The sequence below is a fragment of the Fuchsiella alkaliacetigena genome (assembly GCF_023227765.1).
GTDB classification, from domain to species: domain Bacteria; phylum Bacillota; class Halanaerobiia; order Halobacteroidales; family Acetohalobiaceae; genus Fuchsiella; species Fuchsiella alkaliacetigena.
The window spans coordinates 1-115,343 of sequence record NZ_JALKBZ010000001.1 but is presented as its reverse complement, the minus strand read 5'-3'; the positions used below and the strand labels follow the sequence as shown (position 1 = coordinate 115,343).

The window sequence follows — 115,343 nt, the reverse complement described above, 5'->3', positions numbered from 1 at the left end:
ATTCCGAAGGTGGACAGATGTTAGGCCAACGTTTAATTAGTGGTGACCATGCTCTTTTTGAAGAGTTAGCTCAGCAGGGTAAGCAAGAGTCTGCTCAAGGAGTTTTATTTAGTCTGGCTGAACTACAGGCCTTACTTAAAGAAGCCCAAGAGGAGTCTTTATTTTCTCAAGAGCTACTAGCTGACTCAAGCGAGGAGTCCTTGAGTTTAAAAGAGCTATTGGCTATTTCAGCAGAAGACTCGCAAGCTATAAAAGAGCTATTGGCTAAACAAGGCGAAGATGCTCAAGCTTTAAAAGAATTATTAGCCCAACAAGGCGAAGACTCCCTTGATTTGCTAGAGTTATTAGCAGCTAAGGAAGAAGGGGGAGAGTCCTTAAGAGAAGCTTTAGCGGCCTTAGGAGAGCTAGAGGAGCTACAGCAGCAGTTACAAGAGCTTCTAAAGGAGTATGGCCTTAGTGAAGAGCAACTGGAAGTGAACAGAGGTGAAGCAGAGGACTCCTTTAGGCTCCATCAGCAGTTTTTTGAAGAGGGCAATAACTATCGTCCTTTAAATGATGAAGCTCCACTTAGCCAATTAGAGCTAGAAAGCTCTTTAGCTGAACAAAACTTTACTTTCCAGGACTTTGAAAGCTTAGCCAGTTTAGAAGACTTAATGGAGGCTATTAATAGTGAACAGAGCAGTTCTTCCTTTAAAGAGATATTAACGGTCGATAATTCAAATAAACATTTAGTGAATAATGAAGAGCTATTGATGGCTAAAGAAAGCTTAATTAATAACAATCAAGCTTTAACTAGCAATCAGCTTTTAGCAGCTAATACCTCTAATCTGAGCTTAGTGAATCAAACGGCGATTATTGAACAGATTCAGGCTCAGTTGGCTCAATTAAACAGCTTAGGTGCAAATGAGCTAGTTTTGAATTTAGAACCAGAGTTTTTGGGTAAGTTAAGCATGAGCGTATCTTTAGATGAGGGAGTATTAACGGCTCGCTTTTTAGCTGAAAGTAAGCAGGTACGAGATCTATTACAGAAGAATATGCCTCAGTTGAGAAGCATGTTAGCTGAAAAGCAGATTCAAGTTGATGAGGTGATAGTCGATGTAGACCCTCAGTTGGGTCAAGAAGGGGATACAGGTAGTTCTGGGAACATGGCCTTTCAAGACTTCAACTCTGATTCGCAGCAGAGCTTCTTAGGTACTAGAAGCTTCAAAGAAGCGGAAGAAGCTGAAGAAGAGGCTACTGTGACTGAAACAGAAACTGTAAGTTCTACTGAAGATATCTTGGATTCAGTAGACTATGTTATTTAGAGTGAGGAGGTGTTAAGATGCAGGTAGGAAGCACAGCTGAAACAGGAGATACTGTAAACCCACCACCTCCAGGTCAGTCAGGAGGTATTGTGGAAGCGCCAGGTGATACTTATACTGGAGAGCCGACGGAGGTTGAGAGTGAGAGCTCTGAGCTAGGCAAGGATGACTTTTTGAAGCTGTTAGTTACTCAGATGCAGTATCAGGACCCCCTAGAGCCCATGGATAATAAGGAGTTTATAGCTCAGACAGCGCAGTTTACTTCTTTAGAGCAGATGACTAACATGAATGAAAGTATGAATAAGTTTTTGGAGATGCAAGAACTATCTCAACTAGGAGGTTTAATTGATAGAAAAGCAACGGTCTTAAGTAGTGATGGCGAAGAGATAACAGGAGTTGTTGAAAGAATTAAGATGGACGATGGTGAAGCTAAGTTAGTTATTGAAGGGCAGGAGTTCGATATAGGTAGTTTGAAAGAGGTAATTGGGACTGCCGGAGAGATTGAAGATGAGCAGTGGATTGATGAAGAGTATATTGAAAAGGTTAATCAGTTAATAGAGGATGGAGTTCTTAGCCAGGAAGAGGTTGAAGAAGTTGAAGAGATGATTATGGAGGAAGATGCTGAGGGCATAAAAGAGATAGTCGGTGATTACTATGAGTAAGCGAATTTATGGTAATCAGCCCTTAGAGCAGCTACAAAATCCTCAGCAACAGAAAAGGACTCAGCCGGGAAGCGGAGCTAAAGGTTCTTTTAATGAAGTTCTGCAAGAGAAGTTAAAGCAAAAGAGCGGAATCAAGTTTTCCGGTCACGCTAAGCAGAGACTTAATTCACGCAATATTGACTTAACTCCGCAGGATCTTAATAAGCTGGAGCAGGCAGTGGATAAGGCCGAGGATAAGGGAGCTAAGGAGTCTTTGATCTTGGTAAATGAGGTGGCTTATGTGGTCAGCGTGGAGAATAAAACGGTGATTACGGCTATGGACGATCAAAATATGAAGGAGAATGTTTTTACTAATATCGATAGTGCAGTAGTAATGGACTAAAATGGCTGGACCTCTATGAGGGAGCCATTGCACCGCCAACCGATGGCGGCGGTGCTTGTAAGTAATAAAATATCTCAGGAGGTTGATGAAACTATGATGCGTTCGATGTTCGCTGGTGTTTCCGGGCTTAAGGCCCACCAGGATAAGATGGATGTAGTGGGTAATAACATTTCCAATGTTAATACCGTAGGCTATAAGGGTAGTAGAGCTAACTTTAGTGAACTGCTCAGTCAGACTTTGCAGGGAGCTTCGGCTCCGCAGGACGGCCGCGGGGGAACTAATCCGCAGCAGATAGGCTTAGGAACTCAGTTAGCTAGTATAGATACTAATATGACTCAAGGAAGTACTCAGTCCACCGGTCAGATGACCGATGTAGCTGTAGAGGGTGAGGGCTTTTTAATTGTTAACGATGGCCAACAGAACTTTTATACCAGAGCCGGAGCTTTGGACTTTGATGAAGAGGGTTATTTAGTTAACTCCTCTAATGGTTATCGAGTCCAAGGTTGGTTAGCTGATGATGATGGGGAGATTCAAAATACTAGTGCTGATAATTTAGAAGAGATTACTTTAGAGGAGAGTATGGATGCTGAAGCAACGCGTAATGTATCTTATGATGGTAACCTGGACTCTTCAGAGGAGAATGATTTGGATTTGAGTGCTAATCAAATTGAAGGTGATAATAATACATATGATATAGAGGTAGAACGTGGTGATGATTTTAATGAATGGGATCTTACTTTTACTAATGTGGATGACCCAAGTGAAGACGAGACAGTTACTGTTACAGTAGATATTGATGAAAATGGAGTAGAAGAATTTGATGTTCCGGATGGAGAAATAATTGATGGTATTGAGTTTGACGATGAAGATGGTGATTATTGGCTTGATGGATATGAAAATGTTGACATTAGCTATGAGAGCAATGCTCGGCGTAGTATTGATTCTAATGTTTTTGATTCGCAGGGCAACGAGCACTCACTTGGTTATGACTTAGTTAAAACCGATTACAATGAATGGACAGTTGCTAACTTATCTTTGGATGGTGATACTTTGGAAGATGAGGAATGGGATTCGGAGTTTGCACTTAACTTCAATTCAGACGGTAAGTTAGAGGGAAATCAGGTGATGGATATAGAGATAGACATGAGTGGTACGGTATCTGACTTAGAGATTGGGATGGACTTTTCACGGCTTACTCAGTTTGCTTCCGACATGTCGGCCGATACTAGAAATGTTGATGGCTATACCGATGGTAGTTTAGAAGACTTCACTATAGACGGTTCTGGTACTATTACTGGTTCTTATGATAACGGTTATAACCGCCGTTTAGCCAGTATTGGTACGGCTACCTTTAGTAATCCGGGCGGTTTAAGTCGGGAAGGAGATACACTGTTTTCAGTTTCTAATAACTCCGGTGATCCGCGAATAGGAATGCCGGGTACTGGTGGCCGAGGAATGATCAGTCCGGGGGCTTTGGAGATGTCCAATGCTGACTTATCGGAGGAATTTACAGAGATGATTACTACTCAGCGTGGTTTTCAGTCTAACTCGCAGACTATAACTACTACCGATGAGATGCTACAGACCTTAGTTAACTTGAAGAGATAAAATAGATAGGGGCCTGGGAGTTAACTCTTAGGCCCTCCTTAAGACTTAGGAAGGATGAGTGCTTTGATTGAAGTTACTAAACTAAACGGTACCCCTTTGGTGATTAATGCTGAACTGATAGAGTTGGTAGAAACTACTCCCGACACTGTAGTCTCTTTAACTTCTGGCCGCAAGATAGTAGTGCAAGAAGATGCAGCCAGTATAGTGGAGCGAGTGGTGGACTATAAACAGGAGATAAATAAAACCCTGGAGGTTATTAAGTCGTAGAAATGAGGTGAAATCATGGACTTAGATTTAGCAACTATAATTGGATTTTTAGTAGGAGCTATTTTGGTTGCCGGGGCCATAGTGCTCGGAGGAGAAATAATTATCTTTCTTAGTGCCAATGGCTTTTTAATAGTCTTTGGCGGAACTTTAGGTGCCACTTTGCTTAGTTCTTCCTTTGAGCAGGTTCGGGATTTGGCTAAATCCTTACGAGTGGCGCTCTATAAAAAAGAGATGGATCCCCGAGAGGTGATTTCAGTTTTAGTTAGCTTTGCGGAAAAGGCTCGTCGAGAGGGTCTTTTAGCTTTGGAGGATGAGGCTCAGCAGTTGGATGATAGCTTTTTACAAAAAGGAATTCAGTTAGTAGTTGATGGAACTGATTCAGAGTTAGTGAGAAGTATCTTGGAAACAGAGTTGATCTTTTTAAATGATCGTCATGCTGAAACCCGAGGTATACTGGAAACTATGGGGGATTTATCTCCGGCCTTTGGAATGATTGGAACGCTAGTTGGTTTAATTCAGATGTTAACTGAATTAGAAGACCCAGAAGGAGTAGGTGGAGGTCTAGCTACCGCTTTGATTACTACTCTTTATGGTACACTTATGGCTAACTTAGTCTTTATTCCTTTAGCTAGAAAGCTGAAGTCTAAGAGTGAAGATGAAATTTTAGTAAAAGAAGTCATGATTGAAGGAATTCTTTCGATTCAGGCAGGAGAAAACCCTAGAATTGTGGAAGAAAAGTTAAAAGCCTTCTTAGCTAGTTCTTTACGTGAGGAAGTAGAGGAAGAAACAGAGGATGGACTAGAGGGAATGGCGGTGGATGCCGATGCCGAGCCGTAATAAAGGTTCTAAAGATAAAGGCGGTGGTGGCGATGGAAGTAATTGGCTAGTCACTTATGCAGATATGATGACCCTTTTATTAGCCTTTTTTGTACTTTTGTTTTCCTTTTCCACTATCGATGAACATCAGTTTGAGGCAGTAATGGATGCCTTGAGAGGTAGACTAGGTATTTTAGAAGGCGGGAAAACAATTTCTGATGCAGAGTTGATTACTGCCGGAGTAATGGATCAAGAAGTAGGAATGCATGATCTTTATAATATAGAGCAGAGCATTTCTCAGTATGTAGCCGAGGAAGGTTTAGAGGATCAAGTTGATGTAGAAATGACTGACCGTGGTTTAATGATTAGATTTACCGGTAAGGTGCTTTTTGACTTAGGTAGGGCTGAGATTAGGGAGGAAGCCTTTCCAGTTTTAGGTGAGTTAGCCGAGTTGGTGGCTGAGATTCCAAATCAGATAATGGTAGAAGGCCATACCGATAACTTGCCAATTAGTACTGAACGTTTTCCTTCTAACTGGGAGCTATCCACTGCCCGGGCTACTAATGTAGTCAGGTACTTTATTGAGGAGCAGGGTTTAGAGGCTACTAAGCTCTCGGCAGCAGGTTATTCGGAGTATAGACCTATTGCTCCTAATGATACTGCTGAGAATAGGGCTCAAAACAGGAGAGTTGACGTGATTGTTTTACGCGAACAGGTAGAAGAGGGTATGATAGATGAAGAGATATTAGGAGAAGATGAACTGGATGAGTACCAATTAGATGAGGATGAATTGGAACAATTAGAAGCAGATCTATTAGAAGAAGGTCAACTGGAGGAAGATGCACTAGAGTAAGAAAGGAGCGACGATTGTAATGAGTGAAGAAACTGGTAATTTTAAGTTAATGTTAGTTATAATGGTAATATTGTCGTTATTGATTGCTGCTGGTACTTCCTACTTTATGTTAAGACAGGTAGGAGGGATGCTTAGCAATGGTGAACCGCAGACTAGATCAGTTACTGAGTTGGGCCCTACCTATGAAGTAGGAGACTTTATTGTCAATCTTGCTGATAATAGACAGTTTGTGCGCTTGATTTTAGCAGTAGAAGTTAATGATGAAGCTGTTATTGAGGAGTTAGAAAAGCGTAATCCGCAGGTAAGAGATAAAGTGATTTCTATATTGCGTGATAAAAGTAAAAGCGATATTAATACTTCGGCTGGAGCTAGAGACCTAAGAGAAGAAATCAAAGAAGAATTAAACCAATACATACCAGAAGGAGAGATCAGTCGAGTCTTCTTTACTGAGTTTGTGATCCAAGGTTAATCGGGAGGTGTAGAAGGTGTCCGGAGATCAAGTTTTATCTCAGAGTGAGATAGATGCTTTAGTTAACAATCTCAATACTGGGCAGGTTGAAGCAGAGGATATCAAAAGAGAAAGTGAAGAGAAATCGGTGGTTAACTATGACTTTAAGCATCCTGATAAGCTATCTAAGGATCAGCTTAGGACTCTGCGGATGATTTATGAAAACTTTGCTCGTTTGTTAACTACTAATCTTTCTACTCAGTTGCGTAGTATTGTCCAAGTGGAGTTAAACTCTATAGAGCAATTATCCTATGATGAATTTATTCGTTCTTTACCACAGCCGACAATTATGAGCATCTGTGACTTTAATCCCTTAGCGGGTGAATTTATTTTGGAGATAAATCCCAAAGTAGGTTATGCTATTGTGGAGAGGCTATTTGGTGGGCAAGGAACTCCCTTGGAAACCACTCGTGACTTTACCGATATTGAAGAGATGGTGATTAAAAAGGTTTTAACCAGGAGTTTGGATAGCTTTATAGAAGCATGGGAAAATGTGATTGATTTAAGACCTAGAATTAAAGAGTTAGCTTCTAATCCTCAATTTACTCAAATTGTACCTAGTAATGATATGGTGATTTTAGCTACTTTTGAGTCTCAAATAGCTAAGGCAGAAGGTTTAATTAATATCTGTATTCCTTATATTGTTCTAGAGCCAGTAGTTTCTAAGTTAAATGCTCAGTACTGGTTTTCTACTACTAGTGGAGGTCAAGATGAACAGAGTTTTGAAAAGGTAAAGGAGCGTTTGAGCAAGGCTAAACTGCCTGTATTTGCTGATTTAGCTAGCACTGAAATTACAGTAGCTGATCTTTTACATTTACAGGTTGGTGATGTGATTAGAATGGATGAAAGTGCTTCGACAGAGGCTAAGATTAAGATTGGTAAACGCAGTAAGTTTAAAGGAAGGCCTGGAGTCAGAGGAAGCAAGCTAGCAGTGGAAATTACTTCTGTGATTGATGAAGGGGAGGAAGAAAATGAGTGATGACGTTTTATCTCAAGATGAAATTAATGCTTTATTAGATGATGATAATGGAGAAGAAAATGAAGAACAGCAAAATGGAGAAGCTACTCCGAATGCAGATGAGCCTGCTGAAGAAGAGCTATTGAATGAAATGGAGAAGGATGCTATTGGCGAAGTAGGTAATATATCTATGGGCTCTGCTGCTACAGCTTTATATAGCTTATTAGATACGCAAGTGGAGATTACAGCTCCGGAAGTTAAGATTACTACCTTTAATAAGCTGATTAATGAGTATGAACGCCCCTGTGTTTTGGTTGATGTGGACTACGTTGAAGGTTTGGAAGGGGTTAATCTGCTGATAATTCAGACTGAAGATGCGGCTATTATCGCTGATTTAATGATGGGTGGCGATGGTAGTGAGCCTGACGAGGAGTTAACGGATCTTCATTTAAGTGCAGTTGGAGAGGCGATGAATCAGATGATGGGTTCAGCTTCTACTTCTATGTCGGACTTTATGCACGGACAAAAGGTGAATATTTCTCCACCTAATGCTGAATTATTGACTTTAAACACCGATGAAGTCGAACAAAGAAGCTTAGACCCTGAAGGTGATATAGCTAAGATTTCCTTTAATCTCAGTATTGGTGATTTAATCGATAGTGAAATCATTCAAATTATGGAGATTGATTTTGCTAAAGAGTTAGTTGCTTATCTAATGGATCCAGGATCTGAGGAAGAAGAAGCTCAAGAAGAAGTGGCGGTTAGTGATAATGGAGCAGCAGCTCAACAACAGTCTCAAGAAGCTGCGCCTCAACAACAGCAACAACAGGTGGCGGCTCAGCAGACCCAACAACAGCCTCAGCAGCCTGTTCAGGGCCCGGCAGCTCAACAACCCGGACAACAGTCTATTGCTGCTAGCAAGAGTGGAGCAGTGAGTAGCCAAGGAGATGTGGAAGTGCAGTCGGTACAGTTTTCAGAGCTAGGAGCAGGAGGGCAAGCAGAAATTCCTAGCAATATTGCTTTGATTCAGGATGTGCCTTTAGAGGTTACTGTTAGACTAGGTAAGACTAAGATGTTAATTAAAGAAGTACTGGAATTAGGAAATGGCTCTGTAATTGAGCTAGATAAGTTAGCTGGAGAGTCGGTGGATTTATTAGTTAATGGTAAGCTAATTGCTAAAGGTGAGGTTGTGGTAATCGATGAAAACTTTGGCTTTAGAGTTACCGACATAGTTAGCCCTCAAGAAAGGTTGAATAGTCTGTAGGAGGTCTGTTATGGGCAAAAAGATTTTAATTGTTGACGATGGGGCTTTTATGCGGATGATGATTAAAGATATATTAATAGAGAATAAGTTTAGAGTGGTAGGTGAAGCTGCTGATGGTGAAGAAGCGGTGCTATTATATAAGAAATTAAACCCAGACTTAGTTACTATGGATATAACTATGCCCAAGAAGGATGGAATTACAGCTACTAAGGAAATTATTGCTGAAGACCCTCAGGCCAATATCTTGATTTGTAGTGCAATGGGGGAAGATTCAATGGTAGTGCAGGCTATTCGAGCTGGTGCTAAAGGTTTTATAGTTAAGCCTTTTCAAAAGGAAAGAGTTATTCAGGCTATTGATAAAGTTTTAAGTAAATAAGAGGTGTTAAGATGAACTTTTCCTGGCAACTAATAAGGATGTTATTTTATTTAACAGTAATTATTGCCTTAATTATACTCCTAGCTAAATTTATCAAGAAGCAAAGCCTGTTATCTGGAACTGGACAGCAGCTACAGATTTTGGAGAAGTTATACTTTAGCTCAGAGCAGGCACTTTATTTAGTTAAGGTATTGGATGAGTACTGGGTTTTGGGTATCAGTTCTGAAAGGATAGAACTTTTAGCTAAGTTAAGTGATTCTCAAGCTTTGGCCGAATTAAGCAAGGAGCAGGATAAATTTAAAGATGAATACTGGTTAGAAAGACTAAAGAAGGTTTTTAGTAAGGATGACTAGAATAATGATTATTAATAGAAATAAATCAATCTTAATTATTTTAGCGGTAGTACTGTTGATAGTTATAGCCAGCCAAGGTATAGCTCAAGCTCAGCCTACCTTTAATATTCCTGATATTAATCTAGAAATAGATAATGCCGATGGTAATCAGGACTTAGTGCTGCCTTTGCAGATTATTTTACTGTTGACTGTTCTTTCTTTAGCCCCAGCAATATTGATAATGCTGACCTCCTTTGTGCGGGTAGTAGTAGTTTTATCTTTGATTAGAAGAGCTTTAGCAACGCAGACTATGCCTCCCAATCAGGTGATTATTGGTTTAGCTATTTTCTTAAGTGTTTTCATTATGGCTCCTGTTTGGGGTCAGGTTTACGATAATGCAGTGCAGCCTTATTTAGCTGAAGAAATAGATCAAACTGAAGCCTATGAAGAAGCAATAGAACCTATAAGGGAGTTTATGTTTAATCAGACTAGAGAGCAGGATGTAGCCTTATTTATTGACTTAGCTGATTTGGAGAGACCGGCTAATGAAAACGAAGTGCCAACTTATGTTTTAATTCCCGCTTATGTAATTAGTGAACTGCAGATGGCTTTTCAAATTGGATTTATAGTTTATTTACCTTTTATAGTGATTGATATGATAGTAGCTAGTGTTTTAATGTCTATGGGAATGATGATGTTACCACCAGTTATGATTTCTTTGCCTTTTAAGGTATTGCTATTTGTATTGGTGGACGGTTGGTACTTAGTAATTAGATCTCTAGTAATGACCTTTAATTAGCTTGAGGAGAGGTGTTTATAGTGACACAGCAGATGGTGGTAGATATCGGTCGAGAAGCTTTGATTCATGTGCTTTTAATTACTGCTCCTATGTTAGGTTTAGGCTTAATTACGGGATTAGCCGTTAGTATTTTTCAGGCTACTACCCAGGTGCAGGAACAGACATTATCCTTTATTTTTAAAATCCTAGCTGTATTAGGAGCTTTAATGCTTTTTGCTCCTTGGATGTTAAATACTTTATTGGATTATGTAAGTAGATTATTTATTAATATTCCTAATTATGTCGGAGTATAGGAGTTAAGCCTATGGAATTAGAACTAATAGAGATAATTTATGAAGCAATGCTAATAATGAGCAGAGTAATAGGCCTATTTTTAATTGCTCCTTTTTATGGTAGTCAAGCTATACCTCAACGTGTTAAGGCAGCTTTTGCTTTTATGGTAACTTTGGTCTTAAGGAATGTAGTTACCGTTGATTATTTAGAACTACCTGCTAATATTTTCTTTTTAGCTATAGACCTATTAGGAGAATTAACTATAGGTTTGATTATTGGTTTTATAGTATTCTTATTATTTGTTGCTATTCAGTTAGCAGGTCAGTTTTTAGACATGAGAATGGGTTTAGCTATGGCCAATATAATGGATCCCGAACATGCTAGTCCTACAGCTTTAACTGGACAGTTTAAAAATATATTAGCTATTTTATTGTTTTTAGTGCTTAATGGTCATCATTTTTTATTAAGAGCAATAGCTCAAAGCTTTACAGTAGTACCTTTAACAGAGTTGCTTTTGACTGATAATTTATTTGTAGAACTGTTGAAGATTGTAGGAGAGCTTTATCCAATTGCCTTTAAGATTGCTTTGCCGTTAATTGCTGTTTTATTTTTGACAGACTTAGTTTTTGGTTTAGCTGTTAGAGCTGTACCACAGATGAATATCTTTGTAGTTGGTTTACCTACTAAGATGTTAGTAGGCTTTTTAGTACTTTCGATGTTGATTCCGATCTATGTATCTACTTATCGAAGCTTATTTAGAGAGATGTTTGGTAATATTAATCAAATAATTACAATTTTGGGTGACTTAGGGGGATAGTAAGATGTCTACAGAAGAAAAGACCGAAGAACCGACCCCGAAACGTCGCGAAGAAGCTCGAGAAGAGGGGCAGGTAGCTAGAAGTCAAGATCTATCTATGGCCTTTACTCTTCTATTTAGTTTTTTATTGATGTTCTTTTTAATGGAAGGGATATTAAGAGATAATATATATTTGATGCGTAAGTTTTTTACTGATTACATGACTTGGGAGTTGACTCCGCAAAACTTTAACTCTATTCTAATGGAAGTAGTAGTTTTTGGAATCAGATTGATTTTTCCGATTATGTTAATTATAATGGTAATTGGAGTTGCTTTAGGAATAGTGCAGGTGGGCTTTTTATTTACTCCGAAGGTTATTCAGCCGGAATTAAGTAAACTAAATCCGATTTCTGGCTTGAAAAGAATATTTTCTTTACGGACTTTAGTAGAATTAGTTAAGTCTTTGTTGAAGGTGTCCATTGTAGGGGTGGTAGCTTATTTGACTATTAGAGCAGAAATGGAGAGTATACTTCTTTTAGGAACTATGGGCTTAGGTGGAGCCTTGCAGTTTTTAGGAAGATTGATTTTTAATGTAGCTGTTAGAGTTTCTTTAGTGCTGATTATTTTAGGAATTGCAGATTTTGCTTATCAGAAATGGCAGCACGAACAGGATCTGAAGATGACTAAACAAGAGGTTAAGGAAGAAAGAAAGCAGCGGGAAGGACATCCAGAAGTTAAGAAAAGGATTAAGAGAGAGCAGCAGAAGATGGCTCAAATGCGGATGATGGAGGATGTTCCTGAGGCTGATGTAGTAATTACTAACCCAGTTCATATTGCGGTGGCTGTTAAGTTTGATATTGAGACTATGGAGGCGCCGATAGTGGTGGCTAAGGGTAAAAATGAAGTGGCAGAACGAATTAAGGCTAAGGCCGAAGAATTTGAGATTGAGATTGTGGAAGAGAAGGCTCTAGCTAGGGCCCTATATGGAAGTGTGGAAATTGGAGAAGAAATACCAACGGAGCTATATCAAGCTGTTGCTGAAATATTAGCTTATGTATACCAGTTAAACGATGAAGGGGGGTACTAATGATGTCTACACCGAGCGAAAACTTACCGCGAGCTAATCTAACTGATTATGTAGATGTTGCTTTTGCTTTAGCGGTAGTAATGATTGTAGTCATGTTTATTGTCCCTCTACCTACTTTCATGTTAGATATTCTTTTGGCCTGTAATATTGCCTTTGCACTAACAGTACTCTTAGTGTCTATGTATACCTTAGAACCTTTGGACTTTTCAGTCTTTCCCAGTCTTTTATTAGTAGCTACTTTGTTTAGATTAGCTTTGAATGTATCTACTACTAGATTGATCTTAGGAGAAGCCTATGCTGGAGAAATGATCTTAAGCTTTGGAGAGTTTGTAGTTGGAGGTAACTATATAGTTGGTTTTGTAATTTTCGTTATTTTAGTTGTAATTCAGTATGTAGTAATTACTAAAGGTGCCGAAAGAGTAGCCGAAGTGGCTGCTCGTTTTACTCTAGATGCTATGCCGGGTAAGCAGATGAGTATCGATGCTGATTTAAACTCTGGTTTGATTACTGAGGCTGAAGCTAGAGAGCAGCGGCAGGCAATTAGAGATGAGGCTGACTTTTACGGAGCGATGGACGGTGCTAGTAAGTTCGTTAAGGGAGATGCTATTGCCGGAATTGTAATTACTTTAATAAATGTAATTGGTGGTTTGATTATTGGAGTTTTACAGCAAGGGATGCCGGTGGGTGAGTCTTTGCAAACCTATACTTTGTTGACTGTAGGAGATGGTTTAGTTAGTCAGATACCAGCACTTTTGATTTCTACAGCTACCGGTATTGTGGTTACTAGAGCTGCTTCGGAGTCCAATTTAGGAGTCGATTTATCTAGTCAGTTACTATCACAACCCAAAAGTATTTTAATTGTAGCAGCAGTATTAGGCGGTTTTGCTTTTGTAAGCGGCTTACCTACAATACCATTTTTGCTGTTAGCTATTCTTTTAGGTGGCTTAGGCTATATCTTATATCAGACTCAGCAGGAGTTAGAGCCAGAAGAGGACTTAGTAAGCGAAGAAGAGGAAGAGGTTGCTAAGTATCAGCAGCAAGAAAATGTGGAGGAACTATTAAGGGTTGATCCGATGGAGGTAGAAGTTGGTTATAACTTAATTCCGCTGGTGGTTCCTGAACAGGGTGGAGATCTATTAGATAGAGTTTCGATGATCAGAAGACAGTGTGCTTTAGAGTTAGGGATTATTATTCCGCCGATTAGGATTAGAGATAATATGCAGTTAGAGCCTAATTATTATCGAGTCAATTTACGGGGGATTGAAATTGCTAGCTATGAAATTATGGCTAGTCATTACTTAGCTATGGATTCTGGGATGGTAACTGAGGAGGTAGAAGGAATTGAAACTACCGAGCCAGCCTTCGGACTGCCGGCTTTATGGATTAGTGAGGAGCAACGAGAAGAAGCTGAGTTAGCTGGCTATACTATTGTAGATCCTCCTTCGGTGATAGCAACTCATTTAACAGAGCTGATTAAAGGTCATGCACATGAATTGCTAGGTAGACAGGAGGTTAAGGAGTTAATTGATAATCTGCGTGAGGACTACTCAGCAGTTATTGAAGAGTTAATTCCTGATTTAATGTCTTATGGTGAGATTCAGAAGGTGTTACAAAACTTATTGAAAGAAGGAGTTCCGGTTAGAGATTTAGTAGCTATTTTAGAAACCTTAGCTGATCGGGCCCGAAATACTAGAGATACCGATATCTTAACGGAGTATGTGCGTCAAGGTTTATCTAGGCAGATTTCTAAGCTGTATAAAGATGAAGAGGATAGTATTTATGTGTTGACCTTAGCTCCAGAATTGGAGGAGCAGATATCTAACTCTATTGAACATACTGAACAAGGGTCATATTTGAGTATGGACCCCAATAGGGTACAGCAGTTATTAGAGAACCTTTCGCAGCAGATACAGCAGATGATGAACCAGGGTTACGACCCTATTGTCTTGACTTCGCCAGTAATTAGGCACCACTTTAAGAAGTTAACCCAACAGATTTCTTCAGACTTAACTGTATTATCATTTAATGAACTGGAAGCAAACTTAAATGTGCAAACAGTAGGGATGGTGAGCATATAAGATGGAAGTTAAGCGTTATCGTGGAGAGAGTATGCAGGAAGCTATGTTTAAAGTAAAGGCGGATTTGGGCCCAGAGGCTATTATTTTGCATAGACGCAAGTTGAAAAAAGGTGGCTTCATGGGTTTTTTTGGTAAGAAAATGGTAGAGATAGTGGCTACTGTAGAAGATGAAAAAAAGGAAAATAATAGTGAAGAGTATCTTAAATTACAAGATGAATTAGCACAAATGAAGGATATGATGAGTAATGTGTTACAGGAGTTAGAGACTAAAAGCTTGAGCGGTTCATATCAGAATTTGCCTCCCTCTTTACAGGAGGTAGCTGATAAGTTATTAGCTAAAGGAGTAAAAAATAAATTAGCTACTGATATTTTAACTTCATTAACTAAAAAAGCTGATCCTTATCAACTTGAAGAGTCAGAAGAAGTGAAGTCTTTACTAGTAAAAGAGATAGAGCAGAGACTAAGTCCAGTTGCTCCTTTGCAGCTTAATAATACCTCAAAGGTAGTAGCTTTGATAGGGCCAACTGGAGTAGGTAAGACAACGACTATTGCTAAACTAGCAGCTAAGTTTAATTTAATGGAGCAGAAAGAAGTGGCTTTAGTTACAGCCGATACCTATCGGATAGCTGCTGTAGAGCAGTTAAAAACTTATAGTGAAATTATTGGAGTGCCTTTGGAAGTGGTATTTACTCCTAGTGATTTGGTTAAAGCTATTGAGCGCTTTGCTGATAAGGACTTAGTTTTAATAGATACTGCTGGTCGAAGTCAGCAAAATAAAATGCAGATGTCGGAGTTAACTGCTTTAATGGAGAACGCTGAAATCGATGAAACATACTTGGTTTTAAGTGCTACTACTAAATTAGCTGATCTTAGAGATGTAGTATTAAAGTTTAAAAGTGTAGATATAGATAAATTTATTTTTACTAAGCTAGATGAGACTAATGCTTTGGGAACTATCTTGAATATAACTGAGGAGTTTGAAATTCCACTTTCTTATATTAGTAACGGGCAAAATGTACCTGAAGATATAAAGGTGGTTGACCCGAAGCAGATAGCTGATAACTTTTTAAAGGAGTAATATTATGAAGGATCAAGCACATAAATTGAGAGAGTTAGTTAAAGGAAAAAATAACTCCCAACCAAAGCAAAAGCAAAAAAAACAAAGTGATATTGCTCGGACTTATACTGTTACTAGCGGCAAAGGTGGAGTGGGTAAAACAAACTTTACTGTTAATTTGGCTTTAGCTTTACAGTCTGAGGATAAAAATATAGCTATTATTGATGCTGATTTAGGGATGGCTAATATAGATGTAATTCTAGGCTTAACTCCTCAGTATAATTTGGGCCATGTGATTAGCGGGAAAAGAGAAATAATGGAAATAGTTGCTGAGGGCCCGGGAGGATTGAATATTATTCCCGGAGTATCAGGAATAGAGAGCTTAGCTAATCTTTCTGAATATCAGTTACAAAACTTGATTGCCGGTTGGGAAGTTTTGGAGAACGAATTTGATATTATTTTAATTGATACTGGAGCTGGAATTTCTAAAAAGGTAGTTAACTTTATCTTGGCTGCTGATGAGGCTATTGTGCTTTGTACTCCAGAACCTACGGCCATAACCGATGCTTATGGGGTAATTAAGGTGATTTCTAATAACCAAAAAGATGCTAAGATAAACTTGGTAATTAATCAGATTGAAAGCAGTAAAGAAGGTAATAGGGTTTCAAAAAGAATTATAGAGGTAGCCAAAGAGTTTTTGGATATTGAATTAGATATTTTGGGTTCTATTCCTAAAGATAAAAGTGTAACTCAGGCTGTTAAAAAGCAGAATCCTTTTTTACTAGAGTTTCCTGACTGTGAGGCTTCTATTGCAATTAAAGATATTCGAAATAAAATTTTGGATATTCAGATTGAAGAAAAAGAGAAAACTAAAGGGATTAAGGGTTTTTTTAAAAGCTTAGTTAACTTATCAAGGTAAGGATGGAGGAGGTTAATAATGGCTGATCTGAAGATGAAACCGAATCAATCGGTAGAAATGATAGTGGAGTTCGGAAAGCACGCAGGTGAGTATTTGAGTAAAGTTACAGAAATCAAAGGAGAACAAATAAAAGTAACTTTACCTATCAAGAAAGAAAATGTAGTTCCTTTGCCGGTGGGAACTAAGCTGAAAGTGATTTATACTGATGAAAAGGCTAAATATGAGTTTGAAACAAAGATAGTTTCTAGACAGTTAGAAGGTAATATTGCTACCTGTTCTTTAACTCAACCTAAAGAGGTATATAAGATTCAGCGTCGCGACTTTGTACGAGTGCCTATTAGGTTAGGTGTTGAATATAGAAAGCTTAATTTAGAAGAAGAAGAGCGAGAAAAGTTACTTGCAGGTGAAGAAATAATTTACGATGAAGATAAGCAAGAGGACTTTAAAAAGGGCTTAACCGATGATATCAGCGGGGGAGGACTATTATTAGTAGTTAAAGAGTTTATTCCCCTAGATTCAATAATGGAATTAAGGTTGGATGTTGATAAGTTGGACTTTGAAACTGTATTAGGAAGAGTGCTTAGATTGGATGATTTTCCAGATCGTAAAAATAAACTAGGTTTAGGAATTAGATTTATTAATATATCTCGTTCGCAACAGGATGATATAGTTGCCTGGGTACTGCAAAGACAATTAGATTTACATAGAAAAGGTCTTTTGTAATTAATCTTGAAGTAATTATATATAGCCATACTGATAAATATATCTTTACTGGAAGTAAGAAACTTAGTTTTCAATAGACCAATCCGAAAATGAAAAGGAGGAGGTAAGCAATATGAAAAAAGATGAACATACTGATGTGACTGAACTTTCTGATTTACAGTTAGATGCTCTTAAGGAAGTAGCCAATATAGGTGCTGGTAATGCTGCTACAGCTTTTTCACAGATCTTGGATCAAAAGATAGATATGAGTGTACCCGAAGTGAATATTTTACACCTAAATGAAGTGCCTGATCTTTTAGGGGGAGCTGAATCCTTAATAGCAGGGATTTTAGTTGAAGTAGCTGGTGATGCTCCGGGAAAAATTCTCTTTGCATTGGAAAAAGAGGATGCTGAAAGGTTAAGTAGTATATTGTTAAATGAAAGTTTAGATTTAGAGTCTGAAGATAGTAATATAGAGATTCAAAATTCAAGCTTGAAAGAAATAGGGAATATTTTAACTAATTCTTATTTAAATACTTTAAGTCAGATGACAGGTCTTTCCTTACTTCCTTCAGTTCCTGGTTTAGCCTTGGATATGGCAGGGGCTATTTTAGAGGTAGCCTTTTTACAGCAGGGACATATTGGAGACTATGCATTAATAGTGGAGACGAACTTTTTAGATACTGGTGATGAAGGTATTAAAGGGCACTTTTTTTTCATTCCTACTCCTGAGTCTCTGACTAAGATTTTAGCCCAGCTTGGAGTGGGGAGGATATGAACAAGATTAGAGTGAAAATGGCTGACTTGAATGTTGGTCAAAATGATGATGTTTTAATTACTTCCGGTTTAGGTTCTTGTGTGGGAGTTGCTATTTATGATTCTAAAGCTCAGATAGGTGGTTTAGCTCACGTTATGCTACCAGAAGTACCTAGTAATCGCGAAAATAATAATCCCGCTAAATATGCCGATACTGCTATGGAACTACTATTAAAAAAGATTAAAAATAAAGGAGCTAGTTCTAGAAAACTAGTAGCTAAAATAGCCGGGGGGGCGCAAATGTTTAGTTTTGATAATTCCAGTTCTAAAATGAAGATTGGAGCTAGGAATATTGAAGCAGTTAAAAGAATCTTAAAAGAAAAGCAGATTAGATTATTAGCTGAGGATGTAGGTAAGGACTATGGTAGAACGATGGAGTTCTATGTAGAGGATGGAAGAGTGCTAATAAAAACAGTTAAGGGAAAGGATCAGGTTTTATAAAAAGGAGTTGGCGCTTTTGAAAGCTTTAATTACAGGAGGAGCTATTTCTTTTGCTGTAGTTGCTTTGTTATTAGTTTTGGTAGTTACAGTAGCTACAGGATTATCTCTAAGAGTTGTTATAAGCAGAAGTCTTTTAGCAGCTATGTTTTTTGGAATTTTAGGTGGAGCATTGATGTATCTACTAAATAGATTTGTTTTTCAAAGTATAGATGGAATTAGTTCCGAGAATAAAGCAGAAGCTGAAAGAAAGGCTGTTTCCCAACAAACAGCTGCTCAGCAGTATGATCAGCAGAATAATCAAGAAACTGAAGAGGAAGCTTTAAATGAGTCAAGTCAGGAAAAGGAAGAAGGGTTTCAACCTTTAGATTTAGAAGAAATAGAGTACGAAGAACGGGAGGAGATAGATCAATTAGCAGAGGAAGATCCTGAAAAGTTAGCTCAGTTAGTAAGAAATATGAAGGAAAATTAGTCTGATATGGAGGGATAAAGATAGAGAAGAGGAAAAGCAAAGCCGAAAAGGAGCTATGGATTGAGCTTAAAGAAAATGGAAGTCAAATTGCTAAAGAAGAGTTGATATTACGCTTTGTACCTCTAGTTAAGTATGTAGTCAATAGATTGATGATTAGCCTTCCGGATAAGTTTGAGTTTGAGGATCTACAAAATTACGGCATAATAGGGTTAATTGATGCTATAGAGAGATTTGATCATCGTCGTCAGGTGAAGTTTTCTACTTATGCTATTTCTAGAATTAGAGGTAGTATTATAGATGAATTGAGGAAGTTAGACTGGGTTCCGACTTCTGTACGTAAAAAAGCTAAACAAGTAGCGAAAGCTAATTCAGATTTAGCTCAAAGATTAGGTCGCCTTCCGACCGATGAAGAAATAAAAGCAGAATTAGAACTAGATACTGAAGAATATGCTCATCTTTTAGCGGAAATAAATATTCCTCAACAGACTTCGTTAGATAGCTTTATTAGCAGTGGTCAGGTGGAAGGAACTACTTTAATAGAAGTAATAGCTGATGAAGATGCTACTGATCCAGTGCACACCTTTCATTACGAGGAAATGAAAGAAATTCTAGCTAAAGCAATTGAAAAGTTGAAACCTAAAGAAAAACTGGTGGTTACTCTTTACTACTATGAAGGATTAAACCTAACTGAAATTAGTGAAGTATTAGAGTTAACAACGGCTAGAGTTTCTCAGTTGCATACTAAGGCTATTTATAGATTAAGAGGTTATCTCAGTCGAAAAAAGAGTCTACTGCTGGACTAGCTAGTTTTAAGGAGGGGTGATATGGAACTTACAATAAAAGCTAAAGATAAAGCTAAAGCTAAACAAAAGGCTTTAGCTGAGTTAGAGGCTAAAACAGGGCAGGAGTTAGAAGTAGAGGATTTTGAATTAGAATTAATTGATGAGGAAAGCTTATTTTTGGGCTTTGGTAAAAAAGGAATCTATAAGGTAACCTTGTTAACTGAAGAAGATTCTAACTTGGAAGCAAGCGAAGATAGTTCTGAAGAAGGCGATTCTGAAGAACAGGAGCAAGAAACAACAGAAAATAAAGATGGAGAAGTAGAGCTAATCATTAATGAAGATGGAATTTTTATTTACTTAACTGCTGCTGAAGGTTTAGGGGAAGAGGTTGGCTTAAATAAAGTAGACTCTTTATTAGATGCTAAAGAAATTCAGAATGTGGATTATGACCAAGTTAGTGAAGCTTTAGTTGAAGATATGTATGAACAGCCAATAAAAGTTGCTGATAGAGATCCTGATTTGGATAGAGATGCAGAAATTAAGGTAAAGATAAGTAATGATAAGATGAAAGCTTATCTGACGGTAAAGTCTGCTTTAGGCGGTAAAGAAGCTAGTCTAGCAGATATTAAAGAAAAGTTAGAGGTTGAGGGAGTTAGACATGGGGTTAAGGAGAATAAACTTAAGAGTTTAGTTAATCGAGATGGTATTTTAGAAGGAGAAATAGAAGATGTTTTAGTGGCTGAAGGTACGGAACCTATTCCAGGTAAAGATGCCCAAATTAATCTTAAGTTTGACCCTGAGGAAAAGGAGAAAAAGGTAAAGAAGTTAGAGGATGGTAGCGTAGATTATCGTAATTTAGGAAAAATTATTAATGTTAACGAAGGTGATGTTTTAGCTACTAAAAGTCCTCCTGAACCTGGTACTCCCGGTACTACAGTGACTGGAGAAGAAGTGGATCCCGAACCACCAGAGGATAAAAGAATGCCGACTGGTAAGAATACTAGCTTAGGTGAAGATAAACTGTCGCTTTATGCTGATATTGAAGGACAGGTGGTTTTAGAAGACGATAAAATAAATGTACTGCCGATTCATACTGTTAAAGGAGATGTAGACTTATCTACAGGTAATATTAAGTTTTTGGGAACTGTGGAGGTTAGAGGCGATGTTAAAGACGGAATGGTGGTAGAAGCTAAGCAGGATATTCAAGTTAAAGGCAGTGTGCAAGGGGGAAGGTTAGAAGCCGGAGGTAGTATTTTAGTTCAAAAAGGTTTTGTAGGTAGAAGCAAGGGAGTCTTGATGGCTAAGGAAGATATCAAGGTTAAGTTTATTGAAAACGGGAGAGTAGTTACCGATAGGGATTTAATAGTTAGAGATGCAATTATGCACAGTGATATAGATGCAGCGAGGATTATCCGGGTAGAAAGTAAGGGTCTAATTGTTGGGGGAATAGTGAGAGCTGGTAAGGAGATAGATGCTAAAATCATCGGTTCAAATTTAGCAACTAAAACTCAGATTTTTGTAGGTGTTACTCCCGAATTAAGAGATGAATATAATCAGTTAATGGAAGAGTTAGAAGAACAACAGAAGGAATTGGATGAAGCTTTAAAGACTATTAATTATCTTAAGAAACGACAAGAGGAAAAAGGTGATTTATCTCAAAAGGATCGGAATTTATTAAGTCAAAAAACTAGGATGAGATTTCAATTAGCTAAGCATCTTGAGGAATTAAAGGAAGAAAAGCAGAGTTTGGAGAAACGTTTAGATGAGGGTAAAGAAGGAAAAATAAAGATAAAGTCTAAGTTGCATCCTGGAGTTCAACTTACTATTGGTACTGAAGTAAAGAAAATTAGTAAGGCGTTATCTAATGTTACTTATTATGTTGAAGAAGGCGAGGTTAAAAAAGGGTCTTACGTTTAAAGTTTTAGCTAAATATTAGAGGGGGTGATTGCAGATGGTTGAGTCTATTAATCCCCATACTCAGGTACCTCGTTCGGTAAAAATGAGTGAAGTGCAGCAGCATCAAGAGCAAGTTTTGGAAAACAATCAGCAACACTTAAGCAATCAGTTTCAAAAAATTAATGAGGAAAAGCAACGACAGGTCAATGAATCTGAAGAAGCTTTAAACAAACAGGTAGATGCTGATGAAGAAAATGAAGAGGAAAACTCTGAATCTGAAGAGAAGGCTAAAGAGTCTTCTACGGAGCAGGAGTCAGAAAAACAGGAGTCTAAACGAGGAAACTACATTGATATTAAGGTATGAATTTGGAGGAGAGAACTTTGGAAATAATACTCTTTATTTTAGGCGCACTATTTATTTTGGCTTCTCTTTTCTTAACTTATAAACAGGATAGAGATACTGATATTAATACTAATAGTGACTTTGAAGATTCTACTGCTGACTATCTTTATCTGAATAAAGAATTAAAAAAGAGAGAGCAGAGACTATCAGAACTATTAGCTAACTTAAATAATGGCCTAGATAATGCTTTGAATGGTTTAGAGATTAAGCAAGAAAAACTAGATAATTCTTCAACTAAAGAAACTTATTCAAACTTTTCTAATGCTTTAAATTCAAGATTGAATGTGGTAGAGGATAGTGATTTAAGTGTTGAAAAGCTTAATTCAGCTCAAGCTCAAAAGTCAGATTCAACTTTAGCAACCGAGAGTTCTCAACAGACTGAAAATTCATCGATAACCGAAGAAGTGGAGTCGGAATCAAAAGAAGATAAGTATCATCAGATAGCTGAACTTTCAGCTCAGGGATTGGACTATACTCAAATTGCTAAAAGATTAAATTTAGGTCAGCGGGAAGTAGAGTTAATTTTAAAATTTGATGACAGAGGTGATAAGTAATTGCTTAGAAAAATTTTATTAGGACTAGGAACTTTAATGATGGTAGTTGCTCTAGTTTTATTGGTAATTAATAATTTCGGTATGGACTCTAATGTTGTCGGCGACTTTGAAAGAGAAGCTGCTGTAGAGGAAGAGATGGTAGAAGAACAGGAACTTACTGAGGTAGAGATTATCAATCAAGCGCGGGAGTTAGGAATGGAGTTTCCTGAGGAGTTAGAAGAAGAAACATTGATAGCAGAAGCTAAGGAGTTAGGAATGAAGTTTCCGGAGAATATTGAAGAGGAGCTATTAATTGAAAAGGCTCAAGATTTAGGTATGGAATTTTATGAGCAAGTGGATCTTAAGGAGATAAGTGATGATAGAGTTGTAAATAGAGCTGAAGAGTTGGGAATGAAGTTCCCACAAGAAATGAATGAAGAAAAAATTATCAATTTAGCTGAAGATTTAGGAATGAAATTTGAAGAAGATATAGAAGCTGAAGAAATCACTTTGGAACTAGTTAAGTTAGAAGCTAATTCTTTTGTTCAAGGTGGGGTTGATAATATTGATTTGAGTTCGGTCTTTGATTTAGATATAGGATTGGAGTTGGAGGATTCAGCTATTGAAGTTGAAATTGAAGAGGGTTGGACTGCTAATGAGACTGTAAATACATTATATCAAGCAGGAGTAATTGAAAATCCGGATGTTTTATTGAATTTGATTAGACGCCTAGGAATTAGTACTAGAATTATGGCTGGTGTGTATGAATTTAAACCTAATATTACAGCTGGGGAAATATTATTGAAGATGGTTAGTAGTTAAGCACTTGCTTTAAAAGTGATTAACTGCTAACCATTTTTTATATTCAGCTTTTTTCTGATAATATTTTTGTGTTTTTGCTAAAAAATATTGATAATATAGAGTATTTGTGTTATACTACGTAATGGTGTATATCTAGGATACACTAAATACGCACACTTGCTGATTCTAATTAGGGTGCCTGTTATTTAGCAGGTTTAATTAGGAGTTGAGGTGAGTGGAGGATTAAAACCGGAGGGAGGTGCTAGTATGTCTGTAGTAACAATGAAGCAGATGTTAGAGTCAGGTGTTCATTTTGGTCATCAAACTAAACGCTGGAATCCTAAAATGAAGTCTTATATCTTTACTGAAAGAAATGGGATTTATATTATTGATTTGCAGCAGACCGTGGTACTAGTGGAGGATGCTTATAACTATGTACGTGATTTAGCTGCTGCAGGTAAAGAAATTTTATTTGTAGGTACTAAAAAGCAGGCTAAGGATACTATTAAGCGGGAAGCTGAAAGATGTGGGATGCCTTATGTAAATGAGCGATGGTTAGGAGGACTATTAACTAACTATCAAACAATTCGGAAGCGCATTGACCGCTTAAATGAGTTGGAACAGATGGAAGAAGATGGTCTCTTTGAGGTCTTGCCTAAAAAAGAGGTTTCAGAATTAGAGAAAGAGCGTAGTAAGCTACTTAGATTTTTAGGTGGAATTAGAGATATGGATGGGCTGCCAGATGCTGTTTTTGTAGCTGATCCTCGTCGAGAAGAGATAGCTGTTGCTGAAGCTAATAAATTAGGAATTCCTGTAGTAGCTATTGTGGATACTAACTGTGATCCTGATTTAATTGACCATATAATCCCTGGTAATGATGATGCGATTAGAGCTGTTAAGCTGTTGACTGGAGTTATGGCTGATGCAGTCTTAGAAGGCAAACAGGGAGTACAGGAGCAAGAGATGGCAGAATCTTTCGATGAAGAAGCAGAGGAAAGATCAACAGAAGAAACTGCTACTGAAGAAGAGGAAGAGGTTGAAGTTGAAACAGAAGAAGAGACAGAATAATTTAATTTTATTAATAAGGGTGTTATATAAGGGGCTGGCCCTTATAACGCCCTTTTCTTGAGTCTACTTAATTAAAGGAGGGTATAAAGTGGGAATTTCGGCAGCTGATGTTAAAGAGCTACGTAGGAAGACTAGTGCTGGAATTTTAGACTGTAAGCAAGCTTTAAAAGAGACTGATGGTGATATGGAAGAAGCTGTTAATTATTTAAGAGAGAAGGGAATTGCTGAAGCTGAGAAAAAGGCTGATCGAACAGCAGCTGAAGGCTTAGTTGAAGCTTATATACATATGGGTGGTAAGATAGGAGTATTAGTAGAGGTTAACTGTGAAACGGACTTTGTAGCTAAAAACGATGCTTTTAAAAAGTTAGTTGATAATATTTCTATGCATATTGCTGCTGCTAATCCTAAGTATTTATCTAAGGATGATGTTCCAGAAGAGGTAGTTGCTAAGGAAAAAGAGGTACTTAAAACTCAAGCTCTTAATGACGGTAAACCGGAGCATGTAGTTGAGCAGATAGTTGAAGGACGTTTAAATAAGTTCTTTAGTGAAAACTGCCTTTTAGAGCAGCCTTATATTCGTGATGATGATAAAACAGTAGCTGAATTAATTACAGAAAAAGTAGCTGAACTAGGTGAAAATATCAATATTAGAAGATTTACTCGTTATGAATTAGGTGAGGGTATTGAAGTTGAAGAGGAAGACTTTGCAGCTGAAGTTAAAAATGAAGTTGAGAATTAGAGGTTGAATTTAATAGAGAGAACACAGTTAACTGTGTTCTCTTTTTTAAAATATAATCTGATTTATATTGTTAATCAGCGATGGAGGTTATTCTTAATGACTAAGGCTAAATTTTCTAGAGTTATTGTTAAGTTAAGCGGAGAAGCATTAAGTGGGAATCGAGAGTATGGGATTGATCCTCAGTTTATAAATTCGATTGCTGAAGAGTTAAAAGAAGTAAATGATACAGTTGAAGTAGCTATTGTAGTTGGTGGAGGTAATATATTTAGGGGGGTAGCTGGTAGTGCTCAAGGTATGGATCGAGGTACTGCTGATTATATGGGAATGTTGGCTACAGTAATTAATGCCTTAGCTCTCCAGGATGCCTTAGAAAAATTAGAAATAGAAACCCGAGTTCAGACCGCTATCGCTATGCGTGAAGTTGCAGAACCGTATATTAGACGTCGGGCTATGCGTCACTTGGAAAAGGGGAGAATCGTTATTTTTGCTGCTGGCACAGGAAACCCTTTCTTTTCTACCGATACAACAGCAGCTTTAAGAGCAGCAGAGATTGGAGCAGATGCTATTTTAATGGCTAAGAATGTGGATGGAGTTTATGATTCTGATCCGGCTGAAAACCCTGATGCTGTTAAATTTAATGAACTCGATTATATTGAAGTGATTAATAACTGTTTAGGGGTTATGGATTCTACTGCTGTTTCGCTTTGTATGGATAATAAAATACCGATAGTTGTTTTTGGTTTGCAAGAGATTGAGAACATCAAGCGGGTTGTGCTGGGTGAAGAGATTGGAACTTTTGTTCGCTAGCTTGAAAAATTTTTACCAGTAGGGAGGAAAAGTTATGATTAATCAAGTGATTAGTAAAACAGAGCGTGAAATGGAAAAGGTTCTCCAAGAGACTAAGCAGGACTTTGCTACTATTAGGACTGGACGAGCAAAGCCTTCTTTAGTAGAGGGTATAACAGCTAACTATTATGGAACGGCGACTCCAATTAATCAGATGGCTAAAATTTCTGCTCCGGAACCAAGACAGCTATTAATTCAACCTTGGGATAACAATGTTTTAGAGGATATAGAAAAGGCTATCTTAACCTCGGACTTAGATTTAAATCCGAATAATGATGGAGAAGTAATCAGAATAAATATTCCCCAGTTGACTGAAGAAAGAAGAAAAGAACTGGTTCAATTAGCAGGTCAAAAGGCTGAAGATAATCGAATATTGATTAGGAATCTTCGCCGCGATGCTAATAGTGAACTGGAAGAGCTGGAAGCTGCTGGTGATATTTCTGAAGATAACTACCATCGGGCTTTGGATGAGGTGCAGGAATTAACTGATCAGTATATTCAAAAAATTGATGATTTATTGGCTAAAAAAGAGAATGATATTTTAGAAATTTAGTATTCTATGCTAAGGAATATTTTGCGAAGATAAATAATTTTAGCTTATTACCCCCTCTCATGCTTTAGAGGGGGTTATGTTGTAATTGAATAGGGGGAAGGAGCTAATGTGGTCAAATCTTTCTAAATTGAATAAGGATGAGTTAAACTTAGCAGAATTACGAACAAATGTTTTAGCTAAACAGCTACCGGAGCATATTGCCTTAATTATGGATGGGAATGGTCGGTGGGCCCAGAAAAGAGATTTACCTAGAACGGCTGGCCATGAAAAAGGGGTTGAAAGATTAAAAGAAACTGTTAAAATAGTAAGTGAGCTAGGGATTAATCACTTAACAGTATTTGCTTTTTCTACAGAAAACTGGAAACGACCTGAAGAAGAGGTTAACTTTTTAATGAGCCTTTTTAATCGTACTTTTGAAAGCGATGCTCGAGAACTGCATCGTGAAGAAGTTAAAATAAGGGTTTTAGGTCGTCGTGAGGGGCTGCCAACTGATATAAGGAAAAAAATTAGAGAAATTTGGGAAATGACCAAGGATAATCAAGGCTTAAACTTGAATATTGCTTTAAACTATGGAGGAAGAGCTGAGATTATTGATGCTGTTAAGGAGTTAGCTGTTAAGGTGAAGTCTGGAGTAATAGAGCCGCAAGAGATTACTGAGGCAAACTTTGCTCAAGAACTGTATACTCAACAGTTACCAGATCCTGAACTGTTGATTAGGCCTAGTGGAGAATTAAGGATTAGTAATTTTTTATTGTGGCAGTTGGCTTATGCTGAGTTTTATTTTACTTCTACTTTGTGGCCTGATTTTTGTGAAAAAGATCTTCTGTTAGCTATAGCTGATTATCAGGCTAGAGAAAGAAGATTTGGCGGTTTAAAGGATTAAGAAAATAAAGTAGGTGATAAAGTTGTTAAATAAAAGATTTTTAAGTGCTGTAATTGGGACGTTTTGTGTTTTTCTTATTTTAAGGGCTGGCGGAATACTGTTATTAATAACTGTGGGCTTTTTAATCAGATTTGGTTTAGATGAATTTTTTCAATTTGCTGAAGCAAAGGGAGCTAAACCTAATAAAACTTGGGGTTTAATTGGTAGTCTAGTACTGTTATTAGTAGTTTATTTAAAGAGCAATAACTTTGTTTTACCCATTAGTACTTCTTCAGTTGTAATTGTTTTTCTGTATCTTTTATTACTTAAAAACTTATTTATTAGTAGCAAGGAAGGCACTTCAGCTATTTTTGATTCTGCTACTACTATTTTAGGTGTGCTTTATATTGGTGGATTTTTTTCATATTTTATTTTAATTTATAACTTTACTTTTTCGGGAGAACAATTAGGGGAAATTTTAATTTGGATACCGATTATTTCTTCTTGGATGACCGATACCTTTGCTTATTTAGTGGGAATGAAGTTTGGTAAACACAGCTTAGCTCCTCAAGTAAGTCCTAATAAGACTATTGAAGGCGCTGTAGGAGGGGTAGTTGGTAGTGTGATTGGCGTACTTGTTTATGGAAGTCTGCTTCCCTTAACCATTAAAGAGAGAGTTATTTTGGGTGTTATTTTATCAGTAGCTTCGCAGTTAGGTGATTTAGTGGAGTCTTCTCTTAAGCGTGATGCTGAGATTAAGGATTCAGGAGATTTAATTCCGGGACACGGTGGTCTTTTGGATAGATTTGATAGCTTATTATTTGCTCTGCCTACTTTTTATTATCTGCTTATCTTTTTAGGCTAAACCATTTAGGAGTGAAAGCTATTGAAAACACATTATAAAATAGCCTTAGGGGTTTTAGTCTCTCTTCTGTTGAGCATACTTTTCTTTAAGTATGTAGCGATTTATCTGTTGCCGTTTATATTGGCTTTGATACTTGCTTCTTTGATTGAGCCGGGAATTAATTTTTTTGAAGAACGTTTGAACATAGGTAGAGGTTGGGCCGTAGCTATTTGCTTGTTGATTATATTAATTTTAGCTATTTTAACTATTATTATTTTTATGTCTAGATTATTTGTAGAACTTGATAAGTTGGCTCATAGTATTCCTGATTTTCGAACTTTAAACGAAAATATCAACTGGTTAATTGAACAAAATGAGAAATTAGGTAATTTTTTGGCTGATTTGGAGTTGCCGGAGGCTGTAAGTGAAATTATTAATGAAAATCTGCAAGCTCTTTATCGTCAAGCTAGAGGTATGGTGCAAGCAGCTATTAGTTATTTTTTTAATACTGTTAAGAGTCTGCCTAAATTGGTAATTACTTTGGTAATTAGCTTGATAGCTACTTTCTTCATCAGTCGGGACCGGAAAATGATCAATGAATATATCTTGAGTGCAGTTCCTGTGGCTTGGCGAGATAAGGTTAGAACCTTAGAACAGGAGATTATGACGGCAGCAGTGGGTTTTTTACGGGCCCAGTTAACACTGATTTCAATTACTACTACTATTTCTGTAATTGGCTTATTGATTATTGGTAGTAATTATACTATTGTTTTAGCGATAGTAATTGGACTATTGGATTTAATTCCGGTAATCGGTCCTAGCTTAATATATCTACCTTGGGCTATCTATTCTTTTATCATCGGCGAGGTTGCTTTTGGGATCTCTTTGTTGATACTTTATATTATTATTGCTTTAACTAGGCAGTTGACAGAGGCTAAGATTATTGGAAAAAATATAGGAATTCATCCCTTAGCTACTCTAATGTCGATGTATTTAGGAGTGCAGTTTTTAGGGGTTACTGGTTTTTTTATCGGGCCCGCAATTTTGATTATCCTGAAGTCTATAATTCAGGTAGGCTTTATTTCTATCTTAATTGAATAAGTAATTGGAGGTATAATGCTAATGAAAGGGCTTAGTATCTTAGGATCTACAGGCTCTATTGGGAGCCAGACTTTAGAAGTGATTTCGGATTTAGATTTAGATTATGATATAATAGCTTTAACAGCTAATCGAAGCTGGGAAAAGTTAGCGGAGCAGGTCCAGCAGTTTGAGCCTGAGTTAGCTGTGCTAATGAATGAAGAGGCTGCTCAAGAGTTAAAATATAAAGTGTCAGGCTTGCAGACAGAGGTTTTGACAGGAAAAGAAGCTTTAATTAGGGCTGCTACTGCTGAGGAGGCAGACTTAGTTATTAATTCTTTGGTAGGGGCCGTAGGTTTAGTGCCTACTTTGGAAGCTATTCAGGCCCAAAAGGATATCGGTTTGGCTAATAAAGAGAGCTTGGTAATTGGTGGAGAATTGGTAATGTCTCAAGTTGAAGAGTATGGCTGTCAGCTTTTGCCTATTGATAGCGAACATAATGCTATCTTTCAGGCTTTAGCAGGAGAAAAACTTGAAGATGTAGAAAAATTAATTTTAACGGCTTCGGGAGGTCCTTTTCGAGGTAGTTCCAGTGAGGATTTGGCAGAAGTGACTGTAGAAGCTGCTTTAAACCATCCTAATTGGGATATGGGGGGTAAGATTACTATTGATTCAGCTACCTTAATGAATAAGGGACTCGAGGTTATCGAGGCTCACTGGTTATTTGGAATTGACTTTGCTGATATAGAGGTGGTAGTACATCCCCAAAGTATAGTTCATTCTTTGGTTCAGTTTAAGGATGCTGCTGTTTTAGCTGAATTAGGCTTACCTGATATGAAGGTGCCAATCCAACATGTGCTGACCTATCCTCAGCGTGAGGAGAACGCTTTAAGCAGATTGAACTTAGCTGAAATAGGGCGCTTGGACTTTGAGGAACCTGATTTGCAGACCTTTCCCTGTTTAAAGTATGCTTATCAAGCTGGACAGCAAGGTGGAACTATGCCGGCAGTTTTAAATGCAGCTAATGAAGTGGCTGTAGCTAAATTTTTAGCTGGAGAGTTAAATTTTATAGAAATCCCAGAATTGATAGCTTCGGTAATGGTTAAGCATAAAGTAGTGAAAAGTCCCAGTTTAGAAGATGTGTTAGCAGCTGATAACTGGGCTAGAGCTGAAAGTAAAAAGGAAGGTGAAAATTTTTGTTAAATACAGTTTTATCTTTATTATCTACGCTGATTCCCTTTGTAGTGGTAATTGGTATTCTGATTTTTGTCCATGAGTTTGGACATTTCATTATTGCTAAAAAGACGGGTGTTTTGGTAGAGGAATTTGCTGTGGGAATGGGCCCTAAGATTATCGGTAAACAACGGGGAGAAACTTTCTATTCCTTGCGTTGGTTTCCTATTGGTGGTTATTGTAAGATGACTGGTGAGTTTCCAGTGGATGAAGAAGATGATGAGGTAGAGGATGTACAGCGTTTTCGTCAAGCTTATGATAATGAAAGATGTTTATTTCAGAAGTCAGTGGGAGAAAGGGCGGCTGTTATTTCAGCGGGCCCAGTGATGAACTTTCTATTGGCTATTTTGATCTTTGCTTTAACATTTATGTTTTTTGGGGTTCCAGTAGAGCAGTCACAGTCTACAGTAATTGGCGATGTGATGCCTGATCAACCGGCTGCTGAGGCAGGAATTAGCGCTTTAGATAAGGTAGTGGAAATTGAAGGGCAAGCAGTAGATAACTGGACGGAGATGGCTGGAATTATTAATAATAATCCTGGTGAAGAGCTGGAGATTGTAGTAGAACGCCAGGGTAGTCGCCGCACTTTTCAGGTAGTACCTGAATATGATGAAGAACGGGGAGTAGGTCTAATTGGAGTTTTACCCGATGTAATTAGAGAACCAGTAGGGTTGTTGGAGTCTATTAAGGTTGGGGCTCAACAGACTTTGGGCATGACTGCAGCAATTATTACCGGAGTTTGGCAGATGATTACTGGGCAAATGGCTCCGCAGGTAGCTGGGCCAGTGCGAATTGCTCAGGAGGTAGGTAGTGCTGCTCAATTGAGTTTGTTGAGGGTAATGAACTTAACTGCTATTTTAAGTGTTAACCTAGGTATTTTAAATCTATTACCTTTTCCTGCCTTAGACGGAGGAAGACTGGTCTTTTTAGGAGTGGAAGCTCTACGAGGTAAAGCTATTGACCCTGAAAAAGAAGGTCTAGTTCATTTTGTAGGTTTAATGCTACTTTTGGTATTGATGATAGTCATTGTCTATCGAGATATTATTAATATATTCTAGAGGTGATTGTTTTGGTTGCTGAGCAGAAACGAAAAGGAAGTAAGTGGTTAGACCCTAATAAGGAAGGTCAAGGAAAGGGTCGGCGGGCTGAGAGATACTGTCGTCGCTGCGGGCAGACAGTGCAGGAAGTGAGAATTTTGAAACATTCTAATCTTTGCGAAGACTGTGTTAGAGAGCTAGAGCAAAAAAAGGATGGAGTTTATTCTTGCCAAGGCTGTGGTAAGGTAACCCCTCAGCAGGTGGAGGAGAATGACGGTTACTGTAAAGACTGCTGCTGTCGAGCCTGCGGTAAGCCTGATCCTGACTTCGTACAGCAGCATAATTTTTGCAAAGAATGTTTATTAATGATGGAGACTAACTGTTTAAAATGTGGTAAGGAGGCTGAAGCACAGGTAAGAAGAAACGATGGCTACTGTGATCAGTGTGCTGAGTAGAGATTAAGGATTTAGAGAGGGGGAGAGTCTTTGCTTGAAGAACACGTTACTTTAGAAACTTTAATTACCGATAGCATAGCTAGAAAGCATTTGCATAAAGCTAGCTTGCGTCATTCAGTAGAGACAGCAGAAAATGCTTACGAATTAGCTAATGAAAGAGGGCTGTGCATTGATGTAGGAACTAAGGCCGGACTTTTGCATGATATAGGCCATACTAGCTGGGAGCATCAGGGGGAGTGGGACTATGAGTCCTATAATTACTTTGATATTCATACTATCAAAGGAGCTGAAAGGGCCCATGAACTTTTAATTTTAAAAGGTGAAGATTGGGCTAAAGCTAGAGAGATTGCCTTAGCTATTCTTTTTCATAGTAGTTCCAGTCCAATCAGTGAAAGTGTAGAGTTAACTCCTATGCAACAGCTAGTTTCTGATGCTGATGACTTAGATAAAGAAAACTATAAAGAACTAAAAGAAGGCGCTCACCATGAGTTTGATATAGACTATGCAGAAGCTTTGGAAAGGGTACGACGCTTGGACTTATTAGTTTATAGAAAGTTAGATAACTGTCATCAACGATGTGAAGAGTGCGGGGGTAGAGTAGGTGAGTTAAGTGGAAAGAAGGAGTAGCAAGCAAGTAAGCATTGGGGGAGTTAAAATTGGAGGTCAAGCTCCGATTTCAGTTCAGTCTATGACTAATACCGATACTAGAGATATAGAAGCTACTGTAAAGCAGATTCATTCTTTAGAGGAAGTAGGTTGTGAGCTAGTTAGAGTAGCTATTCCGGACTTGGAAGCAGCTAATCAGGTAGCTGAGATAAAGAGTCGGATTGGAATTCCTTTAATTGCTGATATTCATTTTAATTATAAATTAGCTTTGCGAGTTTTAGAGTTAGGAATCGATGCTTTGCGGATTAATCCTGGTAATATTGGTTCTGAAGAAAGAGTAAAGCAGATTGCTGAAGCTGCTAAAGAACAGCAGGCCCCAATTAGAATAGGAGTTAATGCTGGCTCTTTGGAGAAGGAGTTGTTAGCTAAGTATGGTTCACCTACGGCTGAAGCAATGGTGGAAAGTGCTTTAAAACAGCTGCGAGTTTTGGAAAAGTATGGTTTTGAGGAAATTATTATTTCTTTGAAAGCGTCGGAAGTGCTGATGACTAAGCAAGCTTATAGTTTAATTGCTCAAAAGGTAGACTATCCTTTGCATTTGGGGATTACTGAAGCGGGCCCTAAGTGGGCCGGAACTATTAAGTCAGCAGTAGGCTTAGGGAGTATTTTGGCTGAAGGTCTAGGGGATACTATTAGAGTCTCCTTGACTGGAGATCCGGTAGAAGAGGTTAGGGTAGGATATGAAATACTAAAGGTTCTGGATTTGCGGCAGCGAGGGCCCGAAATAATTTCTTGTCCTACCTGTGGTCGCTGTGAAATCGATTTAATTGAGACTGCTCAGCAAGTAGAGAAGGCTATCAGAGATTTGGAGATTAATTTGAAGGTAGCTATTATGGGCTGTGTAGTTAATGGTCCTGGTGAAGCAAGAGAGGCTGATATCGGTATTGCTGGAGGTAAGAATGTGGGTTTATTATTTAAGGATGGCGAAGTGCTTAGGAAGGTACCTGGCGATCAGCTAGTGCCTGCTTTATTAGCAGAGATAGAGAAGATGGATTGACAAATAATTATAGTTTTGATAGGCTTTAAATTAAATATTTGCTTTACAATTTAAAACGATATCTTAGGATAGATTTTAAGCAATTAAGGAGGCTGATACAACTATGAAGATGTCAAAAGCATATATACCAACTTTAAAAGAAACGCCAGCTGAAGCTGAAGTAGTCAGCCATCAGTTAATGTTAAGAGCAGGTATGATTCGTAAGTTAAGCTCTGGGATTTATACATATTTACCTTTAGGTCAAAAGGTTATTCAAAAAGTAGAGGCTATAGTGAGAGAGGAAATGAATAAGAAAGGTGCTCTAGAGGTGCTGTTACCCGCTCTACAGCCTGCTGAGTTATGGCAGGAGTCTGAGCGTTGGGATTATTACGGCCCGGAGCTAATGCGGCTTCAGGATAGGCATGAACGCGATCTTTGTTTAGGTCCTACTCATGAAGAAGTAATTACGGATTTAATTAAGGATGAGCTGCGTTCTTATAAGGAGCTTCCCTTGAATTTATACCAAATTCAAACTAAGTTTAGAGATGAGATTCGACCTCGCTTTGGAGTTTTGAGGTCTAGAGAGTTTATTATGAAGGATGGATATAGTTTTAATGTGAATCAAGAGTCCTTAGATAAGACTTATCAACAAATGTACGCTGCTTATGAAGAGGTCTTTACTAGGTGCGGTTTGGACTTTAAAGCGGTGGTAGCCGATACCGGTGCTATTGGCGGTACCGATTCTCATGAATTTATGGTTTTAGCCGATTCAGGTGAGGATACTGTAGTTTTCTGTGAGGAGTGTGATTATGCTGCTAATCTGGAGTTAGCTAAGTCCGAGGTTGATTTTCAGCCGGAGGTGCAAAAAGAGGCAGAGTTGAAGAAGGTGGAGACTCCTGGAGTAGATACTATTGAAAAGTTGGCTGACTTTTTGGATAGACCGGCTAAACAGTTGATCAAAAGTTTGGTTTTTGAAACGGATTCTGGTTATTTATTAGCCTTAGTGCGGGGGGATTATCAGTTAAATGAAGTTAAGTTGAAGAACTTCTTAGGAGTTGTACAGTTAGAGATGGCTGACGAAGAAGAATTAATAACTGAGACAGGGATTATTCCTGGCTTTGCGGGCCCAATTGATATTCCAGCGGAGGTGCAGGTAATAGCTGATCCTTCAGTAATGGAGATGCTTAGTGGTGTTACTGGAGCTAATGAAGCTGATTATCACTATTTAAATGTGAAGCCGGGTCGGGACTTTGAAGTAGATCAAGTAGTAGATATTAGAGAGGTTAAGGCTGGAGAAGAATGTATTCAGTGTTCGGCGGAGTTATCTTTGACTAAGGGGATTGAAGTAGGACAGATCTTTAAGCTAGGTACTAAGTACAGCCAGGCTTTAGGAGCTACTTATTTAGATGAAAACGGGAAAGAACAGGTAATGGAAATGGGCTGTTACGGAATTGGAATTACCAGAACTGTAGCTGCTGCTATTGAACAAAACTATGATGATTACGGGATTAAGTGGCCAGTAGCTATTGCGCCTTATCAAGTTTCTATCTTAGCTTTAGGTGATGGTGAGGTATTAACAGCTGCTATTGAGCTTTATAATCAATTACAAGCAGCAGGTTTGGATGTACTTTTAGATGATCGTCAAGAGAGAGCTGGCGTGAAGTTTAACGATGCTGATTTGATTGGTTCTCCAGTGCGAGTGACTATCGGTTCTCGTTCTTTAGCAGCTGGACAGGCTGAGTTAAAGGTGAGAAGTACAGGCCAGGAGCTGGAAGCAGATTTAGATAAAGCAAAAGATAGAATTATCAAGCTTTTAGCCGATTTAAAGTAGACTGCAATAAGTGCTTAAGGACTTTCTAGTTTTTCAGAAGTAATTAAGAGTACAGGTGTTGTTGCTGATAGGCAACAACATTTAATTTTAAGGAAGTGATTAAAATTATCAGCGAGATGGAAATATTCTCCAGGTTATTGTTAGCAACAGCATTAGGGGGCTTGGTTGGTTGGGAAAGAGAAAGTAGCTCTCGTCCGGCAGGTTTTAGGACTAATATTTTGGTCTGCGTAGGCTCAACTTTAATAATGATTGTTTCCTTAGAAGTAGCTGTAATCTCCAAAACTGCTGATCCGGCTCGAATTGCAGCTCAGGTAGTAAGTGGAATCGGTTTTTTAGGAGCAGGAACTATTATTCGGGAAGGCTTTGCGGTGAAAGGTTTAACTACTGCGGCTAGTCTGTGGACGGTAGCTGGGGTAGGTTTAGCAGTGGGAGCTGGTTTTTATTTTAGTGCTATTGCTGCTACTTTACTGGTGATTATTACCTTGACTATCTTTAATATGCTGACTAATTTTATTACTAAAGAGGCTAACTTACAGAGTTTACGGGTCAAGGTCTTTGATCAGCCAGGAGAAGTGGGGAAGATTGGTTCTGTTTTAGGTAACTATGATGTGCATATTGTTGATGTAAGTATTGATCATATTAGAAATGAGCCTAATATTTATATTAATTTACAGGTTAGAGTTCCTCCTGACTTAGAGCAGAATGAACTAACTCAACATTTAGCACAGACTACAGGAGTAATCCAGGTAGACTGGAAGGATTAATTAAGGGAGTGTCGATATGACTGAGGTATATATTAGGCCTGCTCAACAGAGCCTTATAAAGAAAAAGATAGTTCGTGAATTATTGACAGCTGAGCTAGAGGTGCTGGAATTGATCAAGTTTAAGCAGCTCTTATTGGATTTAGATGCTAAGCGCTTAGAGCTATATGGAAGGCTACCTCAGCAGATGCGTAGTAAGGGCTTAGAAGCAGAGATAGCTGATTTAATTAAAGAAAGCGTTACTTCTTTAGAGAGTGTAGAGTGTCGTTTTAATTACTTTCAGGCTAAGGGGACTTTAAAGGAGAGAGTGCTAAACTACTGGCCAGAAATTGTGGAACAGGTTAAAAAAGAGGTTGCCTTAGCTAATGGCTGGCTGGCTAACGCTCGCTGTCAATTAGTAGCTGATAATCGTTTGGTTATTGAGCTTAAGAATGAATTAGGAATTAAAAAGTTAAGAGATAGAAACTGTGAACAGATGATTGCTGAACTGATTACTGAGGAGTTTGAAGTTGAGCTAGAAGTGGAGTTTAAGTTAGGCGATTTTAGTCAAGAGTCTCAAAAGCTGCTGGAGGAGAAGCAACAGGAAAAAGAGGACTATGTTAATAACTTAATGGCGCAAGTAGATCAGCAACTGGATAAAGGGTCAGAAGTTAAGCAGCAGGGCCCGCTCTTAGGAAAGAAGATCAAATCAGAGCCAGTAGCTATGGAAGAGATTCAGAGCGAGGAACGAAGCATTACTATTCAAGGTCAGTTGATAGATTTAGAGGTAATAGAACTTAAGAGCGGTAAAAACTTGTTAGTTTTTGTGCTCACTGATCATAGCGATTCCTTAACAGTTAAGGTTTTTGAAAATGATAAAGGGGCTGTGGTGAATAATTTAGATGTTGGGGATTGGTTGCGGGCCCGCGGTAAGATACAGATTGATCAGTATGATCAAGAATTAACTATGTTAGCTCGTGACTTAAATAGAGTAGAGGTGGAGCAAAAGTCCGATGATGCTTCTCGAAAGCGAATAGAACTGCATTTACATACTAAGATGAGTGCCATGGATTCGGTGGTAGATCTAGAAAAAGCTATCGAGAGAGCCGCTGACTGGGGGCATTCAGCTTTAGCTATTACTGATCACGGGGTGATTCAGTCTTTCCCGGAAGCACATAGCATAGCTCAAAGCTATGATGTAGATCTAATTTATGGATTAGAAGCTTATTTAGTTGATGATGGAGAGCCTATTGTAATTAATCCTATTGAGTCGGAGTTAGGAGCAGCCGAATACGTAGTCTTTGATTTAGAGACTACCGGCTTAAATCCTCAACAGCATCAGATAATAGAGTTAGGTGCGGTGAAGATAGAGGCAGGAGAAATTGTCGATAGCTTTAACAGCTTAGTCAATCCAGATAGTGAAATTCCAGCTAAAATAGTGGAGTTGACAGGAATTGATTCTTCTATGGTTGCTGAAGCTCCTCGCTTGGAGGAAGTTTTGCCTGAATTTTTGGAATTCATTGAGGGAACTGTATTAGTAGCTCACAATCTTTCTTTTGATCTTAATTTTATCAATAATAAACTGGATAGACTACGTTTGGAGAATCCGGCCTTAGATACTTTGAACTTAGCTCGGGCCCTATTGGACTTAAAAAGCTTTAAGTTAAATCGAGTAGCCCAGGAATTACAGATAGAACTGGAAAACCATCATCGGGCTAGCGAAGATGCTAGAGTAACTGCCCAGATTCTTTTGGAATTATTTGAATTAGCCCAGGCTAAAGGAATGAGTAACTTAAAGCAGATTAATAGTTTAAGCAGTGAGATTAACTACCAACAGCTCAGACCTTACCACGCTACTATTTTAGTGAAAAATCAGACGGGGCTTAAAAATCTATATAAATTAGTATCTAAATCTCATATTGAAACTTTTTATAGAAAACCGCGAATTTTAAAAAGCCAACTACTGGCTAATAGAGAAGGTTTAATTTTAGGCTCAGCCTGTGAAGCTGGACAGCTTTATCAAGCTCTGTTGAATGGTAAAGATGAAAGTGCTTTGCGTGAAATCGGTAAGTTCTATGATTATTTTGAGGTTCAGCCGCTGGAAAACACTCAATTTTTAATAGAACAAGAGCGAGTGGAATCTCAGGAAGAATTAAAAAAGATCAACCGACAAATCTATGAGCTAGGAACTGCTTTAGGCAAACCAGTAATAGCTACTGGCGATGTTCACTTTTTAGATCCTAAAGATGAGATTTTTAGAGAAATCTTAATGACCGGCCAAGGCTTTGAGGATGCTGACAGTCAGGCTCCTCTTTATTATCGGACTACTGAAGAGATGCTAGCTGAATTTGATTACTTTAGTCAAGAGGTAGCTGAAGAGTTGGTAATTGAAAATCCAAATCGGATTGTAGATGAAATTGAAGAAATTAAACCAATTCCCGAGGGGCTCTTTACTCCGGAGATTGAAGGAGCAGTAGAGGAAGTCCAGAATATGACTTACCAAAATGCTCAAGCTCTCTATGGTGAGCAACTACCGGAGATTGTAGAAAAAAGATTAGCTAAGGAGTTAGATGCTATTATCGGTAATGGTTTTGCGGTTATCTACCTTATTTCACATAAGCTAGTTAAGAAGTCTTTAGATGATGGTTACTTAGTTGGTTCACGAGGTTCAGTGGGCTCTTCTTTAGTAGCTACTATGTGTCAAATTACTGAAGTGAATCCTTTACCTCCTCATTATATCTGTCCTAAATGTCAGTATTCTGAGTTCTTTACTGATGGTGACTATGGAATTGGTTTTGATCTACCTGACCGAGCCTGTCCGGATTGTGAGGCGGATTTAATTAAGGAAGGAGCCGATATTCCTTTTGAAGTTTTCATGGGTTTTGAAGGAAAAAAGGTTCCGGATATAGATCTTAACTTTTCTGGCAAATATCAGCCGGAGGTTCATAGTTATACTGAGGAGCTTTTTGGAGAAGACTATGTATTTAGAGCAGGGACTATTTCTACTATTGCCGATAGAACGGCTTATGGTTTTGTTAAGGGTTATATAGAAGAAAATAGCCTATCTTTGCGTAAGGCAGAGGTAAATAGACTAGCTAAGGGCTGTACTGGGGTTAGAAGGACTACTGGTCAGCACCCAGGTGGTTTGATGGTAGTGCCTCAAGATAAGGAAATCTTTGATTTTACTCCTATTCAAAAGCCGGCTAATGATCAAGATACGGAGGTATTGACTACTCATTTCGATTATCATTCAATCAGTGGTAGGATTTTGAAACTGGATATTCTAGGCCATGATGACCCTACTACTATTCGCATGTTAGAGGATATGACCGGAGTAGATGCAGCTTCGATTCCTTTAGATGATCCTGAAACTATGGCTATCTTTTCCGGTTTAGAGACCTTAGGTATTGAGGCTGAAGAGCTAGGAACTTCCATAGGTAGTTTAGGAATTCCTGAGTTTGGAACCGATTTTGTACAGCAGATGTTGGAGGATACTCAGCCTACTACCTTCGCTGAACTAGTTAGAATTAGTGGTCTTTCTCATGGTGAAAATGTGTGGTTGAATAATGCTCAGGACTTAATTAAAGCAGGAAAGGCTGAGTTAGCAGAAGTAATTTCAGTTAGAGATGATATTATGAACTATTTAATCCAACAAGGAGTAGAACCTAGCCAAGCCTTTTGGATTATGGAACATGTGCGTAAGGGTAAAGGTTTAACTGAAGAAGAAGAGGCTAGTTTAGTAGAGGCTAGCATTCCTAACTGGTATATTAAATCCTGTAAAAAGATTGAATATATGTTTCCTAAGGCTCACGCTGTAGCTTACGTGATGATGGCTTTTCGAATTGCCTTTTTTAAGGTTCATTATCCGCAGGCTTTTTATACTGCTTACTTTACTATTAAAGCTACTGATTTTGATGCGCAGCTAGTGGCTCAGGGCCAGGACTTTGTGGAGCAGACTATTACTAAGCTGAGAAGCAAGGGGAATGATGCTACTCAAAAGGAAAAAAACACCTTAAAAGTATTAGAGATAGTGATTGAAGCTATGTTGAGGGGAGTAGAGTTTACTACTGTAGATCTTTATCAGTCTTCAGCTCATGAATTTCAAATTAATGAAGAAGGTCTATTACTTCCTCCTTTAATTACTTTGCAAGGTTTGGGTGAGAGTGCAGCGCAGAGTATAATTGAGGCTAGAAATCAAGGTGAGTTTACTTCTATTGAAAATTTGAGTAATCGAGCTGGACTAAGTAAAACAGTAATTGAGGTACTAAAGGAACATGGTTGTTTAGAGGGATTACCGGCTACTAATCAACTCTCTATGTTTACGTAGTAAATACATTCACTTGCAATGCTGTAAAGAATGTGCTAAAATGTAAGGTGGACATAATATTAAATCTTTTAGTATTAAGAGTGGGGCTAGGTATGGAACCCACTCTTTACTTGTATATATAATATTGCTTAAGCTAATTTTGGGATAGAGCAGTAGTTACTATATTAACTCGTCACTGATACTCAACGATAGAATAAGCAGTTAAACTTAGGGAAGAATAGAAGTTAAGGAGGGAATTGACAGTGGGAAAACGGATCAAAGATTATGTATTTGATTTAGCTAAGCCAATTGTGGAAAGTTATGGTCTGGAGTTAGTTGAAGTGGAGTATCAGCAAGAAGGAGCTAACTGGTTTTTGAGGGTGTTTATTGATAAAGAGGATGGAGTTGATCTTGATGACTGCCAAAATATTAGCCAGGAAATAAGTGCTCAGTTGGATATAGAAGATCCGATAGAGGATTCATATATACTGGAAGTATCTTCTCCCGGTTTAGATAGACCGCTTAAAACTGAGGAGGACTTTCAAAGATTTACTGGTCAAACTGTTGATATTTCTACTTATGCCCCTGTAGAGGGGAAACGAGATTTACAAGGCGAGTTATTAGGCTTAGTTGAAAATAAAATAAAGATTAAAAATAAAGAAGGAATAATTGAGGTTCCTAAAGATAAGGTGGCTAAAGTTAGTCTAGCTTTGGAATTTTAGGACTTACTTAAGGGAGGAATTATGATGAATTTGGAATTAATTCAGGCCTTGGAGGATTTAGAAGAGGATAAAGGAATTCCCAAGGAGATGTTATTGGATGCTTTAAAGGCAGCTTTGAAATCAGCTTATAAAAAGAATTTTGGCTCCAGCCAAAATGTAAATATAGAGATTGATGAAGAGCTGGGTAGGGTTGAAGTTTATGCTGATAAAGAGGTAGTAGAGGAGGTAAGTAATCCTAATTTAGAAATATCTTTAGCCGAAGCTAAAGATAAGGAGCCTGATTGTGAGTTAGGAGATACAGTTTCTGTGCGGGCTACCCCGGAAAACTTCGGTCGAATAGCGGCACAAACGGCTAAGCAGGTGGTTATTCAGCGAATTCGCGAGGCAGAGCGAGATATAGTCTATGAGGAGTTTATAAATCGAGAAGGAGATATTTTAACGGGGATAGTTCAAAGACACCATAAAGATAATGTGGTTATTGATTTAGGTAAGACCGAAGCTATCTTGATACCTCCGGAACAGATTCCTAATGAAGCTTATGAAGCTAATGAACGAATTAAGATCTATATTGTAGAGGTGCAAAAGACTACTAAGGGTCCTAATATTTTAGTATCAAGAACTCATCCCGGCTTGCTAAAACGATTATTTGAGTTGGAAGTGCCGGAAATTCACGATGGAATAGTTGAAATCAAAGGAGTAGCTAGAGAGGCAGGCTTTAGATCTAAACTAGCTGTTGCTTCTAGAGAGCCGGATATAGATGCTATTGGTGCTTGTGTAGGCCCTAACGGAATGCGAGTGCAAGCAGTAGTTAGTGAGCTAAATGGAGAAAAAGTAGATATTATTGAATGGAGTGAGAATCCGGCCCGGTTGATAGCTAATTCTCTCAGTCCAGCGGAAGTGATAGGCGTTGATATAGATGAAGAGGAGCAAGTAGCCCAGGTAGTTGTTCCAGACCATCAATTATCTTTAGCAATTGGTAAAGAAGGTCAAAATGCTAGATTAGCAGCTAAGTTAACCGGTTGGAAAATAGATATCAAGAGTGAATCCCAGCTTGATGAGGATACAGGTATAGAGTTACAAGAAGAAGTAGATGCAGAAGTGGATTCTGACTTTGACTTTACTGAAATAGATTTAAGCGAATAACTATCTTAGGTTATCCGCTTTTAAATAGATTAATTATTTAGGGTAGAACTTGTTATAAATTAAGTTGGAGGTGGAGTATTGTATGAGTAAAATTAGAGTATATAAATTAGCACAAGAATTAGAGTTATCCAGTTCGGAGGTTTTAGATCTATTAGCAGAACTAGATGTAGATGCTAGTAGTCATATGAGCACGGTAGAGGCTGAAACAGCTAAATTAGTTAGAGAAATGGTTTTAGAAGAAGATGAGACAGCAGTAACTGATGTTGAGGAAGTTGAAGAGGAAAAAGGTAATGAAGTGGAAAAAGAGGATAATGAAGAAAGCGATGATGATAATTTAATAAGATTGGAAGGTACTTTGAATGTTAAAGAATTAGCTGAAGAGTTAAATAAAAATCCAAACTCTTTGATTCAAGACTTAATTGGCTTAGGAATTATGGCCACTATTAATCAAGAGTTAGATGAGGAAACTATTGAAGTTATTATGGATAATTACGGTTATCAAGTTGAGTTTACCTCTCAGACTGAAGTAGAAGAGCTGTCTTTGAATGAACTGGTACAGGATATCGAGGATCAGCCTGAAGATTTAGAAGAAAGACCTCCAGTAGTTACGGTGATGGGCCATGTGGATCATGGAAAAACAACCTTGTTGGATACTATTAGAGAAACCGATGTAATTGATAGTGAAGCTGGAGGAATTACTCAGCATATTGGAGCCTATCAGGTAGAGGTAGATGGAAAGAAGATTACTTTTTTAGATACCCCTGGTCACGAAGCCTTTACTTCTATGCGAGCTCGGGGAGCTCAGGTGACCGATGTTGCCATTTTAGTAGTAGGAGCCGATGATGGAGTAATGCCGCAGACCGTAGAAGCTATTAACCATGCTCAAGCAGCTGAAGTACCGATTATTGTAGCTATTAATAAAATTGATAAACCTGGTGCAAAGCCGGAAAGAATTAAGCAGGAGCTAACAGAATATGGATTAGTAGCTGAAGAGTGGGGAGGAGATACTATTTGTGTGCCTATCTCTGCTCTGCATAAAGAAAATATTGATGAACTGCTAGAAATGATTGTCTTAGTAGCGGAAATGGAAGAATTAAAGGCCAATCCTGAACGTGAACTAGCTAACGGAGTAATTGTAGAGGCAGAGCTAGATAAAGGTCGAGGGCCAGTAGCTACAGTTTTAATTCGTAACGGAACTTTAGAGATTGGAGATCCTATGGTAGCCGGTTTAGCTCACGGTAAGGTTAGAGCTATGATTAATGATCAAGGTAAGCGGATTGAAAAGGCGGGCCCTTCTAAGCCAGTAGAGGTGTTAGGATTTAATTCGGTACCCCAAGCCGGTGATTTATTACAGGTTTTAGAAGATGAAAAAGCAGTTAGGAGCTTAGCTGAAGATCGCCAAGATCTAAAAAGAGAACAAGAGCTAGGACAAAGCAAGGCTGTTACCTTAGATGATCTTTTTGAGCAAATTCAAGAAGGTGAAATTAAGGACTTAAATATAGTAATCAAGGGAGATGTACAGGGTTCAGTAGAGGCTTTAAAAGAAGCTTTATTAGAGCAGAGCACCGATGAGGTACAGATTAAAGTTGTACATAGCGGAGTAGGAGCTATTCGAGAGGCTGATGTTATGCTAGCCAGTGCCTCTAATGCTATTATAATTGGTTTTAATGTACGGCCTGATAACAATGCTCGTCAAGTAGCAGATAAAGAAGAAGTTGATATTAGAACCTATCGCGTAATTTATAAAGCTATAGAAGATGTTAGAGCAGCTATGGAGGGCCTTTTAGATCCTGATTATAAGGAAATAATTGTGGGTCGAGCTGAAGTGCGAGATGTCTTTAGTGTACCTAAAGTAGGTAATGTAGCTGGAGTTTATGTAACTTCAGGTAATATTAATCGAAATGCTCAAGCTAGACTACTTAGAGATGGAGTTGTTATCTTTGAAGGAGATATTAGCTCATTAAAACGCTTTAAGGACGATGTTAAGGAAGTAGCTGAGGGTTATGAATGTGGGATTGGTCTGGAAAATTTCGATGATATTAAAGTTGGAGATGAAATCGAAATTTATGATTATGAAGAAATCCAAAGAACTCTGTAGTAAATATGACTTAATAGGAGTTGATTTATAATGGCTAAGCATAGACCGAGAAGAGTAGGAGAATTAATCAAACAGGAAGTTAGTCAAATGTTACTGCAGGATGAGATTAAAGATCCCCGAATTGGTTTTGTAACTATTACTGATGTTGAGGTTTCCGGTGATCTGCGACATGCTAAAATATTTGTCAGTGTGCTCGATGATGAGCAGGCTAAAGAGGAAACAATGGAAGGCTTAAAAAATGCTGTAGGTTATATACGGAGAGAGTTAGGACAACGAATTCGTTTGCGTCATACACCGGAGATTATCTTTAGATACGATAACTCTATTGAACGAGGCACGAAGATATTTAAGATACTAGAAGAGTTAGATGAGTAAAATGTTAAATAAAGGCTGGGGTTTAAGTGAAGAAATATCAACATTTGTTAAATATAATAGAAAAGGAAGATAAGTTTTTATTAACCTCTCATGTTAATCCGGATGGAGATAGCATAGGTTCATTATTAGCTCTAAAGTTTATTTTGGAGTCTTGTAGTCAGCAAGTAGAGATTGTATTAGCTGATTCAGTACCTGGTTATTTGGAGTTTTTACCCGGTAGTCAGGATATACATAGCTATCAGGAGCTACCTGTTGACTTAAAAGAGGAGTCTTACGGAGTCTATTTTGTTGTAGACTGTGGTGAGCTATCAAGGATAGGCGAAGTGGAAGCTCTGCTGACTGAAGAAGATAAAATAATTAATATAGACCATCATGAAGATAACGAAGAGTTTGGAAGTAAAAACTATGTGGATTCTACAGTAGCAGCTACCGGAGAGTTGATCTACGATTTAGCTGTGGAGTTAGGGGTTAATTTTAAGAGCGATTTTGGAACTGCTATTGCTACAGCTTTGATTACTGATACTGGTAACTTTACCTATGCTAATACTTCAGCTAAAACTCACCGGATTATTGCTGATATGTTGGAGTTAGGGGTAGATACGCAGGCTATAATTACCGAAGTTTATGGAAAACGTAGCTTCAGTAATTTAAAGCTCTTAAGTAAGGTTTTAAGTGAATTACAGGTAACTGCCCAACAACAGATTGCCTGGTTAAGTGTAGACCAGTCTACTTTGAACTCTGTACAGGCTACTTGGGAGGATACTGAAGGTTTGGTTAATTATCCTCGCAGCTTGGAAGGAGTTGAGGTAGGAATTTTATTTAAAGAAGTAGCTGCTGAAGAGACGCGAGTTAGTTTGAGGTCTAATGCCTTTTTTTCTGTCAATGAGTTTGCTAGTTATTTTGGTGGGGGCGGTCACGCTCGGGCAGCCGGTTGTACTGTTGAAGCTCCCTTGGCTAAAGCTGAAAAGATGGTAATTTCTAAACTAAAAGAAGAATTAGGTGTTGGCAATGCAGGGGATAATTAACCTAGTTAAACCATTAAATCTGACTTCTTTTCAGGCGGTAAAAAGAGTTAGAAAGATACTGCAGATTAGAAAAGTAGGCCATACGGGAACCTTAGATCCTTTAGCAACCGGAGTTTTACCTATTTGTGTGGGTAGGGCTACTAAGGTGAGCCGATTTTTAGTTGATACTTCTAAGGAGTATATAGCTGAATTGAGATTAGGAATTAAAACCGATACCTTAGATGCTGCTGGAGAGATAGTAGCTGAGGAGGAAGTTTCTGAATTAAATACAGAGCTTATTAAAGAGGCTTGTGCAGAATTTGTAGGGGAAATTGAACAGGTGCCACCTATGTATTCTGCTGTTAAGCAGGATGGTAAACGCTTGTACAGATTAGCCCAACAAGGTAAGACGGTGGAGCGAGAGCCGCGTCAGGTTAAGATTTATAATCTGAAAGTTTTAGCAGTGGATTTACCTGTGATTAGGTTTGCTGTTGAGTGTTCTAAAGGAACCTATATTCGAGTTTTAGCAGCTGATATTGCTAAAAAGTTGGGCAGTTGTGGGCATTTATCCTTTTTGATTAGGGATAGAGTGGGCCCTTTTAAAATAAACGAAGCGATAATTCTAGCAGAGTTAGAGAAAGCAGCAAGCACCGATTCTTTAGCAGAGACTTTATTACCTATAGATTCTGCTTTAGTTCATTATCCCAAAATAAAGATCAAGTCTGAACCTCAACTTTATAAATTAGTCAGTAATGGAGCTAGTTTTGATTTTGAAGGAGTAGCTAATCAGGAAAATAAGTTGGATTTAGGGCAAAAAATCAGGGTTTATAGTGCTGAAGATGAGTTTTTAGGGATTTATGAGTTTGTGTTAGAGCAAAAAAGTAAGAAGAGAATTTTTAAACCGGTGAGACTCTTTTGTTAAAGGGGAGAGCAGAATGGAAGTTGTTAGAGGCGAGGCAATTAAAGAAGAAGAAGATTCAGTAGTGGTTACTCTAGGCTGCTTTGATGGTATTCATTACGGGCATCAGCAGATCATTGAAGAAACGATTACTAATGCTAAGCAGTTAGCTTGTAAAAGTGCTTTATTTAGCTTTACTCCCCATCCGATGAGTGTTATTGCTCCCCAAAAAAAGCCACGCTTACTAAGTAATTGGCAGCAAAAATTGAAAATTATTGCAGAAATCGGGATTGATAAGGTGTATCTGCAGGAGTTTACTAATGATTTTGCTAAGTTAGACTTTGAGAGCTTTGTTAAAGATTATTTAGTGGCTGGAATTAATGCTCAAAAAGTAGTGGTAGGGTCAGATTTTCAATTTGGTCATCGAGGTTTAGGTAATGTAGACAAGTTAAAAAAGTCAGGTAAGGAGTTAGGGTTTACAGTTCAGGCCTTAGAGGCGGTAACTATTGAGGGAGTAATAGTAAGTAGCACTTATATTAGAGAGTTAATAGAATCTGGACAAGTTAGTGAAGTTAAAAAGTACTTAAGTCGTAACTATTCTATACTCGGAGAGGTTGTAGGTGGAGATAAGCGAGGCAGGAAGTTAGGGTTTCCTACAGCTAATTTAAAGCTGCTAGCTGAGTATGTTATCCCTAAAATTGGAGTTTATGCTGTTAAGGTTTCTTTAAATGGTAGTAGTTATCAAGGAGTAGCTCATTTAGGGGCTAAACCTACTTTTAGTCAGAATGAGTTTACTTTTGAAGTGCATATCTTTGATTTTGGTGATTATATCTATCAACAGCAGTTAGAGGTGGAGTTTGTGCAACGTTTACGGGGACAGATAGGATTTGCTAGTCAAGAAGAGCTAGTTAAGCAGATCAATCAGGATATAGAAGAGGCTCGAGAGATTTTAAATAAATAGTTAATAGTTAAAGGTTAATTATTAATTGCACTTTATAACGATGCTGTTTACAATCTCTTTTTTTTATGTTAAAATTATATGGTAGTTTGAACCATTAACTAGGAATAGCGTTTTCACCAGCGCAGTTCTTGGTTAATGGGGATTTGAGATTAAGGAGGTGAAGTTATATGTTAACTGCTGAGAAAAAAGAAGCTATAATCGAAAAATTTAAGCGTCATGAAGATGATACAGGTTCGCCAGAGGTTCAGATTGCCTTGTTAAGTGCTCGTATTGCTGAATTGACGGAACATCTTCAGGATCATAAACAGGATCATAATTCGCGCCGAGGTCTTTTGAAGATGGTAGGTCAGCGTAAGCGTTTACTTAGCTATTTAAAGGATAACGATGTAGAGCGTTATCGAGCTTTAATCGATGAATTAGGGTTAAGGGGCTAAGTAATCAATTAGTTAAGTCAAAGAGCGGGATTTCCCGCTCTTATATTTTAGATTGATTTAGTAAATTATATTATTAATAATACTAAATAAAGGAGAGTTGTTAATGCAAAAAGAATGGAGCCTTGAGTTTGGAGGTAGAGATTTAGTTATAGAAAGTGGAGCCTTAGCTAAACAGGCTAATGGTTCGGTATTAGTTAGATATGGTGAGAGTGTTATTTTAGTTACTGCTACTATGGATGATCCGCGGCCGGGAATGGACTTTTTTCCTTTGATGGTTAATTATGAAGAACGACTTTATTCCGCAGGTAAGATTCCGGGAGGCTTTATTAAGCGGGAAGGAAGACCTAGTGAGGCAGCTACTTTGACTTCAAGATTAATCGATAGACCTTTACGTCCTTTATTTCCTGAAGGAATGCGCGATGATGTACAGATTATAGCTACAGTGCTTTCGGTAGATAACGATAATCCACCTGATATCGCAGCTATGATTGGTGCTTCAGCAGCTTTATGTATTTCTGATATTCCTTTCGATGGGCCAATCGGAGGGGTAAAAGTAGGTATGGTTGAGGATGAGTTTGTGATCAATCCTACTCTAGAGCAGCAAGAAGAGAGTCCTTTGGACTTGATTGTAGCTGGGAATGAGGCTGGGGTAATGATGGTTGAATCTGCTGCTGATGAAGTAAAAGAGGAGCAGTTACTTGATGCTATTGAGTTTGGACATCAAGAAATTAAAAAGGTGATTTCTTTACAAGAAGAGATAGTAGCTGAAATTGGTAAGGAAAAAGAGACGGATATCAGATTAGCAGTTTATGAAGATGAGGATGTTGAAGCTGAGGTTAAAGAGTATGTTGGCGAGCAGATTAAAGAGGCCTTACAGATTACTGATAAGCTCGAGCGAAATCAGCAGTTAGATAAGATAAGAACTGAAACTAAGGAGCATTTTGCTGAGAAGTTCAGTGAAACAGAAGATGCTGAGCATAAAAACAAGGTAGTCAAGTCTACTTTAGGTGATCTTAAAAAGCAAGCTATTCGTAGTTTGGTGATTGAAGAAGGAATTAGAATTGACGGTCGTCAAAAAGATGAAGTGCGTCCTATTTGGTGCAAGGTAGGTCTTTTACCAAGGACTCATGGTTCAGGAGTTTTCACTAGGGGTGAGACGCAGGCTTTAACGGTAGCTACTTTAGGTGCAGTAGGTGATGAGCAGATTCTAGATGGTTTGGAAGATGCAGACTCTAAAAGATATATGCATCACTATAACTTCCCTTCTTTCAGTGTGGGAGAGACTGGCCCTATTCGCGGCCCCGGCAGAAGAGAGATCGGTCATGGTGCTTTAGGTGAAAAGGCTTTAAAGCCAATGATTCCTGACTATGATGAGTTCCCTTATACTATTCGGGTAGTTTCTGAGGTTTTAGAGTCTAACGGTTCTACTTCTCAAGCTAGTATCTGCGGTAGTACTTTAGCTTTGATGGATGCTGGAGTTCCTATTAAAAAGCCGGTAGCTGGAATAGCTATGGGACTGATGAAAGAAGGAGATCAGTTAGCAATTTTGACGGATATTCAAGGGATAGAGGACTTTAACGGCGATATGGACTTTAAGGTAGCCGGAACTGAAGATGGAGTAACTGCTTTGCAGATGGATATTAAGATTGATGGAGTTTCTAAGGAGATTTTAGCAGAGGCTTTAGAGCAGGCTAAAATAGGTAGGCTGCATATTTTAGAGGAGATGTCAAAGGCTATTTCAGAGCCTAGAGATCATCTGTCTCCTTATGCACCTAATATTATTACCATGGAGATCGATCCGGATAAGATTAGAGATGTAATCGGGCCCGGCGGCAAGACTATTAAAAAGATAGTGGAAGTTACTGGAGCTAAATTGGATATTGATGATGACGGCACAGTAGTAATTGCTGCAGAGGATCAAGCGAGCGGTTTTGAAGCTCAAGAAATGGTAAATAAAATAACGGAAGATGTAGAAGTAGGTAAGATCTATGAAGGTGAGGTTAAGAAGACTACTCATTATGGTGCTTTTGTAGAGGTTTTACCTGGTAAAGATGGATTACTTCATATTTCTGAAATGGCCGACCACCATGTTAAAAAGGTGGAAGACTTGATGGAAGAAGGAGATGAGGTAACGGTTAAAGTGACTGGAATTGATGATAAAGATCGAATTAATTTATCAAGGAAGGATGCCTTAGCTGAGCTGGAGAATGAAGAAGATTAGTTCTGGCTTTTAACAACTAATTACTTTTCTGAAACATAAACTGGATTCTTTCTGGTTTATGTTTTTTAAATTATACTACAACTGTAAGTAGGTGGAAAATATGAAATTAGGACTCCATTTATCCATAGCTGGTGGAGTTGATAAAGCAGTGGATAGAGCGGTTGAGTTAGGAGCTGATACTTTACAGATCTTTGCTAAAAGTCCGAGGAACTGGCAGGGCCGGCAGTTAAAATCAGCGGAAATTGCTACCTTCAAAACTAAGCTAGCGGAGGCTGAAATCAATCCGCTAATAGTACATGTTAACTATTTAAGTAACTTAGCTACGCCTAAAGAGGAGCTGTATCGGAAATCTAAAGCAGCTATTAGTGCAGATTTGCAGAGAGCAGAGCTTTTGGGAGCCGATTATTTAGTTTTACATCCTGGTAATCATACTGGCTCGGGAACTGAAGCTGGCTTGGCTAGAATCAATCAGGCCCTAGAGCAGTTAGTGGCTGAAAATGAAACAGGGGTTAAGCTGTTATTGGAGAATGTAGCCGGAGCTGGAACCGAGCTCGGAGTGAATTTTAAGGAGTTAGCGGCTATGGTCTCTGGCATTCCTACTGCAGAGATTGGACTCTGTTTAGATACTTGTCATGCCTTTGGAGCTGGTTATAATCTCAGTACTAAAGAAGGAATTCAAAGGCTGTTGGCTGAAATTGATGAAGATTTTGCTTTGGATAGATTAGAAGTTGTACATATTAATGATTCTAAAGGGGAACTGGGTAGCAACAAGGATAGGCATTTTCATATTGGGCAGGGTGAAATTGGTTATTCAGGCTTTAAGGAGTTATTAAAGCTTTTACCTGATAGCGTTAAGGCCCTAATTTTGGAGACGCCAATTGATGAAGCTGGAGATGATGAATTGAATTTGCAGACTTTGCAGGATCTAGCTGATGAGGTGATTTAATGGAAGCTAATGAGATAGAGAAACTACCAGTTGCTGAAATAAGTGAACTTTTTACTGAAGGAAGCTTGCTAGCTCAGAATTTAAACGATTATGAGTATCGTTATCAACAAAAGATTATGGCTGAAGTAATAGCGAAAGCCTTTAATCGACAGACTCATCTGTTGGTTGAAGCAGGAACAGGAACTGGTAAGTCTTGGGCTTACTTGGTGCCTAGTATTTATTGGGCCCTCCAAAACAAGCAAAGGGTAGTAGTTTCTACAAATACTATCAATTTGCAGGAGCAGTTGATTAAAAAGGATATTCCTTTTTTGCAACAGGTTTTGGATAAGGACTTTAAGGCAGTCTTAGTTAAAGGGAGAAGTAACTATCTGTGTTTAAGAAAGCTTTACACCTTAGAAAATTTAGCAACTGAAGTTTTAAGTGAAGCAGAATTCAGCTCTTATTCTAGACTACTGGCCTGGAATAAGCAAGCGGTAAGCGGTTGTCGTTCCGAACTGCTTTTTCAACCTCAATTTAAGCTGTGGCAGCGAGTTGCTTCCGAAAGTGAAAGCTGTTTAAGAGCTAACTGTCCTTACCAGCAGCGGTGCTATTTTACTCAAGCTAGACAGGAAAGCATTAGTGCTGATATTTTAGTAGTTAACCATCATCTTCTATTTGCTGATATTGCTGTACGTAAAGAAGAGGGTATGGATTTAGAAATGGCTGTCTTGCCTAAATATAAGCATATTATTTTGGATGAGGCCCATAACATTGAAGAGGTAGCTACTAGCTACCTAGGAAAGAAGGTTAGTCAAAGAGAATTATTGAGCTTTTTACATAACTTATATCCTAAAGAGTCTAAACAAGGAATAGAAGGTTTTTTGCTAGAGTTGCGCTTTAGGATCAATCAAGCTAAAGAGGATATTGAAAAAAAGCAGCGCTTAGAGTTACAACGTTTAATAGATAATACTCTCCAGCCTTTGGTATTAAAATCTACTGAAAGAAGTAATATCTTCTTTGAGTGTTTGGCTAATTTTACTCAGGAATTAAAGACAGAAACAGCTAGCGGGAAGCTGCGACTTAAAGAGAATATAATAGAACATGCTGATTGGCTTAAAGTAACTGAAGAAGCTGAAAACTTCTTATTAGCTTTGAATCAGCTATTACGTGAACTGAAAAAACTCAGTAGCAACTTAGCCTTAATTTCTGGAGTTGATTTTGAAGACTATGAAGGAGTGTGTTTAGATTTAGAAGCTAAAATCAAGTACCTACAACAGATGGTGGAGACTGTAGATCTTATTCTCAATGATTCGGCGACGGAAGAAGTAGTAAATTGGATAGAAACTAAGCAAAATAGTCAGGGGGAGATTAACTGTAATCTTAATTCAGCCCCAGTAGATATTGCAGCTGAGTTTAAAGAGCGGCTGTTAGTTGAGATGGATTCTATAATATTTACTTCAGCTACTTTAACGGTTGATCAATCATTTTCATATATTAGAGATAGATTAGGTTTAACAGAGGAGTTGGTAGCTGAACTAAGAACTGGTGATCCTTTTGATTATCAGCAACAGGCTATGTTGGCAGTTCCTATAGATTTACCGGGCCCGAATAGTGAAGAGTTTACTAAGCAAGCTATAGCAGCATTAGCAAAGTTATTATTTGCTAATCAAGGTCGCAGCTTAGTTCTTTTTACTTCCTATAAGATGCTGAATAGCTTTTATCTTGAGTTAAAATCTGAACTTAAAGAGGCTGAAATTGATCTCTATCGTCAAGGAGATAAGTCGCGTCATCTTTTAATTAAGGATTTTAAAGAAAGTAAAGCAGCGGTAATTTTAGGGACAGCTAGTTTTTGGGAGGGGGTAGATATCCCCGGAGATAAATTGAGTTTAGTTGTGATTGTCAAACTACCTTTTAAAGTGCCTACTGATCCTATTGTAGAGGCTAAAGTGGAAGAGCTAGAGTCAACTGGTAAAGACCCTTTTTTGAATTATATGTTACCTCAAGCGGTAATTAAGTTTAAACAGGGCTTTGGTAGGCTGATTCGCTCCCAGACTGATCAAGGAGTAGTAGTAGTATTGGATAAGAGGATTATTAATAGAAGGTATGGTCAAGTTTTTATTAATTCAATCCCTCGGGGATGTCAAGTTTTAAGTTCAAAGATTGAAATAGTAGCTGAAGAAATCAATAAATTTTGGGATTCCAGTTGAAATTTCCATCTAAAAACAGGATTTAAGGGTTTGACCAAGAATATAAATTATAGAGCAAAAATACATATATATAATTTTGCTAATTGAGGAGGATTGATATGAATACAAAAAAGTTAAATATTATTTTGATTTTAGTAGTTCTACTATTACTTATATCAGCAACTAATTTATGGGCCGGCAGCGAGTTTAAAATTCGCTACAAGGTGCAGAGTGATGATGCTTTAGTTAATATTGCTAGAGAGTTTGGAACTACTGTAGATAGGCTAAAGGAAGTAAATAACTTAGGAAATAGATTTATTAGAGCAGGAGATACTATTGAAATTCCTTTGGAATACTCTCTGGAAAGTAAAGAAGATGAAGCAGAAAAAGATGCTTTTAAGGTTAGACTTTTAGCAGAAACCTATAAAAATGATGATCGAGGAAGTTATACTTTAAATAAGAATACATATGAGAATATAACTATTAAAGTAGATAATAGTTCCTTAGATAATATACAGGTGGCTCATCTGAATACTTTAGATTATAATGTCCGGCCCGGAGACACTTTATATGATTTAGCCAGGGAATTTAATACTTCAGTAGCAGTAATTAGAAAATTAAATGATATGGATAGTAGTGATGTGATTAGAAGGGGCGATAAGATTACTTTACCTATTGATAATTTAACGGCTAGAGAGGTAGTTGCCTTAACGGTTACTGAAGAAGAAAAAGATCTTTTAGCTCGATTAATTTATAGTGAGGCTCGTGGTGAACCATATACTGGCCAAGTTGCTGTAGGAGCAGTTGTTTTAAATAGAGTAATTGATAGTCAGTTTCCCGATAATATTAGGGATGTAATTTATCAACGAGGTCAGTTTACTCCCGTTAGTAACGGACATATTTATAGGCAACCTGATAGACAAGCCTATCAAGCAGCTGATGATGCTTTATCTGGTAAAGATCCTTCTAGAGGGGCTTTATACTTTTATAATCCTGATACTGCTACTACTTTGTGGTGGCTTTCAACTCGTGATACTATAGTTAAGATCGGTAATCATTTATTTGCCGAATAACTTTCTTTAAAGAGACTGATTTTCTTAGCCAGAGAATCAGTCTCTTTTATACTTTAAGGTCGGGGAGGATCTAAAGTAGGTTCTAGTTTTTGGTTATTGCTATCTAAAGAAGAAGCTGGTACTTCGTTTTTGGTTGATTGCTGCTCTAATTTTTCATTTAAATAGTTGATAACTCCTGTTTCTATTGCTTTGGCAATTCTTTTTAGTTCTTCTTCATTAGTTAATCTTTGAAAGTCTTGAGGATTACTTAAGAAGCCTACTTCTACTAAGACGGCTGGCATTTCTGTGTGTTGAAGCACATAAAAGGGCCCGGGTTTGATTTGGCGATAGTTTTCAGGTTGAATGTTGATCAGTTCTTCCTGTATAAATCCAGCTAACTGCTTGCTTTCTTCACATTCAGGTGTGTAAAAGCTTTGACCGCCAAAGGAACTAGTGCCCGGAAAGCTATTGACATGGATACTTATAAAAAGATCGGCATTTCTTTGATTAGCCATTTTAGCTCGTTGAATAATATCCTTCCTGCGATTATTTTGGTATAATGAATCGTCCTTCCTAGTCATTACTACCTTTAAACTTCCCTTAGATAGGTAATCAGTTAAGTATTTAGCTACTTTAAGGTTAATTTCTTTTTCTTTGACTTGATTGCTACTAGTTCCATCATCTATTCCTCCGTGGCCAGCATCAACTACTATTAGTTTATTCAAAGAACTATCAGGTTGGCTGATGCCGAAGGCTAATAACTTGCCAGCGAAGAAAAATACTAAACAGCAAACCAATAATTTTTTTTTGGTAATTGTGAAAACATTCATCCACTGCATAAGTTTAAAACTCCTTTAACAATTAATACTTAACAGTTAATAGCTAATAGTGTATAGTTAATAGTTGAAGTTTAAAAGATCAAAACTCTATTGTTGTCTATTATCCATTATTAGTATATTGTTGCGTTGGCGTGGGGAGCCAAATGGATGTTTAAAGCTAAAAAAGTTTATTTTAGTACTTCTAAGACTCATCTCCACTAAAATAAGAGCAAGTCAATTTTAATTAGAAAAATTGACTAAAACAGCTCTTATTTTAGCTCCGATTCGTCAAGAAGTACTAAAAAATAAACTTTAATATCGCTTATAAACACCCATTTGGCCGTGCTGATAACGAAAAATATGTTTGATGCGTCTTCCGCTAACATAATTTTGCGCTTTATATCCCAGTGGGGGTTGTTTCAGAGTGGGATTCAGGTTTTTCGTCGAAATTGCTCATTGCTTTCTAAAATGCTTTGGTCAAATCATAATATATCAAAGCATTTGTAAATAGCACTAAGTTAGAAAAAGGTGTTGGAACGGCGCGACGCAAAGCTAGTCATTATTCTGGAAACTTCCCCCACTAGGTCATTAACGCCACAATAGACCTTGATATTGTTTTTTTAGAACTTGAACTTTATCTTTTGATCTTAATTTATCCTCTATCATTTATCATCTGTCCTTTGAAACATTAGACTGATATTGTTTTAAACAAATCATCACTGTTATATAAAAGTATATTAGCGATTTACTAAAATATTAATGTTATTTTTAAAATATATATTTTACTCAACTCTCTTTTAATATTGGCTATTCACTTCTATTCCAAATATAATTTGCATAAGTACTTAGCAGGAAGCAATTATAGGGAGGAATTTTGGCTATGGAGCTTTACTTTTCCAAGAGAGTAGCTGTAATTTTAGTTTTGATAGTTGGGATAGGAGTTTTTCTCTTAGGTAGTTTAACCTCTAATTTAACTCAGGAAGTAGTACAACTGACTGAAGATAGATTAGTTCCTATTTATAAAGTGGATACCGAGGAGCAGAAATTAGCTATTACTCTAGATGGCATGTGGGGAGCAGAGCATACTCCGCATTTATTGGAGATTTTTGCTGAGCATGAGGTGACTATTACTTTTTTCTTCGGAGGTAACTGGCTAGAAGATTATCCGGAAATGGCTAAAAAGATTGCTGCTGAAGGCCATGAAATAGGCAATCATACTTATAGCCATCCTCATCTTAACTCCTTAAGTAGAGATGAGATTGCTGAAGAACTAGAATATAATCAAGAGTTGATAGAGGATTTGGTTGGAGAGCAGCCTAAGTTATTTCGACCTCCTTTTGGAGAGTATAGTAATAAGGTGATTGAGGTGGCAGAGGACTTAGGTTTTCAGACTATTCAGTGGAGTATTGATTCATTAGACTGGAAGGAGCCGGGAGTGGACTTTATTGTGGAGCGGCTGTTGGAGAAGTCTGAGGCTGGAGATATTATCTTAATGCATAATAATGCTCCTCATACTCCGGAAGCACTGGAGAGAGTGATTCCTAAGCTACAGGAGCGAGGTTATGAGTTAGTTAAGCTGTCTGAATTGACCTATGACGAAGACTATTATATCGAAAGCCATTCTGGTTTACAGAAAAAATTAGGAAATTAACGGGAGGCTAGCCGATGTTAATTAATCTTAAAAAGCTACTCGATTTTTGGGAGAATAAAAGTCACTTGTTACTAATAGCTTTAGTTGTAGTTTTGATGTTAGGAGTAGGAGTTAGGTTATTTATAGCTGGTAATCAGCGAGCAGTGCCTACTGCTGCTGAGCCTTATTATCAGGGCCCGGAGGATAAAGAAGCGATGGCTTTAACTATCAACGTAGCCTGGGGGCAAGAGTATATTCCTGAGATGTTGGATGTATTGGCAGCCGAAGATGTTAAAGCTACCTTCTTCTTTATCGGTAAGTGGGTAGAGAAGTATCCAGAGTTAACCCAAGAGATAGCTGAAGCAGGTCATGAAATAGGTAATCACGGTTATAGTCATGCCCATCCTAATCAACTATCTAAGGAAGAATTAGTTAGTTTAATTAAAGATAATGAGAAATTATTAAAGGAAGTTACCGGAAAAGAGACCGATCTTTTTGCTCCCCCATATGGAGAGTATAATGATAAGGTAGTGCAGATAGTAGATGAGCTAGGATATAAGACTATTATGTGGACGGCAGATACTATCGATTGGCAGCGTCCAGCTCCAGAAATAATAACTAAACGAGTATTAACTAAGGCAGATAAGGGAGGAATAGTTTTAATGCATCCTACAGAACCTACAGTTAAAGCTTTACCTACGATGATAAAAAGGTTAAAAGACGAGGGATATCAGTTAGTAACAGTTTCTCAACTTTTAGCTGATTAAATACTGGGAAATTTAAACTTTCGACAGGAAAAAATAATGTTTTATTGAAAATATAATGTAGCTACTTATTCATAGTCTAAATATATTGAGGCAAATAAAATCTTTATCAGCTAGCTTTTCTTATATATGATTAGTATTGGAAGTTGAATTAGGGAAGGGAGAATTTGAAATGGAAATTGAAATTAAGCGCTTAGATGATTCAGTACCTTTACCAACTTATAAACATGCAGGTGAAGATGCCGGATTGGATCTTTATACTGTTGAATCAGCTACTTTGAAGCCCGGAGAACGTAAGTTATTTAAAACCGGAATAGCAATTGCTTTACCGCGGGGCTATGTAGCCTTTGTAAATCCGAGAAGTGGACTAGCTTTAGAGCACGGAATTACAGTTTTAAATGCTGATGGAGTGATCGATCCTGGTTATCGAGGTGAAATTGGAGTGATTTTGATTAATCATGGCCAAGAACCTTTTACAATTGAAAAGGAAGCTCGAATTGCTCAACTGATTGTACAGGAGTATGTAGAAGTGGAGTGGAAGGAAGTTAAGCAGCTTTCTAAAAGTAATAGGGCTCAAGGAGGATTCGGACATACCGGAATTAAAGACTGAAAACTTTTAATACCTCCTTGCTTAACTGCATAAAATATTATTATAAGGATAGTGAAGGAGGTATTAGGATGAAGTTGAGTGCTTTGCAAGGTAAAGAAATTATAAATATGGATGATGGAGGTAGGTTGGGTATAATTAGTGAAAGTGAATTAGTTATTGATGTGGAAACAGGAGATATTGAATCGATAATCATTCCTAATCAAGAAGGGGTGATGGGTTTTTTTGGAGAAGAAAAATACTTACTTATTCCTTGGCAGGCCGTTCAAAAGGTAGGCTCGGAAGTAGTGATTGTTGATTTAGAGAATGATTTACAAGCACAGCGAGCATCCATATAATTACAGGATAGCCTCCTTAATTCTAGTATATATTAAACTTAAGTTAATTTACTAAGGAGGTTAGATATATTATGTCGTCTGTAATAGGAGTTTTTGCTAATGAAGAACGAGCTGAAAGAGCAGTTAATGAGATTAAACAAGCCGGTTTGGATGAAGGTGAGATTTCAATTGTAGCTAAAGGAGAAGAAGGAGCTACAGGTGAAGAGCAACAAGGTCAACGTGGTAAAACAGAGATGTCTTTTGAAAATCAAAACTTAGGTGATGGTACTGCCACAGGAGGAGCAATTGGTGGTATTGCCGGTTTAATGGCCGGAGCTGGTCTCTTTGCTATTCCTGGAGTAGGGCCTATCATAGCTGCGGGCCCTATTGCTGCTGGTTTAAGTGGAGCTGTAGCCGGTGGTTTAACGGGAGCTTTAGTGGACTATGGAATTCCAGAGGAAGCGAGCCAAGAGTATGAGAATCAGGTTCGTCAAGGAAACATTTTAGCTATCTGTGAAGGTTTAGAGGATCGAGACCAATTAGCTGATATTGAAGCTATTATGCAGAGAAATGGTGCTACTGAGATTGAAATTCATTAAATAATGCTTAAATTGAGAAAGGAGTGGATTAATTCCCTCCTTTCTTTCTTTTAGCTTGACATTTAAATTTATTTATTAGAAAATAAAGTAGAATAGAATAAGACTTAAGATGGAGGTGCTCCCTTTATTAGTACTTAGAGGATTTTTATTAAGGAAAGGAAAAGGAGCCGAAGTCTGAATTAGAGCTATTTTTTAATTTAGGCTGGTTTTAGAGTTAATAGCTCTAGGGCTGTCATTGGTTAGTTAAACTAATGGAGGACTATCTATAACTGTGATTGGTGTCCTGCCAATCTATTTTTATTTGCTAAACTGTTTTTAGAAAGGAGTTGGAGATTAAAGATGAAGAAAATATTAGTTAATGGTGCTCAAGGAAGAATGGGTAGTGAGGTTGTTAAATTAGTTGCTCGGAGTAGAGATTTTCAGTTAGTGGCTGCTGTTGATGTAGACAATATAGGGGAGGATATTCATCAACTGTTAGGGATTACGGCTCCTCAAGTTGAGATTGAAGATGATTTAGAGGCTGCTATTGAGGCTCATAATCCTGAGGTAGTAGTAGACTTTACTACTCCGCAGGTAGTAATGGAGAATATTGAAGTTGGCTTAACCAGTGGAACTGATATGGTAGTAGGAACTACAGGGATTACTGAATCAGATTTAAGTAAAATAGAGGAATGGGCCGCGGCTGGGGAAGCGAATATAATTATAGCTCCTAACTTTGCTATTGGAGCTATCTTAATGATGGAGTTTGCTCAAATGGCGGCTAAATATTTTGAAGGAGTGGAGATTATTGAACTGCATCACAATCAAAAGATAGATGCTCCTTCAGGAACTGCTATTAAAACTGCTGAATTGATTAATAAAGCTTCAGAAATAAATCAAGAGGGAGTTGAAGAGATTGAGAAGCTGACCGGAGCTCGAGGTGGACAAGAAGGAGAAATTAATATTCATAGTGTTCGTCTACCTGGTTTAGTTGCTCATCAAGAGGTGATCTTTGGTGGAGAAGGGCAGACCTTTAAACTTAGACATGACTCTATAGATAGAAGCTCTTTTATGCCGGGGGTTAGGCTGGCTATTCAGTGTGTAGCTGAAGCTGAAGGAGTAGTTTATGGTTTGGACAACCTAATTGATCTTTAAAAGCTAATATTTTACCTGTAAAAAGAAATAACTTTGGACTAGACAAGCACTACTTGGGAAGGTTAGCCATATAATATTAATAGATTTTTAAGTTAGAAGAGGAAGGGGGCTTAAAATGACCGCTAAATTAGCCGGGATTAAACTGGCTGTTTTAGGTGGAGACCAGCGAGAGTTAGAAATGTTAAGGCAGTTAGCAGCTACTGGAGCAGAGATTAAGACTTTAGGGCAGCCGGATATAGAGTTACCTGGGCTGGAGGTTGAGCATAGTTTAGCAGCAGCTGTTAAAGGAGCGCAAGTGGTAATTGCTCCTATGACCAGCACTGATGAAGAAGGATATCTTAAAGCTACCTTTGTCGAAGAACCGGTTAAGTTGGATAAAAGTTTTTTTAGTAGTTTAGAGACTGCTTCTTTATTCTTAATCGGAGTTGCTCGAGGAGAAATTGCTACTTACTGCCAAAAGCAGGAGCTAGAGCTTATCGAATTGGCAAGATTGGATGAAGTAGCTATTCTAAATGCTATTCCGACGGCTGAAGGAGCTATTCAGATTGCTATGGAAGAATCGGAGTTAACTTTACATAGCAATCAGGCTTTGGTTTTAGGTTTAGGCAGAGTAGGCCAGACCTTAGCTAGAATGCTAGCTAACTTAGGTAGTGAAACCTATGTGGCAGCTAGAAAGCCTGGGGATAGGGCCCGAGCTCAAGAAATGGGAATTACTCCTGTATCTTTTAAGCAGTTAGAGGAGGTAATCCCAGAGATGGACTTTATATTCAACACTGTGCCAGCCTTAGTCTTGGATAAAGATATATTAACTTCTGTTTCAAGTGAAGCTTTAATTATTGATATAGCTTCTGCACCGGGAGGGACTGACTTTCAAGCAGCTAAGAAGTTAGGAGTTAAGGCTCTGCTATGTTTAGGCTTACCAGGTAAGGTAGCTCCCAAAACTGCTGGTCAGATTCTTGGGGAGGTTATTCCCAGATTGATTGAAAATAGAGTTTAGTTTTGACCTTCCAAAGGAGGTGCATTGATTTGGAATTAAAAGGTAAAAAGATTGGTTTTGCATTTACAGGTTCCTACTGTACTTTGGATAGGGTAATTCCTAGCTTGGAGAGGTTAGTAGAGGTAGGAGCTATAGTTTATCCTATTTTTTCAGAGTCTATTCAAAAAAGAGATACTAAGTTTGGAACTGCCGCTAGTTGGGAAGAGAAAGTAATAAAAATTACCGGAAACGAGCCCATGACTAACTTAATTGAAGTAGAACCTATTGGCCCGGAAAAATTCTTAGATATTTTAATTGTAGCTCCCTGTACTGGAAATACTATGGCTAAAATTGCTAATGGAATTACTGATACTACAGTTTCAATGGCAGTTAAGGCCCATTTGAGAAATGATAAGCCGATAATTTTAGCTATAGCTACCAATGACGGTTTAGGTAATAATGCTGAAAACCTAGGGAAGTTATTAAATACTAAAAATATCTATTTTGTACCCTTTGGTCAGGATAATCCTAGTCAAAAAATAAATTCTTTGATTAGCAGAATGGACTTGATTGAAGAGTCTTTAAAGCTTGCTTTGGAAGAAAAACAGATTCAGCCGGTATTGATTGAATATAAAGGTTTTTAAATAGTACTTATAGAAGTAAGCAATGATTTAAATCAATTTATAAGGAGGATTATTAATGGAAAAATATAATGTAGCAGTAGTTGGAGCTACTGGTGCTGTAGGTAGAGAAATGTTGAATATCTTAGAAGAACGCGACTTTCCTTTTGCAGAACTGAAACTTTTAGCCACAGAGCGTTCTGCTGGAACTATACTTACTGTTAAGGGTCAGGAATATGAAGTAGAGGTTACTACTCCAGATTCTTTTCAAGGAATAGATATAGCTTTATTTAGTGCTGGTAGTGGGGCTAGTAAGCAGCTAGCTCCTGAAGCTACTAAAAGAGGAGCAGTAGTAGTTGATAATAGCAGTGCTTTTAGAATGGATCCTGAAGTGCCTTTGGTAGTACCTGAGGTGAATCCAGAAACTATAGCTGAACATCAGGGGATTATTGCTAATCCTAACTGTTCTACTATTCAGATGGTAGTTGCTTTGAAGCCACTTTATGATCAAGTAGGGATTAAAAGAATTGTAGCTTCTACTTATCAGGCCGTTTCAGGAACTGGTAAGGATGCTATGGACGAACTAATAGAACAAAGCAAAGCTTATTTAGCCGACAAAGAGGTTGAAGCTGAGGTTTATCCGCATCAGATTGCCTTTAACTGCTTACCACATATAGATATTTTCTTCGATAACGGCTATACTAAAGAAGAGATGAAGATGGTTAACGAGACTCAAAAAATAATGGCTGATAATAATATTAAAGTAACTGCTACAGCAGTGCGGGTACCGGTATTAATTGGTCATGCCGAATCTATTAATGTAGAGCTGGGGTCTGCCTTATCGGTAGCAGAAGTAAAAGAGCTATTAGCTGCTGCTTCTGGAGTTGAAGTAGTAGATAATCCAGCTGAACTGCTTTATCCAATGCAGACCCAGTGTGAAGAGAATGATAATGTGTTAGTAGGACGAATTCGTCGTGATCAAACTATAGATGCGGGTTTAGATCTTTGGATTGTAGGTAACAATCTGCGGAAAGGAGCAGCTTTGAATACGATTCAGATTGCTGAAGAGTTAATCAGCAATCGGTTCTGAGGTTAAGAAGTGGGGTGAGTGAATGAAAGGAATTTTAGTGCAGAAGTTTGGGGGTACCTCGCTGGCTACTGCTGAAAATAGAAAAGCAGTAATAGATAAGATAATTAATAGCATTAATCGAGGCTATAAAGTAGTAGTGGTAGTTTCAGCTATGGGCCGGGAAGGTGCTCCTTATGCTACTGATACTTTGATTAATTTAGCGCAAAATAGCTATGAATATATTAATCCTCGAGCTAAAGATTTATTGATGTCTTGTGGTGAAATAATTGCTTCGGTTGTAGTAGGGCAAGGATTAAAAGAGAGAGGGCATAATTATGAAGCTTTAACAGGGGCGCAGGCTGGAATAATAACCGATGATAACTATGGTAATACTAGAATTTTAGAGGTTAATCCTCAGCGAATTTTAGAGACTTTGGAAGCTAATAAGGTGCCTGTAGTTACTGGTTTTCAAGGGGTAAGCCAAGAAGGCGAAATTACTACTTTAGGTAGAGGTGGGAGTGATACTACTGCTACTGCTTTAGGTGCTGCTTTGCATGCAGAGATGGTGGAGATATATACCGATGTAGAAGGAGTAATGACAGCTGATCCTAATTTAGTTCCTCAGGCTAGGGTTTTAAAGCATATTACCTATGAGGAGGCTTGTGAATTAGCTTATCAAGGAGCTAAAGTAATTCATCCTCGAGCCGTTGAAATAGCTAGAAGAGAACGAGTACCGATTATGATTAGGTCGACTTTTACTGAAAGTCCAGGCACTGTAATTGCTGATACCTTTAGCCAAGAGAAACAGATAGATATTAAGGGAGACCAAGCGGTAACGGGGGTAACTAGTCGCAGTAATGTAAGTCTAGTAGAAGTCAAGCCTAGACAACCGCAAAAGTATGCTACAGCCTTAGGCTGTTTTGAGGTTTTGGCTGCTGCAAATATTAGTGTAGACTTTATTAATGTACGTCCAGAGATGATTACCTTTATTGTTAATCGAGAATTAGCTGCTAGGACTGAAGAGCTATTAGCTAAAACAGAGTATAATTATACAGTTAGCAATAACTTAATCAAGGTTTCGGTAGTAGGAGCGGGAATGACTGGTTTGCCTGGAGTAATGGCTAAAATGGTAAAGGCCTTAAAAGGCAGCGAAGTTCATATTTATCAGACTACTGATTCCCATACTACAATTTCTTTTTTAGTAAAAAGAGACGATGAACAAGATGCTTTACAGGCTTTACATTCTCAATTTAATTTAGCACAATGATTTTATGGAGGTGGATTTAAATGGCTCAATTTGGTGAAGTATTAACAGCTATGGTAACTCCCTTTACAGCTGATTTGGAGGTTAATTATGAAGCAGCTGCAGACTTAGCTAATTACTTAGTGGAAAATGGCTCAGATGGAATTTTAGTGTTAGGAACTACGGGAGAGGTTCCTACTTTGAGCAAGGAAGAGAAATTTAACTTAGTAGAAACAGTAGTTGAAGCAGTAGGAGAGAAGGCAAAAGTATTAGTAGGAAGTGGTTCTTATTCTACTCAAGCTAGTATAGAGATGACCCAGCAGGTAAGTCAGTTGGAGATAGACGGGGTAATGTTGGTAGGTCCTTACTATAATAAACCGCCTCAAGCGGGACTATATGAGCACTTTAAACAGATAGCTCAATCGACAGAGCTACCGGTGATGCTTTATAATGTTCCCGGTAGGACTTCAAAAAATATAGAGGCTCAAACTATTGCTAAGCTAGCAGAAATCGATAATATAGTAGCAGTTAAAGAGGCTAGTGGAGATGTACAGCAGGCTGCTGAAATTAATCAATTAACTGCTGCTGACTTTGATATTTATAGCGGTGATGATGGAATGACCTTGCCTATTTTAAGTATAGGTGGTAGTGGGATTGTTAGTGTAGCTGCCCATTTAGTAGGTGATCAGATTAAAGAAATGATAGGCTTACATAGAGCAGGTCAAGTAGAAGCAGCTGCTCAATTAAATGCAGAGCTGTTTCCGATTTTCAAGAAGATATTTATTACGACTAATCCTATTCCAGTCAAAAAAGCTTTAAACTTGTTGGGGAAGGAAGTAGGGCCGGTTAGACCTCCTTTAGTTGAAGCTACTCAAGAACAAGAAGAGATTTTAAAGACTCTTTTGGCTGACTATGATTTACTTTAAATAGTTGTGATTGAGGATATGCTGCTGGGCATATCCTCATTTTTGCTTTTTTACTTGTTTTAATCGATTTAATCCTTTATAATAGTAATTAGAGCTTTTTGAGCGGGGCTTATTTTTGATATTTTTATAGTTTTAGGATTTGATTAGCTCTGGGCGGGGCTAATTTAAGATAAATAAAGTTACAGTAAAGTATTTAATATTTAATGAAAAACTGCGGAGGTGCTAACTTAATTAATGATTAAAGAAAAAAACAGAATAGATAATATTTCTCTAATTCCTTTGGGAGGAGTTGGAGAGATCGGTAAGAATATGATGGTAGTTGAAGTAGAAGATGAAATATTAATTGTTGATGCTGGGGTAATGTTTCCGGAAGATGATCTGTTGGGAATCGATTTAGTGATTCCGGATATTACTTATTTGAAGGAGAATAAGGAACGGATTAAGGGAATCGTACTTACCCATGGACATCTAGACCATATTGGAGCCTTGCCTTATGTTTTAAGTGAAATTAATGTTCCGGTTTATGGTACTAAGCTAACCTTAGGTCTAGTAAGAGGAATTTTACAAGAACACGGTTTATTAAAAGAGGCCTATTTAAGGCATGTGTACCCTGGTCATTCGGCCCAGATTGGTAGCTTTTTTGATGTGGAGTTTATTAGAGTTAATCATAGTATTGCTGATACGTGTGCTTTAGCAATTCGGACTCCAGTAGGGGTTTTAGTCTATGCTAGTGACTTTAAGTTTGACCAGACTCCTATTAATGGGGAAATGGCGGATATCCATCGCTTAGCCGAATTAGGTAAAGAAGGAGTTTTAGCCTTATTTTCCGATAGTACTAATGCTGAGCGCGAAGGATATACTATGTCCGAAAAGGTAGTTAGTGAAACTATTAATGATATATTTAGTAGTACTAAGGATCGGATTATTGTTGCTTCCTTTGCTTCTAATATTAATAGAATTCAGCAGTTTATCGACTCTGCTTATAAGTATCAGCGCAAGGTTGCTGTTACTGGAAGAAGTATGATTAATAATGTTGAGATTGCTGAAGAGTTAGGGTATTTAGATATTCCAGAAAATACTTTGGTTGATATAGAAGAGTTAGGGAAGTTGCCTGATGAAAAGATTATGTTGTTAACTACTGGTAGCCAAGGCGAACCTATGGCAGCTTTAACTAGAATGGCTCGGGGAGATCATAGATATATAAATATTCAACATGGAGATACTGTAGTAGTTTCGGCGGCAGCGATTCCTGGCAATGAAAAATCTGTGGGGAAGACAATAAATAAATTAATGAAACGAGGTGCCGAAGTTATTTATGAGTTAGTTTCGGGAGTTCATGTATCCGGGCATGCTAGCCAGGAAGAACTAAAGCTGATGTTAAACTTAGTACAGCCTAAGTTTTTCATTCCAGTTCACGGTGAACATCGTCATCTAGAACATCATGCTCAGCTAGGTGAAGAGGTAGGAGTTCCGCGAGAAAATATCTTTATTACTGAGCCGGGTAGTGTATTAGAGTTTAGTAATAGTGATGGTCAGACTGTAGGTTCGGTAAAAGCAGGTCGGGTATTAGTGGATGGATTAGGTGTTGGCGATGTAGGAAATATTGTTTTAAGAGATCGTCGTTTGCTTTCTCAAGATGGGATTTTGATTGTAGTTTTAACTATCGATAAATCTGGAAATATTATTGCCGGGCCCGATATTATTTCTCGGGGTTTTGTTTATATTCGCGAGTCCGAAGAACTAATTAATGCTGCTACTGAAAGAGTTGAAAATGCTTTAAAGAAGTGCGAAGAGCAGAATATAACTGAGTGGTCGACGTTAAAGTCTAGAGTTAAAAATGCTTTAGGTAACTTTATTTATCAAAAAATAAAAAGAAAACCAATGATTATGCCTATAATTATGGAAGTTTGATTTTAAGAGTAGTCAAAGACATAATGTCTTTGACTGCTCTTTTATTTTGGGTTTCATTAATAGATATAACCTCATAAATTTGTTGGTAGTTAAAATAAGTGTTAGCTAATTTTATTTTTTTATGTAGTATAAATTAACTCCAATTTATTATACTAAGTACTAATAGATTATTTAATCTAGGAGTGTGATATATATTGTCTGAAGAAGAGAATAAAGTGAATCCAGCTCGAATTTCAAAGCCACAGGTTAAGAAAAAGAAGCAAGAGGGAAACTTAGAGACCTTAAAACAACTAGGGCAGACTAAGCTACCTCAAGATCTAAGCTCTGATATTCACTGTTTAAGTATAATTGGTCAGATAGAAGGACATGTAGTGCTACCGCCCAAGAATAAAACTACTAAATATGAACATCTTTTACCTCAATTAGTAGCTATCGAACAAAACCCGGAAATAAAAGGAGTAGTTATGATCTTAAATACTGTTGGAGGCGATATTGAAGCAGGACTGGCTATTTCTGAAATGTTAAATAGCATTTCTAAACCAACAGCCTCTTTGGTTTTAGGGGGTGGGCATAGTATAGGAGTTCCTATAGCAGTAGCTACTGATAAGTCTTTTATTGCTGAAACTGCTACTATGACTATTCATCCAATTAGATTAACGGGAATGGTAGTGGGAGTTCCGCAGACTTATGATTATTTGGATAAGATGCAGGATAGAGTTATTAAGTTTGTGAGTAGACATTCCAATATTGACGAAAAACATTTTAGAAGTTTAATGTTTCAGACTGGTGAATTAGTTAGAGATGTTGGTACTGTTTTAATTGGAGATGAAGCAGTAAAGGAAGGAATTATTGATCAAGTTGGTGGTTTAAATAAGGTGATTGCTGAATTGAAAAAGATGATTAATCAGCAAGAACAGTCTCAAAGTAGCAATGTTTCGACTATTGAAGCAGTTGATAGCTATGAAGTATAGAGGTGATTTAAGCTGTTATATTATTCTATAGTACCAGGTGAAAAAATATTTGCTGAAGAAGAGTCTGAGTTAGAGTTTAAGGAAGTTGAGATAGCAGGAACAAGACTATTGTTGAGACTCACTGGTGAAAAGAAAGGAGAGATAGCTAGAGTTATCAGCTCCAATCCTCAGGACTATTTGGATACTCCTTACCAACCGGGAACTGAAGTTGAACTTAACTTAGAATTGAAGAAGTAAACTGTTTATTTGCTACCACCGAGGAGTCTTTTGGCTGCTCTGTGGTAGTTTTTTTAGATGGAGAAAGTTATTTGACTAGAATTGATAACTATTGTATGTTATAATTAATAACAGTTAATATAATTAAAAATAAGACTAAGGTGATGTTTAAAGGGGAGTTGGGAATTTTGCCAGTAGATATTATCTTTAATTTTATTGGTGGTCTGGGTTTATTTGTTTACGGAATGAAGCAGATGGGAGATGGCTTGCAAAAGACAGCCGGTAACAAGCTAAGGGGACTTTTGCAGATGTTAACTCCCAATAGAGTAGCTGGAGTATTAGTAGGAGCGGGGATAACTTCAATTATTCAAAGTAGTAGTGCTGCTACAGTAATGGTAGTTGGTTTTGTAAATGCCGGCTTAATGACCTTAAAGCAGTCTATTGGGGTAATTATGGGAGCTAATATTGGAACTACGATTACGGCTCAATTAATTGCTTTTCGGCTTAGTGATTATGCTCTTTATGCTGTTGCTATAGGTGCCTTTACGTATTTATTTAGTTCAGAAAGAAAGATTAAATATGTAGGCCAAGTTTTATTAGGTTTTGGAATTTTATTCTTAGGAATGAGTATTATGGAGGATACTATGCGTCCTTTGCGCGATTCGCAGGTCTTTATAGACTTAATGGAAAGCTTTGGAGCTAAGCCTTTTTTAGGTGTTTTAATAGGGGCTGTAGTAACTATAGTTTTGCAGAGTAGTACTGCTAGTATGGGAATTTTAATCGGTTTAGTTTCTGTTGGAGCGCTGAGCTATCAAATGGCAGTTCCTATTATTCTAGGTGAGAATATCGGTACAACTGTCACTGCTTTATTATCCAGTATCGGCACTAATACAGCTGCTAAACGTTCAGCATTGGCTCATTTAATTTTTAATGTAATTGGTTCCTTAGCGTTTGTAACTGTGATATATACTGTTCCTAATTTACCAGCTATAATGGAGGTGACCTTAGTTAGAATTTCTAATTACTTTGGTCATAGTATTAGTCCAGGAAGAATGTTAGCTAATACTCATTCAGCTTTTAATGTTTTAAATACTCTTTTATGGTTGCCTTTTGTAGGGGTTATGGTTAAGATTGTAACTAATTTAGTTCCCGAAAAGGAAATTGGGGTTCAAAGAGGGATTAAGTATATAGATAAAAGGATGTTACAGACTCCTGGAGTTGCTCTGGATCAGACTCATAAAGAGCTAGTAAGAATGGCTAAGTTGTCTAGAAAATCGGTAGCTAAAGCTGGAGATGCCTTTTTAAAGGGGGATAAAGATACAATTGCTGAAGTAAAGAAATTGGAAGATATAATTGATGATTTAGAGTATAGCGTAGTAGCTTTTTTAGCGGAAATATCCAATCAATCTCTTTCTGAAGACGATATAAACAGAGTAAATAGCTTTTTAAATATAGTTGATGCTGTGGAAAGCATGGGGGATCACGCGGAGAATATTGTAGAGTTAGCAGAATATAAACTTGAAAATGAACTGCCTTTTACTGAACATGCCCAAGAAGAGTTGAGGAATATGTTTGATAGAGGAGAGGAAGTTTTAGACTATTCTATAGAAGCTTTGGAAGATTTCGATAGAGAGAAATCAATGCAGATTTTAGAATTGGAAGGAAAATTAGATTCTTTGGAGAAAGAGTATAAGGATGAGCATATGCAACGCCTTAAAGATGGCCAATGTTATTCGGTGTCAGGAGTTGTATTCCTTGATGTGATCCATAATGTAGAAAATCTAGGCGATCAAGCTACTAATATTGCTCATCAGATTCTGGAATGTTTCTGCAACCAATAGTTGTTAGTTATCTTTAATGTAGAAATACATCTTTGGCGGGTGTATTTCTTTTTTTTCGCAGGAGTTTAAAATTTTAACATCGAATATAATCAAGGAGGTGGTAAAATTGAAGTCAGCTTTGATAAAGATATATGAGGAGCGAATTACTGAAATATTAGGTATATTTTTAATAGCCTTTGCTTTTTTATTGGGAGCTAGTCTTTATTTTGAAGGGACAGGATTAGTAGGAGACTTTTTGATTAGAGGTTCTAGAGTGACAATGGGTCAAGGCGCTTATGTGCTGCCTTTTGTTTTAGTGTTTGCAGGAGTAAGAGTTATTAGGTTGAAAGGTTTAAAAGTTACTACTAGAGTAGTAGGCTTTGTAATTCTATTTTTAGTATTTTTGGTAGCATTACATTCAGTTAAAGTAGGAGTTAGTCCTGACTTTCAATTAGTTTTAGAAGGAGAAGGTGGAGGAGTAATCGGTGGCTTTTTACTTCATGTATTGGATATGGTAGTAGGTGAGATAGGGAGTTATATTATTTTAAGTGCAGTAGGTCTAATAGGATTTTTATTATTAACCGATCTATTTTTAACCTCTATTACTGAGCAGATTAAGGAGCGAATAGAAGAATGGAAATCTAACTTTAACAGTTTACTTATTAAAGTAAAGAAAAAGTTAGGTAGAGAGGTTGAGACTGAGGAAGAAAGTGAGGCAGACTTTGATGAAAGTGAGGAGACTGAATTTGAGCAGGATTTAGAAGTTGTTAAACCCGGACAAGATATAATTGAGGATGAGGCTGTGCAGTTAGCAATTGATGTGACTGAAGAGAAAGATAAAGATGATTCTTTGCCTGTAGAACGGGAAGAGGACAAGACAGGCTACACCTTGCCTCCTTTGTCTTTATTGGAGTCAGGACAAAGCGTTGATAGTGCAGAGGTTAATCAAGGTCAACCTGAACTGCTAGAGGATACTTTAGCTGAATTTGGAGTAGAAGCGAAGGTAGTGAAGGTTAGTTACGGACCTACTATTACTAGATATGAAGTAGAACCGGCTCCGGGGGTAAAGGTCAGTAAAATTTCTAATCTGGCTGATGATATTGCTCTTTCTTTAGCTGCTTCTGAGGTGAGAATAGAGGCTCCTATTCCTGGTAAATCGGCTATAGGTATTGAAGTTCCAAATGGTGAGCAGGTAAATGTTCATTTGCGGGAAATTTTGGAATCGTCTGCTTTTCAGCGGGCTGAATCTAAAGTTAGTGTAGCTTTAGGAAAGGATATAGCTGGGGAGCCGGTGGTGGCTGATTTGGTGGAGATGCCTCATTTATTGGTGGCTGGAGCTACTGGTTCAGGTAAGAGTGTATGTATTAATAGTATCATCAGCAGCTTGCTTTATAAGGGTAAGCCGGATGAAGTTAAGCTGATGTTAATCGACCCTAAGATGGTAGAGTTAACGACTTATCAACAGGTTCCTCATTTAATTGCTCCGGTAGTTACTGATGCTAAAAAGGCGGCAGTAGCTTTACAGTGGTTAGTGGAGGAGATGGAAGATCGTTATGAGCTCTTTGCAGCTACTGGAACTAAGGGAATAGAAAGTTATAATCGTCACTTAGCAGAGGAAGAGAATGAGGAAAAGATGCCTTATATTGTAGTTATTATAGACGAGCTATCTGACTTAATGATGGTTTCGGCCGATGAGGTAGAAGATGCTATCTGTCGGCTGGCTCAGATGGCTAGAGCAGCTGGAATTCATTTGATTATTGCTACTCAAAGACCTTCGGTGGATGTAATTACCGGAGTAATTAAGGCTAATATACCTAGTCGGATTTCCTTTGCTGTTTCTTCGCAGGTGGATTCGCGAACTATACTGGATACAGGTGGAGCAGAGAAGCTTTTAGGAAAAGGAGATATGTTATTTTCTCCAGTAGGTTCTCAAAAAATGATTAGGGTTCAGGGAGCCTTTATTTCCGAAAAGGAAGTAAATGAGCTAGTGGAGTATGTAAGGGAGCAGGATGAGCCGGAATATGAAGAAGAGGTTGCTGAGATAGAAAATAAAAGTATCGAAATAGATACTGAAGATAAGGACGAGCTGTATGAAGATGCGGTTCGTTTAGTTGTTGAGGAAAGGGCTTCTATTTCTTTGCTACAGAGGAAGTTTAGAATAGGCTATACCAGAGCAGCTAGATTAATTGATACTATGGAAGAAGAAGGAATAGTGGGAGAACATAGAGGTAGTAAAGCCAGAAAAGTCTTAATTGATGAAGAAGACTTAGCAGAAATATTAGGCAATAAAGAGCAAGATGAAGAACAAGAAGATTAATTAAACTATTTTGAATTTATTTTTAGTCTTCATTTAGGGTCATATTTACTTTCGTGAAAAATGATAGTAAAAGGTATAAACTGGATAATCCAACTAAGGAATATACTATTCTACTTAAAAATGCGGTGGGCCCACCAAATAAACGACTGCCGAATATTATAGTTAATAGGTCATAATCAAATAAGCCAATTAGCCCCCAGTTTAAACCTATAATAATTAAGGGGATTAGTGCTAACTTGTTTAGTTTATTCATTGTGTAATACTCCTTTAATAGTTATTTTTGCTGGTAGATTAATCTAAAAGAGAAGTAAAACTACCAATTGGTAGTTACTTCTCTTTTAGATTATAGATATCTATTCCTGCTTTTCTTCTATACCTACATTTCGTTCTCTAAATAAGAGCATTATAGAGTATAGCCCTGCTATACCAACTAAAGAGTAAATTATTCTGCTTAAGAGAGCAGTTTGCCCACCAAATAAGGCAGCTACTAGGTCATACTGAAAGAAACCGATTAGTCCCCAGTTGAGTCCGCCTATAATTAATAAAATAAGTGCTATTCTATCTAGGCTTTCCATTATCTTTTTCACTCCTTTATTAGTATTGTGGATAATAGAAATTCTTAATATACAGAATTATAAACAGTTTTCATTTTAAATATTTACATAAATATTAATTTTTAACACTGTTTTAAGTAAAAAATTAAATGATTTTTATATAAGTTGTTTAATAATTAGATAAGAGGTGGTAGAATGAGTCGCTTTAATAATTCCTATGCTAATAGGGGTCGACAGTTAGAAACTGAACTAGAAGTTACTCATCAGTATTATAATTCTAGAAGAATAGCTAAAATTCAAAAGATTCCAATTCCAGTTAAAGTGTTGGATTTAAATCCGAGAACTGGTAAAATAAATAAGGCTTTTTATGAACAGAAGTCTACGGTAGATTATATAGGTACCTATCAAGGTCGTACAGTTGTTTTTGATGCTAAAGAAACTAATGTAGAAAGTAGATTTGATCTTAAGAATATTAAAGAACATCAATATCAGTATTTAAAAGATCAACATATGTGTGGAGCTATAGCCTTTTTATTAATCAGGTTTAGTAAATTGGCTACGGCTAATAATAGTGAAACATATTACTTACCTTTTTCAGTATTAGCTGAGTATATGGTGAATAGCAAAAAAGGTGGTCGCAAAAGTATTCCCTATCAAGTAATTGCTAAAGAAAAATATAAAGTAGAAGCTAAAAATAGTGCTTTAGTAGATTACTTAAGTATAGTAAATGAGATTATTGAACATAAGTAGTTGTATTTTCTATAACTGGATTTTGATTTATTAAATTGGAAAAGGAATATAGCCTATTATGTAGAAGTAAGTATATAATAAAGTAACTGAATTGAGGATGTGAGTAATGAGTGTCTCTGATTGAAAGTATTATTCTCGGGGCTGTGCAAGGAATAACTGAATTTTTGCCTATTAGTAGCTCCGGTCATTTGGTAATCTTTCAAAGAATCTTGGGTTTTAAAGAAGCACAGTTGTTATATGATGTTTTTTTCCACTTTGGGACTCTGTTAGCAGTAACTATTGTTTATTGGCAGGACATAAATAAACTTATTAGCTTAAATAGTACTTATAATAAAGAAAGAATACTGATCATAACCGCTACTATCCCTACTGCATTGATAGGATTTTTTTTGAAAGATAGCTTTGAAGCTCTATTTGCTTCGGTATTAGCTGTAGCTGTGGCTTTGTTAATAACTGGACTTTTGCTGTGGTTAGTTGAAAATATTAGTACTGATTTAGGAATGAAAGTTTCCAGCTTAAGTTATTTGCAGGCTATCTTAATAGGTGTTGCTCAGGCTATGGCTATCACTCCTGGTATTTCTCGTTCAGGAGCTACTATTGTGGCTGGTATTTTTTTAGGTTTAAGTAGGGATTCAGCAGCTAGATTCTCTTTTTTGATCTTTATTCCGGCAGTATTGGGAGCAACTTTTTTGGAAGCTACGGAGTTATTTGTTATGGGAATTGGAGAGGTAAACTTAGTTCCTTTATTAGTAGGGACTGCTACTTCAGCTTTGGTAGGTTACTTAGCAATTAATTTTTTATTGAAAATTTTAAAAAGCAATAAACTTAACTACTTTGCTTATTATGTTTGGATCTTAGGAGCTTTGATTTTAGTTCAAAATCTTGTATAATAAAGACAAGATTATCATTTCGATGAGAATAAAGTATTATTTTGCTTAACTACTACTATAAAATTAAGTTATTAAAGGAGAAAATGTTAAAGAGGGGAGAAAATTAATGGAACAGATAGGAAAACAATTAAAAGAAGCTCGCCTAGAAAAAGGAATAGAGCTTGAAGCAGTAGAACAGGCTACTAAGATCAGAAGAAAATATCTGGAAGCTATTGAGGCGGGAGATTTTGAGGTTATTCCCGGGGAGGTTTTTTTAAAAGGATTTTTAACTCAGTATGCTAAGTATCTTGGTTTGGATGCAGAACAGATTAAGGCTGAATATAAGGAATTAAAGGATTTAAAAGTAGCAGAGGAAGAAGAGAGTGCAGAATCAACAGCTGATAAGGAGTCTAAGAAGGAGCTGAATCCTTTTTTAGAAGATCTACTTAATTGGTTTAAGAACTCTAAAGTGAAGATTATAGTTACAGTTTTGGTGATAGCTTTAATTATTTCACTAGGAGCAGTTCTTTTGAAAAGTGATATTTTTTTGAACTTAACTGAAAGCTTTCGTTTAGCTAATCAACAGCAATCACAAGAACAGCTTTTAGATGATGAAGATGAAGACTTAGAAACAGAAGAGCTTGAAGCAGAAATTGAACTTGAGGAAGAAGCAACTGAGGAAGAAGCAACTGAGGAAGAAGATATTGCAATAGTTGATGAAGATTCTATCCAGGAAGAAGAAAATGATTTATCAACTGATGAAACGGAGGAAGTTCAAGAACAGGAAGAGGAAGAGTCTGAAGAAGTTGAGGAGCAAGAACTGGAAGATGAAGAGGAATTAGTTGAGGAAGATGAAGAGGAGTTAGAGTCTGAAATTGAGGAAGAAGTTGAAGAAAATTCAGCGGTGGAAGAACTTGAGGTTGAAGAGGAAATTGAACCTGATGAAAATGAGATTAGCCAAATAGTTAATGCAGAAGATGAGACTACTGAAATTTATGAGCTTAATGATGAAGCTGACTTTGTACTTGAAATTATTGATAGAGCTTGGATTAGAGTTATGATTGATGGAGAACAGGTTCTAGCGGATATATTAGCTGCTGGAGAAAGAAGATCGTGGGCCGTAGAGGAAACGGTTGAGGTGCTGTCTTCTAATGCAGCTGGGCTTAAAGTTATTATGGAGGATGAGGTATTAGGGCCCTTTGGCGAACAAGGGGAAGTTGTACAAAAGGAGTTCATAGTTGAGACAGAGTAATTTATTTTTAATATTATTAATAGAGTATATTTAAGCTTAAGTTTTTTTGAACTTAAGTGTAGGTATACTCTTTTTGTTTTCAGGTAAGGAGGTTTTTTAACTGATGCTAAACAGCCCAGGAAGAAATTATGTTTGTTGGCAGGGGAGAGACCTGCTTTTTATAATTTTAGGAACTATAGGAGTTACTTTGCTATTGGGTTCAATATTGACTTTTTTGATTGAACAACTTAATTTATTTCCAAGTTTAGCTCCTTATAAGCCAATTATAATTAATTTATTGCAGTTTATAGCTATATTAGTTACTAGCCTACTTGTTTTAGCTAAGTACGATTTGTCTTTACAAGTTTTGGGTTTTCGAGCAATTAGTTTTAAAAAAGCAATGCTTTGGGGAGTTTTTGGGGGAACTTTTGTTTGTTTATTAGTCTTAGCAGGGAATGTATTTTTACAAAGGATAGTTGAAAGCTGGTGGGGGTTAGAGATACCTTCACAGCCTATAATTGAACAGTTGCTCAGTAGTGAAGATTCAACTATTTTTGTTTTTTATGCTTTTTTAATAGTAGTAGTGGCTCCTATTGTTGAAGAAATTTTTTTTCGAGGGATTCTTTATCAATACTGTAAAAAAAAGTTGGGGTTTAAAAAGGGAGCTTTACTAGCAGCTTTTATTTTTGCTATAGCTCATTTTAATTTATGGACTTTTTTAGCTACTTTTTTGGGAGGATTAAGTTTGATAATTTTGTACGAATTTGGTAAGTCAATGTATATAGCTATTATTGCTCATGCTACTTGGAATTCAATTATGATTATTATTGTTTATTTTATTTGGCGAAATAAATTATTAATTTAAAAAAGCCTAATCTATAAAATTAGGCTTAATAACTTAATAAAATAAATTATATTTAAATTTAAATGGTGGACCCATCAGGATTCGAACCTGAGACTAATCGGTTATGAGCCGATTGCTCTGACCAGCTGAGCTATGGGTCCTTAAATGGTCGGAGCGAAAGGATTTGAACCTTCGACCCCCTGGTCCCAAACCAGGTGCGCTACCAGACTGCGCCACGCTCCGTAAGCGACATTTAATAGTATAACTTATTTATGCTTAATCGTCAATCTTCAGTGACTACCTTTAACAGAGCTTTGCTTAGATTAACTACTTTAAGCTAGGTTATACTTTCTTTAAGACAGTAAAACTTTGATTTAGATATATTTTAAATTTGATATAATAAGAGAATAGAGCTTAAGGAGGAGATTGGAGATGAAGATTTTAGTTACTAATGATGATGGAGTTGATTCGGCAGGGATTCAGGAGTTGATTAAGGCTTTGGAAGCTAAAGAGGAAAATCAAGTAGTAGCAGTAGCTCCGGATAAAGAGCAGAGTGCTACTGGGCATGCTATTACCTTATATCGTCCTTTACGAGTTAAAGAGATGAACTATCGAGATATCGAGTCTAAGTTTTTAGCTGTTGATGGCACCCCGGCTGATTGTGTTAAGTTGGGGGTGGAGGCAATTTTAGATGAAGAACCAGATTTGGTGATTTCAGGTATTAACCGCGGGCCCAATTTAGGCTGTGATGTGCTATATTCGGGAACAGTTTCGGCTGCCATTGAAGGATTATTGATGGGGATTCCTGCAGTTGCCGTTTCTCTGGTTAGCTACAAAGACTGGAACTTTAAATATGCTGCTCGATTTGTTAGTGAGCTAATGGATAGCTTTAAACAGAGTCAATTAAGAGAAAAAACAATACTAAATATAAATATACCTCCTTTAACCAAAGAGGAGTTAAAGGGGGTTAAGGTTACTAAGCTAGGAAATAGAAGCTATACTAATCTTTTTGATAAACGAGTTGATCCTCGCGGAGAGACTTATTATTGGTTAGCTGGGGATATTGTTGAGGAAGAGAATGATGATGAAAGCGATGTAGCTGCTGTAAATGATGACTATATATCTATTACCCCTATTCATCTTAATTTAACGGATTTTTCTGTGATTGATAAGCTAAAAGAGGAGAATTTAGAACTATTTTGATAAGATTTGTTAACATAAATTTACCTCCTATGAATAACTTATAATAAGGTTTTTAATAGGAGGTTCACTATGAATACTTCTGAACAGAAGACTTCTTTAGAAATTAAAAATATTGGCCGCGGAACATTGATTAGTCTGCTTTTGCTGTTAATCGGTAGTATTTTAATTGGAGTTATAGTTTCCATTATTGATTTTGACGATTATTTAGTTGAGCAGGCTTTAAGCTTATTTAATTATCTAGTGATTTTAATTGGTAGTTTTTTTACGGGGGCTAATGTAAGTCAAAAAGGTTGGCTGAACGGAGCTCTAGTAGGTTTAGTTCATATGTTAGTTATTTTCTTGCTTGCTCTTTTACTTTTAGGTACTGCTGTTACTTTAGGCGCTTTTATTATGCTGTTAATCGGTATTGTGACAGGACTGCTGGGAGGAATGGTAGGTATTAATATCAATAATTGAGTAGGGGAGAATTAAATGGAAAGATATGAAATTACCTTAGCGGATCAGGAGCTAGCTCAGGTAGAGCAAAGTGTTAATAAAGAGCTGGCTGATTTGTTGACGGGGAATAGATTTGAAGTATTAGAGATAGGTATTCCGGCTATTTTAACCTTTTCTTTAGGCGGGATTACCATTGGTTTTTTAGAGGAGATAGGCAAGATTATTTTGGATAAGTTAAGGGACTACTTCTTTGAAAGTGATTTAGATTTAAAAACACCTAAGCTTGAGTTTGAATTTAAGTATCAAGATACTAAGATTATTGCTGAAGTAGAAAGCTCAGAGCAGAGTGATTTTAAAGAAGTCTTTACTAGCTTTGAACAGCTGCTGGATAAGCTGGCGAATTTAGATAAGGACTGGAGACAGATTGAGGAGTTGAGGTTAAGACTGGACTTGGCTAAAGGAGTTTGGAAAAGAGTAGAGTAGCTTACTTACATTTAAGAGTAGAGTAGCTTACTTACATTTATTTGTTTTAGTGCTGGAAACTACCTTTATCTTCTAGCCGTAATCTGCATAGGCTAAGAGTAGCTTATACAGAGGAGGCTAGTTAAATGTTTCTTAATCAGGAGCTAGCTAATAAAGAACTATTAGCTTTAACTGAATTAGCAGATGTTTGGCAGCAGCAAGACTTTAGTTTACTGCCTCATCAGCTGGAAGCAGCTGATAAGGTTATTAATGAACTGGAAGGTAGAGCTTTATTGGCTGATGAAGTAGGTTTAGGAAAGACGATTGAAGCGGGTTTGATTTTAAAAGAGTATATTTTGCGGGGAGAGATTGATAACTTTTTGGTCTTAACTCCGGCTTCTTTGAGTTATCAATGGTGGACTGAATTAAAGGGTAAGTTTAACTTAGATGTATTTAATAACCGCAAAGGCAAGGGTTGGCATTACTTTGATTACCAGATTGCTTCTTTGGATCGGGCTAAAAGAGAGCCTCATGCTAATTTTATTAAAGAACGTAACTTTGATATGATAGTGGTAGATGAAGCTCATCGTTTAAAAAATAAAGAAACTCAAAATTGGCAGTTTGTTAAAGAATTAAAGCCTCGTTATTTACTTCTTTTGACGGCTACTCCGGTGCAGAATAATTTAAAGGAGTTTTATAACTTAATTGATTTACTAAAACCCGATTTAGCAAGTGATTATCGTTCTTTTAAGTCCGATTTTATTAAGGAGGCTCAAGCGGGAAGCGATGACTATGAGTTGGGAGCGCCGGTAGCTGAATTAATGATTAGGAATACTAGAAAAGAAATAGAATTAGAGTATAGTAATCGTCAGGTTGAGCTGTTACCTATAGAGTTAAGTGACTTAGAAAGAAAGGTTTATACTGAGTTTAGTGAGCTAATGAAGCGAGGTCAGGAAGGCAGTTTGCACTTAGTTACTCTACAGCGAGAGTTTTGTAGTAGTCCTTGGGCCCTAATCGAGACTTTGAAAGAGCTAACAAATAAAGTAGGAGCTAAGCTAAGCTCTGAACTAAAAAAAGTGATGGATTTAGCAGCTGAAATTGAGATCAATAGTAAATTAAAGATGTTAAATAAGATAGTACAGCAGCTAGATGGACAGGCAGTAATTTTTACTAAGTACTTAGCTACCCAACACTATATCTGTCATTATCTATATCAACAAGGGATTATGCCGCTTAACTTTGATGGTACTCTCAGCGATAATCAAAAGGAGTGGACTAAGCAGCTTTTTGCTAATCAACAAGGTGATGTCTTAGTTAGTACCGAAGCCGGTAAGCAAGGTATTAATCTTCAATTTTGTAATGTAGTTATCAATTACGACTTACCTTGGAACCCGATGAAGTTAGAACAGCGCATCGGTCGGGTGCATAGATTAGGTCAAGATAAGGAAGTACAGATTTATAACTTTATTACTCGCGAGACGGTTGAAGAACGAGTGTTGGAGTTACTAGTTCAAAAAATTGATCTCTTTGAATCAGTAGTCGGAGATTTAAATAGTATAATTGAGCAAAGTTAAGCTGTGAGCTATTTGGCAATGAATTTTATTCTTTAGTTTGCATTTATATTAGTAGTTGTGTATAATTATTAAGAAATTAGAGTGGATTATAAAGCGAGGGATAAATAATGACTAAAGTAGGAATTGTAGGAGCTACAGGCTATACTGGAGCAGAGTTAGCTCGTTTATTAGCTAATCACCCTCAAGTGGAGTTAGAGTTACTCACTTCGAGAAGCTTTGTAGGTCAGCAGTTAAGCGATATCTATGCTAATTTAAAAGGAATTGTTGATTTGGAGTGTGAAAGCTTAGAGGCAGCAGAGCTTGCTAAGAGAGTAGAGATAGTCTTTGCCGCCTTACCGCACGGAGTATCAATGAATATAGTACCTGAGCTATTAGCAGCGGGTTTGACGGTAATAGATTTAAGCGGTGATTATCGCTATCACAGCCAGGAGGTTTATGAGCAGTGGTATGAACAGTCTCATCAGAGTCCGGAACTGATCGGGAAGGCTGTTTATGGACTGCCGGAGTTAAATAAAAGTAAGATTAAAAGCAGTAGTTTGGTGGCTAATCCCGGCTGTTATCCCACCTCAGCTATTTTAGCTTTAGCCCCAGCAGTGGAAGCAGGAGTAATTGATTTAAGCTCAATTATTGTTGATGCTAAGTCGGGAGTTACTGGAGCAGGGCGAGGTGCTAATAGAGTTACTCACTTTGTGGAGGCTAATGAGAACTTCAGGGCTTATAAAGTAGCTGAACATCGTCATACTTCGGAGATTGAGATGGGGCTGGAGACTTTGGTAAATAATGAAGTTGTTCTTTCCTTTACTCCTCATCTAGTACCTATGAAGCGAGGAATTTTGAGTACTATCTATGCTCAATTGACTAGAGAAGTTCAAACTTCTCAATTATTAGAGCTGTATCGGGACTTTTATAGAGATAAACCTTTTGTACGGCTGCAAAAAGAAGGAGTATTACCTGCTACCAAAAATGTAACTGCCTCTAACTTTTGTGATCTTGGCTTAAAGGTAGATCAGAGGACGGGCAGAGTAGTAATTGTATCTGCTATAGATAACTTAGGTAAGGGAGCTAGTGGGCAGGCTGTTCAGAATTTAAATCTTATTTTAGACTGTGAGGAAACTTTAGGTTTGGAATTTGCAGGAATCTTTCCTTAAATTGAGAAAAAGATACTAAGCAAAGTAGTTATGGGGAGGTAGATCTATTAAATGGAGGATTTAGCGGAAGTTGAATATAGAGATCTCGATGGGGGGATTACTAGTACTCCTGGTTTTTCAGGAACCGGGATTAACTGTGGAATTAAGGACTGTAAAAGAGACTTAGCTTTAATATACAGTGAAAATCCGGCTCAGCTAGCGGCTGTGTTTACTCAAAATCAGGTTAAAGCAGCGCCAGTAATTATTGGTCAAGAGTTGCGGGAACGAGGATTAGCTCAAGCTTTACTTATTAATAGCGGTAATGCTAATGCCTGTACTGGTCAGGAAGGTATGGAAAATGCACGGCAGACTGTTGAATGGAGTGCTGAAGCTCTAGGGATTGCTCCAGAGCTGGTTTTTCCGGCTTCTACAGGAATTATTGGCCATCAGTTACCTATGGATAAGTTAAAGATTGGTATTGAGGATATTGTTAACTCTTTGCAGCCGGCTGGAGGTAAGAAAGCTGCTCGAGCTATTATGACTACCGATACCTATATTAAAGAGATTTCTTTGGCGGTAGAAATCGGTGGTAAAGAAGTAATAATTGGGGGAATGGCTAAAGGTTCGGGAATGATTGAGCCTAATATGGCTACTATGTTGGCCTTTTTGTCTACGGATCTCAATATTTCTCAACCGCTGTTACAGGAAGCACTGTCTACGGCTGTAGAGGAGTCTTTTAATCGGATTACTGTTGATGGTGAGCAGAGTACTAACGATACAGTGGCTATTTTAGCTAATGGGCAGGCGGCTAATGCAGAGATTACTACTAAGGATGATGATTACTATCGTTTTTTAACGGTATTGAAGATAGTTACTAAACATTTGGCCCAGCAGATAGTTCGCGATGGTGAAGGAGCTACTAAGTTCGTGGAGATTGAGGTGTTGAGGGCCCTAACCTTTGCTGATGCTAAGCTAGTTGCTAAGGCGATAGCTAATTCCAAACTAGTTAAGACGGCTTTATTTGGTGAAGATCCTAACTGGGGACGAATAGTGGCTGCTGCTGGTTACTCCGGTGGACAGGTAGAACTGGATAGGTTAGAAATTGCTATTAATGGTCAGCAGCTTTTTGCTGATGGATTGCAGGTGGCTAAAGAAGAGGAGTTATGGGACTTATTGGCCCAAGATGAGATCAAGATTACCGTTGATCTTAATTTAGGTCAGGGTCGGGCCCGAGTCTGGACCTGTGATCTTTCCTATGAATATGTAAAGATTAACGCAGAATACCATACTTAAATAGTAGTAAACTAGCATAAATAGAGGCTAAGCAGAGGTGATAAAAGTGAATGAAGTATTTAAAGACGATTTGATAAAGAAGGCAGATATTTTAGTAGAGTCTCTGCCTTATATGCGTAAGTTTCGGAATAAAAAGATAGTAATTAAGTACGGTGGCAGTGCTATGATCAATGAAGAGATCAAGGAATCGGTATTAGAAGATATTACTTTACTGAAATATGTAGGGGTTAACCCGATTATTGTGCATGGAGGCGGGCCAGTAATTAATGAAACTCTGGATAAGTTTGAAATCGAGAGTCAGTTTTATCAAGGACTGCGAATCACTACTGAAGAGATTATGGAAGTGGTGGAGATGGTGCTGGCCGGACGAATTAATAAAGAAATAGTATCTTTAGCTAATAAGTTCGGTAGTCAGGCTATAGGTATCTGCGGTAAGGACGGTTCCTTGATTGAAGCTGAGGACTATAAGTTAGCAGATAGTGCTGAGGTTGATTTGGGCTATGTAGGTCAGGTTAAGCAGATTAATCCTAAAATACTAGATAAGTTAATCGAAGATGACTTCTTGCCAGTAGTAGCTCCGATTGGGGTTGGTGAAAATGGGGAAAGCTATAATATTAATGCTGATCTGGTAGCCGGAGAGATTGCAGCAGCTTTAGGAGCTGATAAGTTGATTCTACTCACCAATGTAGAAGGTATTTTAGCCGATGAAGAGGATAGAGACTCTTTAATTTCTACTTTAAGTATTGAGAATGCTAAATCTATGGTAGAGAATGGCAAAATAGCCGGCGGGATGATTCCTAAAGCTAAATCTTGTATTAATGCTTTAGAAAAAGGAGTTAGAAGAACTCATATTCTCGATGGTAGAGTATCACACGCCTTATTGCTAGAGATATTTACCGATAAAGGAATTGGGACGATGGTAACTAAGGAGGATGAGCAAAGTGAATAAAGAAGAGATTATCAAGTCTAATGAAGACCATTTTATGACTGTTTTTAGCGGCAGACTACCGATTGTAGTCGATAGAGGTCAAGGAGTTAAGGTTTGGGATAGCGAAGGCAATGAATATTTAGATTTTTTAGCTGGGATTGCTGTTAATGCTTTAGGCCATAGTCATCCTGAGTTTAATCAGGCTTTAAAAGAGCAGATTGATAAGGTGATTCACTGTACTAATATTTATTATATCGAAGCTCAGGCTAAGCTAAATAAATTGCTAGTGGAGAACTCCGTAGGCGATAGAGTCTTTTATGGTAATAGTGGGGCCGAAGCTAATGAAGGAGCTATTAAGCTAGCTAGAAAGTATTTTAAAGTGCGAGATGAAGAGAGATATGAGATAATCACTACTACGGAATCTTTTCATGGTCGTACTTTAGCTACTATAGCTGCTACCGGTCAAAAGAAGTATCAACAATCTTTTACACCCTTACCTGAAGGATTTAAAAATGTTCCCTATAATGATTTAAAGTCTTTAAAAGAAGCAGTTTCAGATAAGACTGCTGCTATTATGATAGAGGTTATTCAAGGTGAAGGTGGAGTTAATGTAGGTACTCAAGAGTATATACAGGGAGTTAGAAAGTTATGTGATGAAGAAGGGATACTGCTAATTTTAGATGAAATTCAGACCGGAATAGGTAGAACAGGGGAACTTTTTGGCTATCAGCACTACGGTATTGAGCCTGATATCTTTACTTTAGCTAAAGCCTTAGGTAACGGATTTCCAGTCAGTGCTTTTTTAGCTAAAGAAGAGGTAGCTGCAGCCTTTGAGGCTGGAGATCACGGTTCAACCTATGGTGGTAATCCTTTAGCTTGTGTAGCTGCTTATACTACTTTGAATATTATTTTAAGAGAAGGCTTAGTTGAGCATACTGCTGAAATAGGTCGATACTTCCAGGAAAGATTGAATGAGCTGGTTGAAGAGTATGAATTTGTAGATAGTGTACGCGGTAAAGGGTTCATGCTTGGCTTAGAGGTTGATTTAGATGCTAAGGCTTTGGTAGGAGAAGCTTTGGAAAAAGGACTTTTGATTAATGCTGTGAGTGAGACTACGTTGAGGTTTTTACCTCCATTGATTGTGACTGAAGAGGATATTGATGAGGTAATTAGTATATTGAGAGAGATATTTGTGGAGAAGAGTTAAGGAATATCGTTCTATTGTTTCAGAGGATAGATGATAAATGATAAAGGCGACGCGGAGCTAGTGCCAATGGTGATAAATTAAGATCAAAAGATAAAGTTCAAGATCTATTTGACACAGACTAAAATCTGACTAAGTTCTGACTAGACATTAAAGCATAATTTCAAAAAAATGTTTAAAGGTTTTTATTTATGTTAATTTGTGTTTCACCCCAATGGCATTTCTTTAGGGATTATTATCCCCAGAGTAATGACTAGCTAAAGTTCCAGAGTAATGACTAGTTAAAGTACAAACGTCGCAAGCTTCGCTTCAGGGCGTGTGGTTCTAATAAAATCTATTAGATTTTAAAGGTTTTAAGGTTTTGTCAGATTTTTGTCAGAACTTAGTCAGCGTCAAACAGGTTTTAATCTTTTGAACTTTATCTATCCTCTATCCTTTGTCCTCTATCATTTGAACTTTATAACAATATTGTTTAAGTTATATATTTTGCTAAAAAGGAGAAGTTCAATGAAATCATTAGGTAACATCATCTGGTTTATCTTCGGTGGTTGGTTGATTTTCATCGAATATTTAATAGGGGGAATTGCTAGCTGTTTAACAATTATCGGGATTCCCTTTGGAATTCAAATCTTTAAACTATCCGGTTTAGCAGCCTTTCCTTTCGGCAAGGAAGTTGTAGATAAGGAGAGTCGAAGTGGTCTTTTAGCTGTAATTATGAATATAATTTGGATTTTGACCGGAGGAGCTTGGGCAGCTTTGACTCACTTAGGGTTGGCCTTATTTTTTGCGATTACTATTATTGGCTTGCCTTTTGCTAAACAGCATTTGAAATTAGCTTCTTTAGCTCTTTTCCCTTTTGGTCGAGATTATATAAAAACTTAAGGGAAGTTTTTGGTGATCTATCATTGATATTTTGGGAATAACATTTTTAAGTCATAATACTTTAATTAATTCTCATTGGCGTTATTAAAATTATGAACTAATTTTTACAGCCTTACTTGAAAAGGCTGTTTTTTGTTGGAAATATTAATTGGAATTACTAGGCTCATATTAATTAAGATTTATATTAGAGAAAAAAATCACAAAGTTTGTGGAGTTAAGCAGGGAAAGTTCTTTAAATATAGAAAATTAAAAGTAAGACTAAGTAATTGTTATTTAACGGTGATACTAAACTTCTCAATAACAAAATAAATAACAGAAAAGGAGCTGGATAGATGATGCTTAAAAAAATTTCATTAAAGCAGAAGCTATTTATTACTTTAGTTGCTTGTATAGTTATTTTATCGGCAATTATAATAGTTTATATGGGCCGGCAGTCTGTAAATTTAGTGGAAAGTAATGAAGAATTACAGGATCAATCTCTAACTAATGTAGTAGAAAGAATGATGCAGGATCAACTTGAAAAAGCAGAGGATATTGCTTTAAGCATTGCTTATAATACCGAGGTGCAGGAGAGATTTGCTAATAGAGATCGGGAAGGACTACTGGAGATGTTGGAGTCGTCTTATGAGCAGATTGAGGATGAGTTTCCTCAGTGGCAGTTTCATTTACCGGATTCAACTAGTTTTTTGAGACTACATATGCCTGATGACTATGGAGATGATTTAAGTGGTTTTAGACATACCGTTAATGAGGCTAATCAGTCTCAGGAGGTGGTAGCTGGCTTAGAAGAAGGCATGGGAGGCTATGGTTTTAGAGTAGTGGTGCCTGTATTTCATGAGGATGAGCATATAGGCTCTATGGAGTTTGGTTCTCAGTTTGGAGAAGGGTTTTTGGCAGCTTTGCAAGAGGATTTTGCTGGCGAATACTTTCTGTATACTATAGATCAACAAAGAACTGGCGATAGATTAGCTGCTACTATTGAAGAGGATGATTGGGAGTTGGACAGCAATGTTTTAGAGGAAGTAAGTGCTGGTTTTGAGGTAACGGAGTTAGTTAATGATGATCAATATTCGGTGTTAGCTATTCCTTTTAGAGACTATAGTGGTGAAGTCGGCGGTTATATTAAGGCTGTTAGGAGTAGGGCCCAATTTTTAGATCAGATTAATACTTCACAGCGCAATATGTATATTTTAGTAATAGTTAGTACTACTTTAATTGCTATTCTGATCTTTATTCTGCTTAGTTATTCCTTTAAGCCTTTAAATAAAGCTGTTGATTTTGCTGATCATATAGCAGCAGGTAACTTAACTGTTGAGCCTTTGGAAGTTAAGAATGAGGATGAGATTGGAACTTTAAGTACAGCATTAAATGAGATGTATAGCAGTTTACAGTCGATAATTTTAGATCTGAAGAATTCAGCAGATATGGTATCCACTTCTTCGGAAGAGATATCTACTGGCAACCAGGACTTAGCTCAAAGAACAGAAGAACAGGCTTCTTCTTTAGAGGAGTTTTCAGCTGCTATTGAGGAGATAACTTCTTCTATTACTGCTTCAGCTGCTAATGCAGCCGAGACAGATGGTTTAGCTGAGGAAACGACTGAGAGCATTAAAAAAGGTGAAAAGATTATTCAAAAACTACAGGAAGCAATGGAGAGTATTACTGATAGTAGTAAGGATATAGCTGAGATTATAGCTAAGGTTAATGATATAGCCTTTCAGACTAACTTATTAGCTTTAAATGCTGCTGTAGAAGCGGCTAGAGCTGGCGAAGCAGGGCAAGGCTTTGCAGTAGTAGCTGCTGAGGTGAGGAGTCTATCTAATCAGACTACTGAGCTAGCGGAGTCCATTGAAAGACTGATTGCTGAGAGCATAAGTGAAGTAGATGAAGGTAATCATTTGATGGAAGAGACTGAGGAAATATTTAATGAAATTATAGAAAATAATCAATCAGTGACTAACCTAGTAAAGGAGATTGCTGTTGCTTTAGAAGAACAGGACTTAGCTGCTGATGAAATAAGGGATACTATCGAAGAGTTAAATAGAGTAACTGAACAGAATGCTTCTTTGGTAGAAGAAATTGCTAGTTCCAGCGAAAACATGAGTAGTGAAGCTCTTAGATTAGCTGATTCTGTAAATCAGTTTGAAATTGAGGAATAGAATATTGTTTTTGACTTATTAAATTGATTGCTAAGACTAATATAATTATACCGATTTAACTGATATGATTATATTAGTCTTTTTTCATTTAGGATACTCTTTGTTACTTGGTAAATTAAGGTGTATAATTTAACTCGTATTTAAATGAATAGTAATAATTGATATTGAAGCTGTTTTTTTGAAGGAAATAACTGTGTTGGTCTTTAATAATATACTAATATCTATTTTAATTAATATGGTAAAAGGAGCTGGTGAAATGTCGATTAAGCAGTTGAAGAGAAAATTAGCTTTGAGATTTAATTTGAATCTTAAGAAGAAATTTGGAGCTGCCTTTATAGCATTATTAGTCTTAATAGTAGGGAATTTTGTAGCTACATACTATTTAATGAACCAACAGGCTTATGATAATAGAATAATTAATTTAGCTGGTAGGCAGAGAATGCTAAGTCAAAAAATGACTAAAGAAGCAATGATGGTAGTTGATGAAGAAGTGGACTTTGCTACTGAAGAGTTAGAAGCCACAATGGAAGAGTTTGAAACTACTTTAAATGCTTTGCTTGTGGGAGACGAGGAGTTAGATATACGTGGAGTTGGTGAGCCAGAGGTTTTAGAGCAGTTAGAGACTGTAGAGGAATTATGGGGGTCATTTAGAGGACAGTTAGAGATTCTTTCTCAAAATGAACTAACGGCTACTGAACGGGAAACTGCTCTAACAGAAATTGCTGAACAAAATATGCTTTTGTTGACGGAGATGGACGAAGCAGTGAGCATGTACCAGGAAAGTACTGCTCAAAGTACTATGTTGATTTTTCAAATTATCAGCTTAATTATAGGAATTGTTCTGTTAGCTATCTGTTCTTATCTTGTGCTACGGGATATTATTAACCCTTTAGTTGATTTGACTGATAAGATGGAACAGGCTGAACAAGGTGATTTAACGGTAAGTGTGGGTAATCAAGACTTACATGAGTGCTGGGAGGTAATGGACTGTGATGATGAAGAATGTCCTGCTTATGAGGTTGATAATTTACGATGTTGGCAAATAGAAGAAACAACTTGTCACGGAGAAGTGCAGGGTGATTTAGATGATAAAATAGAAGAGTGTAAAAAATGTAAGACTTTCCAAATAGCTAGTGAAGACGAGGTTAAAAAGACCGTAGAAGGATTTAATAATATGGTAACTAGTTTAAGAAACTTGGTTACTGGGATTAATGAAGCAGTGGAACAAGTGAATGAAGCTGGCTTACAGTTAGCTGATTCTAGTGAGTCTACTGCTAGTGCAGTTGAAGAGATATCGGCTTCTAGTCATGAGTTTAGTGAGACTGTGGAGGATGTCAGTGCTAGTGCGGTGGAGATGGCTGAGAACTCCGATGAAGTTGATAAACTAGCTCAGAATGGCTTAGGCCAGATGGAGACTACTCAAGAAGAGATGAATAAGATTTTAGGATCTTCTCAGGAGTCCAGAGGTATTATTAGCGAGTTGAATGAGGCTTCGGCTGAAATAGCTAATATTGTAGAGGTTATTTCGGAGATAGCTGAACAGACTAATCTTTTAGCTTTAAATGCAGCTATTGAAGCAGCTAGAGCTGGTGAAAGCGGACGCGGCTTTGCAGTGGTAGCTGAAGAGGTGCGCGAGTTAGCGGAAGAGACTCAGGACTCTGCCGGAAATATTCAGCAAATAATTAAAGGACTGACTGTAAAGACTCAAAAAGCAGTAGAGATTATCGAAGAAAATAATAATCAGATTGAAGTGGGAGCGGAAGCACTGGATGAGACAGGGCAGTTATTTAGAAATATTGCTGAAAAGATTAAGAAGGTGGATCAGTTAGTGCAGGAGATTGCTAATACTAATCAAACTCTATTAGCTGGTAGTGAGGAGATTAGCAGTGCTACGGAGAGTCAGTCGGCAGCTATGGATCAGATTGTAGGCTCTAGTCAGGAGTTAAAGGCTATGGCTGATGAGTTGCGGGATTTAGTAGCTAGATTTGAAGTTTAAGTAGATAAAGGAGGTTAAGCTTTAAACTTATGGTGGGTAATAAAAGAAAGGATATTCCGTTTTTAATTACTATTTCCTATTTAGCTTCCTTTTTGTTTATTAGGCTAGCTGTTTTAATAGCCGGCTCGGCTGAAAGTGAGTTTGCTGAGGTGGCTAAGCAGGGCTTAACTCCGGAGGTTGATTTCTATATAGGACGTAATATAATTTTGTTTGGTTATCATGTGCATCACTTTTACTTTGGGATTTTGTTAATTGCTATTGCTGGCTGGTTGGCTATAGTAGGCTCTTCTTTTTTCAGTCGTAAACAGGTGGCTTTGTTGTACGGAACTGGATTAGGTCTGTTTATGGATGAGATTGGTTTGCTTTTGACTTGGGGAGATTACTATTCTAGCCTTACTTATTTATTAAGTCTGTTGTTAGTGGGGATCTTTTTAAATATAGTCTTTTTTCCTTATTTTTGGCGGGAAATGCGTAATAATTTAGCAGAGGTGAAGTTGAATTCTATTATTTGGAATAGCATCTTGAACTCTACTAATTTTGTAAAGGTGGCTGATAATGTGAGTGAAAAAACTGCTAAGACTGAAAAGGCTAGTCTTACTTTTACTGGAGTTATTTATCTGTTAGTAGGAGTTTTGATTCTGTTATATCCGCAGTTTTTATACTATTGGGTAGCTGGTGTGTTCTTTATTCAGGGAGCGTCTTCTTTAGTGGGGGCTTGGCAGAAAAATAGTTAACAAGACAATTGGTGATAATTGTCAGTTGCTTAATTGCTATAATTTATAGAAAATGTGTTAAAATAGCTAATGACTAAAGTCTAATTACAAGGAAATGGAGAGAGATTTCAAATGAGATTTAGTAGAAGCAGTGGTATTTTACTTCACCCTACTTCCTTACCGGGGAAGTACGGGATTGGTTCTTTAGGTAAAGAGGCTTATGATTTTGTGGATTTTTTGATTATCAGTGAACAGAAGTTATGGCAGATATTCCCTTTGGGCCCGACTGGATATGGCGATTCGCCTTATCAGTGTTTTTCAGCCTTTGCGGGGAATCCTTTATTGATTAGTTTAGAAGAGTTGAAGAAGATGGGGTTATTAACTAGTGATGATTTAGAAAATAGTCCTGACTTTGCTAAAGGAAGTGTTGATTACGGAGCGGTAATTGATTTTAAGTATCCTCTGCTGAGAAAGGCTTTTATTGAGTTTAATAGCTCGGCTTCCTCGGCTGGGAGAGCTAAGTTTGCACAGTTTTGTGCTAGAGAAGCTGAGTGGTTGGAGGATTATGCTCTATTTATGGCTTTAAAGAATCATTTTGGGGGACAAAGTTGGACTGAATGGGAGGATAAGGTTAAGTTTAGAAGTCCTGAAGCTTTGGATTACTATCGAAATGAGTTAGCTGAAGAGATAGAGTGGCAAAAGTTTATGCAGTATCTTTTCTTTCAGCAGTGGATGGAGCTTAAGGCCTATGCTAATCGAAATGGAGTTCAGATTATCGGTGATATTCCGATTTTTGTGGCTTTTGATAGTGCTGATGCTTGGGCCAGACCCGAGTTATTCCAATTTGATAAGCACCGCCAACCGTTGAAGGTGGCGGGAGTACCGCCGGACTACTTTAGTGCTACAGGTCAGTTGTGGGGAAATCCTCTTTATGACTGGGAGGAGCTTAAAAGTGAGGACTATCAGTGGTGGATAGATAGATTTAGTTCACTGCTGGAGTTAGTGGATATTATCCGTTTAGATCACTTTAGAGGCTTTGAATCCTATTGGGCCGTACCTTACGGAGAAGAAACGGCTATTAATGGTACTTGGGAGCCGGGCCCGGGTGGAGAGTTCTTTACCCAGTTGGAGGTAGAATTAGGTGAGCTGCCGATTATTGCTGAGGATTTGGGAGTGATTACTGAAGAGGTAGAGCAGTTAAGGGATGATTTCGATTTACCAGGGATGAAGGTTTTACAGTTTGCTTTTGATTCCGGTGAAGATAATAACTACTTACCTCATAACTATCCTCAAAACTCAGTAGTCTATACCGGAACTCACGATAACGATACTACCTTAGGTTGGTATAATAGCCTTCCAGCTGGAGATAGGGAGTATGTTCAGCAGTATCTCAACTTCGAGGGAAGCGAGGATATCTGTTGGCAGTTGCTGAGAGCTGCTTGGTCTTCGGTGGCAGTAATGGCAATTGCTCCTTTACAGGATTTACTTGCTTTGGGTAGTGAAGCGCGGATGAATACCCCGGGAATTACTGCTGGTAACTGGCAGTGGAGATATCAAGCTTCACAGTTGGAAAGTGGGGTAGGGGATAAATTAAGAGAGTTAACTAGAATCTACCATAGATAAAAACTTTAAGCACCATCTCTGCTGAAAATTAGAGGTGGTGCTTTAGCTATTAATAATTATTAATAAGGTTGAATAAAGTTTCAGCTTATGGTATGATTAATTAAAAATTATTTTGCTTGAGGAGGATTAGAGAAAATGGTGGGGATACAGACATTACTTACATTTATACTTTATTTTATCTTTTTAATGGCGATGGGACTTTACTTTTATAAGCAGACTTTAGATCTTGAGGACTATTTGATTGGTGGTAGAGGTATGGGTAGCTGGGTTACGGCGCTTTCGGCTCAGGCTAGTGATATGAGCGGTTGGTTGCTGATGGGCTTACCGGGAGCGGTCTATTTAGGCGGGCCCGCGGAAGCTTGGATTGCTATTGGCTTATTTATCGGTACGGTGCTTAACTGGAAGTATGTAGCAGCTAGGCTGCGAGTTTATACTCAACAGACACAGACGATGACTTTACCTTCCTTTTTTGAGGAGCGTTTTAAAGATCCCACAGGTCTTTTGCGGGTGATAACTGCAATTATTACTTTGATTTTCTTTACTATTTATTCATCTTCTGGTTTAGTTGCTGCGGGCAGGCTTTTTGAGTCTATGTTTAATATTGATTACTCTTTAGCAGTAATTATTGGTGGAATAGCGATTATACTTTATACTTTTTTAGGAGGATTTTTAGCTGTATCTTGGAGTGATTTTATTCAGGGAGCACTGATGTTTGTAGCTATTATAGTGGTACCTATTTTAGCTTATAACTTTGTAGGTGGAGCTAGTGCTATTAGTGAAGCGATGAGTTTAAATGAGATTTCGGGTAGTATAGTTCCGCAGAGCGAGAATTGGGCCCTGATTCCTATTATTTCCGCAGCAGCTTGGGGTTTAGGCTACTTTGGGCAGCCCCATATTTTAGCTAGATTCATGGGGATTGACTCTGTAAAAAAGGTGCCTAAAGCTATGAGTATAGCTGTAGTCTGGGTGTTTATTTCACTCTTAGGAGCGGTAATTATAGGTTTGATTTCTATTCCCATGTTTGAAGGTCTAGGTGGAGGAACTCAGGAAAAGGTCTTTATCTATATGATCGGTGAACTGTTTAATCCTTGGCTGGGAGGAATTCTCTTAGCGGCTATTCTATCAGCTATTATGTCTACAATTGACTCGCAGCTTTTAGTTTCTTCTTCGGCCTTGACTGAGGACTTATATAGGAGCTTCTTAAATAGGGAGCCTTCTTCAGAAGAGCTGATGAAGATGGGGCGAATCTGTGTCTTAATAATCTCAGTAATAGCTCTTATCTTAGCTCTTAACCCCGAAAATACAGTTTTAGGTTTAGTAGCTTATGCTTGGGCCGGCTTTGGAGCAGCCTTTGGGCCAGTAGTGCTCTTTGCTCTCTTTTCTAAAAAGACTACTTGGCAGGCCGCTTTAGCGGGAATGGTGACAGGTACTTTGGCTTTAGTGATCTGGGATGTAGTAGGTTTAGGAGCGGTAATGTATGAAATTGTACCTGGCTTTATTATAAACTGTCTAACCATAGTAATAGTAAATGCTTTAGTTAAACAGCAGGATACTGGAGTCTTAGCGGAGTTTGAAGAGGTAGTAGAGGCTGTGGATGAGGGAATAACTGGCGAAAGTACAGTAGAATTATAATCTTTTTGAGGGAGAGATGGTTTATGAGCTTAAGTGAGGAAAGTGTTAGCTTTGCTCAACAACAGGGGGCGGACTTAGTAGGTGTAGTCAGCTTAACTGGACTTGACTTTCCAACTGGACATCGGCCTGAAGACTATTTACCCGAAGCAAAAAGTGCAGTTTCTATTGGTTATCGCTTAAGCAAAGGAAGTACTTTAAACCTACCTCAGGCTAGAAATGGCTATGTATTGGAGTTTGAAACAGCTAATCAGGAGTTGAATAGGATTAACCGGGAGCTTTGTAAGTTTTTTGAACAAAGAGGCTATTTGGCTTTTGGGGTGCCAGGGACGGCTAGTATAGGCGATAAAAAGAGGTTAGCTGCTGATCTTTCACATCGTCATTTAGCTGTAGCAGCTGGCTTAGGTAAGTTTGGAGTTAATAATTTGGTGCTTACTGAGAATTACGGTTCTCGGGTGCGCTTTACTACGGTAATTACTACTGCTGAATTAGCAGAGACTGATTTAGAAACGGAAATAGAGTGTAGTGAGTGTTTAAACTGTGTAGAGATCTGTCCAGTTGATGCTTTAAAAGGAGGACAGGCTAAATATTCTCCGCAGGAAGGTTGGAGAATAGCTAAGGAAAGATGTTACCATCAGATATTTGTGAAGTTGAACGGAAAAAGATGTGGGCTGTGTATTAAGGCCTGTCCTTTAAATAGATAACTTGCAACAATATTGATCTATTCCTTTATTTCAATTAATAATTAACAGTTAATAGTTAAGGCAATTCCGTAATTCGTTTTCCAGTAAGTTTAATTTATTTTATAATAGGCTTCAAGTTTATGAGATTTGTTTATAAGGGGGGGTATTATTTTATTAATTAGAATGATTTTCTTTTATATACTGGGAACAATTATATGGCAAAGTACCAAAAGTCCTTTAATAGTAATTATCTCTATTATAATTGTTACAATATTGACGTGACAAATAATAAAAATTATAGTTTTTACTAACTTTCTTCAATGTGAATACTAGTACAATGAGTATAAATATAAAAAAATAACACAACAGGAGGATTATTGTGATAAAAAGAATATTAATTATTACTTTGCTTTTATTGCTAGTGTTATCTTTAACAATTGCTTGTAGTAATACCGAAACAGATAGTGAAGAAAAACCAGAAAAAGATTATACTGTTGAAGTAAGTCATGAAGATTCTTATCTTATGGTAAAGCTAGAATTATTAGACCATGTAAAAACAGTTAAAGATAATAAGTTTTCATATGAAGATTTAACAGAAGTATATATACCAGCTAGTGTAGAAGAAATTGGTAGAAAAGCCTTTGCTTATAATAATATAAGAGAAATAGAGATACCAAATAGTGTGAAGGAAATTGGTGATTCAGCATTTAGAGGGAATAATTTAGAAAAAATAAAAATATCAGATAATATAAAAAAAATTAATGCTCAGACATTCCGAAATAATAATCTGATATCAATAGAAATTCCAGATAATATAGAAAAGATAGGTAATAGAGCATTCAATAACAACAACTTAAAATCAGTAGAAATCCCAAATAGTGTTATCGAAATAGATGATAGAGCATTTCAAAACAATTTATTGACAGAAGTAGAAATACCAGATAATGTTACTATAATAAGCACAAAAGTTTTTGCATCTAATGATCTAACAGAAATAGAAATACCAGATAGTGTGGAGGAAATACATATGGGAGCTTTTGCTTTTAATAATATTGAAACAGTAAAAATGCCAGATGATGTAGAAGTTAGTGATGATGCTTTTATACGTTCTCGTTATTCTAATACCCATGGTAAGTATAGCCTTGCAAATGTATATAAAGAAAATAATCAAGCAGCAGGGACTTATTTTAGAGATAATGTTGGTCATTGGCATTTCGATAAACCCTAGATAGTATAGTGTCCTTCTGCCCTTGCCCTCTATATAGAGCTATGTTTTTAAATTACTTTAATTAAGCGGCGTAACCTTTAGTTCGGGTTGCATTATTTTCCATTCTTTCTATAAAGAGACTACCTTAGAAAATCAGGTAGTCTCTTTATTTTACCGAAAAGAATCCCCTTGAAAAAGTTGAAGACTTAAGATTTGGATGTGTGATATGAATAAAGCTCTAAATAAGACATCGCTACTGCGGTGTCTTATTGTAATTCAAAAGTAGCAATAATATCGTTAGCAACTCTAATATTTTCTTCATATTTATCCTCGGCAGCAATGAAAAAATAGCCTAATAGTTCTTCATCAGCTTTAGCTACAATAAGCTGGCCTTGAAAGGGTCTTCCTATTTCATCTTGAGCTGTAAAAGTAGTAGAATAGCCTGGATGGTCTTTAAAAGTAATACTCTCTTCACGAATAATATCTATATTTTCTAGTTTACCTTTTATCATTGTCATAAATTTATCATTAACTCCAGCCAAAGAAAAAGGTGAAATCTTACCTGAAGCAAAAACAGCTAACTTTACTTCTTCTTCTTCTATTGGAGCTAACTCAATTTCGTAGTTTCTATCAGTAACTATTTCCCAGCTAGGTGGATATTTAATTTCAAAAAGTTGACTGGAGTAATTCTTCCAGTCTTTGGTTTTATTAAAACAGGTAGTAAAAGTAAGGGCTATAATTAAAAGTAAGATAGGAATTAGAAAGTATTCTTTTCTACTCATAGTTAAACCTCCTTTTACTAGTTTTCTTTATAGATGTAGTTATGAGAATTCAAAAATATGATAGAAGTTAGAAAAATAGTTGTTAATCTTTGTATTATACAGGAGATAGGTTTAGGCTTGTAGTATTAATAATAAAGAAGGCGGTTAAAAGCTGCTTTTGATAAGCATGATAAGGAGGAAGTTGATGGAAAGGTTAGTAAAATCAGATTTGATGGAGCAGATTACCAGATCGAAAACTATTACTTTAATTATTGTTTTTTTATTAGGGGCTATTTTAGCTTCTATATTTTCTACTATCCAGAGATTAACGGTAGGTTCTGAACTATTGTGGAGAGATTATATATTTTCAATATTAATGGGAGGAATTCCGGTAACTCTTATTGCTTATTTGAGTATGACAGTTTATGAACTAGAATCGGAAAAACGGGAGGAATTGGAAGAAAGTTATGAGCAGCTAGAAACCTATAATGAAATGTTTATAACTTTAAATGAAGACTTGGAAAACTCCTATCGAGAAATGAATAAACTGGCTGCTGATTTAGAGAGTATTATTGGTTTAGTTTCTGAACTAAGTCAATCTAGCCAAGAGAGGAGTGAGGAGGAGTTTTTGGCTAAGTTATTACATACTGCTAAGGAGATTATTACTGAAGCGGACTATGGTAGTGCTTTTATGTATGTAAATGATCAGATAGAGATTATAGAGGCTATTGGACATGATATATCTATTTTGAAAGAGTTAGAGATACATATTGATTCATTAAAAGTTAGTATTGAGGACAGTATTGGAGTTAATCTCGTAGATGATGTGATTAGTATTCTGAGTAGAGGAATGAGTACTCAGTCAGCTAAGAAGCTTAGTCAAGCAGCTAAAGCAGTAAAAAAATCATTAATAGTTAATTTAGAGGTTGAAGGGGAAGTAGTAGCTGGAATAACTTTGGAGATAGCTAAAGATAGTACAAAGCAGTTTGATAAGAGCTCACTTCGAACTATGAGAGCCTTTGAAAGCTTAGCTTCGGCCTTTTTCACCATTAAAAGGTATAGCAGATTACAGGAGGAATTTCAAAAAGAAATTATTATTTCAATTACTAAGATTTTGGAACTCCACGATAAGTATACTAAGGGCCATTCTCAAAATGTAGCTAATTTATCGGAGCAGATAGCTAGAGCTATGGAGTTAGATGAAGAGTTGGTAAATAAGGCTTATTGGGCTGGACTAGTTCATGATATCGGTAAAATTTTGATTCCCAAAGGAACTTTGAATAAGCCAGGTGCTTTAACTGCTGAGGAGTATGATATGATACAAAAACATTCTTATTGGGGGTATAAGACCCTTTATAATTCCCAAAAACTTCAAGATGTAGCCGAATATGTACTATACCATCATGAACACTGGAAGGGAGATGGCTATCCTGAAGCCTTGAAGGAGGATGAGATTCCACTTGTTTCTCAGATTATAACTGTGGCTGATGCTTGGGATGCAATGCGTACTGATAGACCTTATCGAGATAAATTACCTAAAGAGGTTGCTATTAAAGAGTTGAAAGAACATAGAGCTAAACAGTTTTCGCCTCGAGTAGTGGATGTTTTTTTAGATATGCTAGAAAAAAATAAAAGCTATAAAACTATGGAGGTAAAAAATGATTAACTTTGACCTAGATGACAAAACTAAATTTTCTGCCGGAGAAATTACAGATGATTTTAGTCAAGCTTTAGCTAAATGCAAGCAATCTCCAGTTTTTGTAATTAAGAAAGATCAAATCCAGGGGGTTATGCTTGATATTCAAAAATATAAAGAACTACTGGAAAAGATAGAATGTTTGGAAAATGAAATAAAAGAGCTAAAAGCGGAAACCGAACTTGATTTAGAGGAAGCAGTAAATAAGGAAGAAATTGAGGCTTTGCTTGATTAAACTGTTGTAAATTGAGTTTGAAATGATTTTTTTGGATTTAGGGAGAGTAATAATGAGGTGAAATGATGAAAGTAAAAAATATATGTTATCAAAATAAGGATAATTTAAGGAAATTTATTAAAAATAAACAAATTGAGGATAGAAACTTGCTTATTCAGGTGTTTACTGGAGTTTGTGAAAGGAAATATATAACTCGGGTAGTGGCTGAGCTTAATGATTTACTGCCCCAAGCAGTGGTAATTGGTAGTACAACGGCTGGAGAGATAATGAATGGTAAGCATCAAGAAGAAACTACAGTTTTATCCTTTAGTAATTTCGAAAAAACTTCTTTGCAAGGAGCAGCTGTTTGCCATCACGGAGTCGAAGACTGCTTTGAATTGGGGGAACGCTTAGGAAACAAGTTAATTTCTGAAAATACTAAGGCTATTATTCTTTTTTCAGACTGGATAAATATCGATGAAGAATTAATTAAGGGGATAGAAGCTGTAAATAGCGAAGTAATTATAGCTGGGGGTAGGGCTGCTGATAATTTTAGATTTGAGGATAACTATATTTTTTTTAATGACAGGATATTAGAGGGTGGGGTAGTAGGTGTAGCTTTAAATAGTGAAAAATTAAAGGTTTATGCTGACTATAACTTAGGTTGGAAATTAATAGGTAAGGAGATGGAGGTTACTAAGAGCGAAGGAAGTAAGGTTTATACCATTGATGAGCAGCCGGTATATGATATTTATGCTAAATACTTGGGTGAAGAGATTGCTCAAGGCTTACCGCAGGTGGCGGGCCCGGAGTTTCCTTTAATTATTAAAGAGGAGGACTTTTCTATTGCTCGAGGAGCTGTGGCTAAAGGCGAAGATGGTTCTGTAACCTTTGGAGGCCATGTGCCCGAAGGAGCTAAAGTATACTTAGGTTATGGACATATTGATTCTATTTTGGCTAATAATGAACAATTACTTAAAAATATAATAGCTGAAATTCAGGCTCAAGCAATTTATGTTTATTCTTGTTCAGTAAGAAAGGATGCTTTACAGGATAATTTAGATTTAGAATTAGGCTTTTTGGAAAAAGTTGCTCCAACTGCTGGTTTTTTTACTTATGGGGAGTTTTATAATGCCACCTCTCAAGGTGCTAAGCTGTTGAATATAACTTTGACGGTACTTGCTTTATCGGAATGTGAGAATGTCAAAGCTACAGCTAAGGATAGATTGGAAGTTGCAGAAATAGAACTGAATAAAGGTCGAGATAGCAGTACTATTAAGGCTTTAACTAATCTAGCTAATACCGTTACTCAAGAGCTAGAAAGTTTATATAGTGATTTAGAAGCAGAATTTGAAAAGGGAAGCAAACTACATCAGCAGTTTTTACCTTGTCATGATGATCTACCGCAGATAGAAGGTTTAGCTTATAATACTTACTTTCAACCTTCCGCTGAGTTGGGTGGAGATTTTTATGATGTTGTGAAACTAGGTAATCAACTGATGTTTTATGTAGCCGATGTAAGTGGCCATGGTCTGGATAGTTCTATGTTAAATATCTTTTTAAGAGAGACTATTAATAATTACTTATTATATCATCATAGCCAAGGAGAGAAATTAAATCCTGGCGAATTAATAGGTTTTATAGCTAAAAGATACCATCAAGAGAATTTCCCAGCTGATTATTTTATCTGTCTTTTAATGGGAGTTTTAGATTTAAAGGAATATAAATTAACTTTTGCTAATGCTGGTTTTCAAGTGCCGCCGTTGCTTATTAAAACTGTGAGAGCTCCTATATCTGTAGATGTAGAGGGGATGCCTCTCAACTCAGCGATTAGTGAGGCACTCTTTATTAAGTTAGGGATGATGAACTATCAAGAAAAAGAAGTATACTTACAGACAGGAGACCTAGTTTTTTTAACTACAGATGGGTTAATTGAAGAGGCTGTTGAGCAGAAAAAGGGAAAGTTGCAGTATGGAGTAGAGCGTTTAGAAAATTTATTACTTCAGAACTATTGCTTACCGCCGGATTTAATTAATTTTAAAGTAAGAAAGGACTTTAAAAGCTTTTCAGGCCAAGAAAAAGGGCAGGATGATATTACTTTTTTAGCTTTGAAGAATAAATTACCAGTAATTGATAGCTTTGAGGGTAGTATTAGCAGTTGTTGTGAAGAAATGTATCAGTTGCAGAATGAAATGTCCGATTTTATTGCTTCCTATTATGAAGATGATGCTTTAATCTGTATTGGTTTTCAGGAATTAATAACTAACGCTATAGAGCATGGTAATCAATTTGATGAAAGTAAGCAGATTGAAATTGAAGTGGAAGTAAATAAAAAATATATTCAAGCTACTATTAGAGATGAAGGCCCAGGTTTTGATTGGCAGAGTAAAGTTGAGGAGGAGCTAGATATAGAGAGGGAGCTTGAAGATCCTCAGGAACGAGGTAGGGGTATTAAAATAGCTAATAAATTGTATGATGAACTTTGGTATAATGAACAGGGTAATGAGGTAAGTTTTTTGAAATTCAGATAATGTAATATAGTCTCTTAGTTAAAATTAAATTAATTAGATTTTAAATAAAAGAGTTTCAAATTTCAGAAGTTGATTCAAAGCTAAGTGTAGAAATCTATATTTAAGGGTAAGGTCTGTCAAAAAAATAGTCTATTACTACAAAACAGTACCTGAGTTATGTTATAATTAATAATAAGCGAAATATTACATAAGTCCTACAGAATATCATATTTTTGTAGGCAACTACTAAATTATAGGGAGGTGAAATCTGGTTATAAGCTGGTTTTAGCTAGTTTTTTATAACCAGGAATCACTTTGAAGATAATCAGGGCAGAAAAAGAAAAAGAGATTGAGCAAGTAAAAAATCTATTTAAGGAATATGCAAAGTCCTTTGATTTTAAACTAGATACTGAAGATTTTAAAAAGGAGTTAAGTACTCTGCCTGGGAGGTATAGTAGTCCTAATGGGCGATTACTTTTATGTAGAGTAGATGACGAAGCAGTGGGCTGTATAGCTTTAAGGAGACTCAGCGAAGATATTTGTGAAATGAAACGAATGTATGTTAGACCTGATTTTAGAGGAGCAGGTTTAGGAAAGGGTTTAGCTAAAGCTATCATTAATGAAGCGCGGAGTTTAGGTTATCAAAAGATGCGTTTAAGTACTATCGATTCTATGCAAAAGGCTATATCTATTTATAAGTCTTTAGGTTTTAAAGAGATTGAACCTTATAAAAATGCTATTCAAGAATGCGCTGTTTATATGGAATTAGATTTGAGTTAGTTAGTAGTTTTAAATTTTTAAACTTAGAGATCTATAGATTTTTGGATCTGATTATAGGAGGTATAGTTTGCGGAAAATTTTATTTATTGTTTTAATAGCCTACTTTTTAGTGGTAATAATGGCTTATTTCTTTCAAGAACGTTTATTGTTTATGCAAAGACCGATTTCTGAACTTCGTTTGCAGGAGATTGAAAGTGAGTACCCAGAAGTGGAAGAGATTGAGCTAGAAATATCGACTCACAAGAAGCTTCATGGTTGGTTAGTTCCAGCCACTGATGCTCAAGCAGCTCCTTTACTAATTTATTTTGGAGGAAATGCCGAAGAAGTTTCCAATATGATAGATAAAGGTAAGTTTTTTGAAAATTGGTCGATGTTATTGGTTAATTATAGAGGTTATGGATTAAGTGAAGGTCAGCCTAGTGAAGAAAATTTATTTCAAGATGCTCGTTATTTATATGATGTTTTTTCAAAAAGAGATGATATAAATGAAGAACACATTGTAGCTATGGGCCGTAGTTTAGGTACCGGAGTTGCCGTTCATTTAGCAGCTCAAAGAGATTTAGCCGGAGTAGTACTGATTTCACCATACGATAGTATTAGTGAGGTTGCTAAAAATATATATCCTTTTTTACCTGTTGATTTTCTTTTAAAGCACGAATTTAATTCTTTAGCTGAGGCTGAGCAGATAGATACTCCATTACTTGCTTTGGTAGCAGAGGATGACGAGGTAATTCCGCCTAAGCATTCTCAAACTCTTTATGAAGAGTGGGCTGGAGAAAAGGAATTGAAATTAATTGAAGATAAAGGGCACAATGATATTCAGGATGGAAATAATTTTTGGGAGCAGATTAGTACTTTTTTAGATCAACTTGTTAAGTAAAGCTTTTAAATATTTTAGGGATATGGTTATTAACCATATCCCTAGTAGTTTGCTTAGATACTTTCACCTAAAGATTTGAATTCTAAAAATGAAATTGCTATTGGATGAGCTGTTGGTTGACCGTCTTTTATGTACTTATCATTTACTTCTACAGATAATACTTCGCCTAAAACGATTACATACTCCTCATCCTCATCTTCTCCGGCGACTACTTCTCTCCTTAACTTAGCTTCAATCCAGCCTATAGCTTCTTTAATTCGAGGTGGCTTAACTTTTTTAGCAGGAACTGTTTCTAAATCTACCTCTTCTAATTCATTAACACCTTCTGGATAATCCTTAGCACAGCCCATAGACTTTCTAAACTCCGCTTCTCCCATCACGTTAATTATGAATTCTTCAGTTTCGCGAATATTAGCTAGAGTGTGACGAGGTAAAGCAGAAGCAAGTGCCACTACTTTCAAGGGTCTAAGTACTGGCATTATACAGCTATAAGGAGCAGCATTAGCAACTCCATCAGCGTTAGTGGTAGTGATTAAAGCCATAGGTAATGGTAATAACCTTTGAAATTCATTAAGTTCTATTTCCATGATTATTCTCCCCCCTCTTTTTTTTAATATTTATTTAAAAATAATACTATAATAGTGCTGATTTTGCATTTAAACCTGCTAAGATATCTGGCCCTGGAGATTGATATCATAACTATTTTTTAGCTAGGGTTTTATTTAGGATAGTACTTGAATTATTTTAACTTGGAAAGCTAGTGTGGAGTTTGTTCAGGGCAGATTAAACTTAAAGATAATTATGAGGTTATAGATAGCATTGTCTATATTTTTTAGAGTAGGATTTATAATAAACTATTAATTTAGTTGAGTATAATTATTTTTATCTGTAAGCTATCTTTATTTCTTTTTAACCTCTTGTCTATTATTATATCATACTTACTTAAACATTTGAAGGAATTTGAGTGATAAATATTCATCAAACCCATCATCGGTTGAGGTTTATAAATAATAATTGTCTATTTAAATTCCAGGTAGTATTTGGACAGTATATGTCCAAGGGGTTATGTTATTATATTTATGTAGTTTTAATTGATAATTGGTTAATTGTGGAGGAAAGTGTCAGGAAAATAGCGAATAATATAAAATAGGAATTAATTTGGAGAATTAGCAAAATGATAAATGGATTTGATTTTAGCTGGGGAATTAGGGGAGGACTGATATAAATGCAGTTTAAGGCTAAGAAAAAAAGATATATTATTATGTGTGTTGTTTTTTTACTTTTACTAACTGCTTATTATCGCAGTTATCGACAAACGAGGCAATTAATTAAAAATAAATATCATGACCAGCAGTCTTTGGTAGAAGAAAATATTTTAAATACCCTCAATTATATAGAATTGACTTATGAAGTGATTGATGAAAATTTAGCTGAAGAGATGGAAGAGTATTTACTACTATTAGAGAATAAATATAGGGAAAATCCTAATGTTTTAGATTGGGATCTTAGTGCTTTACAAGAAAAGATGGAGAATTATGAATTATATATTATTGATGAAGAATTGAGGGTAATAGCAACAACTTTTAGTCCAGATTTAAATCTGGACTTTAAGGAATATTCTGCTTTTGCAGAACTGCTTAAGGAGCGATTAGCTGCTGATAGCTTTGCAAGTGATCGGATGAATCTTTCTATTAATACAGGAGAATTGAAAAAGTATAGTTACTTACCTACTCCAGATAATCGGTATTTATTGCAATTAGGTATTACTGTAGCGGAAGAATACCCTGTTGGAGAAATTAATTTAACAACTACTGCTAAACAACTAAAAGCTAATTATGATTTAGTTAAGGATATTTCTTTTTATAAGTATATTAATCAAGATAAAGAACTGGTAGGTGAGGTGAATTATGAAGAGCCACCTTATATTGATGTTGAGATTGCTGAAGAAAAACAAGATGTTGTTGAAGAAGCCTTTATTCAAGAGGAGACTATTGCAATTAATGCTAATTCTAGAGCTGATCGTTATATTCCCTATCTAGTTCAGAAAAATAGCCAACTGGATTGGTGGAACTCCTATGTTGCTGGAATTAGTTATGATAATAGTCTTAAGCACTTAGCTTTAAGGAATGAAAGAAGAACTTTTTGGAGTAATATTTTATTTGTCAGTTTAATTTTTATAATTTTCAGTCTATTAATGGATAAGTTATTAAGAAAGACAGAGTACTTAGCTTATCACGATAGTTTGACTAAGCTACCTAATCGCAAACTATTTACTAAGAAATTTGCTGAGCTTGTTAAAAGAAATCAAGATAGGGATAGTAAAATTGCTATTTTATTCTTGGATTTAGATGATTTTAAAGAAGTTAACGATAACTATGGTCACGATATAGGTGATGTGGTGCTGTGTAAGATGGCTAGCAGATTAAAATCAGTTTTAAGGAAAGAGGATTTTGTAGCTCGAATAGGTGGCGATGAGTTTGTTATTTTGCTGGACGGTATTAAATCTAGGACAGATATTAAAAAGATAACGCGCAGGGTAAACCATTTGTTTGCAGAGAAAATATTAATAGCAGACTCTGAAATTTCTATAACAGCTAGTATCGGGATTAGTATCTATCCTGATGATGCTGAAGAGTTAGAACAGCTACTCAAAATGGCAGATTCAGCGATGTATGAGGCAAAAGAAGATGATGGTTATTTTGTTTATTTTGAATTTGGGAGATGATGAGGTGGGAAAAAATGATAAATAAATCGAATTCTTTATCTAAAGCTTTGCGTATTTTAAGTATTTTTGAACGATTAAATCAGGGAGCAGTAATCAAGAAGGGGGATGAGGCAAAAAGATTTAATGTAACTAAAAAGACTATCCAGCGGGATATTGAAGATTTAAGGGCCTACTTTTCAGAGATTCATCCCTATGAAGGTCTGGTTGAGTTAGTTTATCAAAGAGATAAAGGCGGTTATCTGCTAAAAAGGGAGAGTGAAGACTGGTTAACTAATCAGGAGATTCTGGTTTTAAGCAAGGTTTTACTGGAAAGTCGGGCCTTTACTAAAGAGGAAATGGATAAGTTGCTGAATAAATTAATTTTACAGTCGGCGCCCGAGGAGTATAAGCATATTAAAGAGGTAATTAGCAACGAGAGATTCCACTATAATCCTGTACAGCATAGGAGAAGTCTTTTTGAGACGATCTGGGATTTGAGTAAGGCGATTAGAGAAAAGAAAATTATTGAGATAGATTATAGAAAATGTAATAGTAAGCAAAGTAGCTGGCGGCAGGTTAAGCCGGTGGGGATTATCTTTTCGGAGTTTTATTTTTATTTAACGGCCTATATCTGTGAGTATGATCTTGATCATCCTACTATCTATCGTTTGGATCGGATTGAGAAGTATGAGAGCAGCAAGGAAAAATTTCATATTCCCTATGCGGAACGCTTTGAAGAGGGTGAATTTAGAAAACGAATACAGTTTATGTACTCGGGAGAGTTGATGAAGCTTAAGTTCTCTTATGCGGGCCCTTCTCTAGAGGCTGTACTGGATAGACTGCCTACTGCTGAAGTTGTGGAAGAGAGGGAAGGTAGCTATATTATAGAGGCTGAGGTTTATGGGAGGGGAGTTAAGATGTGGCTTTTGAGTCAGGCCCAGTATATTGAAGTGCTGGAGCCTGAAGCTTTTCGTGAGGATATGGAGTCGACTATTGCTGAGATGTTGGGAAATTATCGGTGATTATATTATTAGATTTAGAGGTGATTAGACGTAGGGCTCTGAAGCGACGTGGAGTTAGTATTCTTAGTGACTAAGTTTGGATAAAACTTTGATTTTATTAGCTAGATTTTTTATTACAAGGACAATATATGTCTAAGCTCTTATGTTAAAATTAAATTAAATATCTTCAAAGTAACCATTGACTAATTTTCGCGATCAATATGAAATTAACAAGGAAAAATTGGGTCTCATGGTGTATTTATTAATAAATTAGAAGTAAAAATATCCCTATATTTATTAAGGAGAATTTTTATCTAGGTAACTACGTGATAATAATTTAGAGACTTAATTAGAATTGATTATGAAAATTTTAGAAAAGGAGCTGTTTAGAGATAATGCTTTTAGATAATTATAGGTTTTGGTTAGTAAATATTAAGCATCATCCTATGATTAAAGAAAGTTATAAACTAAAATGCTATTATTTATCAATAATTTACTTGATATTGAGTAAAAATTTTAGCTTGAAAGGTAATGCAGAGAACTTAATTAATATTTATTTAGAGAAATTAAAGATAAAGCCTAAAGATTACAATGAGGTTTCTGGACTTACTTGGTCTAAAGATAAAGCTGAAGTTGAACTCCGACTGAAAAAGCTATCAAAATTTCATTTTGAATTTGGCTGGTTATATATTAATCTGAAGAATTATAAATATCTTTTAATAGCCGATATCATTTACTTCAGCTTATTGTTTGGGTGCTTTGAAAAAAATAAAGAGTTTATTTATTCGATTAAAGAAAAGCTTAAAATAAAAAATGAAGATTATAGTAATATTCTTGAATTTTTAAAGAAGCTTTATTCTAGAGATTTATTAGCGGCTAGAAAGTTTTTTGAAGAAAAGCTATCTAAAGGTAAATTTAGTCTGTTAAATTACTTTCATAATAAAGTAGAGAAGTCTTTAAAAGAAAGGAATAAAGAAGAATATAAAGTATTAATATCTTCTACTATGAATGCAGGTAAATCTACACTGATTAATTCTTTATTAGGGAAGGAGTTACTCCCAGCAAAAAATTCATCCTGTACTTCTAAACATATCAAAATTGTTCAAAATTTTAATCTAGATAATTTTATTGGTTATTCGCAAAATAAAGAAGGTCAGAAAACTATTAAAGCAGTTATTGATAATCAGACTGTTGAATCTTGGAATGAAGATGAAAATATTGATTTTATCTATCTAGAAGGTAGTATTCCTTTATTAGATAATTTAGAGAAGAAGATTATTTTTATAGATACTCCTGGCTCAAATAGTTGTACTTATAAAGAGCATAGACAGATTACAGAGGAAACTATCAAGAACGAAAATTTTGATGAATTAATTTATATTTTGGATGCTACTCAGTTAGCAACTAATGATGATCAGGAATTTTTGAATGATTTAGTTAAAATTTGTGCTGAAAAGGAATTTAATAAAAATAATATTAAGTTTTTAGTAAATAAATTGGATAAACTTGACCTGGAAGCAGGAGAATGTATAGAAGTAATTTTAGAAGAAGCTAAAGAATTTTTAATGAATTCGGGTATAAACGATCCAATTATTATTCCTACTTCAGCTTATGTAGCTAAATTATTTAATAGCGTATTAGCAGGAGAATCTTTATCTAAAAAAGAGGAAATGGACTTTCGATTTTTACATTCTATTTTTAATAGTAAAGATTATAATCTAAGTAATTATTTGATGAAACAGATGCCGGGGGAAGTATTTTTCGATATAGAAAGAGTTGAAAATAAAACTATAAGAGTAGGAAAAGAAGAATTTAAAAGTAAATCTATTTTAAAAGCACTTAGTAATACTGGCATTCAAGAGTTATTAATGACTTTAAATATATCAGGGAGGAATAAACAATGAAAGAAGTATTTATAAAGTATAATCCTTATAAGGTAGAGACCGAGATTGAAATTGATGGTAAAGAGCCAGCAAAGGATAGTAAGCTACAATGTTATTTACAGGAGCGATTACAGTTATGGGTAGATAAGTTAGTTGAGTTGCTTTTAGCAGAACTAAATAGAGATCAATTTAAGATTTCATTTTACGGAAGATATGTTGACTTTGTTGACTTAGAAGAAGTAAGTAATTATCATAATCAAAATTATAATAAGAATATTGTAGTTGAACATATACCTATTGAAGGGGATTCAGAAATTGATAAAATTGATCAGTTAAAGGAATTAGCTGCTTATATGCAAGGTAGTCCTTTTGAAGACTTAAGGAGTTCAGATTTACAGAAGAAATTTGAAAAAGCTATTAACTCTCAATTTGAAGTGGCTGTAATTGCTACTATGAGTGCCGGAAAGTCAACTTTGATTAATGCTTTATTAGGACAAGAGTTAATGCCAACTGAGAATAGAGCCTGTACTGCTACAATTGTAAAACTGAAGGATAATGATGAAGCAAGTAGTTTTAAGGGTAAAATTTTCGATAATGATGATAATTTATTGGAGGAAATTAGTAATGTAGATTTAGAAAAAATGCGAAAATTAAATGAAGACGAAAAGGTAGATTATATTGAGTTAGAAGGAGATATCCCACTAATATCTTCAGAAAAAACCAGTCTGGAAATAATAGATACACCTGGGCCTAATAGTAGTAATAATCCAGAGCATAAGAAAAAAACTTATCGTGTTATTAAAAAAGAAGCTAAGCCTGTAGTACTATATATTTTAGATGCTAATAATTTAGGAACAAATGATGATGCAAACCTTTTAAAGGCAGTAGCTGAACAAATGAGTAGGGACGATAAACAGTCAACAGATAGATTTATTTTTGCTCTTAATAAAATAGATATGATTGATGTTGGGCGTGGGGGAAGAACTAGTGATTACATAAGAGATGCAAAAGAACACTTGAAAAATCATGGTATAGACAATCCGAATATATATCCTATTTCTGCTGAATTGGCGAAATTAATTAGAATGAAATTTAATGGTGCTGAACTAACCTTTATGCAAGAACGTAATTTAGCTTTGAGTGACTATTTTAATGGAGAAGAAGATAAGCATTTAATAAATTATGCGCCGTTGAGTAATTTAAGAAAAGAAGATCTTTATGAGAAAATTAATAGTGCTAAGAAAAAAGAAGATGCTTATCTAGAAGCACTTTATCATTCTGGGATTCCGAGTATTGAAGTAGCTATTAATGAATATCTTGATAAATATACTTTGCCGCTTAATATTCAAGATGCTATAAATCCTATTTTAAAGATTATTAAAGCTAAACAGTGGAAAGATGAGCTGCAGAATAAAATTAATGAGAATGATTCATTAAGAGAAAAAATAATTAAAAAGATTGATATGATAAACGAAGAAATAAATAAAGGTGAGAAAGCAAGAGAATTAAGAGATAAAATTGATGATTTTAATATTTCTGAGGTTGAAATAAATGAAAGAATTGAAGAAACAACAATTAAAATTGAAGAAAGGATAACTGATATTAGAGATAAGTTTAAAAATAAAGGAGACATTAAAACTTCTGAAGCAAATATAATTGTAAAAAAGTTAAAAGAAAAAATAAGTGATTTAGAGGCAGATATATATACTGATTTAGAAACAATGCGGGAAGAAATTTTAATTGAAGAGAGTAATAAATTAATAAAAGGCTATAAAGAACATCTGGAAGACTTGATTCAACTTGATGAAGATGAAATAGAGTTTCAATGGAATGATTTAGATTACTTTACAGTTAATCTTCCTGCTAATAATGAGTTAGTTTCTAGTTATAAGCGTGAACGAGAAGTAAAAAGGGAACCAATAGGTATTTGGGAAAAAGTACGTTCTTTCCTTGGTAAACAGTACTTTGGTAAAGAGGAAATTGTTAGTTTAACTAATCTACTTGATGAATTTGAAAACGAAGTTACTGATCAATTTTTGAAAAATATAAATAAAACTAAAGAAATATACTTAAAAGAAGAAGTTGAGAGTTTGAAGAATTATTTTCTAGATTTAATTGATAAATTAGATCAAACAATAAATAATAAATTAGAAAAAATTAATGATTTATCTAAAGATAAAGAAGAAATTATACATAAGATTAAAGAAGATAAAAAAAAGGTAGAGTGGCTTAATGACTTTTCAAATAAAGTTAATAGTATATTAGAAATTTAAAAAAGGAGTGAGTAAAATTGACTTCAAAAGTAGATAAATATTTGAAAACGGCATTTAAAGATAGAGATATAGTTAGAATTAGAAATATTTTAGCTAATTTTTTACGTAAAGATCCGGCAGATGTTAAAGGGAAAGTTCAACCGTATTTGAAAAGAATAGAAAAGAAGACAACTGAACTGAACTTGAATTTATGGCAGGAACATGATGGTAGGCTTTTCAAAGAAAAAGAAGACTGGGATAAGAATTATTTAAATCGATTAAGAGCACAATTAATGAATAATTTTTCCAAGAAACGCTTTAATCACATATTAGAAGTTGGTCGATTTGTATATAGAGATGAATTAAATGAGCAAAGCAAACAGAGAAATATTAGGAAAAAACCAGAGGTTTACGTTAAAAATAATGAGGTTGATATAAAAAAGTTAATAGCAATAATCGGAGCAACTCTGATATTGATAATAGTAATAATCAGATTAATTCGTTAGAATCAGAAACTAACTATAAATTGTCTGATAACAGAGAGGAGGAAGAAAAAATGGAAAAACCAGTTTTTAAAGAAGATGAGCTAACTGAAGCCTATCAGATAGCAAGTGATTTTGTTAATGGAAGCTATTTGAATAAATTAGAAAATCATGAAGTAAAAGAAGTTCCAGCTAGCATAAAAGAGCTTGAAATAGAAGAAACATTTAGATTTTTTAAAGTTAATAAGCTGGTTTATGATAGAAAAGAAAATAATTTAGATAAGTTAGCAAATATTTATAGCTCTCTAGAAGATGTAGGTGCTTCACTAATAATGGTGATTGATAGTGATGGAGAAAAGAGCAAATTATATCTAGGAATAAAAAGAACTCTTGCAAATGGAAGTCCTACTATTGCTCAGGAGGTTCTGGAAAATAGCTTTAACGGTAATTTTCCGGGAAGTGAGATTAAAAATGTTAATTCTGATAAGATAGAAACTTTAGTAGAAGGCATTACTGAGTCAAATTTTAATACTATGGAGAAAGAAATCTCTTCAGTTTCTGGAATTCCTTCCTTAAAGGATGAAGATAAGGAAAAGTTTGTACAGGGTCTTGAAAAATTGATTGATGCTATGCAGGGAGAAGAATTTTCAGCAGTCTTTATTGCTGATCCTGTATCTAGAGAACAGATTGCAGAGATAAAATCAGGTTATGAAATTTTATATTCTCAGTTAAGTCCCTTTGCAGAAAATCAATTAACCTTTACAATAGATAAAAGTCTAACATTTGCTAGAGGATCTACCAAGGGTTTTACTGAAACGATTAATAGAAGTATAACTCAGACTCATAGTTATACTGAAAATAAATCTAAAACGGAAGGAGATCTGTTATCAACTATAGCTGGTGCTGGTATAGGAGGTTTAGCTGGAGGGCCGATTGGAGCTATAATTGGAATGCAGATTATGAGTAATATAGCAGGTCAAGAGACTGAAGGTAGCTCTTATTCTGAAAGCAATAGTGAAACCACGGGAGTTTCAAGGTCTGAAAGTGAACAAGTTAGTAGTTCACAGTCAGCAACTAAAGGTCTTTCAAAGGGGATGCAAATTAATTCAGAAAACAAGAAAGTAACTAATTTTTTAGCAAAGATTGATGAACAGTTAGAAAGGTTGGATACTTCAAAAGATTTTGGCATGTGGAATTGTGCTGCCTATTTTTTAGCTGAGGATAATCAAACTGCTAAAATTGCTGCTAGCACATTTAAAGCATTGATGCGAGGTGATAACTCTTCAGTAGAAGATGCCTATATTAATAGCTGGGATAATGATAATAAAGATAATCTAGTAAAGGTCAAAAATTATCTTAAAAAATTTCACCATCCTTTAGTTGATCTAAATGTAAATAATAAATTAGATTTACCCTATGTAACTCCAGGCTCTTTATTAAGTGGAAGAGAATTAACAATTCATTTTGGATTGCCTGTAAAATCAATTACTGGAGTTACTGTTATGGAAGCAGCTGAGTTTGGAAGAAATATTATTACTTATGATGGTAATGCAAGTAAAGAGTCTATTAGTTTGGGAAAAATATTTCATATGGGTAGGGCAGAAAGTACGGAGGTTAAGATAGATATAGATAGTTTAGTTATGCATACCTTTATAACTGGTTCTACTGGCTCTGGCAAATCAAATACTATTTATAAATTATTGGCTGAGTTGACTAGGAAGAGAAAGAAATTTTTAGTTATTGAACCTGCTAAAGGTGAATATAAAGAGGTATTTGGAGGTAGAGAAGATGTAAATGTATATGGAACAAATCCTAAATATACAGAACTCTTTAAGATAAATCCCTTTAAATTTCCAGAAGATATTCATGTTCTGGAACATATTGATCGATTAATAGAAATATTTAATGCCTGTTGGCCTATGTATGCAGCAATGCCTGCGGTATTAAAAGAAGGGGTAGAGAGAGCATATGAAATGAAAGGGTGGGATCTTGATAATTCGATTTGTCTTAACTCGGATATTACATATCCAGGCTTTAGAGATGTGTTAAAGATTTTACCGAAATTAATTGAAGAATCAGCCTATTCTGAGGAAGTGAAAAGTAATTATCTGGGTGCTTTAGTTACTAGAATTAGATCTTTAACTAATGGTCTAACTGGTAGGATTTTTACTGAAAATGAGATTGATAAGGATAAGCTATTTAATGAAAACTGTATTGTAGATTTGAGTAGAATTGGTTCTGTAGAAACTAAATCATTACTTATGGGGATTTTATTTATGCGTCTTCATGAGGTGAGGTATGCTAATGCTAGTAGAGCTAATAGTAAGTTAAAGCACGTAACTGTGTTGGAGGAAGCACATAACTTATTGCGTAAAACCTCAATAGAGCAAAATCAAGAGAGTTCTAATTTACAAGGAAAATCTGTGGAAATGATTGCTAATGCTATTGCTGAGATGAGAAGTTATGGAGAAGGTTTTATTATAGCGGATCAATCTCCAAATATATTAGATCAAGCAGTGATTAAAAATACAAATACTAAAATAATTTTAAGGCTTCCCGATGAGGTAGATCGTCAATTAGTTGGCAAAGCTGCTGGTTTAAATGAGGAACAGATTATTGAATTAGCTAAGTTAAAAACAGGAGTTGGAGCTATTTATCAAAATAATTGGTTAGACCCTGTATTATGTACTATAGATGAGTATCAAGGTGGTAAACCCTTAGAATATAGTTATGACTTTGAGGCTAATCTTAAGCAAGGTGAAAAAATGAGAACTGACTTAATTAAGATTTTATTTAAGCCTAAAATAAATAATCAAGAAAGATTTGATCTAAAGAAAATAGATGTAGAAAAAATCAAGGAATGGTTATTAGGAATTGATATTGAGCCTCAAATAAAAAAGGATACCATTGATAATTTAGTTCAATATCAGGAAAAAGGGAGTATGGAATTATGGAGTCCTGATAAGTTTGACAATTTATCGAGGCTAGTGGGGGAGCTTATAGATTATTCGAGACTGGCTCGTTTTGCTTCAAGTGAAATGGACTATTTTAAATGGACTAATAAATTCAAAGAAGGATTAAGAAACTATGTTAATTTAAGTGAGCATGAAAAGTTAGAAGACTATTTAGTAAAACATTTATTGAATGAAAAAGCTCATCGAGATGCTGGTTTTAAAGATTTTTATTTTACTTGGATTGAGAAAGTCGAAAGGGGGTTATAGTTATGATTGAGCAAATTGCTAAAGCTATGAATGAACTTGGAAAAGAGGGGCTAAATAAAGTTTCAGCTGATGTACCTGATTTTGCAAAAGATTTAGAACCGAAAGAAGTTAAAAGTTTTGCTGAAGCTAATAAACCTTTTGAAAATTTGGATACTATTAATGAAGATTTAAAGGGTGAGATTCATCCTGAGACTGAAGTTCCCTTTAAAGAAAGGGTAATTAATTTAGATGATGGAGTTTATAAGGGAGTTTTTCCGGAATTTGAATCTGACTTTCAAATGGAGTTAGATCAGGATTTATTTAATGCGACTGATAGAGCACAATTTAAAGAAGCAAATAATAAATTAGCACAAGAAATAAAAAATAATCCTGAATTTAAAGAAAAATTTACCGAGAGACAGCTTGAGCAAATAGAGTATGGCAAAACTCCAGAAGGGTATACTTGGCATCATAGCGAAGAGCCGGGCGTAATGGAACTAGTTAAAACGGATGTTCATGGTGGGACTGGTCATACTGGTGGTAGAGCAATCTGGGGTGGAGGGCAGCAAAATCGATATTAATAAAGGGGTTGGTGAATAATGAGAGAAAAGATAGAGTGGATGTTTGATAAGGGAAGTGTAAGTGAAGAAATAATAAAAACTGTTGAAGAAAAGTTTGGTGTGATTTTTCCAGCAAATTATAAAGAAATAGTAAAAGAAAATAATGGTGCTCAACCAGTACCGGATGTATATGACTTTGAAGGGCGTAAAGAAGCTGTTATGAACTCTTTATTACATTTTAATTTGGAGGAGCAGGGAAATATAATTGATGTTTATGAAAAAATGAAAGATAGATTGCCTGAATTAGTTTATCCTTTTGCCAATGATCCTTTTGGAAACTTAATCTGTTTTGATTATCGTAATAATTCCAAAAATCCAGAGGTAGTTTTCTGGAATCATGAAGAGACTGAAGGAGCTATAAGCCATATTTGCGATAGTTTTAATGAGCTACTATTTAAGTTATATGATCCAGAAGAACAGCAAAGTTAAATTATAGAATAGATATTAATAATAGCTTTATGAATAAGAATTGCTTCATAAAATTATTATTAGATCAGCTGTTTATTTTAGATATAGACAGCTGGTTTTTCATTTTAAAATTAGTTAATAACTCACATTCCGCATAACTAATTTTTCCAATTAGATAATAAAGAAATTGCTAAAATAAATCATAAAATAGCTAGAC

Annotated in this window: 109 protein-coding genes, 2 tRNA genes and 1 riboswitch (1 of these 112 running past the window's edge); of the genes, 104 read left to right on the top strand and 7 right to left on the bottom strand. The window is 36.5% G+C overall.

Going from position 1 to position 115,343, the window contains the following annotated elements:
• The 55 genes from MWH30_RS00555 to MWH30_RS00285 form a co-directional block, all read left to right on the top strand.
• Positions 1-1,304, top strand: partial view of a flagellar hook-length control protein FliK gene (locus tag MWH30_RS00555; protein WP_248662095.1) — the 3' portion only. 499 nt of this gene lie to the left of the window's left edge; only the last 1,304 of its 1,803 coding nucleotides appear in the window; its start codon lies off the left edge, out of view; its stop codon occupies positions 1,302-1,304.
• 17 nt (positions 1,305-1,321) lie between these two features.
• Positions 1,322-1,963 carry a flagellar hook capping FlgD N-terminal domain-containing protein gene (locus MWH30_RS00550; RefSeq protein WP_248662094.1) on the top strand — a complete coding sequence of 214 codons (642 nt, stop codon included), beginning with the start codon at positions 1,322-1,324 and terminating at the stop codon, positions 1,961-1,963.
• Positions 1,956-2,345: a TIGR02530 family flagellar biosynthesis protein gene (locus tag MWH30_RS00545; protein ID WP_248662093.1), complete on the top strand. Its 390-nt coding sequence runs from the start codon at positions 1,956-1,958 to the stop codon at positions 2,343-2,345. The genes MWH30_RS00550 and MWH30_RS00545 overlap by 8 nt, the downstream gene beginning before the upstream one ends.
• Positions 2,346-2,360: 15 nt before the next feature.
• A complete protein-coding gene (locus MWH30_RS00540; protein ID WP_248662092.1) occupies positions 2,361-3,953 on the top strand; it encodes a flagellar hook protein FlgE in 1,593 nt (530 codons plus the stop codon).
• 63 nt (positions 3,954-4,016) lie between these two features.
• Entirely contained in the window at positions 4,017-4,220 is a 204-nt protein-coding gene (locus tag MWH30_RS00535) for a flagellar FlbD family protein (protein WP_372494105.1), read from the top strand.
• Positions 4,221-4,235: 15 nt separating this feature from the next.
• On the top strand, positions 4,236-5,057 hold the full coding sequence (locus MWH30_RS00530; protein WP_248662090.1) for a motility protein A: 822 nt from the start codon (positions 4,236-4,238) through the stop codon (positions 5,055-5,057).
• Positions 5,038-5,889, top strand: coding sequence for a flagellar motor protein MotB (locus MWH30_RS00525; RefSeq protein WP_248662089.1), 852 nt, complete (start codon positions 5,038-5,040; stop codon positions 5,887-5,889). The genes MWH30_RS00530 and MWH30_RS00525 overlap by 20 nt, the downstream gene beginning before the upstream one ends.
• A gap of 19 nt (positions 5,890-5,908) precedes the next feature.
• Entirely contained in the window at positions 5,909-6,358 is a 450-nt protein-coding gene (locus MWH30_RS00520) for a flagellar basal body-associated FliL family protein (protein WP_248662088.1), read from the top strand.
• A 16-nt stretch (positions 6,359-6,374) separates the two neighbouring features.
• The gene (gene fliM, locus MWH30_RS00515) at positions 6,375-7,376 is read left to right on the top strand and encodes a flagellar motor switch protein FliM (RefSeq protein ID WP_248662087.1); all 1,002 of its coding nucleotides are present in this window, start codon (positions 6,375-6,377) and stop codon (positions 7,374-7,376) included.
• Entirely contained in the window at positions 7,369-8,619 is a 1,251-nt protein-coding gene (fliY, locus tag MWH30_RS00510; protein WP_248662086.1) for a flagellar motor switch phosphatase FliY, read from the top strand. The genes fliM and fliY overlap by 8 nt, the downstream gene beginning before the upstream one ends.
• Before the next feature lie 10 nt (positions 8,620-8,629).
• Positions 8,630-8,995, top strand: coding sequence for a response regulator (locus MWH30_RS00505; protein WP_248662085.1), 366 nt, complete (start codon positions 8,630-8,632; stop codon positions 8,993-8,995).
• An 11-nt stretch (positions 8,996-9,006) separates the two neighbouring features.
• Positions 9,007-9,348 carry a FliO/MopB family protein gene (locus MWH30_RS00500; protein ID WP_248662084.1) on the top strand — a complete coding sequence of 114 codons (342 nt, stop codon included), beginning with the start codon at positions 9,007-9,009 and terminating at the stop codon, positions 9,346-9,348.
• Between the two features lie 4 nt (positions 9,349-9,352).
• The gene (gene fliP, locus MWH30_RS00495; protein WP_248662083.1) at positions 9,353-10,126 is read left to right on the top strand and encodes a flagellar type III secretion system pore protein FliP; all 774 of its coding nucleotides are present in this window, start codon (positions 9,353-9,355) and stop codon (positions 10,124-10,126) included.
• Between the two features lie 20 nt (positions 10,127-10,146).
• Complete coding sequence (fliQ, locus tag MWH30_RS00490) at positions 10,147-10,419, top strand: flagellar biosynthesis protein FliQ (RefSeq protein WP_248662082.1); 273 nt, start codon at positions 10,147-10,149, stop codon at positions 10,417-10,419.
• An 11-nt stretch (positions 10,420-10,430) separates the two neighbouring features.
• Positions 10,431-11,216 (top strand): flagellar biosynthetic protein FliR, encoded by a 786-nt coding sequence (gene fliR, locus MWH30_RS00485; protein ID WP_248662081.1) that lies wholly within the window; start codon positions 10,431-10,433, stop codon positions 11,214-11,216.
• Positions 11,217-11,220: 4 nt separating this feature from the next.
• On the top strand, positions 11,221-12,282 hold the full coding sequence (flhB, locus tag MWH30_RS00480) for a flagellar biosynthesis protein FlhB (protein ID WP_248662080.1): 1,062 nt from the start codon (positions 11,221-11,223) through the stop codon (positions 12,280-12,282).
• Between the two features lie 2 nt (positions 12,283-12,284).
• The gene (gene flhA, locus MWH30_RS00475) at positions 12,285-14,360 is read left to right on the top strand and encodes a flagellar biosynthesis protein FlhA (protein WP_248662079.1); all 2,076 of its coding nucleotides are present in this window, start codon (positions 12,285-12,287) and stop codon (positions 14,358-14,360) included.
• Between the two features lies 1 nt (position 14,361).
• The gene (gene flhF / locus MWH30_RS00470; RefSeq protein ID WP_248662078.1) at positions 14,362-15,438 is read left to right on the top strand and encodes a flagellar biosynthesis GTPase FlhF; all 1,077 of its coding nucleotides are present in this window, start codon (positions 14,362-14,364) and stop codon (positions 15,436-15,438) included.
• Between the two features lie 4 nt (positions 15,439-15,442).
• Complete coding sequence (locus MWH30_RS00465) at positions 15,443-16,336, top strand: MinD/ParA family protein (protein WP_248662077.1); 894 nt, start codon at positions 15,443-15,445, stop codon at positions 16,334-16,336.
• Between the two features lie 18 nt (positions 16,337-16,354).
• A complete protein-coding gene (locus MWH30_RS00460; protein WP_248662076.1) occupies positions 16,355-17,059 on the top strand; it encodes a flagellar brake protein in 705 nt (234 codons plus the stop codon).
• A 112-nt stretch (positions 17,060-17,171) separates the two neighbouring features.
• Entirely contained in the window at positions 17,172-17,816 is a 645-nt protein-coding gene (locus MWH30_RS00455; protein ID WP_248662075.1) for a chemotaxis protein CheC, read from the top strand.
• Positions 17,813-18,295: a chemotaxis protein CheD gene (locus MWH30_RS00450; protein WP_248662074.1), complete on the top strand. Its 483-nt coding sequence runs from the start codon at positions 17,813-17,815 to the stop codon at positions 18,293-18,295. Before MWH30_RS00455 ends, MWH30_RS00450 begins: the two co-directional genes overlap by 4 nt.
• Before the next feature lie 16 nt (positions 18,296-18,311).
• Positions 18,312-18,764, top strand: a complete 453-nt coding sequence (locus MWH30_RS00445) for a hypothetical protein (RefSeq protein WP_248662073.1) — start codon at positions 18,312-18,314, stop codon at positions 18,762-18,764.
• A gap of 14 nt (positions 18,765-18,778) precedes the next feature.
• Positions 18,779-19,567, top strand: a complete 789-nt coding sequence (locus tag MWH30_RS00440; RefSeq protein WP_308221591.1) for a FliA/WhiG family RNA polymerase sigma factor — start codon at positions 18,779-18,781, stop codon at positions 19,565-19,567.
• 21 nt (positions 19,568-19,588) lie between these two features.
• Entirely contained in the window at positions 19,589-21,463 is a 1,875-nt protein-coding gene (locus MWH30_RS00435) for a flagellar assembly protein A (protein ID WP_248662071.1), read from the top strand.
• Between the two features lie 34 nt (positions 21,464-21,497).
• On the top strand, positions 21,498-21,806 hold the full coding sequence (locus tag MWH30_RS00430; RefSeq protein WP_248662070.1) for a hypothetical protein: 309 nt from the start codon (positions 21,498-21,500) through the stop codon (positions 21,804-21,806).
• Between the two features lie 17 nt (positions 21,807-21,823).
• Positions 21,824-22,399, top strand: a complete 576-nt coding sequence (locus MWH30_RS00425) for a DUF6115 domain-containing protein (protein WP_248662069.1) — start codon at positions 21,824-21,826, stop codon at positions 22,397-22,399.
• Positions 22,400-23,200 (top strand): MltG/YceG/YrrL family protein, encoded by an 801-nt coding sequence (locus MWH30_RS00420; protein WP_248662068.1) that lies wholly within the window; start codon positions 22,400-22,402, stop codon positions 23,198-23,200.
• A 246-nt stretch (positions 23,201-23,446) separates the two neighbouring features.
• On the top strand, positions 23,447-24,247 hold the full coding sequence (rpsB, locus tag MWH30_RS00415; RefSeq protein ID WP_248662067.1) for a 30S ribosomal protein S2: 801 nt from the start codon (positions 23,447-23,449) through the stop codon (positions 24,245-24,247).
• A gap of 88 nt (positions 24,248-24,335) precedes the next feature.
• Positions 24,336-24,986 (top strand): translation elongation factor Ts, encoded by a 651-nt coding sequence (tsf, locus tag MWH30_RS00410; RefSeq protein WP_248662066.1) that lies wholly within the window; start codon positions 24,336-24,338, stop codon positions 24,984-24,986.
• Positions 24,987-25,082: 96 nt separating this feature from the next.
• Complete coding sequence (gene pyrH / locus MWH30_RS00405; protein ID WP_248662065.1) at positions 25,083-25,793, top strand: UMP kinase; 711 nt, start codon at positions 25,083-25,085, stop codon at positions 25,791-25,793.
• Positions 25,794-25,827: 34 nt separating this feature from the next.
• On the top strand, positions 25,828-26,385 hold the full coding sequence (gene frr / locus MWH30_RS00400; RefSeq protein ID WP_248662064.1) for a ribosome recycling factor: 558 nt from the start codon (positions 25,828-25,830) through the stop codon (positions 26,383-26,385).
• Positions 26,386-26,491: 106 nt separating this feature from the next.
• Positions 26,492-27,268 carry an undecaprenyl pyrophosphate synthase gene (uppS, locus tag MWH30_RS00395; RefSeq protein WP_248662063.1) on the top strand — a complete coding sequence of 259 codons (777 nt, stop codon included), beginning with the start codon at positions 26,492-26,494 and terminating at the stop codon, positions 27,266-27,268.
• 22 nt (positions 27,269-27,290) lie between these two features.
• On the top strand, positions 27,291-28,112 hold the full coding sequence (locus MWH30_RS00390) for a phosphatidate cytidylyltransferase (protein WP_248662062.1): 822 nt from the start codon (positions 27,291-27,293) through the stop codon (positions 28,110-28,112).
• Positions 28,113-28,133: 21 nt separating this feature from the next.
• Positions 28,134-29,192 (top strand): sporulation integral membrane protein YtvI, encoded by a 1,059-nt coding sequence (gene ytvI / locus MWH30_RS00385; protein ID WP_248662061.1) that lies wholly within the window; start codon positions 28,134-28,136, stop codon positions 29,190-29,192.
• A gap of 21 nt (positions 29,193-29,213) precedes the next feature.
• Complete coding sequence (locus MWH30_RS00380; protein WP_248662060.1) at positions 29,214-30,371, top strand: 1-deoxy-D-xylulose-5-phosphate reductoisomerase; 1,158 nt, start codon at positions 29,214-29,216, stop codon at positions 30,369-30,371.
• Entirely contained in the window at positions 30,365-31,459 is a 1,095-nt protein-coding gene (gene rseP / locus MWH30_RS00375) for an RIP metalloprotease RseP (protein WP_248662059.1), read from the top strand. The genes MWH30_RS00380 and rseP overlap by 7 nt, the downstream gene beginning before the upstream one ends.
• Positions 31,460-31,470: 11 nt before the next feature.
• A complete protein-coding gene (locus MWH30_RS00370) occupies positions 31,471-31,893 on the top strand; it encodes a hypothetical protein (RefSeq protein WP_248662058.1) in 423 nt (140 codons plus the stop codon).
• Between the two features lie 30 nt (positions 31,894-31,923).
• On the top strand, positions 31,924-32,520 hold the full coding sequence (locus tag MWH30_RS00365; RefSeq protein WP_248662057.1) for an HD domain-containing protein: 597 nt from the start codon (positions 31,924-31,926) through the stop codon (positions 32,518-32,520).
• The gene (gene ispG / locus MWH30_RS00360; protein WP_248662056.1) at positions 32,504-33,556 is read left to right on the top strand and encodes a flavodoxin-dependent (E)-4-hydroxy-3-methylbut-2-enyl-diphosphate synthase; all 1,053 of its coding nucleotides are present in this window, start codon (positions 32,504-32,506) and stop codon (positions 33,554-33,556) included. The genes MWH30_RS00365 and ispG overlap by 17 nt, the downstream gene beginning before the upstream one ends.
• A gap of 103 nt (positions 33,557-33,659) precedes the next feature.
• Positions 33,660-35,366 (top strand): proline--tRNA ligase, encoded by a 1,707-nt coding sequence (locus MWH30_RS00355; RefSeq protein ID WP_248662055.1) that lies wholly within the window; start codon positions 33,660-33,662, stop codon positions 35,364-35,366.
• 116 nt (positions 35,367-35,482) lie between these two features.
• Entirely contained in the window at positions 35,483-36,130 is a 648-nt protein-coding gene (locus MWH30_RS00350; protein WP_282706102.1) for an MgtC/SapB family protein, read from the top strand.
• Positions 36,131-36,146: 16 nt separating this feature from the next.
• Positions 36,147-40,433 (top strand): PolC-type DNA polymerase III, encoded by a 4,287-nt coding sequence (locus MWH30_RS00345; protein ID WP_248662053.1) that lies wholly within the window; start codon positions 36,147-36,149, stop codon positions 40,431-40,433.
• A 242-nt stretch (positions 40,434-40,675) separates the two neighbouring features.
• Positions 40,676-41,134: a ribosome maturation factor RimP gene (gene rimP, locus MWH30_RS00340; protein WP_248662052.1), complete on the top strand. Its 459-nt coding sequence runs from the start codon at positions 40,676-40,678 to the stop codon at positions 41,132-41,134.
• Between the two features lie 24 nt (positions 41,135-41,158).
• A complete protein-coding gene (gene nusA, locus MWH30_RS00335) occupies positions 41,159-42,277 on the top strand; it encodes a transcription termination factor NusA (protein ID WP_248662051.1) in 1,119 nt (372 codons plus the stop codon).
• Between the two features lie 82 nt (positions 42,278-42,359).
• The gene (infB, locus tag MWH30_RS00330; RefSeq protein WP_248662050.1) at positions 42,360-44,375 is read left to right on the top strand and encodes a translation initiation factor IF-2; all 2,016 of its coding nucleotides are present in this window, start codon (positions 42,360-42,362) and stop codon (positions 44,373-44,375) included.
• A 30-nt stretch (positions 44,376-44,405) separates the two neighbouring features.
• Positions 44,406-44,750, top strand: coding sequence for a 30S ribosome-binding factor RbfA (rbfA, locus tag MWH30_RS00325; protein ID WP_248662049.1), 345 nt, complete (start codon positions 44,406-44,408; stop codon positions 44,748-44,750).
• A 26-nt stretch (positions 44,751-44,776) separates the two neighbouring features.
• A complete protein-coding gene (locus MWH30_RS00320) occupies positions 44,777-45,775 on the top strand; it encodes a DHH family phosphoesterase (protein WP_248662048.1) in 999 nt (332 codons plus the stop codon).
• Positions 45,759-46,676: a tRNA pseudouridine(55) synthase TruB gene (gene truB, locus MWH30_RS00315; protein WP_248662120.1), complete on the top strand. Its 918-nt coding sequence runs from the start codon at positions 45,759-45,761 to the stop codon at positions 46,674-46,676. The genes MWH30_RS00320 and truB overlap by 17 nt, the downstream gene beginning before the upstream one ends.
• Before the next feature lie 13 nt (positions 46,677-46,689).
• Positions 46,690-47,613, top strand: coding sequence for a bifunctional riboflavin kinase/FAD synthetase (locus tag MWH30_RS00310; RefSeq protein WP_248662047.1), 924 nt, complete (start codon positions 46,690-46,692; stop codon positions 47,611-47,613).
• A 167-nt stretch (positions 47,614-47,780) separates the two neighbouring features.
• Positions 47,781-48,047: a 30S ribosomal protein S15 gene (gene rpsO, locus MWH30_RS00305; RefSeq protein WP_248662046.1), complete on the top strand. Its 267-nt coding sequence runs from the start codon at positions 47,781-47,783 to the stop codon at positions 48,045-48,047.
• 103 nt (positions 48,048-48,150) lie between these two features.
• Positions 48,151-50,268 (top strand): polyribonucleotide nucleotidyltransferase, encoded by a 2,118-nt coding sequence (gene pnp / locus MWH30_RS00300; RefSeq protein ID WP_248662045.1) that lies wholly within the window; start codon positions 48,151-48,153, stop codon positions 50,266-50,268.
• A gap of 100 nt (positions 50,269-50,368) precedes the next feature.
• Positions 50,369-51,214 carry a deoxyribonuclease IV gene (locus MWH30_RS00295; protein WP_248662044.1) on the top strand — a complete coding sequence of 282 codons (846 nt, stop codon included), beginning with the start codon at positions 50,369-50,371 and terminating at the stop codon, positions 51,212-51,214.
• On the top strand, positions 51,214-53,400 hold the full coding sequence (locus MWH30_RS00290; protein ID WP_248662043.1) for an ATP-dependent DNA helicase: 2,187 nt from the start codon (positions 51,214-51,216) through the stop codon (positions 53,398-53,400). The genes MWH30_RS00295 and MWH30_RS00290 overlap by 1 nt, the downstream gene beginning before the upstream one ends.
• 98 nt (positions 53,401-53,498) lie before the next feature.
• The gene (locus MWH30_RS00285; RefSeq protein WP_248662042.1) at positions 53,499-54,452 is read left to right on the top strand and encodes a cell wall hydrolase; all 954 of its coding nucleotides are present in this window, start codon (positions 53,499-53,501) and stop codon (positions 54,450-54,452) included.
• 53 nt (positions 54,453-54,505) lie between these two features.
• On the opposite strand, the gene MWH30_RS00280 is transcribed toward MWH30_RS00285, so the two are convergent.
• Positions 54,506-55,270, bottom strand: a complete 765-nt coding sequence (locus MWH30_RS00280) for an N-acetylmuramoyl-L-alanine amidase family protein (protein WP_248662041.1) — start codon at positions 55,268-55,270, stop codon at positions 54,506-54,508.
• Positions 55,271-56,129: 859 nt separating this feature from the next.
• On the opposite strand from MWH30_RS00280, the gene MWH30_RS00275 reads away from it, so the two are divergent.
• The 16 genes from MWH30_RS00275 to MWH30_RS00200 all read left to right on the top strand — a co-directional run bounded on the left by MWH30_RS00275 (position 56,130) and on the right by MWH30_RS00200 (position 72,369).
• A complete protein-coding gene (locus MWH30_RS00275) occupies positions 56,130-56,900 on the top strand; it encodes a polysaccharide deacetylase family protein (RefSeq protein ID WP_248662040.1) in 771 nt (256 codons plus the stop codon).
• 14 nt (positions 56,901-56,914) lie between these two features.
• Positions 56,915-57,646 (top strand): polysaccharide deacetylase family protein, encoded by a 732-nt coding sequence (locus tag MWH30_RS00270; protein WP_248662039.1) that lies wholly within the window; start codon positions 56,915-56,917, stop codon positions 57,644-57,646.
• 169 nt (positions 57,647-57,815) lie between these two features.
• Complete coding sequence (gene dut, locus MWH30_RS00265; protein ID WP_248662038.1) at positions 57,816-58,253, top strand: dUTP diphosphatase; 438 nt, start codon at positions 57,816-57,818, stop codon at positions 58,251-58,253.
• A 68-nt stretch (positions 58,254-58,321) separates the two neighbouring features.
• Entirely contained in the window at positions 58,322-58,588 is a 267-nt protein-coding gene (locus MWH30_RS00260; protein ID WP_248662037.1) for a YlmC/YmxH family sporulation protein, read from the top strand.
• 71 nt (positions 58,589-58,659) lie between these two features.
• Positions 58,660-59,166: a general stress protein gene (locus tag MWH30_RS00255; protein ID WP_248662036.1), complete on the top strand. Its 507-nt coding sequence runs from the start codon at positions 58,660-58,662 to the stop codon at positions 59,164-59,166.
• 102 nt (positions 59,167-59,268) lie between these two features.
• Positions 59,269-59,436: riboswitch (Lysine riboswitch) on the top strand.
• Positions 59,437-59,505: 69 nt separating this feature from the next.
• Positions 59,506-60,300, top strand: coding sequence for a 4-hydroxy-tetrahydrodipicolinate reductase (gene dapB / locus MWH30_RS00250; protein WP_248662035.1), 795 nt, complete (start codon positions 59,506-59,508; stop codon positions 60,298-60,300).
• A 115-nt stretch (positions 60,301-60,415) separates the two neighbouring features.
• Positions 60,416-61,297 (top strand): dipicolinate synthase subunit DpsA, encoded by an 882-nt coding sequence (gene dpsA / locus MWH30_RS00245; protein ID WP_248662034.1) that lies wholly within the window; start codon positions 60,416-60,418, stop codon positions 61,295-61,297.
• Positions 61,298-61,326: 29 nt separating this feature from the next.
• Complete coding sequence (locus MWH30_RS00240; protein ID WP_248662033.1) at positions 61,327-61,920, top strand: dipicolinate synthase subunit B; 594 nt, start codon at positions 61,327-61,329, stop codon at positions 61,918-61,920.
• A 55-nt stretch (positions 61,921-61,975) separates the two neighbouring features.
• Positions 61,976-62,986, top strand: a complete 1,011-nt coding sequence (locus MWH30_RS00235; protein ID WP_248662032.1) for an aspartate-semialdehyde dehydrogenase — start codon at positions 61,976-61,978, stop codon at positions 62,984-62,986.
• Positions 62,987-63,008: 22 nt separating this feature from the next.
• The gene (gene dapG / locus MWH30_RS00230) at positions 63,009-64,232 is read left to right on the top strand and encodes an aspartate kinase (RefSeq protein ID WP_248662031.1); all 1,224 of its coding nucleotides are present in this window, start codon (positions 63,009-63,011) and stop codon (positions 64,230-64,232) included.
• 20 nt (positions 64,233-64,252) lie between these two features.
• Entirely contained in the window at positions 64,253-65,134 is an 882-nt protein-coding gene (dapA, locus tag MWH30_RS00225) for a 4-hydroxy-tetrahydrodipicolinate synthase (RefSeq protein WP_248662030.1), read from the top strand.
• Between the two features lie 234 nt (positions 65,135-65,368).
• Entirely contained in the window at positions 65,369-67,045 is a 1,677-nt protein-coding gene (locus tag MWH30_RS00220; protein WP_248662029.1) for a ribonuclease J, read from the top strand.
• Between the two features lie 194 nt (positions 67,046-67,239).
• Positions 67,240-68,016 (top strand): ClpP family protease, encoded by a 777-nt coding sequence (locus MWH30_RS00215; protein WP_282706093.1) that lies wholly within the window; start codon positions 67,240-67,242, stop codon positions 68,014-68,016.
• A gap of 12 nt (positions 68,017-68,028) precedes the next feature.
• Positions 68,029-68,253, top strand: coding sequence for a YlzJ-like family protein (locus tag MWH30_RS00210; protein ID WP_282706100.1), 225 nt, complete (start codon positions 68,029-68,031; stop codon positions 68,251-68,253).
• Between the two features lie 167 nt (positions 68,254-68,420).
• Positions 68,421-70,073: a Na/Pi cotransporter family protein gene (locus MWH30_RS00205; protein ID WP_248662028.1), complete on the top strand. Its 1,653-nt coding sequence runs from the start codon at positions 68,421-68,423 to the stop codon at positions 70,071-70,073.
• Positions 70,074-70,170: 97 nt separating this feature from the next.
• Complete coding sequence (locus MWH30_RS00200; RefSeq protein ID WP_308221589.1) at positions 70,171-72,369, top strand: FtsK/SpoIIIE family DNA translocase; 2,199 nt, start codon at positions 70,171-70,173, stop codon at positions 72,367-72,369.
• Between the two features lie 22 nt (positions 72,370-72,391).
• Here the strand turns inward: MWH30_RS00200 and MWH30_RS00195 are convergent, their stop codons facing one another.
• Together MWH30_RS00195 and MWH30_RS00190 are read right to left on the bottom strand one after the other, a co-directional pair.
• Positions 72,392-72,622 (bottom strand): DUF378 domain-containing protein, encoded by a 231-nt coding sequence (locus MWH30_RS00195; RefSeq protein WP_248662026.1) that lies wholly within the window; start codon positions 72,620-72,622, stop codon positions 72,392-72,394.
• 100 nt (positions 72,623-72,722) lie between these two features.
• A complete protein-coding gene (locus MWH30_RS00190; protein WP_248662025.1) occupies positions 72,723-72,944 on the bottom strand; it encodes a DUF378 domain-containing protein in 222 nt (73 codons plus the stop codon).
• Positions 72,945-73,118: 174 nt separating this feature from the next.
• Between MWH30_RS00190 and MWH30_RS00185 the strand changes: the two genes are divergently transcribed.
• From MWH30_RS00185 to MWH30_RS00170, 4 genes are all read left to right on the top strand, one after another.
• Positions 73,119-73,673: a Holliday junction resolvase RecU gene (locus MWH30_RS00185; RefSeq protein WP_248662024.1), complete on the top strand. Its 555-nt coding sequence runs from the start codon at positions 73,119-73,121 to the stop codon at positions 73,671-73,673.
• Between the two features lie 110 nt (positions 73,674-73,783).
• Complete coding sequence (gene uppP / locus MWH30_RS00180) at positions 73,784-74,563, top strand: undecaprenyl-diphosphatase UppP (protein ID WP_248662023.1); 780 nt, start codon at positions 73,784-73,786, stop codon at positions 74,561-74,563.
• 106 nt (positions 74,564-74,669) lie between these two features.
• Entirely contained in the window at positions 74,670-75,794 is a 1,125-nt protein-coding gene (locus tag MWH30_RS00175) for a helix-turn-helix domain-containing protein (RefSeq protein ID WP_248662022.1), read from the top strand.
• A 103-nt stretch (positions 75,795-75,897) separates the two neighbouring features.
• The gene (locus MWH30_RS00170; protein ID WP_248662021.1) at positions 75,898-76,638 is read left to right on the top strand and encodes a CPBP family intramembrane glutamic endopeptidase; all 741 of its coding nucleotides are present in this window, start codon (positions 75,898-75,900) and stop codon (positions 76,636-76,638) included.
• A gap of 63 nt (positions 76,639-76,701) precedes the next feature.
• Here MWH30_RS00170 and MWH30_RS00165 read toward each other — a convergent pair.
• Together MWH30_RS00165 and MWH30_RS00160 are read right to left on the bottom strand one after the other, a co-directional pair.
• Positions 76,702-76,778: transfer RNA gene (locus tag MWH30_RS00165), tRNA-Ile, on the bottom strand.
• 5 nt (positions 76,779-76,783) lie between these two features.
• Positions 76,784-76,860 (bottom strand) — tRNA-Pro (locus MWH30_RS00160).
• A gap of 189 nt (positions 76,861-77,049) precedes the next feature.
• Between MWH30_RS00160 and surE the strand changes: the two genes are divergently transcribed.
• From surE to MWH30_RS00080, 16 genes are all read left to right on the top strand, one after another.
• Positions 77,050-77,820 (top strand): 5'/3'-nucleotidase SurE, encoded by a 771-nt coding sequence (surE, locus tag MWH30_RS00155; RefSeq protein WP_248662020.1) that lies wholly within the window; start codon positions 77,050-77,052, stop codon positions 77,818-77,820.
• 69 nt (positions 77,821-77,889) lie between these two features.
• A complete protein-coding gene (locus MWH30_RS00150; RefSeq protein ID WP_248662019.1) occupies positions 77,890-78,276 on the top strand; it encodes a TIGR04086 family membrane protein in 387 nt (128 codons plus the stop codon).
• Between the two features lie 15 nt (positions 78,277-78,291).
• Positions 78,292-78,738 (top strand): hypothetical protein, encoded by a 447-nt coding sequence (locus MWH30_RS00145; protein ID WP_248662018.1) that lies wholly within the window; start codon positions 78,292-78,294, stop codon positions 78,736-78,738.
• Positions 78,739-78,863: 125 nt separating this feature from the next.
• A complete protein-coding gene (locus MWH30_RS00140; protein WP_248662017.1) occupies positions 78,864-80,291 on the top strand; it encodes a DEAD/DEAH box helicase in 1,428 nt (475 codons plus the stop codon).
• A 107-nt stretch (positions 80,292-80,398) separates the two neighbouring features.
• Positions 80,399-81,439, top strand: a complete 1,041-nt coding sequence (argC, locus tag MWH30_RS00135) for an N-acetyl-gamma-glutamyl-phosphate reductase (RefSeq protein WP_248662016.1) — start codon at positions 80,399-80,401, stop codon at positions 81,437-81,439.
• Positions 81,440-81,490: 51 nt separating this feature from the next.
• Positions 81,491-82,711, top strand: a complete 1,221-nt coding sequence (gene argJ / locus MWH30_RS00130) for a bifunctional glutamate N-acetyltransferase/amino-acid acetyltransferase ArgJ (RefSeq protein ID WP_248662015.1) — start codon at positions 81,491-81,493, stop codon at positions 82,709-82,711.
• A 112-nt stretch (positions 82,712-82,823) separates the two neighbouring features.
• Entirely contained in the window at positions 82,824-83,660 is an 837-nt protein-coding gene (gene argB, locus MWH30_RS00125; protein WP_248662117.1) for an acetylglutamate kinase, read from the top strand.
• On the top strand, positions 83,653-84,846 hold the full coding sequence (locus tag MWH30_RS00120; protein WP_248662014.1) for an aspartate aminotransferase family protein: 1,194 nt from the start codon (positions 83,653-83,655) through the stop codon (positions 84,844-84,846). Before argB ends, MWH30_RS00120 begins: the two co-directional genes overlap by 8 nt.
• 504 nt (positions 84,847-85,350) lie before the next feature.
• Positions 85,351-85,725, top strand: a complete 375-nt coding sequence (locus MWH30_RS00115) for a YccF domain-containing protein (protein WP_248662013.1) — start codon at positions 85,351-85,353, stop codon at positions 85,723-85,725.
• Between the two features lie 332 nt (positions 85,726-86,057).
• Positions 86,058-87,884: a methyl-accepting chemotaxis protein gene (locus tag MWH30_RS00110; RefSeq protein ID WP_248662012.1), complete on the top strand. Its 1,827-nt coding sequence runs from the start codon at positions 86,058-86,060 to the stop codon at positions 87,882-87,884.
• A gap of 256 nt (positions 87,885-88,140) precedes the next feature.
• Positions 88,141-89,880, top strand: a complete 1,740-nt coding sequence (locus MWH30_RS00105; RefSeq protein ID WP_248662011.1) for a methyl-accepting chemotaxis protein — start codon at positions 88,141-88,143, stop codon at positions 89,878-89,880.
• A 29-nt stretch (positions 89,881-89,909) separates the two neighbouring features.
• Positions 89,910-90,614, top strand: coding sequence for a hypothetical protein (locus tag MWH30_RS00100; protein WP_248662010.1), 705 nt, complete (start codon positions 89,910-89,912; stop codon positions 90,612-90,614).
• 111 nt (positions 90,615-90,725) lie between these two features.
• Positions 90,726-92,216 carry a 4-alpha-glucanotransferase gene (malQ, locus tag MWH30_RS00095; protein ID WP_248662009.1) on the top strand — a complete coding sequence of 497 codons (1,491 nt, stop codon included), beginning with the start codon at positions 90,726-90,728 and terminating at the stop codon, positions 92,214-92,216.
• A gap of 135 nt (positions 92,217-92,351) precedes the next feature.
• The gene (putP, locus tag MWH30_RS00090; RefSeq protein ID WP_248662008.1) at positions 92,352-93,848 is read left to right on the top strand and encodes a sodium/proline symporter PutP; all 1,497 of its coding nucleotides are present in this window, start codon (positions 92,352-92,354) and stop codon (positions 93,846-93,848) included.
• Between the two features lie 23 nt (positions 93,849-93,871).
• Positions 93,872-94,549, top strand: a complete 678-nt coding sequence (locus tag MWH30_RS00085) for a 4Fe-4S dicluster domain-containing protein (RefSeq protein ID WP_248662007.1) — start codon at positions 93,872-93,874, stop codon at positions 94,547-94,549.
• Positions 94,550-94,907: 358 nt separating this feature from the next.
• Positions 94,908-95,756, top strand: coding sequence for a leucine-rich repeat domain-containing protein (locus MWH30_RS00080; RefSeq protein WP_248662006.1), 849 nt, complete (start codon positions 94,908-94,910; stop codon positions 95,754-95,756).
• A gap of 245 nt (positions 95,757-96,001) precedes the next feature.
• On the opposite strand, the gene MWH30_RS00075 is transcribed toward MWH30_RS00080, so the two are convergent.
• A complete protein-coding gene (locus MWH30_RS00075; protein ID WP_248662005.1) occupies positions 96,002-96,517 on the bottom strand; it encodes a hypothetical protein in 516 nt (171 codons plus the stop codon).
• Between the two features lie 184 nt (positions 96,518-96,701).
• Between MWH30_RS00075 and MWH30_RS00070 the strand changes: the two genes are divergently transcribed.
• From MWH30_RS00070 to MWH30_RS00050, 5 genes are all read left to right on the top strand, one after another.
• The gene (locus MWH30_RS00070) at positions 96,702-98,162 is read left to right on the top strand and encodes an HD-GYP domain-containing protein (RefSeq protein WP_248662004.1); all 1,461 of its coding nucleotides are present in this window, start codon (positions 96,702-96,704) and stop codon (positions 98,160-98,162) included.
• Positions 98,155-98,427, top strand: a complete 273-nt coding sequence (locus MWH30_RS00065; RefSeq protein WP_248662003.1) for a type II toxin-antitoxin system Phd/YefM family antitoxin — start codon at positions 98,155-98,157, stop codon at positions 98,425-98,427. The genes MWH30_RS00070 and MWH30_RS00065 overlap by 8 nt, the downstream gene beginning before the upstream one ends.
• A gap of 65 nt (positions 98,428-98,492) precedes the next feature.
• The gene (locus tag MWH30_RS00060) at positions 98,493-100,937 is read left to right on the top strand and encodes an FIST N-terminal domain-containing protein (protein ID WP_248662002.1); all 2,445 of its coding nucleotides are present in this window, start codon (positions 98,493-98,495) and stop codon (positions 100,935-100,937) included.
• A 294-nt stretch (positions 100,938-101,231) separates the two neighbouring features.
• Positions 101,232-101,696 (top strand): GNAT family N-acetyltransferase, encoded by a 465-nt coding sequence (locus tag MWH30_RS00055; protein ID WP_248662001.1) that lies wholly within the window; start codon positions 101,232-101,234, stop codon positions 101,694-101,696.
• Positions 101,697-101,763: 67 nt separating this feature from the next.
• Positions 101,764-102,576: an alpha/beta hydrolase gene (locus MWH30_RS00050; RefSeq protein ID WP_248662000.1), complete on the top strand. Its 813-nt coding sequence runs from the start codon at positions 101,764-101,766 to the stop codon at positions 102,574-102,576.
• A 53-nt stretch (positions 102,577-102,629) separates the two neighbouring features.
• Here MWH30_RS00050 and MWH30_RS00045 read toward each other — a convergent pair whose 3' ends face one another.
• Positions 102,630-103,163, bottom strand: a complete 534-nt coding sequence (locus tag MWH30_RS00045; protein WP_248661999.1) for a flavin reductase family protein — start codon at positions 103,161-103,163, stop codon at positions 102,630-102,632.
• Positions 103,164-103,801: 638 nt separating this feature from the next.
• Between MWH30_RS00045 and MWH30_RS00040 the strand changes: the two genes are divergently transcribed.
• From MWH30_RS00040 to MWH30_RS00005, 8 genes are all read left to right on the top strand, one after another.
• Positions 103,802-105,301: a GGDEF domain-containing protein gene (locus MWH30_RS00040; protein WP_248661998.1), complete on the top strand. Its 1,500-nt coding sequence runs from the start codon at positions 103,802-103,804 to the stop codon at positions 105,299-105,301.
• Between the two features lie 14 nt (positions 105,302-105,315).
• The gene (locus MWH30_RS00035; protein ID WP_248661997.1) at positions 105,316-106,302 is read left to right on the top strand and encodes a helix-turn-helix transcriptional regulator; all 987 of its coding nucleotides are present in this window, start codon (positions 105,316-105,318) and stop codon (positions 106,300-106,302) included.
• A 374-nt stretch (positions 106,303-106,676) separates the two neighbouring features.
• On the top strand, positions 106,677-108,185 hold the full coding sequence (locus MWH30_RS00030; protein ID WP_248661996.1) for a dynamin family protein: 1,509 nt from the start codon (positions 106,677-106,679) through the stop codon (positions 108,183-108,185).
• On the top strand, positions 108,182-110,437 hold the full coding sequence (locus tag MWH30_RS00025) for a dynamin family protein (protein ID WP_248661995.1): 2,256 nt from the start codon (positions 108,182-108,184) through the stop codon (positions 110,435-110,437). Before MWH30_RS00030 ends, MWH30_RS00025 begins: the two co-directional genes overlap by 4 nt.
• Positions 110,438-110,454: 17 nt before the next feature.
• Entirely contained in the window at positions 110,455-110,922 is a 468-nt protein-coding gene (locus MWH30_RS00020; protein ID WP_248661994.1) for a hypothetical protein, read from the top strand.
• A 50-nt stretch (positions 110,923-110,972) separates the two neighbouring features.
• Positions 110,973-114,119 carry an ATP-binding protein gene (locus MWH30_RS00015; protein ID WP_248661993.1) on the top strand — a complete coding sequence of 1,049 codons (3,147 nt, stop codon included), beginning with the start codon at positions 110,973-110,975 and terminating at the stop codon, positions 114,117-114,119.
• Between the two features lie 2 nt (positions 114,120-114,121).
• On the top strand, positions 114,122-114,679 hold the full coding sequence (locus MWH30_RS00010) for an HNH endonuclease (RefSeq protein WP_248661992.1): 558 nt from the start codon (positions 114,122-114,124) through the stop codon (positions 114,677-114,679).
• 18 nt (positions 114,680-114,697) lie between these two features.
• On the top strand, positions 114,698-115,147 hold the full coding sequence (locus tag MWH30_RS00005) for an SMI1/KNR4 family protein (RefSeq protein WP_248661991.1): 450 nt from the start codon (positions 114,698-114,700) through the stop codon (positions 115,145-115,147).
• The last annotated feature ends 196 nt before the right edge of the window (positions 115,148-115,343 follow it).

What these genes read in the sequence shown, in the direction of transcription:
- surE (WP_248662020.1), top strand. Translation starts at nt 77,050, where the DNA reads ATGAAGATTTTAGTTACTAATGATGATGGAGTTGATTCGGCAGGGATT.
- pyrH (WP_248662065.1), top strand. Translation starts at nt 25,083, where the DNA reads ATGACTAAGGCTAAATTTTCTAGAGTTATTGTTAAGTTAAGCGGAGAA.
- malQ (WP_248662009.1), top strand. Translation starts at nt 90,726, where the DNA reads ATGAGATTTAGTAGAAGCAGTGGTATTTTACTTCACCCTACTTCCTTA.
- MWH30_RS00430 (WP_248662070.1), top strand. Translation starts at nt 21,498, where the DNA reads ATGGTTGAGTCTATTAATCCCCATACTCAGGTACCTCGTTCGGTAAAA.
- putP (WP_248662008.1), top strand. Translation starts at nt 92,352, where the DNA reads ATGGTGGGGATACAGACATTACTTACATTTATACTTTATTTTATCTTT.
- MWH30_RS00465 (WP_248662077.1), top strand. Translation starts at nt 15,443, where the DNA reads ATGAAGGATCAAGCACATAAATTGAGAGAGTTAGTTAAAGGAAAAAAT.
- MWH30_RS00450 (WP_248662074.1), top strand. Translation starts at nt 17,813, where the DNA reads ATGAACAAGATTAGAGTGAAAATGGCTGACTTGAATGTTGGTCAAAAT.
- MWH30_RS00195 (WP_248662026.1), bottom strand. Translation starts at nt 72,622, where the DNA reads ATGAATAAACTAAACAAGTTAGCACTAATCCCCTTAATTATTATAGGT.
- argC (WP_248662016.1), top strand. Translation starts at nt 80,399, where the DNA reads ATGACTAAAGTAGGAATTGTAGGAGCTACAGGCTATACTGGAGCAGAG.
- MWH30_RS00030 (WP_248661996.1), top strand. Translation starts at nt 106,677, where the DNA reads ATGCTTTTAGATAATTATAGGTTTTGGTTAGTAAATATTAAGCATCAT.
- MWH30_RS00285 (WP_248662042.1), top strand. Translation starts at nt 53,499, where the DNA reads ATGAATACAAAAAAGTTAAATATTATTTTGATTTTAGTAGTTCTACTA.
- MWH30_RS00005 (WP_248661991.1), top strand. Translation starts at nt 114,698, where the DNA reads ATGAGAGAAAAGATAGAGTGGATGTTTGATAAGGGAAGTGTAAGTGAA.
- MWH30_RS00115 (WP_248662013.1), top strand. Translation starts at nt 85,351, where the DNA reads ATGAAATCATTAGGTAACATCATCTGGTTTATCTTCGGTGGTTGGTTG.
- flhF (WP_248662078.1), top strand. Translation starts at nt 14,362, where the DNA reads ATGGAAGTTAAGCGTTATCGTGGAGAGAGTATGCAGGAAGCTATGTTT.
- argJ (WP_248662015.1), top strand. Translation starts at nt 81,491, where the DNA reads ATGGAGGATTTAGCGGAAGTTGAATATAGAGATCTCGATGGGGGGATT.
- MWH30_RS00070 (WP_248662004.1), top strand. Translation starts at nt 96,702, where the DNA reads ATGGAAAGGTTAGTAAAATCAGATTTGATGGAGCAGATTACCAGATCG.
- MWH30_RS00085 (WP_248662007.1), top strand. Translation starts at nt 93,872, where the DNA reads ATGAGCTTAAGTGAGGAAAGTGTTAGCTTTGCTCAACAACAGGGGGCG.
- MWH30_RS00380 (WP_248662060.1), top strand. Translation starts at nt 29,214, where the DNA reads ATGAAAGGGCTTAGTATCTTAGGATCTACAGGCTCTATTGGGAGCCAG.
- MWH30_RS00140 (WP_248662017.1), top strand. Translation starts at nt 78,864, where the DNA reads ATGTTTCTTAATCAGGAGCTAGCTAATAAAGAACTATTAGCTTTAACT.
- MWH30_RS00045 (WP_248661999.1), bottom strand. Translation starts at nt 103,163, where the DNA reads ATGGAAATAGAACTTAATGAATTTCAAAGGTTATTACCATTACCTATG.
- MWH30_RS00455 (WP_248662075.1), top strand. Translation starts at nt 17,172, where the DNA reads ATGAAAAAAGATGAACATACTGATGTGACTGAACTTTCTGATTTACAG.
- rpsO (WP_248662046.1), top strand. Translation starts at nt 47,781, where the DNA reads ATGTTAACTGCTGAGAAAAAAGAAGCTATAATCGAAAAATTTAAGCGT.
- MWH30_RS00275 (WP_248662040.1), top strand. Translation starts at nt 56,130, where the DNA reads ATGGAGCTTTACTTTTCCAAGAGAGTAGCTGTAATTTTAGTTTTGATA.
- MWH30_RS00525 (WP_248662089.1), top strand. Translation starts at nt 5,038, where the DNA reads ATGCCGATGCCGAGCCGTAATAAAGGTTCTAAAGATAAAGGCGGTGGT.
- MWH30_RS00310 (WP_248662047.1), top strand. Translation starts at nt 46,690, where the DNA reads ATGGAAGTTGTTAGAGGCGAGGCAATTAAAGAAGAAGAAGATTCAGTA.
- MWH30_RS00255 (WP_248662036.1), top strand. Translation starts at nt 58,660, where the DNA reads ATGTCGTCTGTAATAGGAGTTTTTGCTAATGAAGAACGAGCTGAAAGA.
- MWH30_RS00540 (WP_248662092.1), top strand. Translation starts at nt 2,361, where the DNA reads ATGAGGGAGCCATTGCACCGCCAACCGATGGCGGCGGTGCTTGTAAGT.
- truB (WP_248662120.1), top strand. Translation starts at nt 45,759, where the DNA reads ATGCAGGGGATAATTAACCTAGTTAAACCATTAAATCTGACTTCTTTT.
- infB (WP_248662050.1), top strand. Translation starts at nt 42,360, where the DNA reads ATGAGTAAAATTAGAGTATATAAATTAGCACAAGAATTAGAGTTATCC.
- MWH30_RS00060 (WP_248662002.1), top strand. Translation starts at nt 98,493, where the DNA reads ATGAAAGTAAAAAATATATGTTATCAAAATAAGGATAATTTAAGGAAA.
- MWH30_RS00280 (WP_248662041.1), bottom strand. Translation starts at nt 55,270, where the DNA reads ATGCAGTGGATGAATGTTTTCACAATTACCAAAAAAAAATTATTGGTT.
- MWH30_RS00190 (WP_248662025.1), bottom strand. Translation starts at nt 72,944, where the DNA reads ATGGAAAGCCTAGATAGAATAGCACTTATTTTATTAATTATAGGCGGA.
- MWH30_RS00290 (WP_248662043.1), top strand. Translation starts at nt 51,214, where the DNA reads ATGGAAGCTAATGAGATAGAGAAACTACCAGTTGCTGAAATAAGTGAA.
- MWH30_RS00505 (WP_248662085.1), top strand. Translation starts at nt 8,630, where the DNA reads ATGGGCAAAAAGATTTTAATTGTTGACGATGGGGCTTTTATGCGGATG.
- MWH30_RS00350 (WP_282706102.1), top strand. Translation starts at nt 35,483, where the DNA reads ATGGAAATATTCTCCAGGTTATTGTTAGCAACAGCATTAGGGGGCTTG.
- flhA (WP_248662079.1), top strand. Translation starts at nt 12,285, where the DNA reads ATGTCTACACCGAGCGAAAACTTACCGCGAGCTAATCTAACTGATTAT.
- MWH30_RS00145 (WP_248662018.1), top strand. Translation starts at nt 78,292, where the DNA reads ATGGAAAGATATGAAATTACCTTAGCGGATCAGGAGCTAGCTCAGGTA.
- MWH30_RS00545 (WP_248662093.1), top strand. Translation starts at nt 1,956, where the DNA reads ATGAGTAAGCGAATTTATGGTAATCAGCCCTTAGAGCAGCTACAAAAT.
- dpsA (WP_248662034.1), top strand. Translation starts at nt 60,416, where the DNA reads ATGACCGCTAAATTAGCCGGGATTAAACTGGCTGTTTTAGGTGGAGAC.
- MWH30_RS00175 (WP_248662022.1), top strand. Translation starts at nt 74,670, where the DNA reads ATGGAACAGATAGGAAAACAATTAAAAGAAGCTCGCCTAGAAAAAGGA.
- MWH30_RS00035 (WP_248661997.1), top strand. Translation starts at nt 105,316, where the DNA reads ATGATAAATAAATCGAATTCTTTATCTAAAGCTTTGCGTATTTTAAGT.
- dapB (WP_248662035.1), top strand. Translation starts at nt 59,506, where the DNA reads ATGAAGAAAATATTAGTTAATGGTGCTCAAGGAAGAATGGGTAGTGAG.
- MWH30_RS00065 (WP_248662003.1), top strand. Translation starts at nt 98,155, where the DNA reads ATGATTAACTTTGACCTAGATGACAAAACTAAATTTTCTGCCGGAGAA.
- MWH30_RS00295 (WP_248662044.1), top strand. Translation starts at nt 50,369, where the DNA reads ATGAAATTAGGACTCCATTTATCCATAGCTGGTGGAGTTGATAAAGCA.
- MWH30_RS00500 (WP_248662084.1), top strand. Translation starts at nt 9,007, where the DNA reads ATGAACTTTTCCTGGCAACTAATAAGGATGTTATTTTATTTAACAGTA.
- MWH30_RS00530 (WP_248662090.1), top strand. Translation starts at nt 4,236, where the DNA reads ATGGACTTAGATTTAGCAACTATAATTGGATTTTTAGTAGGAGCTATT.
- dapA (WP_248662030.1), top strand. Translation starts at nt 64,253, where the DNA reads ATGGCTCAATTTGGTGAAGTATTAACAGCTATGGTAACTCCCTTTACA.
- MWH30_RS00110 (WP_248662012.1), top strand. Translation starts at nt 86,058, where the DNA reads ATGATGCTTAAAAAAATTTCATTAAAGCAGAAGCTATTTATTACTTTA.
- fliR (WP_248662081.1), top strand. Translation starts at nt 10,431, where the DNA reads ATGGAATTAGAACTAATAGAGATAATTTATGAAGCAATGCTAATAATG.
- fliY (WP_248662086.1), top strand. Translation starts at nt 7,369, where the DNA reads ATGAGTGATGACGTTTTATCTCAAGATGAAATTAATGCTTTATTAGAT.
- MWH30_RS00270 (WP_248662039.1), top strand. Translation starts at nt 56,915, where the DNA reads ATGTTAATTAATCTTAAAAAGCTACTCGATTTTTGGGAGAATAAAAGT.
- MWH30_RS00185 (WP_248662024.1), top strand. Translation starts at nt 73,119, where the DNA reads ATGAGTCGCTTTAATAATTCCTATGCTAATAGGGGTCGACAGTTAGAA.
- nusA (WP_248662051.1), top strand. Translation starts at nt 41,159, where the DNA reads ATGAATTTGGAATTAATTCAGGCCTTGGAGGATTTAGAAGAGGATAAA.
- fliP (WP_248662083.1), top strand. Translation starts at nt 9,353, where the DNA reads ATGATTATTAATAGAAATAAATCAATCTTAATTATTTTAGCGGTAGTA.
- MWH30_RS00040 (WP_248661998.1), top strand. Translation starts at nt 103,802, where the DNA reads ATGCAGTTTAAGGCTAAGAAAAAAAGATATATTATTATGTGTGTTGTT.
- dapG (WP_248662031.1), top strand. Translation starts at nt 63,009, where the DNA reads ATGAAAGGAATTTTAGTGCAGAAGTTTGGGGGTACCTCGCTGGCTACT.
- rbfA (WP_248662049.1), top strand. Translation starts at nt 44,406, where the DNA reads ATGGCTAAGCATAGACCGAGAAGAGTAGGAGAATTAATCAAACAGGAA.
- MWH30_RS00010 (WP_248661992.1), top strand. Translation starts at nt 114,122, where the DNA reads ATGATTGAGCAAATTGCTAAAGCTATGAATGAACTTGGAAAAGAGGGG.
- MWH30_RS00015 (WP_248661993.1), top strand. Translation starts at nt 110,973, where the DNA reads ATGGAAAAACCAGTTTTTAAAGAAGATGAGCTAACTGAAGCCTATCAG.
- argB (WP_248662117.1), top strand. Translation starts at nt 82,824, where the DNA reads ATGCGTAAGTTTCGGAATAAAAAGATAGTAATTAAGTACGGTGGCAGT.
- MWH30_RS00220 (WP_248662029.1), top strand. Translation starts at nt 65,369, where the DNA reads ATGATTAAAGAAAAAAACAGAATAGATAATATTTCTCTAATTCCTTTG.
- rpsB (WP_248662067.1), top strand. Translation starts at nt 23,447, where the DNA reads ATGTCTGTAGTAACAATGAAGCAGATGTTAGAGTCAGGTGTTCATTTT.
- frr (WP_248662064.1), top strand. Translation starts at nt 25,828, where the DNA reads ATGATTAATCAAGTGATTAGTAAAACAGAGCGTGAAATGGAAAAGGTT.
- uppS (WP_248662063.1), top strand. Translation starts at nt 26,492, where the DNA reads ATGTGGTCAAATCTTTCTAAATTGAATAAGGATGAGTTAAACTTAGCA.
- dut (WP_248662038.1), top strand. Translation starts at nt 57,816, where the DNA reads ATGGAAATTGAAATTAAGCGCTTAGATGATTCAGTACCTTTACCAACT.
- MWH30_RS00150 (WP_248662019.1), top strand. Translation starts at nt 77,890, where the DNA reads ATGAATACTTCTGAACAGAAGACTTCTTTAGAAATTAAAAATATTGGC.
- MWH30_RS00105 (WP_248662011.1), top strand. Translation starts at nt 88,141, where the DNA reads ATGTCGATTAAGCAGTTGAAGAGAAAATTAGCTTTGAGATTTAATTTG.
- MWH30_RS00345 (WP_248662053.1), top strand. Translation starts at nt 36,147, where the DNA reads ATGACTGAGGTATATATTAGGCCTGCTCAACAGAGCCTTATAAAGAAA.
- pnp (WP_248662045.1), top strand. Translation starts at nt 48,151, where the DNA reads ATGCAAAAAGAATGGAGCCTTGAGTTTGGAGGTAGAGATTTAGTTATA.
- MWH30_RS00100 (WP_248662010.1), top strand. Translation starts at nt 89,910, where the DNA reads ATGGTGGGTAATAAAAGAAAGGATATTCCGTTTTTAATTACTATTTCC.
- MWH30_RS00235 (WP_248662032.1), top strand. Translation starts at nt 61,976, where the DNA reads ATGGAAAAATATAATGTAGCAGTAGTTGGAGCTACTGGTGCTGTAGGT.
- MWH30_RS00435 (WP_248662071.1), top strand. Translation starts at nt 19,589, where the DNA reads ATGGAACTTACAATAAAAGCTAAAGATAAAGCTAAAGCTAAACAAAAG.
- MWH30_RS00260 (WP_248662037.1), top strand. Translation starts at nt 58,322, where the DNA reads ATGAAGTTGAGTGCTTTGCAAGGTAAAGAAATTATAAATATGGATGAT.
- MWH30_RS00075 (WP_248662005.1), bottom strand. Translation starts at nt 96,517, where the DNA reads ATGAGTAGAAAAGAATACTTTCTAATTCCTATCTTACTTTTAATTATA.
- flhB (WP_248662080.1), top strand. Translation starts at nt 11,221, where the DNA reads ATGTCTACAGAAGAAAAGACCGAAGAACCGACCCCGAAACGTCGCGAA.
- MWH30_RS00460 (WP_248662076.1), top strand. Translation starts at nt 16,355, where the DNA reads ATGGCTGATCTGAAGATGAAACCGAATCAATCGGTAGAAATGATAGTG.
- MWH30_RS00355 (WP_248662055.1), top strand. Translation starts at nt 33,660, where the DNA reads ATGAAGATGTCAAAAGCATATATACCAACTTTAAAAGAAACGCCAGCT.
- MWH30_RS00520 (WP_248662088.1), top strand. Translation starts at nt 5,909, where the DNA reads ATGAGTGAAGAAACTGGTAATTTTAAGTTAATGTTAGTTATAATGGTA.
- MWH30_RS00550 (WP_248662094.1), top strand. Translation starts at nt 1,322, where the DNA reads ATGCAGGTAGGAAGCACAGCTGAAACAGGAGATACTGTAAACCCACCA.
- MWH30_RS00025 (WP_248661995.1), top strand. Translation starts at nt 108,182, where the DNA reads ATGAAAGAAGTATTTATAAAGTATAATCCTTATAAGGTAGAGACCGAG.
- MWH30_RS00170 (WP_248662021.1), top strand. Translation starts at nt 75,898, where the DNA reads ATGCTAAACAGCCCAGGAAGAAATTATGTTTGTTGGCAGGGGAGAGAC.